Source organism: Caulobacter sp. BE254, from assembly GCF_031457295.1.
GTDB lineage: Bacteria > Pseudomonadota > Alphaproteobacteria > Caulobacterales > Caulobacteraceae > Caulobacter.
The window spans coordinates 1-110034 of record NZ_JAVDWJ010000015.1 but is presented as its reverse complement, the minus strand read 5'-3'; the positions used below and the strand labels follow the sequence as shown (position 1 = coordinate 110034).

Annotated in this window: 115 protein-coding genes, 1 pseudogene and 1 riboswitch; of the genes and pseudogenes, 66 read left to right on the top strand and 50 right to left on the bottom strand. The window is 69.0% G+C overall.

Annotated features, from left to right (window positions below):
• Nucleotides 1-116 precede the first annotated feature (116 nt).
• The 6 genes from uvrB to J2X41_RS21555 all read left to right on the top strand — a co-directional run bounded on the left by uvrB (nucleotide 117) and on the right by J2X41_RS21555 (nucleotide 6375).
• Complete coding sequence (uvrB, locus tag J2X41_RS21575) at nucleotides 117-2396, top strand: excinuclease ABC subunit UvrB (protein ID WP_310085704.1); 2280 nt, start codon at nucleotides 117-119, stop codon at nucleotides 2394-2396.
• A 164-nt stretch (nucleotides 2397-2560) separates the two neighbouring features.
• Nucleotides 2561-3445, top strand: a complete 885-nt coding sequence (locus J2X41_RS25370) for a DNA adenine methylase (RefSeq protein WP_404979969.1) — start codon at nucleotides 2561-2563, stop codon at nucleotides 3443-3445.
• Nucleotides 3354-4064, top strand: coding sequence for a hypothetical protein (locus tag J2X41_RS21570; RefSeq protein ID WP_310085702.1), 711 nt, complete (start codon nucleotides 3354-3356; stop codon nucleotides 4062-4064). Before J2X41_RS25370 ends, J2X41_RS21570 begins: the two co-directional genes overlap by 92 nt.
• Nucleotides 4065-5219, top strand: a complete 1155-nt coding sequence (locus tag J2X41_RS21565) for a DGQHR domain-containing protein (protein ID WP_310085700.1) — start codon at nucleotides 4065-4067, stop codon at nucleotides 5217-5219.
• 167 nt (nucleotides 5220-5386) lie between these two features.
• Nucleotides 5387-5806, top strand: coding sequence for a GNAT family N-acetyltransferase (locus J2X41_RS21560; RefSeq protein WP_310085696.1), 420 nt, complete (start codon nucleotides 5387-5389; stop codon nucleotides 5804-5806).
• A gap of 101 nt (nucleotides 5807-5907) precedes the next feature.
• The gene (locus J2X41_RS21555; RefSeq protein ID WP_310085693.1) at nucleotides 5908-6375 is read left to right on the top strand and encodes a Rid family hydrolase; all 468 of its coding nucleotides are present in this window, start codon (nucleotides 5908-5910) and stop codon (nucleotides 6373-6375) included.
• 84 nt (nucleotides 6376-6459) lie between these two features.
• Here the strand turns inward: J2X41_RS21555 and J2X41_RS21550 are convergent, their stop codons facing one another.
• On the bottom strand, nucleotides 6460-6714 hold the full coding sequence (locus J2X41_RS21550; protein WP_310085691.1) for a hypothetical protein: 255 nt from the start codon (nucleotides 6712-6714) through the stop codon (nucleotides 6460-6462).
• A gap of 72 nt (nucleotides 6715-6786) precedes the next feature.
• On the opposite strand from J2X41_RS21550, the gene J2X41_RS21545 reads away from it, so the two are divergent.
• From J2X41_RS21545 to J2X41_RS21510, 8 genes are all read left to right on the top strand, one after another.
• Nucleotides 6787-7068 (top strand): type II toxin-antitoxin system ParD family antitoxin, encoded by a 282-nt coding sequence (locus J2X41_RS21545; protein ID WP_310085688.1) that lies wholly within the window; start codon nucleotides 6787-6789, stop codon nucleotides 7066-7068.
• On the top strand, nucleotides 7065-7409 hold the full coding sequence (locus J2X41_RS21540) for a type II toxin-antitoxin system RelE/ParE family toxin (protein WP_310085686.1): 345 nt from the start codon (nucleotides 7065-7067) through the stop codon (nucleotides 7407-7409). The genes J2X41_RS21545 and J2X41_RS21540 overlap by 4 nt, the downstream gene beginning before the upstream one ends.
• 39 nt (nucleotides 7410-7448) lie before the next feature.
• Nucleotides 7449-7868, top strand: a complete 420-nt coding sequence (locus tag J2X41_RS21535; RefSeq protein ID WP_310085681.1) for a GNAT family N-acetyltransferase — start codon at nucleotides 7449-7451, stop codon at nucleotides 7866-7868.
• Nucleotides 7869-8013: 145 nt separating this feature from the next.
• The gene (gene ychF, locus J2X41_RS21530) at nucleotides 8014-9114 is read left to right on the top strand and encodes a redox-regulated ATPase YchF (protein WP_310085678.1); all 1101 of its coding nucleotides are present in this window, start codon (nucleotides 8014-8016) and stop codon (nucleotides 9112-9114) included.
• 65 nt (nucleotides 9115-9179) lie between these two features.
• Entirely contained in the window at nucleotides 9180-9860 is a 681-nt protein-coding gene (locus tag J2X41_RS21525; RefSeq protein WP_310085676.1) for a dienelactone hydrolase family protein, read from the top strand.
• Between the two features lie 81 nt (nucleotides 9861-9941).
• Entirely contained in the window at nucleotides 9942-10676 is a 735-nt protein-coding gene (locus tag J2X41_RS21520) for a hypothetical protein (RefSeq protein ID WP_310085673.1), read from the top strand.
• Entirely contained in the window at nucleotides 10669-11355 is a 687-nt protein-coding gene (locus J2X41_RS21515) for a dienelactone hydrolase family protein (RefSeq protein WP_310085671.1), read from the top strand. The genes J2X41_RS21520 and J2X41_RS21515 overlap by 8 nt, the downstream gene beginning before the upstream one ends.
• A 52-nt stretch (nucleotides 11356-11407) precedes the next feature.
• A complete protein-coding gene (locus J2X41_RS21510) occupies nucleotides 11408-12172 on the top strand; it encodes a hypothetical protein (RefSeq protein ID WP_310085669.1) in 765 nt (254 codons plus the stop codon).
• Between the two features lie 63 nt (nucleotides 12173-12235).
• On the opposite strand, the gene J2X41_RS21505 is transcribed toward J2X41_RS21510, so the two are convergent.
• From J2X41_RS21505 to petA, 3 genes are read right to left on the bottom strand one after another with little or no spacing between them, the layout of a single operon-like run.
• Nucleotides 12236-13087 carry a cytochrome c1 gene (locus J2X41_RS21505; protein ID WP_310085667.1) on the bottom strand — a complete coding sequence of 284 codons (852 nt, stop codon included), beginning with the start codon at nucleotides 13085-13087 and terminating at the stop codon, nucleotides 12236-12238.
• A gap of 5 nt (nucleotides 13088-13092) precedes the next feature.
• Nucleotides 13093-14412, bottom strand: a complete 1320-nt coding sequence (locus tag J2X41_RS21500; protein ID WP_310085663.1) for a cytochrome b N-terminal domain-containing protein — start codon at nucleotides 14410-14412, stop codon at nucleotides 13093-13095.
• Nucleotides 14413-14417: 5 nt separating this feature from the next.
• Nucleotides 14418-14969: a ubiquinol-cytochrome c reductase iron-sulfur subunit gene (petA, locus tag J2X41_RS21495; protein ID WP_310085661.1), complete on the bottom strand. Its 552-nt coding sequence runs from the start codon at nucleotides 14967-14969 to the stop codon at nucleotides 14418-14420.
• A gap of 204 nt (nucleotides 14970-15173) precedes the next feature.
• On the opposite strand from petA, the gene J2X41_RS21490 reads away from it, so the two are divergent.
• Together J2X41_RS21490 and hemF are read left to right on the top strand one after the other, a co-directional pair.
• Complete coding sequence (locus J2X41_RS21490; protein WP_310085750.1) at nucleotides 15174-15635, top strand: tRNA (cytidine(34)-2'-O)-methyltransferase; 462 nt, start codon at nucleotides 15174-15176, stop codon at nucleotides 15633-15635.
• Between the two features lie 188 nt (nucleotides 15636-15823).
• On the top strand, nucleotides 15824-16696 hold the full coding sequence (hemF, locus tag J2X41_RS21485) for an oxygen-dependent coproporphyrinogen oxidase (RefSeq protein ID WP_310085658.1): 873 nt from the start codon (nucleotides 15824-15826) through the stop codon (nucleotides 16694-16696).
• Between the two features lie 43 nt (nucleotides 16697-16739).
• Here hemF and J2X41_RS21480 read toward each other — a convergent pair whose 3' ends face one another.
• The 6 genes from J2X41_RS21480 to J2X41_RS21455 all read right to left on the bottom strand — a co-directional run bounded on the left by J2X41_RS21480 (nucleotide 16740) and on the right by J2X41_RS21455 (nucleotide 21541).
• Entirely contained in the window at nucleotides 16740-17387 is a 648-nt protein-coding gene (locus tag J2X41_RS21480) for an Isoquinoline 1-oxidoreductase subunit (protein ID WP_310085654.1), read from the bottom strand.
• 58 nt (nucleotides 17388-17445) lie between these two features.
• Nucleotides 17446-18141, bottom strand: a complete 696-nt coding sequence (locus J2X41_RS21475) for a glutamine amidotransferase-related protein (RefSeq protein ID WP_310085651.1) — start codon at nucleotides 18139-18141, stop codon at nucleotides 17446-17448.
• A 111-nt stretch (nucleotides 18142-18252) separates the two neighbouring features.
• Nucleotides 18253-19491 carry a CCA tRNA nucleotidyltransferase gene (locus tag J2X41_RS21470; RefSeq protein ID WP_404979972.1) on the bottom strand — a complete coding sequence of 413 codons (1239 nt, stop codon included), beginning with the start codon at nucleotides 19489-19491 and terminating at the stop codon, nucleotides 18253-18255.
• A gap of 111 nt (nucleotides 19492-19602) precedes the next feature.
• Nucleotides 19603-20241, bottom strand: coding sequence for a CoA pyrophosphatase (locus J2X41_RS21465; protein WP_310085748.1), 639 nt, complete (start codon nucleotides 20239-20241; stop codon nucleotides 19603-19605).
• A gap of 2 nt (nucleotides 20242-20243) precedes the next feature.
• On the bottom strand, nucleotides 20244-20837 hold the full coding sequence (locus J2X41_RS21460; RefSeq protein ID WP_310085645.1) for a DUF1285 domain-containing protein: 594 nt from the start codon (nucleotides 20835-20837) through the stop codon (nucleotides 20244-20246).
• Between the two features lie 185 nt (nucleotides 20838-21022).
• On the bottom strand, nucleotides 21023-21541 hold the full coding sequence (locus tag J2X41_RS21455; protein WP_310085642.1) for an N-acetyltransferase: 519 nt from the start codon (nucleotides 21539-21541) through the stop codon (nucleotides 21023-21025).
• 255 nt (nucleotides 21542-21796) lie between these two features.
• On the opposite strand from J2X41_RS21455, the gene J2X41_RS21450 reads away from it, so the two are divergent.
• A complete protein-coding gene (locus tag J2X41_RS21450; RefSeq protein ID WP_310085638.1) occupies nucleotides 21797-23095 on the top strand; it encodes an MFS transporter in 1299 nt (432 codons plus the stop codon).
• Nucleotides 23096-23168: 73 nt separating this feature from the next.
• Here J2X41_RS21450 and J2X41_RS21445 read toward each other — a convergent pair whose 3' ends face one another.
• Nucleotides 23169-23660 carry a GNAT family N-acetyltransferase gene (locus J2X41_RS21445; RefSeq protein ID WP_310085635.1) on the bottom strand — a complete coding sequence of 164 codons (492 nt, stop codon included), beginning with the start codon at nucleotides 23658-23660 and terminating at the stop codon, nucleotides 23169-23171.
• On the opposite strand from J2X41_RS21445, the gene J2X41_RS21440 reads away from it, so the two are divergent.
• The gene (locus J2X41_RS21440; protein ID WP_310085633.1) at nucleotides 23661-23993 is read left to right on the top strand and encodes a TfoX/Sxy family protein; all 333 of its coding nucleotides are present in this window, start codon (nucleotides 23661-23663) and stop codon (nucleotides 23991-23993) included.
• A 121-nt stretch (nucleotides 23994-24114) separates the two neighbouring features.
• Here J2X41_RS21440 and J2X41_RS21435 read toward each other — a convergent pair whose 3' ends face one another.
• From J2X41_RS21435 to J2X41_RS21425, 3 genes are read right to left on the bottom strand one after another with little or no spacing between them, the layout of a single operon-like run.
• Nucleotides 24115-24972, bottom strand: a complete 858-nt coding sequence (locus J2X41_RS21435; RefSeq protein ID WP_310085629.1) for an NAD(P)-dependent oxidoreductase — start codon at nucleotides 24970-24972, stop codon at nucleotides 24115-24117.
• 45 nt (nucleotides 24973-25017) lie between these two features.
• Complete coding sequence (locus J2X41_RS21430) at nucleotides 25018-25788, bottom strand: enoyl-CoA hydratase (protein ID WP_310085627.1); 771 nt, start codon at nucleotides 25786-25788, stop codon at nucleotides 25018-25020.
• On the bottom strand, nucleotides 25785-26228 hold the full coding sequence (locus tag J2X41_RS21425) for a MarR family winged helix-turn-helix transcriptional regulator (RefSeq protein ID WP_310085625.1): 444 nt from the start codon (nucleotides 26226-26228) through the stop codon (nucleotides 25785-25787). Before J2X41_RS21425 ends, J2X41_RS21430 begins: the two co-directional genes overlap by 4 nt.
• A gap of 113 nt (nucleotides 26229-26341) precedes the next feature.
• Here J2X41_RS21425 and J2X41_RS21420 point away from each other — a divergent pair, with 113 nt between their 5' ends.
• Both J2X41_RS21420 and J2X41_RS21415 read left to right on the top strand, forming a co-directional pair.
• Nucleotides 26342-26710, top strand: a complete 369-nt coding sequence (locus J2X41_RS21420; protein ID WP_310085623.1) for a metalloregulator ArsR/SmtB family transcription factor — start codon at nucleotides 26342-26344, stop codon at nucleotides 26708-26710.
• Complete coding sequence (locus tag J2X41_RS21415) at nucleotides 26707-27240, top strand: SRPBCC family protein (protein ID WP_310085621.1); 534 nt, start codon at nucleotides 26707-26709, stop codon at nucleotides 27238-27240. Before J2X41_RS21420 ends, J2X41_RS21415 begins: the two co-directional genes overlap by 4 nt.
• 38 nt (nucleotides 27241-27278) lie before the next feature.
• On the opposite strand, the gene J2X41_RS21410 is transcribed toward J2X41_RS21415, so the two are convergent.
• Nucleotides 27279-28364: an MBL fold metallo-hydrolase gene (locus J2X41_RS21410; RefSeq protein ID WP_310085619.1), complete on the bottom strand. Its 1086-nt coding sequence runs from the start codon at nucleotides 28362-28364 to the stop codon at nucleotides 27279-27281.
• Between the two features lie 118 nt (nucleotides 28365-28482).
• Between J2X41_RS21410 and J2X41_RS21405 the strand changes: the two genes are divergently transcribed.
• The gene (locus J2X41_RS21405) at nucleotides 28483-29823 is read left to right on the top strand and encodes a hypothetical protein (protein ID WP_310085617.1); all 1341 of its coding nucleotides are present in this window, start codon (nucleotides 28483-28485) and stop codon (nucleotides 29821-29823) included.
• Nucleotides 29824-30049: 226 nt separating this feature from the next.
• Here J2X41_RS21405 and J2X41_RS21400 read toward each other — a convergent pair whose 3' ends face one another.
• From J2X41_RS21400 to J2X41_RS21390, 3 genes are all read right to left on the bottom strand, one after another.
• Nucleotides 30050-31336, bottom strand: coding sequence for an MFS transporter (locus J2X41_RS21400; protein ID WP_310085746.1), 1287 nt, complete (start codon nucleotides 31334-31336; stop codon nucleotides 30050-30052).
• A 161-nt stretch (nucleotides 31337-31497) separates the two neighbouring features.
• Nucleotides 31498-31908 carry a type II toxin-antitoxin system VapC family toxin gene (locus J2X41_RS21395; protein WP_310085614.1) on the bottom strand — a complete coding sequence of 137 codons (411 nt, stop codon included), beginning with the start codon at nucleotides 31906-31908 and terminating at the stop codon, nucleotides 31498-31500.
• Entirely contained in the window at nucleotides 31905-32138 is a 234-nt protein-coding gene (locus J2X41_RS21390; protein ID WP_310085613.1) for a FitA-like ribbon-helix-helix domain-containing protein, read from the bottom strand. The genes J2X41_RS21395 and J2X41_RS21390 overlap by 4 nt, the downstream gene beginning before the upstream one ends.
• A gap of 80 nt (nucleotides 32139-32218) precedes the next feature.
• On the opposite strand from J2X41_RS21390, the gene pgsA reads away from it, so the two are divergent.
• Entirely contained in the window at nucleotides 32219-32836 is a 618-nt protein-coding gene (pgsA, locus tag J2X41_RS21385) for a CDP-diacylglycerol--glycerol-3-phosphate 3-phosphatidyltransferase (RefSeq protein WP_310085610.1), read from the top strand.
• 159 nt (nucleotides 32837-32995) lie between these two features.
• On the opposite strand, the gene J2X41_RS21380 is transcribed toward pgsA, so the two are convergent.
• Nucleotides 32996-33154 carry a hypothetical protein gene (locus J2X41_RS21380; protein WP_310085608.1) on the bottom strand — a complete coding sequence of 53 codons (159 nt, stop codon included), beginning with the start codon at nucleotides 33152-33154 and terminating at the stop codon, nucleotides 32996-32998.
• A gap of 83 nt (nucleotides 33155-33237) precedes the next feature.
• Entirely contained in the window at nucleotides 33238-33474 is a 237-nt protein-coding gene (locus J2X41_RS21375) for a hypothetical protein (RefSeq protein ID WP_310085604.1), read from the bottom strand.
• A gap of 288 nt (nucleotides 33475-33762) precedes the next feature.
• Between J2X41_RS21375 and J2X41_RS21370 the strand changes: the two genes are divergently transcribed.
• From J2X41_RS21370 to J2X41_RS21355, 4 genes are all read left to right on the top strand, one after another.
• Nucleotides 33763-33969: a cold-shock protein gene (locus tag J2X41_RS21370; RefSeq protein ID WP_007666377.1), complete on the top strand. Its 207-nt coding sequence runs from the start codon at nucleotides 33763-33765 to the stop codon at nucleotides 33967-33969.
• 121 nt (nucleotides 33970-34090) lie between these two features.
• Nucleotides 34091-35299 carry a patatin-like phospholipase family protein gene (locus J2X41_RS21365; protein ID WP_310085600.1) on the top strand — a complete coding sequence of 403 codons (1209 nt, stop codon included), beginning with the start codon at nucleotides 34091-34093 and terminating at the stop codon, nucleotides 35297-35299.
• Between the two features lie 160 nt (nucleotides 35300-35459).
• On the top strand, nucleotides 35460-38753 hold the full coding sequence (gene carB, locus J2X41_RS21360; protein ID WP_310085598.1) for a carbamoyl-phosphate synthase large subunit: 3294 nt from the start codon (nucleotides 35460-35462) through the stop codon (nucleotides 38751-38753).
• 286 nt (nucleotides 38754-39039) lie between these two features.
• Nucleotides 39040-39426 (top strand): hypothetical protein, encoded by a 387-nt coding sequence (locus tag J2X41_RS21355; protein WP_310085595.1) that lies wholly within the window; start codon nucleotides 39040-39042, stop codon nucleotides 39424-39426.
• A gap of 247 nt (nucleotides 39427-39673) precedes the next feature.
• Here the strand turns inward: J2X41_RS21355 and J2X41_RS21350 are convergent, their stop codons facing one another.
• The gene (locus J2X41_RS21350; protein WP_310085592.1) at nucleotides 39674-40228 is read right to left on the bottom strand and encodes a hypothetical protein; all 555 of its coding nucleotides are present in this window, start codon (nucleotides 40226-40228) and stop codon (nucleotides 39674-39676) included.
• Between the two features lie 183 nt (nucleotides 40229-40411).
• Here J2X41_RS21350 and J2X41_RS21345 point away from each other — a divergent pair, with 183 nt between their 5' ends.
• From J2X41_RS21345 to J2X41_RS21315, 7 genes are all read left to right on the top strand, one after another.
• Nucleotides 40412-40876 (top strand): hypothetical protein, encoded by a 465-nt coding sequence (locus J2X41_RS21345; RefSeq protein WP_310085590.1) that lies wholly within the window; start codon nucleotides 40412-40414, stop codon nucleotides 40874-40876.
• The gene (locus J2X41_RS21340) at nucleotides 40873-41163 is read left to right on the top strand and encodes a DUF1294 domain-containing protein (RefSeq protein WP_310085587.1); all 291 of its coding nucleotides are present in this window, start codon (nucleotides 40873-40875) and stop codon (nucleotides 41161-41163) included. Before J2X41_RS21345 ends, J2X41_RS21340 begins: the two co-directional genes overlap by 4 nt.
• A gap of 72 nt (nucleotides 41164-41235) precedes the next feature.
• On the top strand, nucleotides 41236-42957 hold the full coding sequence (gene poxB, locus J2X41_RS21335; RefSeq protein WP_310085585.1) for a ubiquinone-dependent pyruvate dehydrogenase: 1722 nt from the start codon (nucleotides 41236-41238) through the stop codon (nucleotides 42955-42957).
• A gap of 80 nt (nucleotides 42958-43037) precedes the next feature.
• Nucleotides 43038-43718 carry a glutathione S-transferase gene (locus J2X41_RS21330; protein WP_310085582.1) on the top strand — a complete coding sequence of 227 codons (681 nt, stop codon included), beginning with the start codon at nucleotides 43038-43040 and terminating at the stop codon, nucleotides 43716-43718.
• Between the two features lie 238 nt (nucleotides 43719-43956).
• Nucleotides 43957-44430, top strand: coding sequence for a transcription elongation factor GreA (gene greA, locus J2X41_RS21325; protein WP_028037562.1), 474 nt, complete (start codon nucleotides 43957-43959; stop codon nucleotides 44428-44430).
• 71 nt (nucleotides 44431-44501) lie between these two features.
• Nucleotides 44502-45725, top strand: coding sequence for an ELM1/GtrOC1 family putative glycosyltransferase (locus tag J2X41_RS21320; protein WP_310085578.1), 1224 nt, complete (start codon nucleotides 44502-44504; stop codon nucleotides 45723-45725).
• Nucleotides 45726-45960: 235 nt separating this feature from the next.
• Nucleotides 45961-46413, top strand: coding sequence for a MarR family transcriptional regulator (locus J2X41_RS21315; protein ID WP_310085577.1), 453 nt, complete (start codon nucleotides 45961-45963; stop codon nucleotides 46411-46413).
• A 21-nt stretch (nucleotides 46414-46434) separates the two neighbouring features.
• Here J2X41_RS21315 and J2X41_RS21310 read toward each other — a convergent pair whose 3' ends face one another.
• Together J2X41_RS21310 and pseI are read right to left on the bottom strand one after the other, a co-directional pair.
• A complete protein-coding gene (locus tag J2X41_RS21310; RefSeq protein WP_310085575.1) occupies nucleotides 46435-46659 on the bottom strand; it encodes a DUF6894 family protein in 225 nt (74 codons plus the stop codon).
• Nucleotides 46660-46937: 278 nt separating this feature from the next.
• On the bottom strand, nucleotides 46938-47990 hold the full coding sequence (pseI, locus tag J2X41_RS21305; protein WP_310085572.1) for a pseudaminic acid synthase: 1053 nt from the start codon (nucleotides 47988-47990) through the stop codon (nucleotides 46938-46940).
• 430 nt (nucleotides 47991-48420) lie between these two features.
• On the opposite strand from pseI, the gene trxB reads away from it, so the two are divergent.
• Together trxB and J2X41_RS21295 are read left to right on the top strand one after the other, a co-directional pair.
• A complete protein-coding gene (gene trxB / locus J2X41_RS21300; RefSeq protein ID WP_310085570.1) occupies nucleotides 48421-49428 on the top strand; it encodes a thioredoxin-disulfide reductase in 1008 nt (335 codons plus the stop codon).
• 13 nt (nucleotides 49429-49441) lie between these two features.
• Nucleotides 49442-49927: an N-acetyltransferase gene (locus tag J2X41_RS21295; protein ID WP_310085568.1), complete on the top strand. Its 486-nt coding sequence runs from the start codon at nucleotides 49442-49444 to the stop codon at nucleotides 49925-49927.
• A gap of 5 nt (nucleotides 49928-49932) precedes the next feature.
• Here the strand turns inward: J2X41_RS21295 and J2X41_RS21290 are convergent, their stop codons facing one another.
• Nucleotides 49933-51150: a cell wall hydrolase gene (locus J2X41_RS21290; RefSeq protein ID WP_310085564.1), complete on the bottom strand. Its 1218-nt coding sequence runs from the start codon at nucleotides 51148-51150 to the stop codon at nucleotides 49933-49935.
• A gap of 16 nt (nucleotides 51151-51166) precedes the next feature.
• Nucleotides 51167-51646, bottom strand: coding sequence for a Dps family protein (locus J2X41_RS21285; RefSeq protein WP_310085561.1), 480 nt, complete (start codon nucleotides 51644-51646; stop codon nucleotides 51167-51169).
• Nucleotides 51647-51828: 182 nt separating this feature from the next.
• On the opposite strand from J2X41_RS21285, the gene J2X41_RS21280 reads away from it, so the two are divergent.
• The 8 genes from J2X41_RS21280 to J2X41_RS21245 all read left to right on the top strand — a co-directional run bounded on the left by J2X41_RS21280 (nucleotide 51829) and on the right by J2X41_RS21245 (nucleotide 60762).
• On the top strand, nucleotides 51829-54117 hold the full coding sequence (locus tag J2X41_RS21280) for a PAS domain-containing protein (RefSeq protein WP_310085558.1): 2289 nt from the start codon (nucleotides 51829-51831) through the stop codon (nucleotides 54115-54117).
• A gap of 21 nt (nucleotides 54118-54138) precedes the next feature.
• Complete coding sequence (locus J2X41_RS21275) at nucleotides 54139-55137, top strand: alpha/beta hydrolase (RefSeq protein WP_310085555.1); 999 nt, start codon at nucleotides 54139-54141, stop codon at nucleotides 55135-55137.
• Between the two features lie 215 nt (nucleotides 55138-55352).
• Entirely contained in the window at nucleotides 55353-56438 is a 1086-nt protein-coding gene (gene nadA / locus J2X41_RS21270; protein WP_404979971.1) for a quinolinate synthase NadA, read from the top strand.
• Nucleotides 56439-56563: 125 nt separating this feature from the next.
• A complete protein-coding gene (locus J2X41_RS21265; RefSeq protein ID WP_310085550.1) occupies nucleotides 56564-58099 on the top strand; it encodes an L-aspartate oxidase in 1536 nt (511 codons plus the stop codon).
• A gap of 29 nt (nucleotides 58100-58128) precedes the next feature.
• Entirely contained in the window at nucleotides 58129-58725 is a 597-nt protein-coding gene (locus J2X41_RS21260; protein ID WP_310085547.1) for a Uma2 family endonuclease, read from the top strand.
• Nucleotides 58722-59567 (top strand): carboxylating nicotinate-nucleotide diphosphorylase, encoded by an 846-nt coding sequence (gene nadC, locus J2X41_RS21255; RefSeq protein ID WP_310085542.1) that lies wholly within the window; start codon nucleotides 58722-58724, stop codon nucleotides 59565-59567. The genes J2X41_RS21260 and nadC overlap by 4 nt, the downstream gene beginning before the upstream one ends.
• 131 nt (nucleotides 59568-59698) lie before the next feature.
• Entirely contained in the window at nucleotides 59699-60292 is a 594-nt protein-coding gene (locus J2X41_RS21250) for a response regulator (protein ID WP_310085540.1), read from the top strand.
• Nucleotides 60289-60762, top strand: a complete 474-nt coding sequence (locus J2X41_RS21245) for a hypothetical protein (RefSeq protein ID WP_310085537.1) — start codon at nucleotides 60289-60291, stop codon at nucleotides 60760-60762. The genes J2X41_RS21250 and J2X41_RS21245 overlap by 4 nt, the downstream gene beginning before the upstream one ends.
• A gap of 106 nt (nucleotides 60763-60868) precedes the next feature.
• On the opposite strand, the gene J2X41_RS21240 is transcribed toward J2X41_RS21245, so the two are convergent.
• Nucleotides 60869-61930 (bottom strand): acyltransferase family protein, encoded by a 1062-nt coding sequence (locus J2X41_RS21240; RefSeq protein WP_404979970.1) that lies wholly within the window; start codon nucleotides 61928-61930, stop codon nucleotides 60869-60871.
• Nucleotides 61931-62204: 274 nt separating this feature from the next.
• Between J2X41_RS21240 and ygiD the strand changes: the two genes are divergently transcribed.
• Together ygiD and J2X41_RS21230 are read left to right on the top strand one after the other, a co-directional pair.
• Nucleotides 62205-62978 (top strand): 4,5-DOPA dioxygenase extradiol, encoded by a 774-nt coding sequence (gene ygiD, locus J2X41_RS21235; RefSeq protein WP_310085530.1) that lies wholly within the window; start codon nucleotides 62205-62207, stop codon nucleotides 62976-62978.
• 224 nt (nucleotides 62979-63202) lie between these two features.
• Nucleotides 63203-63937 (top strand): glutathione S-transferase, encoded by a 735-nt coding sequence (locus J2X41_RS21230; RefSeq protein WP_310085527.1) that lies wholly within the window; start codon nucleotides 63203-63205, stop codon nucleotides 63935-63937.
• Between the two features lie 138 nt (nucleotides 63938-64075).
• Here the strand turns inward: J2X41_RS21230 and J2X41_RS21225 are convergent, their stop codons facing one another.
• From J2X41_RS21225 to J2X41_RS21215, 3 genes are all read right to left on the bottom strand, one after another.
• The gene (locus J2X41_RS21225; RefSeq protein ID WP_310085524.1) at nucleotides 64076-64525 is read right to left on the bottom strand and encodes a DUF2147 domain-containing protein; all 450 of its coding nucleotides are present in this window, start codon (nucleotides 64523-64525) and stop codon (nucleotides 64076-64078) included.
• A gap of 89 nt (nucleotides 64526-64614) precedes the next feature.
• The gene (locus tag J2X41_RS21220) at nucleotides 64615-65025 is read right to left on the bottom strand and encodes a hypothetical protein (RefSeq protein WP_310085521.1); all 411 of its coding nucleotides are present in this window, start codon (nucleotides 65023-65025) and stop codon (nucleotides 64615-64617) included.
• 88 nt (nucleotides 65026-65113) lie between these two features.
• Nucleotides 65114-65812 (bottom strand): DJ-1/PfpI family protein, encoded by a 699-nt coding sequence (locus tag J2X41_RS21215; RefSeq protein ID WP_310085518.1) that lies wholly within the window; start codon nucleotides 65810-65812, stop codon nucleotides 65114-65116.
• 109 nt (nucleotides 65813-65921) lie between these two features.
• On the opposite strand from J2X41_RS21215, the gene J2X41_RS21210 reads away from it, so the two are divergent.
• Together J2X41_RS21210 and J2X41_RS21205 are read left to right on the top strand one after the other, a co-directional pair.
• On the top strand, nucleotides 65922-66887 hold the full coding sequence (locus J2X41_RS21210) for a GlxA family transcriptional regulator (RefSeq protein WP_310085515.1): 966 nt from the start codon (nucleotides 65922-65924) through the stop codon (nucleotides 66885-66887).
• 108 nt (nucleotides 66888-66995) lie between these two features.
• Entirely contained in the window at nucleotides 66996-67649 is a 654-nt protein-coding gene (locus tag J2X41_RS21205; protein WP_310085511.1) for an outer membrane beta-barrel protein, read from the top strand.
• A gap of 64 nt (nucleotides 67650-67713) precedes the next feature.
• Here the strand turns inward: J2X41_RS21205 and J2X41_RS21200 are convergent, their stop codons facing one another.
• Complete coding sequence (locus J2X41_RS21200; RefSeq protein WP_310085506.1) at nucleotides 67714-68277, bottom strand: DUF1003 domain-containing protein; 564 nt, start codon at nucleotides 68275-68277, stop codon at nucleotides 67714-67716.
• 143 nt (nucleotides 68278-68420) lie between these two features.
• On the opposite strand from J2X41_RS21200, the gene J2X41_RS21195 reads away from it, so the two are divergent.
• Together J2X41_RS21195 and J2X41_RS21190 are read left to right on the top strand one after the other, a co-directional pair.
• Entirely contained in the window at nucleotides 68421-68600 is a 180-nt protein-coding gene (locus J2X41_RS21195) for a DUF1508 domain-containing protein (protein WP_310085503.1), read from the top strand.
• Nucleotides 68601-68712: 112 nt separating this feature from the next.
• On the top strand, nucleotides 68713-69522 hold the full coding sequence (locus tag J2X41_RS21190; protein ID WP_310085500.1) for an SDR family oxidoreductase: 810 nt from the start codon (nucleotides 68713-68715) through the stop codon (nucleotides 69520-69522).
• Here J2X41_RS21190 and J2X41_RS21185 read toward each other — a convergent pair.
• Nucleotides 69479-70597, bottom strand: a complete 1119-nt coding sequence (locus J2X41_RS21185; RefSeq protein ID WP_310085498.1) for a cell wall hydrolase — start codon at nucleotides 70595-70597, stop codon at nucleotides 69479-69481. The two genes, J2X41_RS21190 and J2X41_RS21185, sit on opposite strands and share 44 nt — an antisense overlap.
• Before the next feature lie 386 nt (nucleotides 70598-70983).
• Between J2X41_RS21185 and J2X41_RS21180 the strand changes: the two genes are divergently transcribed.
• Nucleotides 70984-71163, top strand: a complete 180-nt coding sequence (locus tag J2X41_RS21180) for a hypothetical protein (RefSeq protein WP_310085495.1) — start codon at nucleotides 70984-70986, stop codon at nucleotides 71161-71163.
• An 87-nt stretch (nucleotides 71164-71250) separates the two neighbouring features.
• Here J2X41_RS21180 and J2X41_RS21175 read toward each other — a convergent pair whose 3' ends face one another.
• From J2X41_RS21175 to J2X41_RS21165, 3 genes are all read right to left on the bottom strand, one after another.
• Nucleotides 71251-72264 carry an HAAS signaling domain-containing protein gene (locus J2X41_RS21175; RefSeq protein ID WP_310085492.1) on the bottom strand — a complete coding sequence of 338 codons (1014 nt, stop codon included), beginning with the start codon at nucleotides 72262-72264 and terminating at the stop codon, nucleotides 71251-71253.
• A 17-nt stretch (nucleotides 72265-72281) separates the two neighbouring features.
• Nucleotides 72282-72611, bottom strand: a complete 330-nt coding sequence (locus tag J2X41_RS21170; protein ID WP_028037533.1) for a helix-turn-helix transcriptional regulator — start codon at nucleotides 72609-72611, stop codon at nucleotides 72282-72284.
• Between the two features lie 139 nt (nucleotides 72612-72750).
• A complete protein-coding gene (locus J2X41_RS21165; protein WP_310085486.1) occupies nucleotides 72751-74370 on the bottom strand; it encodes an ATP-binding protein in 1620 nt (539 codons plus the stop codon).
• Nucleotides 74371-74553: 183 nt separating this feature from the next.
• A riboswitch (cobalamin riboswitch) is annotated at nucleotides 74554-74784 on the top strand.
• 116 nt (nucleotides 74785-74900) lie between these two features.
• Here J2X41_RS21165 and metE point away from each other — a divergent pair.
• Nucleotides 74901-77243, top strand: coding sequence for a 5-methyltetrahydropteroyltriglutamate--homocysteine S-methyltransferase (metE, locus tag J2X41_RS21160; RefSeq protein WP_310085482.1), 2343 nt, complete (start codon nucleotides 74901-74903; stop codon nucleotides 77241-77243).
• A 106-nt stretch (nucleotides 77244-77349) separates the two neighbouring features.
• Nucleotides 77350-77748: a DUF1801 domain-containing protein gene (locus J2X41_RS21155; protein ID WP_310085478.1), complete on the top strand. Its 399-nt coding sequence runs from the start codon at nucleotides 77350-77352 to the stop codon at nucleotides 77746-77748.
• Between the two features lies 1 nt (nucleotide 77749).
• Here the strand turns inward: J2X41_RS21155 and J2X41_RS21150 are convergent, their stop codons facing one another.
• The gene (locus tag J2X41_RS21150) at nucleotides 77750-78163 is read right to left on the bottom strand and encodes a GFA family protein (RefSeq protein ID WP_310085475.1); all 414 of its coding nucleotides are present in this window, start codon (nucleotides 78161-78163) and stop codon (nucleotides 77750-77752) included.
• A 99-nt stretch (nucleotides 78164-78262) separates the two neighbouring features.
• Entirely contained in the window at nucleotides 78263-78694 is a 432-nt protein-coding gene (locus J2X41_RS21145) for an Lrp/AsnC family transcriptional regulator (RefSeq protein ID WP_310085472.1), read from the bottom strand.
• A gap of 113 nt (nucleotides 78695-78807) precedes the next feature.
• Here J2X41_RS21145 and J2X41_RS21140 point away from each other — a divergent pair, with 113 nt between their 5' ends.
• From J2X41_RS21140 to J2X41_RS21130, 3 genes are all read left to right on the top strand, one after another.
• Nucleotides 78808-80220 (top strand): FAD-binding oxidoreductase, encoded by a 1413-nt coding sequence (locus J2X41_RS21140; protein ID WP_310085467.1) that lies wholly within the window; start codon nucleotides 78808-78810, stop codon nucleotides 80218-80220.
• Between the two features lie 171 nt (nucleotides 80221-80391).
• A complete protein-coding gene (locus J2X41_RS21135) occupies nucleotides 80392-81915 on the top strand; it encodes an aldehyde dehydrogenase family protein (RefSeq protein ID WP_310085464.1) in 1524 nt (507 codons plus the stop codon).
• Between the two features lie 209 nt (nucleotides 81916-82124).
• Nucleotides 82125-83156 (top strand): 2-oxoadipate dioxygenase/decarboxylase family protein, encoded by a 1032-nt coding sequence (locus J2X41_RS21130; protein WP_310085461.1) that lies wholly within the window; start codon nucleotides 82125-82127, stop codon nucleotides 83154-83156.
• A gap of 15 nt (nucleotides 83157-83171) precedes the next feature.
• Here J2X41_RS21130 and J2X41_RS21125 read toward each other — a convergent pair whose 3' ends face one another.
• From J2X41_RS21125 to J2X41_RS21110, 4 genes are all read right to left on the bottom strand, one after another.
• Nucleotides 83172-83555 (bottom strand): response regulator, encoded by a 384-nt coding sequence (locus J2X41_RS21125; RefSeq protein ID WP_028037524.1) that lies wholly within the window; start codon nucleotides 83553-83555, stop codon nucleotides 83172-83174.
• Nucleotides 83552-84628: a sensor histidine kinase gene (locus J2X41_RS21120; protein ID WP_310085458.1), complete on the bottom strand. Its 1077-nt coding sequence runs from the start codon at nucleotides 84626-84628 to the stop codon at nucleotides 83552-83554. The genes J2X41_RS21125 and J2X41_RS21120 overlap by 4 nt, the downstream gene beginning before the upstream one ends.
• Before the next feature lie 319 nt (nucleotides 84629-84947).
• Entirely contained in the window at nucleotides 84948-85547 is a 600-nt protein-coding gene (wrbA, locus tag J2X41_RS21115) for an NAD(P)H:quinone oxidoreductase (protein WP_310085454.1), read from the bottom strand.
• Nucleotides 85548-85613: 66 nt separating this feature from the next.
• Nucleotides 85614-86312 (bottom strand): pirin family protein, encoded by a 699-nt coding sequence (locus J2X41_RS21110; RefSeq protein ID WP_310085451.1) that lies wholly within the window; start codon nucleotides 86310-86312, stop codon nucleotides 85614-85616.
• Between the two features lie 127 nt (nucleotides 86313-86439).
• Here J2X41_RS21110 and J2X41_RS21105 point away from each other — a divergent pair, with 127 nt between their 5' ends.
• Nucleotides 86440-87351 carry a LysR family transcriptional regulator gene (locus tag J2X41_RS21105; protein WP_310085448.1) on the top strand — a complete coding sequence of 304 codons (912 nt, stop codon included), beginning with the start codon at nucleotides 86440-86442 and terminating at the stop codon, nucleotides 87349-87351.
• Between the two features lie 213 nt (nucleotides 87352-87564).
• On the opposite strand, the gene J2X41_RS21100 is transcribed toward J2X41_RS21105, so the two are convergent.
• Both J2X41_RS21100 and J2X41_RS21095 read right to left on the bottom strand, forming a co-directional pair.
• Nucleotides 87565-87690 (bottom strand): hypothetical protein, encoded by a 126-nt coding sequence (locus tag J2X41_RS21100; protein ID WP_007667460.1) that lies wholly within the window; start codon nucleotides 87688-87690, stop codon nucleotides 87565-87567.
• Between the two features lie 137 nt (nucleotides 87691-87827).
• Complete coding sequence (locus tag J2X41_RS21095) at nucleotides 87828-89252, bottom strand: protein adenylyltransferase SelO family protein (RefSeq protein ID WP_310085445.1); 1425 nt, start codon at nucleotides 89250-89252, stop codon at nucleotides 87828-87830.
• Nucleotides 89253-89518: 266 nt separating this feature from the next.
• Here J2X41_RS21095 and J2X41_RS21090 point away from each other — a divergent pair, with 266 nt between their 5' ends.
• A complete protein-coding gene (locus J2X41_RS21090) occupies nucleotides 89519-92044 on the top strand; it encodes a TonB-dependent receptor (protein ID WP_310085442.1) in 2526 nt (841 codons plus the stop codon).
• Between the two features lie 172 nt (nucleotides 92045-92216).
• Entirely contained in the window at nucleotides 92217-94679 is a 2463-nt protein-coding gene (locus J2X41_RS21085; RefSeq protein WP_310085439.1) for a M28 family metallopeptidase, read from the top strand.
• Between the two features lie 158 nt (nucleotides 94680-94837).
• Here the strand turns inward: J2X41_RS21085 and J2X41_RS21080 are convergent, their stop codons facing one another.
• The 3 genes from J2X41_RS21080 to J2X41_RS21070 all read right to left on the bottom strand — a co-directional run bounded on the left by J2X41_RS21080 (nucleotide 94838) and on the right by J2X41_RS21070 (nucleotide 97933).
• The gene (locus J2X41_RS21080) at nucleotides 94838-96277 is read right to left on the bottom strand and encodes an aldehyde dehydrogenase family protein (protein WP_310085436.1); all 1440 of its coding nucleotides are present in this window, start codon (nucleotides 96275-96277) and stop codon (nucleotides 94838-94840) included.
• Nucleotides 96278-96386: 109 nt separating this feature from the next.
• Nucleotides 96387-96857 (bottom strand): NUDIX domain-containing protein, encoded by a 471-nt coding sequence (locus tag J2X41_RS21075; protein ID WP_310085433.1) that lies wholly within the window; start codon nucleotides 96855-96857, stop codon nucleotides 96387-96389.
• Between the two features lie 116 nt (nucleotides 96858-96973).
• The gene (locus tag J2X41_RS21070) at nucleotides 96974-97933 is read right to left on the bottom strand and encodes a DUF3829 domain-containing protein (protein WP_310085430.1); all 960 of its coding nucleotides are present in this window, start codon (nucleotides 97931-97933) and stop codon (nucleotides 96974-96976) included.
• A gap of 246 nt (nucleotides 97934-98179) precedes the next feature.
• On the opposite strand from J2X41_RS21070, the gene J2X41_RS21065 reads away from it, so the two are divergent.
• The 5 genes from J2X41_RS21065 (at nucleotide 98180) to J2X41_RS21045 (ending at nucleotide 100939) form a co-directional block, all read left to right on the top strand.
• Complete coding sequence (locus tag J2X41_RS21065) at nucleotides 98180-98947, top strand: SDR family oxidoreductase (RefSeq protein WP_310085427.1); 768 nt, start codon at nucleotides 98180-98182, stop codon at nucleotides 98945-98947.
• Nucleotides 98948-98970: 23 nt separating this feature from the next.
• On the top strand, nucleotides 98971-99369 hold the full coding sequence (gene folB / locus J2X41_RS21060) for a dihydroneopterin aldolase (RefSeq protein ID WP_310085744.1): 399 nt from the start codon (nucleotides 98971-98973) through the stop codon (nucleotides 99367-99369).
• A 10-nt stretch (nucleotides 99370-99379) separates the two neighbouring features.
• Nucleotides 99380-99958 (top strand): hypothetical protein, encoded by a 579-nt coding sequence (locus J2X41_RS21055; protein WP_310085424.1) that lies wholly within the window; start codon nucleotides 99380-99382, stop codon nucleotides 99956-99958.
• A gap of 193 nt (nucleotides 99959-100151) precedes the next feature.
• Nucleotides 100152-100523 (top strand): hypothetical protein, encoded by a 372-nt coding sequence (locus tag J2X41_RS21050; RefSeq protein ID WP_310085421.1) that lies wholly within the window; start codon nucleotides 100152-100154, stop codon nucleotides 100521-100523.
• The gene (locus J2X41_RS21045; RefSeq protein ID WP_310085418.1) at nucleotides 100523-100939 is read left to right on the top strand and encodes a hypothetical protein; all 417 of its coding nucleotides are present in this window, start codon (nucleotides 100523-100525) and stop codon (nucleotides 100937-100939) included. Before J2X41_RS21050 ends, J2X41_RS21045 begins: the two co-directional genes overlap by 1 nt.
• A 74-nt stretch (nucleotides 100940-101013) precedes the next feature.
• On the opposite strand, the gene J2X41_RS21040 is transcribed toward J2X41_RS21045, so the two are convergent.
• On the bottom strand, nucleotides 101014-101901 hold the full coding sequence (locus tag J2X41_RS21040; RefSeq protein WP_310085416.1) for a branched-chain amino acid aminotransferase: 888 nt from the start codon (nucleotides 101899-101901) through the stop codon (nucleotides 101014-101016).
• Between the two features lie 128 nt (nucleotides 101902-102029).
• Here J2X41_RS21040 and J2X41_RS21035 point away from each other — a divergent pair, with 128 nt between their 5' ends.
• The 3 genes from J2X41_RS21035 to J2X41_RS21025 all read left to right on the top strand — a co-directional run bounded on the left by J2X41_RS21035 (nucleotide 102030) and on the right by J2X41_RS21025 (nucleotide 104705).
• Nucleotides 102030-102524: a helix-turn-helix domain-containing protein gene (locus tag J2X41_RS21035; protein WP_310085413.1), complete on the top strand. Its 495-nt coding sequence runs from the start codon at nucleotides 102030-102032 to the stop codon at nucleotides 102522-102524.
• A complete protein-coding gene (locus J2X41_RS21030; RefSeq protein WP_310085409.1) occupies nucleotides 102521-103222 on the top strand; it encodes a response regulator in 702 nt (233 codons plus the stop codon). Before J2X41_RS21035 ends, J2X41_RS21030 begins: the two co-directional genes overlap by 4 nt.
• Before the next feature lie 136 nt (nucleotides 103223-103358).
• On the top strand, nucleotides 103359-104705 hold the full coding sequence (locus tag J2X41_RS21025; RefSeq protein WP_310085406.1) for an ATP-binding protein: 1347 nt from the start codon (nucleotides 103359-103361) through the stop codon (nucleotides 104703-104705).
• Between the two features lie 70 nt (nucleotides 104706-104775).
• Here J2X41_RS21025 and J2X41_RS21020 read toward each other — a convergent pair whose 3' ends face one another.
• From J2X41_RS21020 to J2X41_RS21005, 4 genes and pseudogenes are all read right to left on the bottom strand, one after another.
• Complete coding sequence (locus J2X41_RS21020) at nucleotides 104776-106317, bottom strand: acetolactate synthase large subunit (RefSeq protein WP_310085403.1); 1542 nt, start codon at nucleotides 106315-106317, stop codon at nucleotides 104776-104778.
• A gap of 405 nt (nucleotides 106318-106722) precedes the next feature.
• Nucleotides 106723-108534 carry a feruloyl-CoA synthase gene (locus J2X41_RS21015; protein WP_310085400.1) on the bottom strand — a complete coding sequence of 604 codons (1812 nt, stop codon included), beginning with the start codon at nucleotides 108532-108534 and terminating at the stop codon, nucleotides 106723-106725.
• Between the two features lie 155 nt (nucleotides 108535-108689).
• Nucleotides 108690-109340, bottom strand: coding sequence for a DUF6445 family protein (locus tag J2X41_RS21010; RefSeq protein WP_310085397.1), 651 nt, complete (start codon nucleotides 109338-109340; stop codon nucleotides 108690-108692).
• Between the two features lie 466 nt (nucleotides 109341-109806).
• Nucleotides 109807-110034 (bottom strand): annotated as a pseudogene (locus J2X41_RS21005) (hypothetical protein); the annotation flags it as partial.

The window sequence follows — 110034 nt, the reverse complement described above, 5'->3', positions numbered from 1 at the left end:
GCCAGGATCGCAACCTTGAGCGTGAAAGGCAATGCCGCCACCTGCCGCCATTCTGCTGACATCCGCTGTCAGCAGGCCCCCTAGCCTTCCCGCCCGCGCGGACCTACCTTCCCAATATGGCCCGATCTTCCGAGACCCCAGCCGGCGGCGTTTCCGACGTCTCCGCCAAGTTCATCCATGACGTCGCCCTGGACGCCGAGGTCGACGCCGCCGCGACGCCCATGCTGTGGACCCCGCACCGCCCGGCGCGGCCGGAGAAGTCCGAGGGCGGCAGGCGGTTCAAGCTGGTCAGCGACTACGAGCCGGCCGGCGACCAGCCGACCGCCATCGCCGAACTGGTCGCGGGTCTCGAAGGCCGGGAAAACGACCAGGTGCTGCTGGGCGTCACCGGCTCGGGCAAGACCTTCACCATGGCCAAGGTCATCGAGGCCACCCAGCGCCCGGCCCTGATCCTGGCCCCCAACAAGACCCTGGCCGCCCAGCTCTACAGCGAGATGAAGAGCTTCTTCCCCGACAACGCGGTCGAGTACTTCGTCAGCTATTACGACTACTACCAGCCGGAAGCCTACGTCCCGCGCACCGACACCTACATCGAGAAGGACAGCTCGATCAACGAGCAGATCGACCGCATGCGCCACTCGGCGACGCGGGCGATCCTCGAGCGCGACGACGTCATCGTGGTGGCCAGCGTCAGCTGCATCTACGGCATCGGCTCGGTCGAGACCTACACGGCCATGACCTTCACCCTGGAGGTCGGCCAGACCATCAACGAAAAGCAGATGATGGCCGACCTGGTCGCCCAGCAGTACAAGCGCAACGACGCCGCCTTCGAGCGCGGCACGTTCCGCCGCCGCGGCGACACCATCGAGATCTTCCCCGCCCACTACGAGGACCGCGCCTGGCGCGTCAGCCTGTTCGGCGACGAGGTCGAGGCGATCAGCGAGTTCGACCCGCTGACCGGCAAGAAGACCGGCGACCTGGAGAGCATCAAGGTCTACGCCAACAGCCACCACGTCACCCCGCGCCCCACCCTGCGCCAGGCCATCGTCAGCATCCGCGCCGAGCTCAAGGAGCGCCTGGCCTGGATGATCGAGAACGGCAAGCTGCTGGAGGCCCAGCGCCTGGAGCAGCGCACCACCTTCGACCTGGAGATGATCGAGACCACCGGCTCCTGCGCCGGCATCGAGAACTACAGCCGCTACCTGTCGGGCCGCCGGCCGGGCGAGCCGCCGCCGACCTTCTTCGAATACATCCCCGACAACGCCCTGCTGTTCACCGACGAGAGCCACCAGACGGTCCCGCAGATCGGCGCCATGTACAAGGGCGACCGCAACCGCAAATGGACCCTGGCCGAGTACGGCTTCCGCCTGCCCTCCGCCCTGGACAACCGCCCGCTCAAGTTCGAGGAGTGGGACGCCATGCGCCCGCAGTCGGTGCACGTCAGCGCCACCCCGGCCAAGTGGGAGCTGGAGCGGGCCGGCGGCGTGTTCGCCGAGCAGGTGATCCGCCCCACCGGCCTGATCGACCCGCCGGTCGAGGTCCGCCCGGTCTCCAAGGACGGGGCCAGCCAGGTCGACGACGTGGTCGACGAGATCCGCCAGACCAAGGCCAAGGGCTACCGCACCCTGGTCACCGTCCTGACCAAGAAGATGGCCGAGGACCTGACCGAATACCTGAACGAGCAGGGCATCGCCGTGCGCTACATGCACAGCGACGTCGACACCATGGAGCGGATCGAGATCATCCGCGACCTGCGCCTGGGCCAGTTCGACGTGCTGGTCGGCATCAACCTGCTGCGCGAGGGCTTGGACATCCCCGAATGCGGCCTGGTCGCCATCCTCGACGCCGACAAGGAAGGCTTCCTGCGCTCGGAGACCTCCCTGATCCAGACCATCGGCCGCGCCGCGCGCAACGTCGACGGCAAGGTCATCCTCTACGCCGACCGGGTGACCGGCAGCATGGAGCGGGCCATGGACGAGACCGCCCGCCGCCGCGAGAAGCAGCACGCCTACAACCTCGAGCACGGCATCACGCCCGAGAGCGTCAAGCGCGACATCAAGGACATCCTCAACAGCCCCTACGAGCGCGGCGACCGGGTGCTGGTGCCGATCGGCGGCATCGGCGAGGGCAAGGACGCCAAGCCGTTCAGCGGCGACAACTTCAAGGCCGCCCTCAAGGACCTGGAGGCCCGCATGCGCGAGGCCGCCGCCAACCTGGAGTTCGAGACCGCCGCGCGACTGCGCGACGAGATCAAGCGCATGAAGCTGATGGACCTGGAATTCGCCAACGAAGCCCTGACCGCCCCGGGCGAGGCGGTGGACAAGGCGATGCCCAAGCGGGTGCGGGCTGAGCTGCGGGCGGAGCAGGCGGAGGCGTTTCGGAAGGGGCGGTTGTAGGGAGCTCTCCCAGAGGGAGAGAGGGCCAATCGCGACATGACGGAGAGCGAGGGGGGGGGGGCGGCGGTCACAGGGCGCGCAGTTAATTTGAAATTGATGGATTGGCGTTGAACTCGGATCAGCTAAGCTGGAACGCTTTAGGGTAGAGGGGCATCGCCCAATCCATGGACGTTGAAATTTCCCCGTTCCTCAAGTGGGCCGGCGGAAAGCGCTGGTTGTGTAAGCGTTTTCCGGAGCTATTTCCTACAACGTACAATAGATACTTCGAGCCATTTTTGGGATCGGGTGCCGTATTCTTTCACCTAAAACCAGAAAGAGCGATTCTATCGGATAGAAATCCCGATCTAGTGAAGACGTACAACGCCATTAAGAACGATTGGGAAGCTGTTCACGATCTTCTATCCAATCACGCGCGCAGTCATAACGATAAATATTATTATGAGGTGCGTGCTACAAATCCTGAATCTGAAAACGAAACTGCCGCGCGATTTTTGTATCTCAACAGAACATGCTGGAATGGCCTGTATCGCGTAAACACAAAAGGTATATTTAACGTTCCCAGAGGCACCAAGGACAACGTTTTACTTCCGACAGACGATTTCCCCAGCTCACAGAAAGCCCTTAAGAGAGCATCTATTGCGTGTCGTGATTTCTCAAAAACTATTTCTCTGAGCAGAAAAGACGATTTTATTTTTATCGACCCACCTTACACGGTGGCCCACAACCTAAATGGCTTTGTGAAGTATAATGATAAGATATTTACCTGGAACGACCAAATTCGCCTCCGCGACAGCATCCTAGCTGCGGCTCAACGAGGGACAAAAATCCTTGTCACCAACGCGGACCATTCGTCCATACGCTCCCTCTATGAGGGAATCGGTGAGCATTTTCCACTTGACCGAGCCACGGTAATTTCCGGAGATGCATCGGGTCGGAGAGGCACAACGGAGCTCGCAATTGCTATCGGATACCAACCCAACAGGTCAGAACCGAAATCGACGCGAGATCGCCCAGGCCTGGCTCCGAAAAGCGGACAAGAATGTCGCTGACTATTTTCGCTTCTACGGCGCAATCCGGCGGTGCACCGCCGCTCACTGGTGGAGAGCTTTCACCGAGATAGCAATCACGCTCGTCTTTGCGCTCCTCCCGCTCTGGGTACCTCTATTCGCCTTTCCAATGTTTGGAAAAATAGATCTTAGCATTGGGAGCATAGTTGGAGAGCAGGTAAAAAACGGCGAGCTATACCTCATAGCAACGGGCCTACTCGCACCTATATATTATTTTTCATTTCCAACCGGACGCGTTGGGGCCACGGATAAAATACAACCATTTCCTTCGCAGCAGATAATATTGCTAATATTTCTCGCAACTATTTGCATTTCCGTTGTCGCGATCACAGCTACCAAAGTTCAAGCCGTTGGTCCAAACGGCATACCACAACGAATGATAAATTGGTCATGGTGGCTATTCACTTTTTGCTGCGCCGTATATCTTTTGACACTTACTGTAAAGAATAGCTTGGATGAAATTACGGAACGAGTTTTAGACGAAAACTCAAGGCGCGTTGATGAACTTTATCCAGCACCCAATCATGTAGCCCAAGGCGGCGCACCTGTTGATCCGGATGCGATGATCAACGAAATCATCAATCAGCATAAGGTCGGTTAGATGCAGGGCGTGATAAATTATGCAGATCCGTCCGACATCAGGTTTACATTTCCTTGCATCAAGGTGAAGCAACCGATTGGAGATTTGTACATTGGATCATTACCGTTCAAGGTCCTGTGCGCGATCGCAGACTTTGATGTTCGACGCGTCATGCAGGAAGACCGAGACGTCGAGAGGTATCTCGGAATTCAAAGGCAAATAAACCAGAAGCGCGTTAAGGAACTTGAGGAATATGTAAACTTTTCGGACGCTTCATTTCCGGGATCTATAATCATTGCGGTCGATGACAGGTGCGCGGCCTTCGATCAAACAGCGTCCACCATGACCTTGAGCAATGTTCGCGATAGCGACGACCCGGTCCTTGTCAGGCAGATTGCCCGAGTGATTGATGGCCAACATAGAATTGCCGGTCTGTACCAATGCAGACAGGAAAACTTTGATTGCCCAGTTACTATATTAGTTGGAATGGACATCGCCGATCAGGGACTCATGTTTGCGCGTGTAAACTTGAGCCAAACCCCGGTTAATAGAAGCTTAGTCTATGATCTATTTGAACTAACACAAAGTCGCAGCCCCCAAAAGCTTTGCCACGACATAACTGTTCGCCTGGATCGGGAGATTGAAGGTCCATTCTTTAAGCGCATAAAGCGCCTTGGCATAGCTACTCCCGGCCGAAATGCCGAACTTCTTTCTCAGGCAACAATAGTTAAAGGCATTATGCCTCATATATCCGATTTCCCTGATCGCGATCGTGATGCGTTGCTGCGTCGAAAGACACTTCCTCGCCCATCACATCGCGAGAAGGAGAGAATGATATTACGAGAATGGTTTTTAGACGAGCGGGATGAGGACATATACTCAGCTATTGATACGTATTTCGATGCAGTTCGCGAAAGATGGCCAAAAGCCTGGCAAGCTGATGGCCGCGGATATGTACTGCCCAGGACAAATGGCTACTTAGCATTGATGCGCTTCTTCCGAGATTCTTGGTTGTATTGGTCAACACCAGGAAAGCAGGTCTCAAAAGACCAGCACCTTCAGCTATTGCGTCGAGTTGCGTTGACTGACGACCAAATAACTACCGAGATGTTCCTCCCCGGAACTTCCGGCGAGGCAGCGCTATACAAGGCCCTTCGCGACAGCGTGGCCGCTTAAAGGCTCTACGTTGCCCTTTGCGTGGACGAGATGCGGCAGGGGCGATCTCTTAGGAAGAGGCGCGGCCGGCAGGCGGTCACGCAAAGGGTTTATGGCCGGGATCGCCTAGCAAGGTGGCTTTCGCCGCCACCTTCTCCCGCAAGGCGAGAGGGGATACCTAGGCGCCCATGATCGCCCTCGCCCACACCGACGCCGAGATCCTGGCCACCTTCGAGGTGATGGTCCAGCTCCGCCCCCAGCTCGTCCGCGACACTTATGTCGGCCGCGTCCGCCAGCTGATGGCCAGCGACGGGTTCCGGCTGGCCTATGTGGCGCAGGACGGCGTGGCGCGGGCCGTGGCGGGGTATCGGGTGCTGGACATGCTGTATTGCGGCCGGTTCCTCAGCGTCGACGACCTGGTGGCCGACGACCGGGTCCGGTCGAAGGGCCACGGCAAGGCGCTGCTGGACTGGCTGAAGGCCGAGGCCCGGCGCGAGGGCTGCGGCCACCTGGAGCTGATCTCCAACGTGGTCCGCGAGGCCGCCCACCGGTTCTATTTCCGCGAGGGCCTGGCGGTGGACGCCTTCCATTTCCGGGTGAAGCTGTAGGGGGGCGGGCGGCGACGCGGCCGAGGCGCTCCCCTTTAAACGGCTGCGGCGAAGCGCCACCTGCGTCGGCCACGCTTCCAGCGTCCTCACAGGCTTTTCCCATGCGCACCGCTCCGAACCCCGACTTCGACGAGATCCCCACCCGCACGGGAAAGGTGGTTGTGCCGGCCGCGCTGCGGGCCGATGTCGAGCAGTTCCACTACGCCCCCGCTCGCCGGGTCGGCGACTTCGTCTATCTGTCGGGCCTGGTGGCGATCAATCCCGAGCCCGGCGCGATGAGCGCCGAGGCGTTCCGCGACACGCTGCGCGAGGTGTTCCGGGGCATCGAGCGCTTGCTGGTCGCCTGCGACGCCGGCCTGGACGACGTGATCGAGCTGCAGATGTTCCACGTGTTCGGCAGCGGCCGGGTGGCCCTGAACAAAGCGGAACAGTTGGCGGCGACCGCCCAGGTCCGCGACGAATTCTTCCCGCCGCCCTACCCCGTCGCCGTCGAGCTGGCGGTGGCCGACCTGAATCCGGACGGCGGGCTGGTGGAAATCAAGGCCGTAGCGTTCGCGCCGCTGGTTTAGCGCCAGCAGCTCGGCCCAGGCCTTCCCGGCGGATTTCGGCGGCAGGGCTGTCGCCGGATCTTCCGAGAAAGGAAAAGAGGGGGATCACGCCCCTCGCCGCAACCGCTCGCGATAGGCCCCCGAGCTCGCCACATAGCCCTCGGCGTCGCCATAGGCCTGGAAGTCGCGGTAGCGCTCGTGGCCGCCCTTGACCTTCAGGGCGTGCTTGATCGGGCACCAGTACTGCTCGGTGCGGGCGGTGACCTCGCGGGCATAGGCGATCACCCCGTTGCCATAGCCGCAGAACACGCAGTTGAGCTTCTGCACCAGGTTCAGATAGCCCAGGGGAAAGAGGGACACACACTCTTTCTCGGCATCCGAGACCGCCGCCCACGCTTTGAGAAACCCCGGTTTCACCGTACCCTTAACGCCATGACCACGCGCTCCGTCATCCTGCCCGAGCCTCTCGAAGCCTTCGTCGAGGCCGAGGTCGCCTCAGGCGCCTATCCCAACGCCGACGCCGTGCTGGCGGCGGCGGTCGATCTGCTTCAGCGCGAGCAACGCCGCGAGGCCGCGAAGGTGGAACGCTTCAAGGCCTTGATCCAGGAAGGCCTCGACGACCTCGACGCCGGCCGCTTCGAGATCGTCGAGGACCTGGGCGCCTGGTTCGACCAGATCGAGGCCGAACTGGACGAGGCGTCGCGCGCCGCGTGAGGCGATCGCGGCTCACGGCCGGCGCCCGCCGCGACGTGGCGACCATCCTGGCGTGGAGCGAAACCCGGTTCGGCAAGCGTCAACGCCGCCTTTACCGCCTGCTGCTGGAACGCGCCTTCGCGGCGCTGCGCGAGGATCCCCATCGGCCCGGCGTCCGGACCGATCCCGATCTGCCGCCGGACCTGCGCCTCTATCCCATCCGTTTCAGCCGCGCCGACCTGCCGCCCGCCGAACGCGTGGGCCGCCCGCGCCATGTCGTGGCGTTCCGGCTTGAAGGCGATGGAGTGGTGATCCTGCGGGTGCTGGACGAGGCGATGGACGTGCCGGATCGGTTGGGATGACGGTTGAGAGGCGGCAAGGGGATGGCTTAAACCACCCCCATGATCACCCCCGCCCAGACCGACGCCGAGATCCTGGCCACCTTCGAGGTGATGGCCCAGCTCCGCCCCCATCTCGCCCGCGAGACCTATGTCGCCCGCATCCGCCAGTTGATGGCCAGCGACGGGTTCCGGTTGGCCTACGTGGCGCAGGACGGCGAGGCGCGGGCCGTGGCGGGGTATCGGGTGCTGGACATGCTGTATTGCGGCCGGTTCCTCAGCGTCGACGACCTGGTCGCCGACGACCGGGTCCGGTCGAAGGGCCACGGCAAGGCGCTGCTGGACTGGCTGAAGGCCGAGGCCCGGCGCGAGGGCTGCGGCCACCTGGAGCTGATCTCCAACGTGGTCCGCGAGGCCGCCCACCGGTTCTATTTCCGCGAGGGCCTGGCCGTGGACGCGTTCCATTTCCGGGTGAAGTTGTAGGGGGCGGAGCGCTCTTCCCCCTCTGGGGGAAGACGACCGCGGAGCGGTCCGTAGGGGGCAAGCGTCCGCCGCTCGGCCGATGTCCGACAGGACTTCGCGCGCGATCCATGCTAAGCGCGCGCCAACGAAATTCACCGAGAGTTCCATGGCCCTTAAAGTCGCCATCGTCGGCCTGCCCAATGTCGGCAAGTCCACCCTGTTCAACGCCCTGACCCAGACGGCCGCGGCCCAGGCGGCCAACTATCCGTTCTGCACCATCGAGCCCAACACCGGCGACGTGGCCGTGCCCGAGCCGCGCCTGGACGCCCTGGCCAAGATCGCCGGCTCGAAAGAGATCATCCCGGCCCGGATCACCTTCGTCGACATCGCCGGCCTGGTGCGCGGCGCGTCCAAGGGCGAGGGCCTGGGCAACCAGTTCCTGGCCAATATCCGCGACTGCGACGCCGTGGCCTTCGTCGCCCGCTGCTTCGAGGACGACGACATCACCCACGTCGAGGGCCGCATCGACCCGCTCAGCGATCTCGAGATCATCGAGATGGAGCTGATGCTGGCCGACCTGGAGAGCCTGGAAAAGCGCGTCCCGGCCATCGAGAAGAAGGCCAAGACCGGCGGCGACAAGGAAGCGGCCAACACCCTGCGCCTGATCAACCTGGCCCTGGCCCAGCTGCGCGAAGGCCGCCCGGCCCGCGCCGCCAAGGTCGACCCGGACGACGAGAAGGCCTGGCACATGCTGCAGCTGCTGACCTCGCTGCCGGCCCTCTATGTCTGCAACGTCGAGGAAGCCAGCGCCGACAAGGGCAACAGGTACAGCGACCTGGTGGCCGAGCGCGCCGCCAAGGACAACGCCAAGGCCGTGGTCATCTCGGCCCAGATCGAGAGCGAGATCGCCCTGCTCGACGCCGACGAGCGCGCCGAGTTCCTCGAGACCCTGGGCCTGGAGGAGCCGGGCCTGAACCGCCTGATCCGCGAGGCCTACAGCCTGCTGGGCCTGCAGACCTATTTCACGGTCGGCCCCAAGGAGGCCCGCGCCTGGACCATCCATGTCGGCGACACCGGCCCGCAGGCGGCCGGGGTGATCCACACCGACTTCGAGAAGGGCTACATCCGCGCCGAGACCATCGCCTTCGACGACTTCGTCAAGCTGGGCGGCGAAAGCGGCGCCAAGGAAGCCGGCAAGATGCGGGCCGAGGGCAAGGACTACGTCGTCAAGGACGGCGACGTGATGCACTTCCGGTTCAACGTCTAGAACCACAAGCGGCCGGGCTCGTCCCCGGCCGTTTTCGTATCTGGTCTTCCGTTCGAGCGCTGCCCATGACCGACACCGTCACCCTGACCTCCGCCCTCGACGGCTTCGAATTCACGGCCCTCCACGCCCAGCCCGAGGGCGCGCGCAAGGGCGGGGTCGTGGTGGTGCAGGAGATCTTCGGACTCGACTCGTACGTCCAGGCCGACGTGGCCCGCTGGTCGGCCCTGGGTTTCGAGGTGCTGGCGCCGTCGATCTTCGACCGCCGCGTTCCGGGCTATGTGGCCGAGCACGAGCCGGCGGCTTTCGCGGCCGGCGTCGGCCATGTGAAGGCGATCGGCCTGGAGCCGATGCTGTCGGACATCCAGGCCTGCATCGACCACCTGGCGCCGCGCGGCCCGGTGTTCGCTGTCGGCTACTGCCTGGGCGGCTCGCTGGTCTGGCTGGCGGCCGGCAAGCTGAAGGGCCTGGCGGCGGGGGCGGCCTATTACGGCAGCATGATCGCGGCCAATGCCGACCTGCCGCTGAACGCGCCGGTGGTCGTCCACCTGGGACGCAAGGACCCCCACATCCCCGCCGACACGGTGAAGGCCAGGCTGGCCGAAGCCCACCCGGACGTTCCGGTCCACATCTACGAAAACAGCGGCCACGGCTTCAACAACGACGGCCGTCCCGACTCCGACCTGGACGACGCTGAGCTGGCGCGCCGGCGCTCCCTGGCGCTGTTCCAAGCGAACGGAGCGACATGACCCGCGCCGTCGCGCGCCCTCTTTTCTTCTTCCCGAGTTGGAATACAACCTTACGGATTGGATAGCCTTGGGGGCAAACACATGAAATTCCCGATCGTCGGCGCTCTGGCCGCCATCGCCTTCAGTCTTGTCGCTGTCTCGGCCCAGGCCCAGTCCGGCGGCCCGCCGCCGCCGCAGGCCATACCCGGCAAGCTCCAGTACGACGCCAACCGCGTGGGCCGCGCCTATGACCAGTTGCGCGCGGCCTCGGTGCTCGGCGCGCCCCGGCGTTCGTCCGGCAACCCGTTGCAGGTCAAGGCGGCCATCGCCCTGGCCAGCGAACTCAAGGCGCCCTGCGACGTCACCGACGCGGCCGAACTGAAGAACGGCCACGCCAAAGCCCCGGATGGTTCGACGATCACCGTCCAGACCTACGAGATCGTCTGCAAGGATTCGCTGGGCTGGATCATCAGCAAGTCCAGCGACGGCACGTCGCGGCTCACCGACTGCCTGGCCCTGCAAACCGGCGCGCTCGCCGCCGGGAAGGCTTGGCCCAAGGGCTATCTGTGCGGCCTGCCCGAGAACGGCACGCCCTTCCTGGGCTTGCGCCCGATCGCCGCCAAGGTCGCGCCGAGCTGCGCCCTGGTCGATGGCGTCTATATGGGCGCCGGCGGCCAGCCGCCGATCCTGCGTTACGAGATCGCCTGCAAGGACGGCAAGGGCTTCGTGGTCGACGCCCCCGCGCCGGGTTCCAGCGCCGCCCTCCAGGCGATCAACTGCGACGAGGCCAAGGCCGCGGGCGCGGCCTGCACCCTGATCGACAAGAAGCGTGGCTGAGCCCGGTCGCGTCACCCTGACCACGACCGACGGCTCGCCCGTCGCCGCCTACCACGCCCCGCCCGGCGAGGCGCGGCGGGGCGGGCTGGTGATCCTGCACGCCATCTGGGGCGTCACGCCGCACATCCGCCAGCTCTCCGACACCCTGGCCGATCAGGGCTACGAGGTGATCGCCCCCAGCCTGCTGGACGACGCCGACACGCCCTTCCCTGCCGCCGACCTTGACCCGCCCAACCTGGACGCCCGCATGGCCCTAGGCCTGGCCAGCGGCTGGGGCGCGACGGCCCTGCCCCGGGTCCAGGCGGCGATCGACCGCTTGGCCGGCGGCAAGGTCTTCGCCATGGGCTTCTGCTTCGGCGGCACCACCGCCTGGCTGGCCGCGGCCCGCTGCACCGGTTTGACGGCCGTGTCCTGCTTCTATGGCGGCGACATAGTCGGCTACGCCGACGAACAGCCGAAGGTCCCGACCATCCTGCACTTCGGCCGGACCGACCCGCTGATCCCGATGAGCGACGTCGAGCGGATCACCGCCGCCCACCCGGACCTGCCGGTTTGGCTGTACGACGCCGGCCACGCCTTCGTCGCCCCCAGCGGCCATCACCCCGACAGCGCCGCCCTGGCCATGCTGCGGACGCTGCAACTGTTCCAGCGGGCGGGCGGTTCGCGGGGCGAGGCTTAGGCGATCGCTCTAGACGGTCGCCCGCCGGCGAAACCTTGGCTAGGATCGCGCCATGCGCCGCCTCGCCCCCCTGCTGTCCCTGAGCCTGCTGGCGGCGCACGGCGGCTCCGCCACCGCGGGCGAGACCGCCTGCTGGTTCGAGAACGGCGCGGTCGTCGCCCCGGCGGCGATCGGCGGGATCGCCGGCGACTATGTGATCGACCTGTCGGCGCCGCGCACCCTGCTGCACCTGGATGTCGCCCAGGGCGCCGGCTTCACCGCCACGGCCCTGTCCCTGCCTGTGCGTTTGGCGGGTCAAGCCGTCGAGGCCGCGCCGATCGCCGTCCAGAGCCTGGACTATCGCGCCGTCGGCTTCTCCACCCCGATCGTCGGGATGATCGGGGCCGACATCCTGGACCGCTACACCCTGACCCTGGACTTCTCGCCCTGCCGCCTGCGCCTGGAACCTCCCGGAACGTCGCTGGGCGAACGGAAGGGCGGCCTGCCCGTGACGATGGTCGCCGGGACGCCGACGATCCTCGCGGCGGCCTCGAATGGCCTCAGGGGCGTCTCCGGGCCGTTCGCCCTGGACACCGCTTCGGCCGGCGGGGTGCGGGCCCGCGGCGCCGCCGACGGACCGCGCCAGAAGCCGGCGGGAACCCTGAGCGGCCTGTCGCTGGCCGGGACCCTGCGCCAGGACCTGCCGGCCGTGGTGGCCGGCGACCTGCCCGACGGCGTGGTCGGGGCGATCGGCGTCCAGGTGCTGGCCGCCTACCGCCTGCGGCTGGATCCCAAGGCCCTGCGCCTGTGGCTGACGCCCGTGCCGGCCCCTCGCTAAACCAGCATAGAAAAAGGGCCCGGCGTCGCCGCCGGGCCCCCGATCTTCAAGCCGTAAGACGGGTCAGTGCGACTCGTTCTTCCAGACCTTGCGGTAGCTGGCGTAGAGCAGGCCCGCGAACAGCACCAGGTAGAGCAGCACGGCGAAACCGGTCTGCTTGCGCTCTTCCAGCTTGGGCTCGGCGGCCCACATCAGGAAGGCCGAGACGTCCTTGGCCTGCTGGTCCAGCGTCGACGGCGTGCCGTCGTCGAAGGTCACCTGGCCGGCCTTCAGCGGCGGGGCCATGGCGATGAAGCCGCCCGGGGGCACGTGCTTGTGGTCGCCCGACCAATAGGAGGTCAGGTCGCCCGCCATGTACTGGTTGTAGTGCTGGGTGGCGTCCATCTTCAGGCCGGGCGGCGGGGCCGCGTAGCCGGTGACGATGGAGTAGATGTGGGCCGGCCCCTCTTCGCGGGCCTTGGCCAGCAGCGACATGTCCGGCGGCAGGGCGCCGCCGTTGCTGGCGCGGGCCGCGGCCTCGTTCGGGAACGGCGCGGGGAAGCGGTCGGCCGGGGTGGCCGGACGCTTGATCGTGTCGCCGGTCTCGTTGTCGATGTCGGCGACCTCGTAGTCCTTGGCGATCGCCTTGACGTACGGGTTGTCGTTCGAGTTCGGGTACTTCTTGTCGTAGAACGGGGCGCCCTTGTCGCCGAGGTTGCGGAAGCTGACCAGGCTCATCGAGTGGCAGGCCGAGCAGACCTCGCGATAGACCTTGTAGCCGCGCTGCAGCTGGGCCTGGTCGAACTTGCCGAACGGGCCTTCGAACGACCAGTGGACGTCCTTGGCCGGCAGGGCGCCGTGCTGGGCCAGGGCCGGGCCGGCGACCGCCGTCAGGAGACCCGCGACCGCTGCGATGACGGAGAGTTTGCGCAGCATCGGGATCAGCCCTTCATTTCAGGCGCGGCGGTCGCTTCGGCCGGCGCGGCGGCCGGGTGCGACAGGGCGGGAGAAGCGATGGAGTCCGGCACCGGCAGGGTCTTTTCCGACAGCGGCAGGAACGGCATCACGAACACAAAGAAAGCGAAATAGTAGAGGGCGGCCACGCGGCTGAGCCACACGAAGCTGTTCAGGTCGGAACCGCCCAGGGGGAACGTGGTCAGGCCCGGGATCACCGGATCGTCCGGCAGCTTGGCGCCGCAGACGCCCAGGATGCAGCACGCCGCGACGAAGATGAAGAAGTGGATCCTCGCGGTCGGACGGTAGCGCATGGAGCGCACCTTCGAGCGGTCCAGCCACGGCAGGGCGAACAGGCAGGCGATGGCGCCGAACATGGCCAGCACGCCCATCAGCTTGTCCGGCACGGCGCGCAGGATCGCGTAGAACGGCAGGAAGTACCATTCCGGCACGATGTGCGACGGCGTCACCAGCGGGTTGGCCGGGATGTAGTTGTCGGCGTGGCCCAGGGCGTTGGGCATGAAGAACACGAAGAAGGCGAACAGGATCAGGAAGACGCTGACCGCGAACGCGTCCTTCACCGTCGCGTAGGGGGTGAAGGGCAGGACGTCGGCCTTCGACTTGGGCTCGACGCCGGTCGGGTTGTTCTGGCCCACCACGTGCAGCGCCCAGATGTGCAGGATCACCACGCCGGCGATCATGAAGGGCAGCAGGTAGTGCAGCGAGAAGAAGCGGTTCAGGGTGGGGTTGTCGACCGCGAAGCCGCCCCACAGCCAGGTGGTGATGCTCTCGCCGACCAGCGGCAAGGCCCCGAACAGGTTGGTGATCACGACCGCGCCGTGGAACGACATCTGGCCCCAGGGCAGGACGTAGCCCATGAAGGCGGTGGCCATCATCAGCAGGTAGATCACGCAGCCCAGCAGCCACAGCACTTCGCGCGGCGCCTTGTAGGAGCCGTAGTAGAGGCCGCGGAGCATGTGGATGTAGACGGCGATGAAGAACATCGACGCGCCGTTGGCGTGCATGTAGCGGATCAGCCAGCCGTAGTTCACATCGCGCATGATGTGCTCGACGCTGGCGAAGGCGTGGTCGGCGCTGGGGGTGTAGTGCATCACCAGGATGATGCCGGTGATCAGCTGCGAGGCCAGGCACAGCGACAGGATGGCCCCGAAGGTCCACCAGTAGTTCAGGTTACGCGGCGTGGGATAGTCGACGAAGCTGTCGTAGCCCAGGCGCACGATCGGCAGACGGGCGTCGAGCCAGCGCTCGATACCGGTCTTGGGTTCGTAGGTCGAATGTCCGCTCATCTCGCTTAACCGATCTTGACCTTGGTGTCGGACAGGAAGGCGTATTCCGGAACCACCAGGTTCTTGGGCGCGGGGCCCTTACGGATACGGCCCGAGGTGTCATAGACCGAGCCGTGGCACGGGCAGAACCAGCCGCCGTACTCGCCGCCGCCGAAGGTTGGGACGCAGCCGAGGTGGGTGCAGTTGCCGCCGACGATCAACCACTGGGACTTGCCCGGCTTAACCCGCGCCGAATCCTTTTCGGGATCCTTCATCGAGGCGCTGTCGTCCGCGACCGCCTTGGCGATCTCGGCCTTGGTGCGGTTGCGCACGAACAACGGCTTGCCGCGCCACTTGACGACGACCTGCTGGCCCTCGGGCACCTTGGTCACGTCGAACTCGATCGACGCCAGGGCCCGCGTGTCGGCGGCGGGGTTCATCTGGTCGATGAAAGGCCACGCGATCGCGGCCGCGCCGCCGGCGGCGACCGCCATCGTTGCGATGTAGATGAAATCCCGGCGGCTGGGGTCTTCCCCATGCGCCGGATCAGTTTTTGCGCCCACGGCGGTGTCGGCCACCCAAGTCACCCTTCGATGCCGCCGCGCCGCCAAAGACGGCCCGGCCTGGAGAAACGCCTGTCGGCGCATACTGTCTGGACCCGCGAGCGGGTCTTCGCCACAACAGGCAAAAGCGGATCGTCCTATCGGACGCGCGGACGAAGTCCGCAAGCCCTTTCGATTCGCAGCAAATGCCCCTGCTGGCTCTATGGTGGTTCGCTTAGAATGCGGCTCGCGCTTTTTCAACCCGGCATTCCTCAGAACGTGGGCGCGGCCATTCGCCTGGGCGCCTGCCTGGGGGTGGGGCTGGACGTCATAGAACCCTGCAGTTTCCCTTTGGACGACAAGAGCTTGAAGCGCGCGGCCCTCGACTACGGCCCGTTGACCCACATGGTCCGCCACGCGTCGTGGGAGGCGTTCCTCGCCGCGCCGGAGCGCCGCGAGGGCCGGCTGCTGCTGTTCACCACCAAGGCGACCGCGCCGTTCCACAAGTTCGACTTTCAGGCAGGCGACACCCTGTTGTTCGGCAACGAGAGCCACGGGGCGCCACCGGAGGTTCACGCGACGGCCTTCACGCGCCTGACGATCCCGCTGCGCCCGGAAGCGCGGTCGATGAACCTGGCGACGACGGCGGCCATGGCCCTGGGCGAAGCGCTGCGGCAGACGGACGGGTTTCCGGGGGACTAGCCCCTCCCCCCGTGGGGGAGGCGGCCGAAGGCCGGTGGGGGGAGTTTCAGGATCGTCGATCAAGGACACGGCCGATCATTCCCCCTCCGTCGACTACGTCGACACCTCCCCCACAGGGGGAGGATCTATGCCTCCTACGCGCTCCTGCGTATTTGCGCCGAGCTCGCCAAACGCCTAATCGGCTTGCCATGACGAACGCCCTGCCCCTCGACCAGAAGAAAGCCGCCGCTCGCGCCTGGTTCGAAAGCCTGCGCGACCAGATCTGCGCGGAATTCGAGCGCCTGGAGGACGAGGCCCCCGCCGCGCTGTACGCCGGCGAGCCCGGGCGGTTCGTGCGCAAGCCCTGGGACCGAGCGGCCGGCGGCGGCGGCGTCATGTCGATGATGCACGGCCGCCTGTTCGAGAAGGTCGGCGTCCACGTCTCGACCGTGTTCGGGACCTTCACGCCGGAAATGGCCAAGTCCATGCCGGGGGCCGACGAGGATCCCCGGTTCTTCGCCACCGGCGTCAGCCTGATCGCCCACATGCGCAGCCCGCGCGTGCCGGCCGTGCACATGAACACCCGCTTCATCGCCACCACCAAGAGCTGGTTCGGCGGCGGCGGCGACCTGACCCCCCTGCTCGGCTACCAGCGCCAGCAGGACTTCCCCGACGCCATCGACTTCCACGCCGCCTACCAGCGCGCCTGCGACGCCCACGACCCGGCCTGGCACGCCAAGTACAAGGCCTGGTGCGACGAGTATTTCTTCCTGCCGCACCGCAACGAGCCGCGCGGGATCGGCGGCATCTTCTACGACCATCACGACAGCGGCGACTGGGCGCGCGACTTCGCGTTCACGCAGGACGTCGGCAAGGCGTTCCTGGAGATCTACCCGACCCTGGTCCGCCGCCGGATGGGCGAGGCGTGGACGACCGAGGAACGCGAGCAGCAGTTGGTGCAGCGCGGCCGCTATGTGGAGTTCAACCTGCTCTACGACCGCGGCACGATGTTCGGCCTGAAGACCGGGGGCAATGTCGAGTCGATCCTCAGCTCGATGCCGCCCGAGGTGAAGTGGCCTTAGGGTCGGATTGGGGACAGGCGCATGCGCCTGTCCCCGCCCGCGATCAAGCCTTCGGGCACTTGGCCCCTGTATCAATCCAAGCCTGCACCAGCTCGCCGAACCGGACCTGAGTCCCCGGCGCGGGAACCCGGCCGTCGCCCGGGCTCCAGGCCCAGCCGACCAGGTGATCCTCCGCCATGTGGTGATGGATCTCGGCCAGCGAGCGGCCGCCGTTGCGGGCCGGGTCCTTGATCTGAGCGCAGATCGCGCCCAGCGACTTGCCCTGCCAGGCCATCTCGGCCGGAGCCAGGGCCCATTTCGGATCGCCAGGGATCGACTTGATGTCCTGGCCCCAGGTCTGGACGTTGGCCGGGCCGTGGCAGGCGGCGCACGGCAGGCCGACCGGTCCGTGGCCGCTCTGGCCGGCGACCATCGGCGGATTGTGCGGGTGGCGGTCGTCGCCCTGGGTCGGGGCGCGCTGAACCGGATGGCAGTTCATGCAGCGCGGGCTGTTGATCACCTTGCCGGCCTCGGTGAACAGGGCGACCGAGCGGGCGGCCGGATCCTTGATCGAGACGAAGTCGGCGGGGCTCTTGAGCGTCTCGGCCGGCGCGCTGGCGGCGGGCGCCGGCGCGGCTGCCCAGACGGACGGCATCAGGCCGACGACGGTCGCCACGCAGCCGGCGGTCAGCAGGACGGTGACGACTCTCATTTGTTGGGCCTCCGCGTTTCAGGCGGAACGGCCGGGTCGCGGCGAAGGTTGCCGGATTTCAGGCGTGCCGGGCCAGAAAGTCCGCGATCCAGGCGCCCACCCTCGCCCGGTCGTTGGCCTGGTCCAGGCTGGCGACGGCCGCGTCGGCCTGGGCGTCGGTGAAGCGGCCGCCGCGCCGGGCCTCGATCAGGGCCCGGGCATAGGCCGGGTCGAACTCGGGATGGAATTGCATCGAGATGGCCGGCCGGTCGTCATAGACCAGGATCCCGGCCGGGGTGAAGGCGCTGCCGGCCACGGCGCGGGCGCCCGGCGGCAGGGCGATCACCTGGTCCTGGTGCGAGGCCGGAACGGCGACCGTTTCGACGGCATCCATCCAGGGCTGCGGTTCGGCCACCTCATAGCTGTGCAGGCCCACGCCCCAACCCTTGTCGGACTTCACCACCTTGCCGCCGAACGCCTCGGCCATGACCTGATGACCGAAACAGACGCCGACCAGCGGCTGGCCGCGAACCTCCACGAGAAAGGCCTTCAGCGGCGCGATCCACGGCAGGTCGTCATAGACCCCGGCCGACGAGCCGGTGACGACATAGGCGTCGCACTCGGCCGGATCGGCGGGCAGCGCGCCGGCCTGGACGTCGTAGACGACGTAGTCGTGGCCGGGGCCCAGCAGGTCCTGGAACATCGCGGGGTAGCGGCCGAACGCCGGCTGCAAAGCTTCGGGCGGTTCGCCGGTCTCGAGCAGGCCGATCTTCATGGGCGAGGGTCTCTGGGCGTATTGGACGATGACCGCATTTGTGAGCGGGCGCGACCGAGTTCAAGGTGAAGTCGCGCACCCAAATCCCTCTCTCTTTGAGAGAGGGAAATCCTAGAACACCATCCCCTGGACCACGGCCTTCAGCCGCTCGATGATCGAGAACCGGTCCTCGATGAAGTCCTGGTCGATCCACCAGAGCTCGACCTCGCGCATCACCTGGCCGACCAGCGGGCCCTTGGGGACGCCGGCCTTCAGGACCTCTTCGCCGGTCAGGGGGAAGGCGGGTGGTGTCCAGCTCTCGCCCAGGGCCAGCAGGCCGCGCCATTGCGGGGTGGCGGCCGACCGTCCCGAGGCGGCCCAGGCCAGCTTGACCCGGTCGCTGAACGCCTTCAGGCCCAGGGCATAGACCACCCGCCGGATCTCGCGCGGGCTCATCCAGCTGACCAGGCGCGGCGACTGGCCGACCGCCTGGACCAGCCGCTCCTTCTGGGCGTTGGACAGCCGCAGGTCGTCGGCCACCTGCTCGGCGACTTTGGGATCTTCGGGCATCAGGGCGGCCAGGCGCAGCTCGGGATCGTTCTCGAACAGCTGCTCGTTCTCGATCGTGATCAGCCCCTCGAGCCGGGCCAGGGACTGCACGGCCGGCAGGATCGCGGACAGCACGCCGGTGGCCGCCATCAGCCGCAGGGCGGGACGCGGATCGTCGGCCGCCAGCAGCTTCAGCAGCTCCTTCTGGATGCGCTCGGCGGCCAGGGTCTCGATCCCGTCCTTCAGCGCCTGGCAGGCGGCCAGCGCCTCGTGGTCGGCCTCGCCTCGGCCGTACCAGGCGTGGAAGCGGAAGAACCGCGGGATGCGCAGATAGTCCTCGCGGATCCGGGTCATCGCGTCGCCGACGAACACCACCCGCCCCTGGCGCGCGTCGTTCAGGCCCTCGCCGGTCGGGTCGTAGAGCCGGCCCTGCAGGTCGGCATAGAGGGCGTTGAAGCGGAAGTCGCGGCGCTGGGCGTCCTCGCTCCAGTCCTGGGTGAACGCCACCACCGCCCGACGGCCGTCGGTCGAGACGTCGCGGCGCAGGGTGGTGATCTCGTAGGGTCGCCCGCCCGACAGGGCCGTGACCGTGCCGTGGTCGACGCCGGTGGGGATGGACCGCAGGCGCGCCCCCGCCAGCGCCTCGATCACCTCCTCCGGGGTCAGAATGGTGGCGATGTCGATATCGTCGATGGGCTTGCCCATCAGGGTGTTGCGCACGCAGCCGCCCACGAACCGCGCGCAGCCGGAGCCGCCCCGCGCCTCGAGCGCGGCGATCACGGCCTGGGTCTCCGGCAGCGTCATCCAGGGCGCCGCCCCCATCGTCTCGGTGTTCACCCAACGCCCCCAAGTCACGACACGCCCCACAGGCGGGGGCCGGCATTTCAAACGATTATTTCAAACCGGCAAGTCCGGATGGCCGGTGACGGAACGTCACGCGGCGGCCTCCTCGCCGTGCAGCCGCTCGTACAACGCCCGCAGCATGCCCGCCGTCGCGCCCCAGATGAACCGCTCGTTCCACGGCATGGCGTAGAAGAACCGTCGCTCGCCGTCCGGCAGGTCGCGGTGCTGGCGCTGGTGGTTGCCGGGGTCCATCAGGAAGGCGAACGGGGTCTCGAACACGTCGGCCACCTCGTCCGGGCTAGCCTCGAAGGTGGCGGCCGGATCGATGAAGCCGACCACCGGCGTGACATGGAAGCCGGTCACCGTGCGGTAGCCGTGCAGCAGGCCGGCCAGGGTCACGAATTTCGGGTCGAGATTGACCTCCTCCCGCGCCTCGCGCAGGGCGGTCTCCCACGGCGTCTCGCCGGGATCGCAGCGGCCGCCCGGAAAGGCGATCTGGCCGGTGTGGCTGCGCAGGGTGTCGGACCGGCGCGTCAGCAGCACGGTCATGCCCGCCTCGCGCTCGACCAGGCCGACCAGCACGGCGGCCGGCCGCAGGGCGTGGGGATTGTCGGGCAGGACATGGGGGTTGAGATCGAAGTCCGAGCGGGCCGCGTCCAGGCTGGGGTCGTAGGCGTCGATCGGATCCAGCTTGCTGGCGATCCAGGCCCGGCGCTCGTCGCGGGTCAGGGTCACGGCCGGTGCGCCCCGGCCGGGGCGATCGGGAACCAGGCGCCGTTCGAGACGACGCCCAGGCGCGGCCCCTCCGGCGTGTCGCGCTCGACGGCCAGCTCGGCCAGCTCGTAGAACACCGGCCGGGCGATCAGCGCCTCCAGGCCACGCCGCACGTGCAGATAGGGTCGGGGCTCGCCGGTCGCTGCGTCGGTCTCGACTCGGACGGCGTTGTCCGGCCCGGCCTCGACCACGTCGCCGACATTGGTCTCGAAGCGCAAGATATCGCCCACCCCATCCTTGCCTGGAAAAGCGTCCACGCGCGTGGCGATAAAAGGCGCGTCCTCGACCTGGATCTTCAGCTTCTCGACCGGCGTGACCAGGTGATAGCCGTCCGGATCCAGCCGCAGCACGGTCGAGAACAGCCGCACCAGCGCCTCGCGACCGATCGGCGTGCCCTCGTGGAACCAGACCCCGTCCTTGCGGATGCGGATGTCGATCTCGCCGCAATGCTCCGGATGCCACAGGTGGACCGGCGGCAGGCCGCGTTGACCCGCGCTCTTGGCCGCGGCTGTGACGCCGGCCAGGCCAGAAGGTGTGGGATCCGCGGTCATGGGGTTCAGGTAGGGCAAGCCGGCCGCCGGCTCAAGGCTCGCCGGCCCTCCCCCTGTGGGGGAGACGATCGCGCAGCGATCGGTGGGGGGCGTTTTACGATCGACGATCCGTGTTGTGGCCGCCTGCCGATCACTCCCCCACCGTCGATCTTCGATCGACACCTCCCCCACGGGGGGGAGGATCTTCAGGGAATCCCGATCGGCCCCACCAACCCGGCGTCCCCGCCCTCGACCAAAGCCTTGACCAGCACCCGGCGCTGGTCGGCCGGGCCGGGCATGGTCGCCCGGGCGGCGGGCTCGGCCGAAAAGCCGATGCGGCCGAAATAGGGGGCGTCGCCGACCAGCAGCACGGCAGGCCAGCCGGCCTTGGCGGCCGCTGCGCAGGCGGCCTCGACCAGGGCCTGGCCCAGGCCGTGCTTGCGCTCGTCGGCGTCGACGGCCAGGGGACCCAGGAAGGCGACGGCCTGGTCGCCCACCTTCACCGGCCACAGCCGCACGCTGCCGATCACCCTTCCATCATGCAGGGCCACGAACGAGCAGTCGTCCAGCTTGCGGTTGCCCTCGCGCAGGCGCTCGGACGACTTGGCGAACCGGCCGGGGCCGAAGGCGCGGTCGACCAGCACCTCGACGGCGCGAGCGTGCTCGGGCCGCTCGATCAGGATGGACGGCGGGACAGGCGAAGGGACGACGGCGGAAGACGACATGGGCGCTAAACGATCCGGAACACGAAAAGGGGACATAGCCCCGGATCGTGACGCGGCCGAGACGGCCGCCTCCGGGGCGTTAGACGCGGACTCCGGTCCGCGCGGCGCAGGTTCGTCGCAGGCGTCGCATGGCGGCGCTTCCTTCCGTTGGAGGGCGCGAAATAGGGCCTGGGGCGCATGGCGTCAATGAAATCAACGGTCGCATCAAACAAACTCGATTGCGGCGACGCTCGCCCGGAGACATGGTCCGCCGCGATGACCGACCTCCCCCCCGACCCCGACTCCGTCCCTTCGGCCCTCGAAGCGCCAAAGCAGGAGGGGGATACGTCCATGCGCGCCCTGCTGCGCCAGACCGACTTCCTGTTCTTCTGGACCGCCCGCTTCGTCGCCACCCTGGCCGTGCAGATCCAGGCGGTGACCATCGGCTGGCAGGTCTACACCCTGGCCCGCGAAACCGGCCATGACGAGGGCCAGGGCGCCTTCCTGCTGGGCATGGTGGGCCTGGCCCAGTTCATTCCGCTGTTCTTCCTGGCCCTGACCGCGGGCGAAACCGCCGACCGGCATGACCGCAAGGCGATCATGACCGCCGCGATCGGCGTCGACATCCTGTGCGCCGGCGGCCTGGGCCTGCTGGCCTGGTCCGGACACACGGCCCTGTGGCCGATCTTCGCCATCGCCGTGCTGTTCGGAGCCGGGCGCGCCTTCCTGTCGCCGGCCTCCAGCGCCATGGGCCCCATGCTGGTGCCGCGCCCGCTGCTGCCGCGCGCCATCGCCTGGAACTCGCTGTCCTGGCAGAGCGCCTCGATCATCGGCCCCGCCCTGGGCGGCCTGCTGTGCGCGATCTCGCCGGCCACGGCGTTCGGGGCCTCGGCCGGCCTGTTCCTGCTGGGCGGCCTGTGCCTGCTGGGCATCCGCCAGTCGACCAAGCCGGTGGTGCAGCCCGGCTCGCGCTGGACGCTGATCAAGGAGGGCCTGGTCTATACCTGGCGCAACAAGATCGTCTTCGGCTCGATCTCGCTGGACCTGTTCGCCGTGCTGCTGGGCGGGGCCACGGCCCTGCTGCCGGTGTTCGCCCGCGACGTGCTGCATGTCGGGGCCGAGGGCTTCGGCGTCCTGCGCGCCGCCCCGGCCGTGGGCGCGACCCTGGTGGCGGTCGTCCTGGCCAGCCATCAGATCCGCCGCCGCGCGGGCCTGCTGATGTTCGGCGCCGTGGCGGTGTTCGGCGCGGCGACGGTGGTGTTCGGCCTGTCGCAGTGGATGTGGCTGTCGGTGGCGGCCCTGGCGGTGCTGGGCGGGGCCGACATGGTCTCGGTCTATATCCGCCAGACCCTGGTGCAGCTGGTCACCCCTGACCCGATGCGCGGCCGGGTCGCCGCCGTCTCGGGCCTGTTCATCAGCGCCTCCAACGAGCTGGGCGAGTTCGAGAGCGGCGTCGCGGCGCGGTTCCTGGGCCCGGTCGGCGCGGCGATCTTCGGCGGCGTCGGGGCGCTGGTGGTGACCGGGGCGTGGGCCAGGATGTTCCCTGAACTGAGGAAGGCCGATCGGCTGGAATAGAGGGACGTGCGCGGGACGGGGACAGGCACATGCGCCTGTCTCCAGCCGTGGCTGTCCCCGGCCGTGGTCTCGACTATACCCCCGCCAACCGCGCCAACGCCTCGCCCGTCATCCGGCGCACGATCCACTCGTCCATCGCCGCCGCGCCCAGACTGTCGTAGAAGGCGATCGATGGGGCGTTCCAGTCGAGCACGGCCCATTCCAGGCGGCCCAGGTTCTCGTCGACGCAACGCCTGGCCAGGTTGGCCAGCAGCGCCTTGCCCGCGCCCGAGCCGCGCGCCTCGGGTTGGACGAACAGGTCCTCCAGATAGATCCCGTGCCGGCCGACGAAGGTCGAGAAGTTGTAGAACCACAGGGCGAACCCCACCGGCCGCCCGTCGATCTCGGCGATGTCGCAGAAGGCCTTGGGATTATCGCCGAACAGCGCCACCGTGATGTCGTCCCGCGTCGCCCGCACGTCGTCCAGCAGCTTCTCGTAGGCGGCCAGGTCGCGGATGAACCGCAGGATCAAATCGCCGTCGGCGGCGACGGCGGGACGAACCGAGACTTGGGTGGTGACGGGCATATGGCGGTCTCTTCGGACTATCTGGACTTCGTGCTGGAACAGCTGGCGCCGGTCGGGCCGCTGACCTCGCGCCGGATGTTCGGCGGAGTCGGGCTCTACGCCCAAGGCCTGTTCTTCGCCCTGGTCGACGACGACACCCTTTACCTGAAGGGCGACGAGACCCTGCGCGCCGATTTCGAGGCGGCGGGCAGCACCCAGTTCGCCCCGTTCGGCATGAGCCCGATGGCCTACTGGACCGCCCCGGCCGAGGCGTTGGACGACCCGGACCTGATGGTGGACTGGGCGCGCCGCTCGATCGCCGTGGCGGCGGCGCGCAAGGCGCGCAAACCTTAGCGCAGTGCGTCCTTCGAGGCTCGACTACGTCTCGCACCTCAGGATGAGGAAGGTGGATTGGCGCTGAATTCCTCATCCTGAGGTGCGCGCTCCTGAGCGCGCCTCGAAGGACGCAGGGAGCCTATCCGATCACCACCCCCGGCGGCGGGACGCTGTCCTCGGGCACGAAGAAGTCCGGCATCAGGGTGGCGGTGGGGTCCACGCGGTACCGGTCGAAGTCGCGCACGCCCTCGGCGTAGAGGAAACTATCGTCAATCACGAACTGGCCGGTGAACTCGCGCGAGGGCTTGAGGAACATGGCGTGGGCCGCGTCGGCCATGATCTCGACCGTGCGGCAGTGCTTGAGGCCCTCCTCGCCGGTCAGGGCGAACTGGATGGCGGCGGTGGCGATGGCGGTGCGGGGCCACAGGGCGTTGCAGGCCACGCCGTCGGACCGGAACTCCTCGGCCAGGCCCAGCATGCACAGGCTCATATTGTACTTGGCCATCGAATAGGCCACGTGCGGCGCGAACCAGCGGGGCTTGATGTCCAGCGGCGGCGACAGCGCCAGGATGTGCGGGTTGGCCGCCTTCTTCAGGTGCGGCAGGCAGATCTTCGAGGTCAGGAACGTGCCGCGCCCGTTGATCTGGTGCATCAGGTCGTAGCGCTTCATGTCGGTCGACAACGTGCCCGTGAGCGAGATCGCCGAGGCGTTGTTCACGCAGATGTCGATGCCGCCGAACGTCTCGACCGCCTTGTCGACCGCGGCCTGGACGCTGGCCTCCTCGCGCACGTCGACCACCAGCGGCAGGGCCTTGCCGCCGGCCGCTTCGATCTCTTCGGCGGCGGTGTAGATGGTGCCGGGCAGCTTGGGGTGCGGGTCGGCGGTCTTGGCGGCGACGACGATGTTGGCGCCGTCGCGGGCCGCGCGCAGGGCGATGGCCAGGCCGATGCCGCGCGAGGCGCCGGTGATGAACAGGGTCTTGCCAGCTAGGGACATCGATCAGGCTCCTGGAAATCCACCCACACTATAGGCCCGCCACGTTCAAGAGACCTTCGAGAAATCCGGCGCGCGGCGCTCGGCGAAGGCCATGAAGGCTTCGCGCGCCTCGGCGGTCTGCAGGCGCTGGCCGAACAGCTCGCCCTCCTTGTCCATCAGGGCCGAGATCGCCTCGGCGTCGCGCATCAGCGACTTGGTCGTCGTCAGGGCCCCCAGCGGACGCTTGGCCAGCTGGTCGGCGGCGGCGCGGGCCTTGGCGCGCAGGTCTTCCAGCGGCACGCAGGCGTTGGCGATCCCCCAGGCGGCGGCCGTCTCGCCGCTGACCGCCTCGCCCAGGGCGAACATGGCGTAGGCGCGGGCGTGGCCGATGCGGGCCGGCAGCAGCAGGCTGGAGGCGGCCTCGGGCACGAGCGCCAGGTTGACGAACGGCACGGTGAGCCTGGCGTCGGGGCTGGTGAACACCAGGTCGCAATGCAGCAGCATGGTCGTGCCCACGCCCACGGCCTGGCCCTGGACGGCGGCGATCAGCGGCCGGGTGGCCTTGGCCAGGTTCTTGAGGAACCGCATCACGTGGCGCTCGCCGGTAAAGGCGCCGGTGGCCTGGGCGGCGAAGTCCTGCAGGTCGTTGCCGGCGCTGAAGCTATCGCCGTCGGCCTGGAACACCACCACCCGCACGGCCGGGTCGGTCTCGGCCTTTTCCAGGTTGTCGGCCAGCACGCCGTACATGGCGTTGGAGAGGGCGTTCTTCTTGTCCGGACGGGCCAGGGTGAGGGTCATCACGCCGGCGTCGATCTCGACCTTAACCTGGTCGCTCATGAGGGGTCTCCTTTGGGGAACTTGGTTTGCAGGCTGGCCAGCCAGCGCGACACCACGGCGATCTCGTCGTCCGTGAAGCCGGCGGTCAGGTGGGCGTTGAGGCCTTCGACGCCGGCCTTGGCGTCCTCGCGGGCCTCGCGCCCCTTGTCGGTGAGATAGAGGCGCAGGGCGCGGCCGTCCCTGGGATCGGGCCGGCGCTCGACCAGCTCGGCGCGGACCATGCGGTCGACCAGGCCGGTCATGGCCGAGGGCGCCAGGTCCAGGGCCTCGGCGGCCTCGCCGATCAGGGCGCCGTCCTTCTGGCCCAGCACGAACAGGGCCCCGGACTGGGCGGCCGTCAGCCCGCCCTTGGCGGCCATCTTGGCCTCGACATAGCGCTGCACCCGGCGGTGGGCGACATTGAGCAGGAACACCAGGCGGCGGTCGGGAGGCGTGGTCATGGCGCCATAATTATAGTTCGCGCGCGAAATATCAAACGAATGTTTCGACCCTTCGCGAAAAACATTCAACCGATCGGTTGACTCTCGTCGGGTGACACTACACATTCAACCACATGGTTGAATTACTCACCCCCCAGCTGGACAGCGTCTTCCACGCCCTCGGCGACGGCACCCGCCGCCGGATGCTGCGCGAACTGGCCAACGGCGAGCGGACGGTGGGCCAGTTGGCCGAGCCGTTCTCGATCTCGCTGGCCGCGGCCTCCAAGCACATCAAGGCCCTGGAAAGCGCCGGCCTGATCCAGCGTGAGGTCCGCGGCCGCACGCACCTGTGCCGCCTGGATCCCGGCCCGCTGGCCACGGCCCACGAGTGGCTGAACTTCTACGAACACTTCTGGACCGGCCGTCTGGACGTGCTCGACCGGCTCCTTCGCGAGGAGGACGCCCGCAACACCCCGCCCCCGAAACAAGGAGACGACCAATGAGCGACCTCGCGACCCTTTCCGCCTATGGCGAAGTGATCGAGCCCCTGACCCTGAAGATCCAGCGCCTGCTGCCCGGTCCCGTCGACCGCGTCTGGGCCTATCTCACCCAGAGCGACCTGCGCCGCCAGTGGCTGGCGGCCGGCCAGATGGAGATGAAATCCGGCGCGCCGTTCGAGCTGGTCTGGCGCAACGACGAACTGAGCGACCCGCCCGGCACGCGGCCGGACGGCTTCGGGGCCGAGCATCGCCTGGAAAGCCGGATCCTGGCGCTGGAGCCCAACCGCAGGCTGGCCTTCACCTGGAACCAGGGCGAGGTCTCGTTCGAGCTGGAGCCGGCCGGCGACAAGGTGCTGCTGACCGTCATCCACCGCCGCCTGCCCGACCAAACCCAGCTGCTGAACGTCAGCGCCGGCTGGCACGCCCACCTCGACGTGCTGGTCACCCGGATCAGCGGCAAGCCGCAGACGGCCTCGTTCTGGGACGGCTGGAGCAAGCTCAAGGCCGAGTACGAAAAGCGGCTGTCGGCCTGAGATCAAACTGGGGACAGGCGCATGCGCCTGTCCCCGATCTAGTCCGCCGCCCGATACCAGTTCACCCCGTAGGCGTCGGCCTTGCGCGTCGCCAGACCGCGGCCGATCAGGCAGTTGAGATGGGCCAGGGCCTCGCCCGTAGCCATGCCCAGCAGGTCCGGGCCGATCGGCCGGGCGAACAGCGACCCGAACACGTCGACCGCCCGCTTGGGCTCGGCCAGCTTTCCGGCCAGCCGCCCCAGGCCGCGCTCGTGGCCCGAGATCAGGCCGTCGATGCGGGCGTGCAACCCCCGGAACGGGTCGTTGTGGGCCGGCAGGACCAGCACGGTGTCGGGCACGACAGCCTTCACCTTGGCCAACGAGGTCAGCCAGTCGCTCAGCGGATCGGCGTCCGGCTCGGTCGGGAACACCGAGACGTTGGACGAGATCCTGGGCAGCACCTGGTCGCCGGAGATCAGCACGCCCAGCGCCTCGCACCACAGGCAGGCGTGGTCGGGCGAGTGGCCCTGGCCGGTCACCACCCGCCAGTCGTGGTCGCCGATGCGGAACACCTCGCCGTCGCTCATCCGGCGATAGCTGTCGGGCAGTTGGTAGATCGCCTTGCCGAAGCCGCCGAACCGGGCCTTGTAGTTCTCGATCGCCTCCTCTTCCCAGCCGGCGGCGCGGAAGAACCGCACCCCGTCCTCCGGCGCCTCGCGGCAAGTATCGGCCACCAGCATCCGGCACTGGAAATATTCCAGCCGGGTCATCCACAGGCGGACGTCGAACTTGCGGGCGATCCAGCCGGCCAGGCCCACATGGTCCGGATGCAGATGGGTGACGATCACCCGGGTGACGGGTCGCCCCCCCAGGGCCCCGACGAAGGCCGCGCGCCAGGCCTGGGAGGTCTCCTTGGTCTGCAGGCCGGTGTCGACCACCGCCCAGCCCTCGCCGTCGGCGATCGCCCAGACATTGATGAAGCCCAGCGAGCCGCCCAGCGGCTGGCGCAGCCACAGCACCCCCGGCGCGACCTCGACGGCCTGGCCCGAGCCAGTCTCCGGCGCCGTCTCGAACGGATAGACCAGCCGCGGCCTGTGCGTTTTTTCGGCCGGTTGGGGCGCGTCTTCCTCGATCCCGTCGCGCATCTGCGTCCTCCGGTCGCGACCATCGTCATGATTGCGCCCCCGTCGGACGACATCTTGACCCTCGATGCAAGCGGGCCTTAAGTCCGCCGCGAGGAATTTACCCCAGGAGACGTACCCCATGAGGCCCATCGCGATCGGCTTGACGGCCGCCCTCGCGCTCGCCGCGCTCGTTCCCGCCACCGTGATCTCGGCGGCCAAGGACAAGGAAAAGCCGGCCGCCGTCGACGCCAAGGCCCGCGAGGCCGGCATGAAGGCCGCGCCCGACGTCGCCAAGGCCGCCGGGATCTCGTGCACGGTCACCGACGCCCGCCTGATCGGCAACGACAAGAAGACCAGCACCGACTATTACGAAGTCGCCTGCCAGCAAGGCCTGGGCTTCGCGCTGCTGGCCAAGAAGGACGCCGCGCCCCAGGCCTACAGCTGCCTGGAAACCGCCCAGCCCGGCGCCGACGGCAAGCCCAGCGCCCTGGCCTGCGTGCTGCCCGCCAACGCCGATCCCAAGACCGGCCTGGCGCCGTACCTCGCCAAGGCCAATACGGCCTGCGACATCCAGAACGCCCGCGCCATCGGGGCCGGCGCCAAGAACGCCTATTTCGAAGTCGCCTGTAAGGGCGGCGCCGGCTACATCGTTCAGACCTCGGCCCCGATCAATGTCGACCAGGAGGTCACGGTCAACAGCTGCCTGCTGTACGAGGAAGGCGGCAATGTCAGCTGCAAGCTGACCGACAAGGCCACCCAACTGGCCGTGGTCGACACCCTGAACGCGGCCTCGGGCAAGAACTGCGCGATCAAGGACAAGCGCTACATCCTCAGCACCAAGACCGACAACTATTTCGAAGTCGCCTGCCAGGACGGCAAGGGCTACGTGCTGCAGCAGGCCGCGGCCGGCGGCGCCCTGGTCAAGGCCATCGACTGCGCCCAGGCCGGCTTCGTCGGCGGCGGCTGCACCCTGAGCGACGCCGTGGCCGCCCAGACCGAGCAGGCCGGCCTCTACAGCAAGCTGGCGGCCAAGGCCGGCTTCGACTGCAAGGTCGAGAAGTACGGCATGCTGCCCAGCAACGATCCCCGCAAGGAGATCGTCGAGATGAAGTGCTCCAACCGTCCGGACGGCGGGATCGGCATCTTCACCGGCACCAGCAACACCGTCTACGACTGCGTGACCTCGGAAATGAACGGCTACCGCTGCAGCTTCACCAAGCCGGACGCCGCCTTCCCCCGCCTGACGGCCGACCTGAAGGGCCTGGGCAAGGGCAGCTGCACCGTCTCCGGTTCGCGCATCATCGGCCAGACCGCGACCCAGGGCTTCGTCGAGGTCGCCTGTTCGGACGGCCTGCCGGGCTGGGTGATGGCCTATCCGCTGAACCAGACCACGCCGAAGCCGGCCGAACTGCTCTCGTGCCTGCAGGCCAAGGGCGTGGGCGGCGGCTGCAAGCTGCCGACCAACCAGACCAAGAGCTGATCGGGTCTCAAGCCTGAAGCAGCAAGCCCGCCGGGAGCGATCCCGGCGGGCTTTTTGTTGTTGAAGCCAGGGGCCTCGAAGTTGTCATCCCGGAAGCCTCGCAGAGGCTGTCGAGGATCCGGGGGATTGGGCGAAGGCCTTGCGGCTCACCTGGGTCTCGGACAAGCGCTGCGCCCGCCCACCGTCAGGCGGGCCGCTTGCGCGCCTCGAGGCCGGGATGGCGACCTTATAGGTTAGCCGCGGCTTTCGGCTTCAGCGCCAGCAGCCCCACGAAGCTCAGCCCCGCCGCCACCGCCAGATAGAGCCCCACCGGAACCAGGCCGCCCCGGTTGGCCAGGGCCTGGGCGATCGTCGGCGCCAGGCCGCCGCCCAGGATGCCGCCGAGGTTGAAGGCCGCCGAGGCGCCGGTGTAGCGCACCCGGGCCGGGAACAGGTCGGGCAGGAAGGCGCCCAGCGGTCCATAGACAAAGCCCATGACCAGCAGGCCGATCGCCAGGAAGGCGCCGATGGTCGGCAGCGAGCCGGCCACCATCATCAGCGGCAGCAGGATCCCGACCCCGACCGTCATGGCGCAGCCGGCCATCAGCACCCGGCGCGGGCTGGCGGCGTCGGCCCAGTAGCCGGCCACGACGATGCCGGCCGCCATGAACAGGATGCCGATCAGCTGGGCGCTCAGCATGGCCGTGCGGCCGTAGCCCAGGTCCTTGGCGCCGTAGCCCAGCGCGAAAGCGGTCATCAGGTAGTAGACGGCGAAGCAGCAGACGGCCGCCAGGGTGCCGCAGAGGGTGGCCTTCCAGTGGTCGCGCAGCAGCTCGCCCAGGGGCACGGCCGGCGGCGCCTCGTGGGCGATGGCGGCGGCGAAGTCGGGGGTCTCGGTCAGCTTCAGCCGCACCCACAGTCCCACCCCGACCAGGGCCGCGCTGCCCAGGAACGGCAGGCGCCAGCCCCAGGCCTGGAACTGGTCCGGCGTCAGGACCAGGCCCAGGATCAGGAACAGGCCGTTGGCGGCGATGAAGCCGACCGGCGCGCCCAGCTGCGGGAACATGCCAAACCGCGCCCGCCAGCCCGGGGGCGCGTTCTCGACCGCCAGCAGGGCCGCCCCGCCCCACTCGCCGCCCAGGCCGAAGCCCTGGCCGAACCGCAGCAGGCACAGCAGGGCCGGCGCCAGCCAGCCGGCCGTGGCGTAGGTGGGCAGGAAGGCGATCGCCAGGGTCGAGCCGCCCATCAGCAGCAGCGAGGCCACCAGGGTCGACTTGCGTCCGATCCGGTCCCCGAAGTGGCCGAAGGCCACGGCGCCCAGCGGCCGGGCCAGGAACGCCACGCCCAGGCTGGCGAAGGCGGCCATCTGCTGCAGGCTGGCCGACTTGGACGGGAAGAACAGCTGGCCGAACACCAGCGAGGCGGCGGTGGCGTAGATATAGAAGTCGTAGAACTCCACCGCCGTGCCCACCAGGCTGGCGGCCAGCACGCGGCGGTTGGAATTGGTCGCGGTCGGTTGGTCGGTATTGGCCATGACGCCCTCGAAGAACTTGGCCATGGCTTGGCGGGCGGAAAGCGTCTCGTCAACCGGTAGAGAGAAGAATGACCCCGATCAGCAAGGTGGTCGGCCGCCGGCGAGCGATTTCGTCCCGCGGACCGTTGTCTGCGGACAGGATATTGCGCCGGCCAGACATCTCACTCTTCTAGCAAGCGCACCCGGTCCGCCAGGTCCGGCGCCGTCCGCGTGATCGCCCAAAAGCGCCGATCAGCGGTCACCACCTGGGTTTGCTCGCGGATCGCCAGGGCGAGATAGAGACAATCATAGACCGGATGACCCAGCCGCTGCGCCAGGGCGGCGGCCATGGTCAGGTCGTCCTCGATCGGGATCGAGGTCACTGGCGCGTTGAACAGTTCGGATAGCCGCTCCTCGGCCTCGCCGGCGCTGAGTTCGCCGCGCAGATTGCGCCGCCACAGGGCGTTGGCCGCCTCCAGCAGCCACAGGGACGGCGCGATCAGGTCCTGGTCGAGCAAGGCGTCGGCGGCGTCCTGGCCAGACTCGGCCAACACCCATTTCAACGCCACCGAGGCGTCGACCACCAGCGTCACCGGGCGTCGCGATCCAGTCGGATCAGATCGGCCGACTCCCCGACGATCCGGCCTTGGGTCTGTTCCCGCAGGGACGCGGCGCGCTCGCGAAAGGCGGCGCGTCCTGCCTTGAGGGCGGCTTCCAGGATCAGGCGATGCTCGGCCTCGGCGCTGCGGCCATGGGCGGCCGCCCGGCGCTTGAGCGCTTCGACGACGTCACGCGGAACGTCACGGACAAGGAGCTGGGCCATGCGGGGATGATATCATTTGATAGCGCGGCCGGCAATCGACCCATAGCCCTTCGTCGCTTTCATGCGTTAGAACCTCCGCCATGAAAGCCCTGCCCAACATCCTGACCTCCGCCCGCCTGGTCATCGCCCTGTTCATGTTCGTGGCCCTGGCCGCGGCGGCCGGCGGCGTGCCGTGGCTGAGCGACCAGCTGAGCGTGGACCAGCAGATGTCGCTGCAGCGCTGGGCGTTCTGGGCGTTCGTGGTGGCGGCGGTGACCGATTTCTTCGACGGCTGGCTGGCGCGCAAGCTGGACGCGGTCAGCATCTGGGGCGCGATCCTCGACCCGATCGGCGACAAGATCCTGGTCTGCGGCGCTCTGCTGGGCCTGATGGCCCTGGGCCCCAACCCGATGGTGATCCTGCCGGCCGGCCTGATCCTGTTCCGCGAATTCGCCGTCAGCGCCCTGCGCGAGGTTGGCGCCGGCAAGGGCGTGAAGCTCCCTGTCACCCTGCTGGCCAAGTGGAAGACCACCCTGCAGCTGGTGGCGATCGGGGCCGAGATGGTCCTGGCCTCGTGGTCCGCCTTCCACCTGCCGACCGATCCGACGGTGGTCAGCCCGGCCACAGTGGCCATCCACGCCCTGCTGTGGGTGGCGGCCGCCGTGACGCTGATCACCGGCGCTCAGTATTGGGAAGCGGCCCGCAAGGCGCTGGTTTAGGGGGTTCGGAGAGCCCCCTCCCCCTGTGGGGGAGGCGGCCGAAGGCCGGTGGGGGGAGTTTTCGGATCGAGGGATCGTGGGTGCGGCCACCTGCCGATCACTCCCCCCTCCGTCGGCTTCGCCGACACCTCCCCCACAGGGGGAGGATCTAGGGAGCCGTCATTCCGCCGCCAGCAGCGAGGCCGGCGGCTCGTCGTCCTCGATCGTCTCGGGGTCGCGCAGTAGCCATTCGGCGTCGGGCGCCTCGCGTCCGGCCCGGGTGCGTTCCGCCCGCATCATCAGGGCCAGCCAGCCGCTGCCCGCCGTCAGAAACACCATGATCGCCTCCGAAGCGCTCCGTCGTTGTTGAGAATGACTATCAACAACGACGGAGGCAAGGCGTCTTTCTGGAGTCAGTCGCTTCAGGCTGCTTCGGCCGCGGCGGCCTTGCGCTTGGCGGCCGTCGCGCCGCGCTTCTTGGTCGCCGCTTCCAGGGTGACCTGGCGACGCTTGGAGGCTTCCAGTTCCAGGACGGGCAGGACCTCTGTCGCGGCCAGGCGCTGGGCGGGCGTGCCCACGATGTCCAGGCGGCGGGCGTTGGCCAGAAGCGTGACCAGCTCCTGGTCGTTCAGCAGAGGAATCCGCTCGATCAGGGTCATGGTGCACTCCTCGGAAAACAAAAACTCCCGCGGTAGCGCGAGAATTAGCTTAACGTTCAAGGTGCCGCCTAGGGTCCAAAACTATTTGCGTTTTAAGTCGATTCACGAATTCACTTGCCGAGAGCCTCCATGCGGGTCATGGTGGATTATCGAAATTCGCTGACGTTCGGCCTGCTTTTCCATGCTCTCCTTAACGAGAGCGCCGGACGCGCCCACCGACCCCCAACGAAATTTGATCGTCGCGCGGAACGACTCCGCCGACGAATATTGACTGCAAGGACTACCACTATGGCTACCGGCACCGTGAAATGGTTCAACGGCACCAAGGGCTTCGGCTTCATCCAACCTGACGACGGCGGCGCTGACGTCTTCGTGCACATCTCGGCCGTTGAACGCGCCGGTCTGCGCGGCCTGGACGAAGGTCAGAAGATCACCTACGAACTCGAGCGCGACAACCGCTCGGGCAAGATGTCGGCGGGCCAACTGCAGGCTTAATCGCCTCACGCTCACGAGATTTGGAATGGGTCGGCGCCTGGCGCCGGCCCATTTTTCTTGCGCGCTCCCCTGGGGCGCGTAACAGGGTTCGAAGGTTTCGGCAGCGAGCCCCGTCAGCGCCATGCGTCCAGCCCGCCTCTTCGCCCTCGTCCTGGCCGCCCTGAGCCTGTGCGCCTGCGGGTCGCTGTCGCGCCCGGCCTTCCAGGCCAGCGACCTGGCCGGACCGCCGCCCAAGGGCCTGGCCGACATCCGCTTCAACGCCAGTGACAAGGACGCCGCCGTCCGGTTCGGCGACCCGGCCCGCAAGCGCGCCCTGGCCCAGCACACCTTCGACGTGCTGGCCCTGTCGGGCGGCGGCTCGAACGGGGCCTATGGGGCCGGGGTGCTGGTCGGCTGGACCAAGCGCGGCGAGCGGCCCGAGTTCGACATCGTCACCGGCGTCTCGACCGGCGCCCTGACGGCCCCGTTCGCCTTCCTCGGCCCCAGCTGGGACGATCGCCTGACGGAGGCCTATACCGGCAAGGCGGCCGGCCGGATCCTCAAGCCGCGCGGCCTGGGCGTGCTGTTCCATCCCAGCTTCTACAGCAGCGCGGCCCTGCGCCAGCTGGTCGACGGCTATGTCACCGACGACATGCTGCAGGCCATCGTCGCCGAGCACCGGCGCGGACGGCGCCTGCTGATCGCCACCACCAACCTCGACACCGAGGAGACGGTGATCTGGGACATGGGCGCGATCGCCAGCCGCGGCGACGAAGCCTCCAGGGAGCTATTCAAGCGGGTGCTGGTCGCCTCGACCAGCATCCCCGGCGTCTTCCCGCCCGCCCTGATCGAGGTCGAGGGCAAGGGCCGGGAGCTGTCGGAGATGCATGTCGACGGCGGGGTCACCATCCCGTTCTTCGTCGCCCCCGAGTCGCTGCTGCTGTGGACCGCCGCCAAGAACTCGGTCCGTCCGGGACGGATGTACGTGATCGTCAACGGCAAGGTCGACGGCAGTTTCGGCTTCACCAAGGGCGGGGCCCTGTCGATCGTCGGCCGCTCGTGGGACGCCATGAGCAAGGCCCTGATGCGCACCCACCTGGCGGCCAGCTACGGCTTCGCCCGGCGCAACGGCGGCCAGCTGTTCTACAGCGCCATCCCCGACAGCGCCGAAGCCGACACCTCGGGCCTGGATTTCGACGCCAAGAACCGCGAGGCCCTGTTCCGGCTGGGCCGCGAGCGGGCCGAGGCCGGCTGGGCCTGGGCCTTGCCGGACGACCCGAACGGACCGCTCGAACCCCCGCGCGACGTGCCGCCGGTCATCCCCGCCCCGCCGACGATCAGCGGTCGGTGAAGCTGGCCGGGGACAGGCGCATGCGCCTGTCCCCGGACGCGGCCCGACTCCAGGGTTGCGCCAACCCGACTCCCTCTCTAAACGGGCGGCTTAACCTGCAAGATGGTCGGCAGCGGGCGCGCGGATGTGCGCGACCGTGTCTCTGCGCGCGAGTTTTCCGATGCCCAAAAGAACAGACATCTCCTCGATCCTGATCATCGGCGCCGGGCCGATCGTCATTGGCCAGGCGTGCGAGTTCGACTATTCGGGCGTCCAGGCCTGCAAGGCGCTGCGCGCCGAGGGCTACCGGATCATCCTGGTCAATTCGAACCCGGCCACGATCATGACCGATCCGGACGTGGCCGACGCGACCTATATCGAGCCGATCACCCCCGACATGGTCGCCAAGATCATCGCCAAGGAGCGTCCCGACGCCCTGCTGCCGACCATGGGCGGCCAGACCGCGCTGAACACCGCCCTGGCGCTCGAGGCCAACGGCACCCTGGCCAAGTACGGCGTCGAGATGATCGGCGCCAAGGCCGAGGTGATCGACAAGGCCGAGGACCGCCAGAAGTTCCGCGACGCCATGGACAAGCTGGGCCTGGAAAGCCCCAAGTCCAAGGCCGCCCACACGCTGGAAGAGGCCCGCGACGGCCTGGAGTTCGTCGGCCTGCCGGCGATCATCCGCCCCAGCTTCACCCTGGCCGGCACCGGCGGCGGCATCGCTTATAACGTCGAGGAATTCGAGGAGATCGTCGCCCGGGGCCTGGACCTGTCGCCGACCACCGAGGTGCTGATCGAGGAAAGCGTCCTGGGCTGGAAGGAATACGAGATGGAGGTGGTCCGCGACACGGCGGACAACTGCATCATCGTCTGCTCGATCGAGAACATCGACCCGATGGGCGTCCACACCGGCGACTCGATCACCGTCGCCCCGGCCCTGACCCTGACCGACAAGGAATACCAGTGGATGCGCGCGGCGAGCATCGCCGTGCTGCGCGAGATCGGCGTCGAGACCGGCGGGTCGAACGTCCAGTTCGCGGTCAACCCGGCGGACGGCCGGATGGTGGTGATCGAGATGAACCCGCGGGTGTCGCGCTCGTCGGCCCTGGCGTCCAAGGCCACCGGCTTCCCGATCGCCAAGGTCGCCGCCCGCCTGGCGGTCGGCTACACCCTGGACGAGCTGAAGAACGACATCACCGGCGGCGCGACCCCGGCCTCGTTCGAGCCCAGCATCGACTACGTCGTCACCAAGATCCCGCGCTTCGCCTTCGAGAAGTATCCGGGCAGCGAGCCCCTGCTGACCACGGCCATGAAGTCGGTCGGCGAGGTGATGGCCATCGGCCGCACGTTCAAGGAAAGCGTCCAGAAGGCCCTGCGCGGCCTGGAGACGGGCCTCAACGGCTTCGACGAGGTCGAGATCCACGGCGCCGACGACCCCGACACCGGCCGCGCTGCCGTGGTCCGCGCCCTGGGCACGCCGACCCCGGACCGCCTGCGCGTCATCGCCCAGGCCTTCCGCCACGGCCTGACGGTCGAGGAGGTCAACGCCGCCTGCAGCTACGAGCCGTGGTTCCTGCGCCAGATCGCCGAACTGGTGCGCCAGGAGGGCTGGGTCCGGGCCGGCGGCCTGCCGACCGACGCCCAAGGGTTCCGCGCCCTGAAGGCCCAGGGCTTCTCCGACGCCCGCCTGGCCAAGCTGACGGGCGGGGCCGAGGGCGACGTCCGCAAGGCCCGCCAGGCCCTGGGCGTGCGCCCGGTGTTCAAGCGCATCGACAGCTGCGCCGGCGAATTCGCGGCCACCACGCCCTACATGTACTCCACCTACGAGACCGGCGCCCTGGGCCAGGTCCCCGAGTGCGAGAGCCTGCCGTCCGACCGCAAGAAGGCGGTGATCCTGGGCGGCGGTCCCAACCGCATCGGCCAGGGCATCGAGTTCGACTACTGCTGCTGCCACGCCGCCTTCGCCCTGGACCAGATCGGCGTCGAGTCGATCATGGTCAACTGCAACCCCGAGACCGTCTCGACCGACTACGACACCTCCGACCGCCTGTACTTCGAGCCCCTGACGGCCGAGGACGTGCTGGAGCTGCTGGCCGTCGAGCAATCGAGGGGCGAGCTGGCCGGCGTGATCGTCCAGTTCGGCGGCCAGACGCCGCTGAAGCTGGCCCAGGCGCTGCAGGACGCCGGCGTCCCGATCCTGGGCACCAGCCCCGACGCCATCGACCTGGCCGAGGACCGCGAACGCTTCCAGCAGCTGCTGAACGGCCTGGACATCGCCCAGCCCGAGAACGCCATCGCCCGCACCTGGGACGAGGCCCGGGCCGAAGGCGACAAGATCGGCTTCCCGTTCGTGATGCGCCCCTCCTACGTGCTGGGCGGCCGCGGCATGGAGATCATCCGCGACCACGAACACCTGGAACGCTACATCGCCAACACCGGCGAGATCTCGTTCGAGCACCCGATCCTGCTGGACCACTATCTGAGCCGCGCCACCGAGGTGGACGTCGACGCCCTGTGCGACGGCCAGGACGTGTTCGTGGCCGGGGTGCTGGAGCACATCGAGGAAGCCGGGGTCCACTCGGGCGACAGCGCCTGCTCGATGCCGCCCTTCTCGCTCAGCGCCGCCACCGTGGCGGAGCTGAAGCGCCAGACCGTGAAGATGGCCCTGGCCTTGAACGTCCGCGGCCTGATGAACGTGCAGTTCGCCATCGAGGAGCCGCACTCGGAAAACCCGCGCATCTACGTGCTGGAGGTCAATCCGCGCGCCTCGCGCACCGTGCCGTTCGTGGCCAAGACCATCGGCCAGCCCGTGGCCGCCATCGCCGCCAAGATCATGGCCGGCGAGACGCTGAAGAGCTTCGGCCTGACCGACAAGCCGTACGACCATATCGCGGTCAAGGAAGCGGTCTTCCCGTTCGCCCGCTTCGCCGGCGTCGACACGGTGCTGGGCCCCGAAATGCGTTCGACCGGCGAGGTCATGGGCCTGGACTGGATCCGCGAGGGCGAACAGGGCCTGGGCCCGGCCTTCGCCCGCGCCTTCGCCAAGAGCCAGCTGGGCGGCGGGGTGAACCTGCCGACCTCCGGGACCGCGTTTGTCTCGGTCAAGGAAAGCGACCGTCCGTGGATCGTCGAGCCGGTGAAGCTCTTGCAAGCCGCGGGCTTCAAGGTGCTGTCGACCGTCGGCACCCGCGGCTACCTGGCCGAGCAGGGCGTCGAGGTCGAGCTGGTCAAGAAGGTGCTGGAAGGCCGGCCGCACATCGTCGACGTGATGAAGAACGGCGGCGTGCAGCTGGTGTTCAACACCACCGAGGGCAAGCAGGCGCTGGAGGACAGCTTCGAGATCCGCCGCACGGCGCTGATGATGAAGGTGCCCTACTACACCACCTCGGCCGGCGCCCTGGCCGCCGCCCAGGCCATCTCCTCGGCCCCCGCCGAGGCGCTGGAGGTGCGGCCGCTGCAGAGCTACCAGTAGAAGTTATCCACAGGGTTGCTCTCTTATAGCTCGTCATCCCGGGCCTCGTGCCCGGGACCCCTGGTTCAGCTCGCACGTGAAGCGCCTTGGCGCGCCAGCGCGCCACTCATCCGCACCTGCGGCGGACAGAGGGGTCCCGGGCACGAGGCCCGGGATGACGGTGGCGAGGTGGGTCGAAGGTCGTCTATCCCCGCTCCCGCCGAATCAAACACCAGCTTAATCAACGCCCTACACAAAAACGCACGTTTCCGATCCCCACCTTCCAGGACGGCCGCACACTAGCGGCATGACCCAAGCTCAAGACATCCCCACCTGGTGCGCCGCCTTCCAGCTCAAGCTGATGGCCGCCCTCGACGCGGCCTGGAAGACCATCGAGGCCGCCACCGATCCCGCCGTCATCCGCCAGGCCCGCGACAAGGTGAAAGCCGTCGGCGAACTGGCCGCCATGGCCCGCAAGGTCGCCCTGATCGTGCCGACGCCACGCGGCAAGCCGCCGCTGGCCGAAACGGCCGCCGCGGGCCTGCACGCCGCCCAAGGCGTGGCGAACGTGAGCGCGATGATCATGGCCTCGCGGCCGGCGGCCGCCCCAGTGGCCGCCCCAGTGGCCGCCCAGGCCGAACACGCCCGCCGCGCGCTGGACAAGCTGAAGGGCGGCCGACGCGGGCGGCTGTGAGGATCATCCTCCCATCGTGGGAGGAAAGGCCTTTCCGGCCTAGCCCTGACGCCCTCCGCCGGCGGTGCGGGCGCGCCCTAAAGCCTTGGTGGAACGAAGCTTTCACAAAGCAGAGGTTCCGAGAGTCTGGGACGGGTGGATTGCTGACATCCGCCCTTTCGTGCATGCCCACTACATGGCGGAGGGGGTTCAGCTTCTTGGCCCGTGGTCTGTCGGCATGACCGGCTTCGGCGTCATTCGCCGCAATTCAAAGGGCCGCGAAGGATTGGAAGAGCAGCGCCAGAACGCCGGCGGCGACCAGAACCCCGAGGACAATCAGGATGATGCGAGTTGTGGTGTTGCTGTTACGCTCGTCCTGAGCCAGAGCCGCAGCCCTGGCTTGGCGCAGGACCTCATGGGCCTCAGCGGCGGCCTCCTGCTCGCGTAGTTTCAGCCGCTCGAACCCATCGACGTGCGCGAGCGCCAGGTCCAGCGTGGTGAAGGGCTCACCGTTGACGGCGTAGACGTTGAGGACGTCGTTGCGGGTCACGCCGTAGGTCTCGACCAGCCAGAGGCGATAGCGATCATTTTCCAAACAGGCTTCGCCGCCGTCAAACCGCTGGGGACGTATCTGGCTGCCCAATGCCGCGTCCTGAGCCGGGACGGGATTGAGCAGGGCAACGACGACTAGGCCGATCGGGCCGAGCAAGGCCGACAGGAGGACGCCGGTTGTTATCGACACCCCTTTGTTGGTCGCGATGAAGGCCCCGATCAGGCCGAAGACAAAAACATAGACGATTAGATATACGAACAAGATACCCATGGTGCCCCCTAGAGCAGGCCTCGACTCCCCACCGTCGTTCTTAACGTCACGACGGCGACCACGACACCATCAACATAACAGCACAGTGACCCGCCCTTCCAAAAGTCAGCACAGAGTTCGAAAACGGAACCGACGCTTCAGTCCCAATTGAGCCCCGTCCCGGCGAGGGCTAAGCCTTGCCCCATGACCGCCCCTCTCTACACCGACACCGAAATCGCCGACCTGGCCCGCCGCCTGCTGGACCACAGCCTGCCCAAGGCCCGGTGGACGCACGCCGCGCACATGGTCGCCACCCTGCGCCTGGTCCGCACGCGCAACGAGGGCCTGGAGCGCGACATGCCGGGCATCATCCAGACCTACAACGTCGCGGTCGGCGGGGTGAACGACGACCATCACGGCTATCACGAGACCATCACCCAGGCCTATCTGGCCGCCATCCGCGCCTTCGTCGCCGCCCTGCCGGCCGGGACCTCCGACGGCGAGGCCGCCGCGCGGCTGCTGGCCACGCCGATGGGCGACAAGGCCTGGCCGCTGAGCTTCTGGTCGCGCGAGCGGCTGTTCAGCGTCGCGGCCCGGCGCGGCTGGGTCGAGCCGGACCTGAAGCCGCTGGAGGCGCCGCCGCTCCACCGGGTGGACGCCTCGGCGTGACCGCCCTGGCGGCGCTGGTCCTGGGCGTCCTGAACCTGGCGACCTTCCTGGTCTTCGGCTGGGACAAGCTGGCCGCCGTCCGGGGCCGGTCGCGGATTCCCGAGCGCCTGCTGCTGGTCCTGGCCGCCCTGGGCGGCAGCGTCGGCGCCCTGGTCGCCCGGCCGGTGTTCCGCCACAAGACCCGCAAGCAGCCATTCGGCGCCTGGCTGACCCTGATCGTCTTCACGCAGGCCGCGGCCATCGTCGCCGGCCTGGCGGTCTGGTGGGCGCGTCACCACAGCCGATAAGGACAAGACCATCGAACCCATCGCCGTCCAGGGTGTTGAAGGTTTCCAACCCCGAGCACCCAAGGATCGGCGATGACGCGAACGGCCGCCCACCTCATCGCCGAGACCCTGGAAGCGGCCGGCGTCAAGCGCGTCTACGGCGTGGCCGGCGACTCCCTCAACGGCTTCACAGACGCCCTGAGGGCGCGCGGAAAGATCGACTGGGTCCATGTGCGCCACGAGGAGGCCGCGGCCTTCGCCGCCGGGGCCGAGGCCCAGCTGACCGGTCAGGTCGCCGTCTGCGCCGGCAGCTGCGGTCCCGGCAACCTGCACCTGATCAACGGCCTGTTCGACGCCCAGCGCAGCGGCGCGCCCGTGCTGGCCATCGCCGCCCATATCCCCAGCACCGAGATCGGCATCGATTACTTCCAGGCCACCCACCCCGAGAGCCTGTTCAAGGACTGCAGCCACTATGTCGAGCTGGTCTCCCAGCCGGAGAACCTGCCGCAGGTGCTGGAGCGGGCCCTGCGCGTGGCCATCGCCCGCAAGGGCGTGGCGGTGGTGGTGATCTCGGGCGACGTGGCGCTGCGGCCGCTGGACGCGGGGCCGCCGACCTGGATCGCTCCGTCCCCGCCCCGGCTGGTCCCGCCGGAGCGCGACGTCGCCGCCCTGGCCGCCGTTCTCAACGACTCCAAGCGCATCACCCTGCTGTGCGGCGTCGGCTGCGCCGGCGCACGAGACCAGGTTCTGGCCCTGGCCGAGGCCCTGAAGGCCCCGATCGTCCACGCCCTGCGCGGCAAGGAGTCGATCGAGCACGACAACCCCTACGACGTGGGCATGACCGGCTTCATCGGCTTCTCGTCGGGCTACGCGGCCATGAAGGCGTGCGACACCCTGGTGATCCTGGGCTCGGGCTTTCCCTACCGCCAGTTCTATCCGGACAAGGCCCGGGTGGTGCAGGTCGACGTCAGCCCCGAGGCCCTGGGCAACCGTTGCCGCATCGAGCTGGGCGTGCTGGGCGAGGTGGGCGAGACGCTGGACGCCCTGCTGCCCCGGCTGGCCGTCAAGACCGACCGCCGCTTCCTGGACAAGGCCCTCGCGCACTACGCCAAGGCCCGCGAGGGGCTGGACGCCCTGGCCGCGATCACGCCGGGCGCTACGCAGATCCATCCGCAGCAGGTGTCGCGGGTGGTCAGCGACCTGGCGGCCCAGGACGCGATCTTCACCTGCGACGTCGGCACGCCCACCGTGTGGGCCGCGCGCTACCTGAAACTGAACGGCCGCCGGCGGCTGCTGGGCTCGTTCAACCACGGCTCGATGGCCAACGCCATGCTGCAGGCGATCGGGGCCCAGGCGGCCTTTCCGGACCGGCAGGTGGTGTCGATGTCCGGCGACGGCGGCTTCTCGATGATGATGGGCGACTTCATCAGCCTGTCGCAGCTGGGCCTGCCGGTGAAGGTGATCGTGCTCAACAACGGCACGCTGGGCTTCGTGGAGATGGAGATGAAGGCCGGCGGGTTCCTGGACACCGCCGTCGACCTGGTCAATCCCGACTTCGCCGCCATGGCCCAGGCCATGGGCGTGAAGGCCTTCCGTGTGGAGCGCCCGCAGGCCCTGGAGGCCGCGATCGCCGCGGCCTTCGCCCATCCCGGCCCGGCCCTGGTCGATGTGGTCAGCGCCCGCCAGGAACTGGTCATGCCGCCTCGGATCGCCGCCCGCGAGGCCGGAAACTTCGGCGTCTTCGCCTTGAAGGCGGTGCTGGACGGCCGGGCGGGCGAGCTGATCGACCTGGCCAAGGTCAACCTGCTGCGGTGACGGCTTTCCCCTGACGGATATGGCCCTTGACGGATGCGGCCTTCGCCGTGCCCCCTGCGCCCCTGCTTCGGGGAGCCGCCATGATCATCGTCCATCATCTGAACAACTCGCGTAGCCAGCGGGTGCTGTGGCTGCTGGAGGAGCTGGGCGTCCCCTACGAGGTCAGGCGCTACGAACGCGATCCCCAGACCATGCTGGCGCCGCCCGAACTGCTGGCCGTCCATCCGCTGGGCAAGTCGCCAATTATTACAGATGATGGGGTCACCGACGGCGACAGGACCATCGCCGAGACCGGGGCGATCGTCGAATATCTGGTCGAGACCTATGGCCAGGGCCGGCTGGTCCCGGCCGCCGGGACGCCCGAGCGGCTGCGCTGGACCTACTGGCTGCACTATGCCGAGGGCTCGGCCATGTCGCCCCTGCTGCTGAAGCTGGTGTTCACCGCCCTGCCCGACCGCGCGCCGGGCCTGCTGAAGGGCCTGGTCAGGACCATCGCCGCCAAGGCCCAGAGCGGCTTCGTCGACCCGCAGCTGAAGAGCCATATCGACTATTGGGAGGCCGAGCTGGCCAAGGCCGAATGGTTCGCCGGGCCGGACTTCACCGCCGCCGACATCATGATGAGCTTCCCGCTCGAGGCCGGCGCCGCCCGGGCCGGGGCGGCCTCCCGGCCGCACGTGAAGGCGTTCCTGGACCGCATCCACGCCCGCCCGGCCTACCGCCAGGCCCTGGAGCGCGGGGGACCCTACGATTACGCGGGCTGACGGGCCTTGCCGGCCATGGGGGACATGCCCATCTGGATGCCTCCAACCGCACCAGACAACGCAAAAGGAACAAGAACCCCGCGAGCGCGCTTGATCCGGGCCGCCGTCCCGGTCAAGCTTCACTTTACGGGCGGGTACTTGCTTATCGCTAACGCGGCGCCTATCCTCTCAGCCCCCGGTCGTCGCGCCAACGTCCGGGAGTCTTCCTCCCTTTGGGCGAACCGAGCTAAAATCCGCAATGGAAAAAGTGCCGATGACCGCCGGGGGTTACCAGACCCTCGACGAAGAACTGAAGCGTTTGAAGACCATCGAACGGCCGGCGGTGATCGCCGCGATTTCCGAGGCGCGCCAGCATGGCGACCTGTCGGAAAACGCCGAGTACCATGCGGCCAAGGAACGCCAGGGCTGGATCGAAGGCCGCATCGCCGAGATTGAGGACAAGATCGCGCGGGCCCAGGTCATCGACGTCTCGAAACTGTCGGGCACCCAGGTGAAGTTCGGCGCGACGGTCAGCGTCGTCGACGAGGACACCGAGGAAGAGGCTCGCTACCAGATCGTCGGCGACCACGAGGCCGACGTGAAGTCGGGCCGCATCTCGCTGAGCTCGCCGCTGTCGCGCGCCATGATCGGCAAGGAAGTCGGCGAGGTGGTCGAGGTCTATACGCCCGGCGGCGTGAAGGCCTACGAGATCCTCAAGGTCGAATGGGTCTAGCTTAAGCCCCATTCCAGGGACATTGCAGACGACGCGCCGGCCGCTCCAGCTTGCCGGCGCGTCGTCTTGCTATGGCCGGGATCACCGACGTGGTTGAAAAGAAGACATCGGCGGCGACGGAGCCCAAGGTCGCCAAGGCCCGCAAGGCCTCGGCCAAGGCCGCCGCCGCCGCGCCGAAGGCCGCCAAGCCCGAGCCGCGCGTCGCGGCCCGTCCCAAGTCGCGCCCCGGGGCCGTCGAGACGCCCGCGCCCGAGCCGACGCCTCCCCCCGTCCCCGAGCTTCCCGCCCGAGACCCGCCCCCCCGCGAACCCATCGTCATCTGGGCGATCTCGGACGGCCGGGCCGGCATCGAGGCCCAGGCCGTGGGCCTGGCCGAGGCCGTGGCCCGCCAGGTCCCGGCGACGATCGTCGTCAAGCGCGTGGGCTGGAGCGGCCGGACCGGCCGCCTGCCCTGGTGGGCCAACTGGCTGCCGCGCCGCTGGCTGACGCCCGAGAGCCAGATCCAGCCCCCCTGGCCCGACCTGTGGATCGCCGCCGGCCGCGCCACCCTGCCCCTGTCGATCCGCGCCAGGCGCTGGTCGGGCGGCAAGACCTATGTCGTGCAGATCCAGGACCCGCGCGTCCCGGCCCACATGTTCGACCTGGTGATCCCGCCCAAGCACGACCGGCTGTCGGGCGACAACGTCCTGCCGATCACCGGCTCGCCGCACCGGGTGACGGCCGCGCGGCTCGAGAGCGAGTACGAGGCGTTCAAGGACCGGATCGACGCCCTGCCCCGGCCGCGCGTGGCGGTGCTGCTGGGCGGCAAGTCGCGGGCCTTCGACCTGTCGGCCGTGCGGGCCGCCGAGATGGCCCACCAGATCCAGCTGCCGCTGGAGCAGGAGGGCGGCAGCCTGCTGATGACCTTCTCGCGGCGCACGCCCGAGCCGGCCAAGGCCCTGCTGGCCGCCCGCCTGCGCCACCTGCCGGGGATCATCTGGGACGGGACCGGGCCCAACCCCTATTTCGCCTTCCTGGCGGCGGCCGACTACATCCTGGTCACCGAGGACTCCACCAACATGGCCACCGAGGCGGCCTCGACGGGCAAGCCGGTGTTCATCCTGAAGATGGACGGGACGAGCCTGAAGTTTCGCCTGTTCCACCAGGAGCTGGAGGGCATGGGCGCGGCCCGGCCCTATGGCGGCGCCTTCCATGGCTGGACCTACGAACCGGTCGACGAGACCGGCCGGGCGGCGGCCGAGGTGGTGGCGCGGATGGACGGGCGAGGCCGGATAGACTTGCCGAAGGCGTCCTGACCTTGAACATGGAGATCGCCAAGTCCATCTGGATACGGCGGGCCAAGCGCCAGCGTGCCGATCCCGCACGCTCAAGCCTCCGCCCCAGGTCGCTCGGTGAGCGAAATCGACACGCTCAAGCTGAATCCGGGCCGCAACCTCGACGTTTACGGAACGGGGCCATCTCCTCCGCGTTACCGGTCACGAACGCCGCAACCTTGGCCGAGCCATCGCCCCGAAGGACATCGATCCCATCGTGAGCCTCTCGCGCGCCAGTTTCACCGAGGTGCTCTATCGGGTGGAGCAGCAGCGACGGGCCCTCGTGTCGGACGCGCTACTGCCGCGCGACCTGAACCTGACCCAATGGATCGCCCTGAACGCCCTGGCCAAGGCGGGCGCGTCCACCATGACCGAACTGGCCCTGGCCTGCGCGATGGACCGCACCTCGCTGACCCGGACGATCGACAGCCTGGTGGCGCGCGGCCTAGTGGACCGCTCCACCCCGCCCAGGGACCGCCGCACCGTGCTGGTCGAGGCCTCGCCCGCCGGTCGCCGCTTGGCGGACGATGTCATGGCGCAGCTCGGCGCCCTGGAAGATCAATGGCTTGAGATCTTCGACCCGGCCACGCTGGACCGGCTGGTCGACGACCTCGAAAGGCTGCTGGCCCGGCTCTCGCCGCCGGCCAGGCGAACGGCTCTGGGGAAATAGCCGCGCCCTTTGCCCGCCGGCCTAAGGCGGCGGATCGATCGCCAGCGTCTCCAGCGTCCGTCCTTCCTCGTCGAGGATGCACAGGCTCCATGAGCGTCCTTCGGCGAACACCTCCGGATAGTCGCGCACCAGGGCGGCCGACAGCCGCGCGGCCTCCTTGCGGGCCGACGCCCGGTCTCTCAGCATCACGCCCTCGGGATCCGGAAAGCGCTCGGCGCCCCGGACCTCGAAATGAAAGCGGGGCATGTCCATGCCTCCTCTACGCCACAGATGCGCGTCTCCACGCAAACTGGGCGCCAGCCCAAGGAAGCAACGTCGGCCTTGGGCTTTCGGATGCAGTCGGGGCGAACGGCGTCTTCGACTTGCCCCTCCAGGTTCCGGACCGTTTGGCGCCGAGGCGCCGCCCTCGTCCTTCGACAGGCTCAGGATGAGGGCTACCGGCAAGGCGGCTCCGTAGAATTCCTCATCCTGAGCTTGTCGAAGGACGGGGAATTCGGCCCAAGACCGTCAACAGTCCACAGCCCCTAACCCACCATGTCCCAGGCCAGGGGTTCGCCGCGCTTCAGGGCGCGGGCGGCCGGGCGGCCCAGCACGGCCTCGTAGTCGGCCGGCGGCAGACCATTGCCGGGGCGGACCGAGCGGACATTGGCCTTGGTCAGGATCTCGCCGACCGCGACGTCGGCGGTGACGTAGAGCGAGCGGCGGAACTGGCGATTGCCGCCTTCGCTGCCCAGCAGGTCGTAGTTCACCCGGCCCAGGGCCTTCCAGGCGTTGCGGGTGTCGTCGCACAGGGCGCGGAACTCGGCCGGCTCCAGGCTGAAGGCCGCGTCCGGGCCGCCGTCGGCGCGCGCCAGGGTGAAGTGCTTTTCCACCGCGCAGGCGCCCAGCGACACCGCCGCCACCGAGGCCGCCGTGCCCGGCGTGTGGTCCGACAGGCCGATCGGGCAGCCGAACCGAGCGGCCATGTCGACCACGGTGCGGACATTGGCGTCCTCGAAGCTGGCCGGATAGCTGGACACGCAGTGCAGCAGCAGCACCCCCGCCGCCCCGGCTTCCAGAGCGGTGTCGAGGGCGGTCTGCATCTCGGCCAGGTTGGCCATGCCGGTCGAGATGATCAGCGGCCTGCCCTGGCGAGCGGCGTAGCGGATCAGCGGCAGGTCGACGGCCTCGAACGAGGCGATCTTGTAGGCGGGGGCGTCCAGGCCCGCCAGCAGGTCGACGGCGGTCTCGTCGAACGGGCTGGAGAAGATCGTCACGCCGCGCTTGGCGGCGCGCTCGAAGATCGGCGCGTGCCATTCGTAGGGGGTCTGGGCCTCCTGGTAGAGCTCGTGCAGGCTGCGCCCGTCCCACAGGCCGCCGTGGATCCTGAACTCGGGCCGGTCGACGTCCAGCGTGATGGTGTCGGCGGTGTAGGTCTGCAGCTTGATGGCGTCGCAGCCGGTGTCTGCGGCGGCGTCGACCATCTCCAGGGCGCGGTCCAAGCTGCCGTTGTGGTTGCCCGACAGTTCGCAGATCAGATAGGGCGGATGGTCGGCGCCGATCCGGCGGCCGGCGATCTCGATGAAGGGGGCGGTCATGGGCGAGGGCTCTATGGGTGTTGCCGCCACATTAACCTTGAAATCGTGGACGAGGCGTTGATCGCGTGGACCTTGGTCCTCCCCCTGTGGGGGAGGCGATCGCGCAGCGATCGGTGGGGGGAGTTTCAGGGCGGCCGACACCCCGCCAATCCCCCCTCCGGCCCTTCGGGCCACCTCCCCCACAGGGCAGGGGTATCGCATATGGATTCGTCCTATCGAGAGCCCGCGTTGGATCGAGGCAAGCTCTACCAAAAGGCGAACAAAACGAATCCAAACAGACTCACGAGCCTGCCTTTTTGGTCTCGATTGGACGCACGGCTCAGGCCGTCCACCTTTCGTTCTTCATATGCGATAGCCCTGCCCCACAGGGGGAGGATCATCATACCCGCCCGGAGTCGCGCCAACGCGGAATCGGCCCTATATCTGCGCCATGTCGACTCCCGAACCCCGCCACACCCGCTGCCTGATCATCGGATCGGGTCCCGCCGGCTACACCGCCGCCATCTACGCCGCCCGCGCGCTGCTGAAGCCCGTGCTGATCGCCGGCATCCAGCCGGGCGGCCAGCTGACGATCACCACCGACGTCGAGAACTATCCCGGCTTCGCCGACGTGATCCAGGGCCCGTGGCTGATGGACCAGATGAAGGCCCAGGCCGAGCATGTGGGCACCGAGTTCGTCAGCGACATCGTGCTGAGCGCCGACCTTTCCAAGCGTCCGTTCCACATCACCACCGACAGCGGCCAGGACTGGTTCGCCGAGACCCTGATCATCGCCACCGGCGCCCAGGCCAAGTGGCTGGGCCTGGAGAGCGAAGCCAAGTTCCAGGGCTTCGGCGTCAGCGCCTGCGCCACCTGCGACGGCTTCTTCTATCGCAACAAGGAAGTGGTCGTGGTCGGCGGCGGCAACACCGCCGTCGAGGAGGCCCTGTTCCTGACCAGCTTCGCCAGCAAGGTGACCCTGGTGCACCGCAAGGACGAGCTGCGGGCCGAGATGATCCTGCAGGAGCGCCTGCTGGCCCATCCCAAGATCGAGGTGATCTGGGACAGCGCCATCGACGAGGTGCTGGGCGACAGCAACCCGATGGGCGTGACCGGCGTGCGGCTGAAGAACGTCAAGACCGGCCAGACGCAGGTCGTCAACTGCGACGGCGTGTTCATCGCCATCGGCCACGCCCCGTCGTCCGAGCTGTTCAAGGACCAGCTGGAAACCCACGCCGGCGGCTATCTGAGCGTCAAGCCGGGCACGACCTCGACCGCCGTGGCCGGCGTCTACGCGGCCGGCGACGTCACCGACGACGTCTACCGCCAGGCCGTGACCGCGGCCGGCATGGGCTGCATGGCCGCCCTGGAGGCCGTGCGTTTCCTGGCCGAGGAAGACCACAAGAAGGCCCACCACCCGATCAGCCACCACGAGGCCGAGAAGATCGGGGTCTGGTGATGCTGATCCGCCCATGTTGATCAGGGAAGCCACGAGCGAGGATCGCGCCGAGATACACGCCGTGGTGGCCGCGGCCTTCGGCCAGCCTGACGAAGCCGACCTCGTCGACGCCCTGCGCGCCGACGGCGACGCCCTGGTGGAACTGGTCGCCGAGGAGAACGGCTTCATTATCGGCCACCTGCTGTTCAGCCCGCTGATCACCGACACCGGCCGACGCTTCGCCGCCCTGGCCCCGCTGTCGGTGCCGCCCCCTCATCAGGGAGACGGAGTGGGCGCGGCGCTGATGCAGGTCGGCCATGAGCTGTGCCGCAAGGCCGGGATCGAGGCCGTGATCGTGCTGGGCCATCCCGACTACTATCCGCGCGTCGGCTATTCGGCGGAGGCCGCGCGAACCGTGACGGCGCCGTTCTCGGGACCGTCGTTCATGGGGTTGGCGTTGGTTCGCGGAGCCCTGGATACGCCGGTGACGGTGACCTACGCCAAGGCCTTCGGACTCTAACTCGCTCAGTTCAGCCGATTGACCAAACTCGGCGGCCGCGGCTTGGGCTTGGGCGGTTCCGGCGGAGGCGGCGGGGCGGCCTCGACGGGCTTGACCGTGGTGTCGACCGGCGGCGCTTCCAGCACGCCCAGGGCCTTGTTGATCTTGTCGATCTCTTCCGGCGTCGGCAGGCGGCGGCCGCCGCGCATGGCCGCGGCCGGATCGCCGGTCATCGGCGGCAGGATCTCGACCACGCCCTCGGGGCTGACGATCTTGGCCGCCTCGCCGGTGGCCACGGGGACCAGGCTCTCGGTTCCCGCCGCCACCGCGGCCAGCGAACCTGGCGGGGCGGCCTCCAGGGTGCGCGGGTCGGCGCCCATCAGGATGTCGGCCGAGACCGTCTCGTCGCCCGAATAGCGGCCGCGGAAGGCCGCCTGCGTGCCCGAGGGCCCGGTCCAGCGATAGAAGACGTGCGTGCCCACGGTGCGCAGCTTGACCAGGGTCGGCGCCCAGTACGGATAGACGTAGCTGGCGTGGTAGTGGGTCGCGGTTCCCACGTCCTTCATCACGTAGCCGGCCAGGGCCTGCTTGGCGATGATCTCGGCGTTGGTCCAGACCACCGGGCTGATCGTCCGCAGCAGCGAGCCGTCGCAGGTGAAGCTGAACTGGCAGCCCGTCCCCCGCGCCGCGCCCTCGTAGACGACGCCGCAGATCGACTTGGGATAGCCGGGGTGGCGCACCCGGTTGATCACGGTCTGGGCCACCGCCCGCTGGCCCTCGATCGGCTCGAAGCCGGCCTCGAAATAGACCGCCTGGGTCAGGCAGCGCAGGGCCTTGTCGCGCTCGGTGGCGGCGCCGGTCAGCATGAACGGCCGCGACGGCTCCACGGCCAGGGGCGAGGCGGGCTTGAAGCCGTTGATGATCCGCGCCTCGTCGAAGTCCGCATCGCGGTCGCCCAGGCGCGGGATCACGTGCAGGTCCAGCTTCTCCCAGCCCCGCACCCGGCCCCAGTAGTCCTTGTGCGGCCGGGGATCGTGGCGGCGGGCCAGGGCCAGCATCGCCGGATCCATGTCGGCCGCGTAGCGCGCCAGGCCGGCGTCCGACAGCGATCCGGCGACGGTGGTCAGGCCGGCCGCGCGGCCGGAGCCGGCGGGACCGCGCCCGACCGCGCACGCGGAAAGGCCGCCGAGGACGACCAGCGCCCCGACGGCCTTGATCACCGACTGTCGATCTAGTTCGGGCACGAAGGCTCCAGGGCGATCACTTTCCGCCGAGCGTGGAACGGATCATCCAGGCGTGCTTCTCGTGGGCGGCCAGGCGCTGGGTGTAGAGGTCGGCGGTGGCCTCGTCGCCGGCTTGGTCGGCGGCGGTGAAGGCGCCGCGCAAGGTGGCGATCACCGTCTCGTTGTCGGCCAGCAGTTCCTGGAACATGCCTTCCCATTCCTTCTCGGCGTCGCCGTCCTTGATGCTGGAAAGGTTGCCGAACGCGCCATAGCCCATCGGCGCCAGTTCGCCTAGCGCGCGGATGCGCTCGGCGATGGCGTCCAGCGCCGTCCACTGCTCGGTGTACTGGCCTTCCAGCAGCACGTGCAGGGCCTGGAAGTTGGGGCCGCGCACGTTCCAGTGATAGCCGTGGGTCTTCAGATACAGCGCATAGCTGTCCGCCAGAACCTTGTTCAGGCCGGCCACGATGTCGGCGCGTTGCTTCGCGGTGAAGCCGGTGTTCAGGTTCGCAGCCATCATGATCTCCCGTGTTGCGCGTCCTAGGTAAGCGTGTCCATGCTCCAGGCAAGCCGTTATCCGCCTGGACTCCCATGAAGATTGAAGATCCCCACGCAAAAGTTGGTGGGCGCGTTTGGCCTGACACGATAAGCGCGTGGCTCATCCCGGGGATCCCGCCGCCGGCCTGGCGCGCGGCCCTGGTGACGGCGGCGGCGATCCTGGCGGCGGTGGGGCTGAGGATCGCCCTGCTGGGCCTGACCGCCGGCGTCGGCGCGACCCAGACCTTCTTTCCCGCCATGATCCTGGTCACCCTCTATGCCGGCTGGCGGTGGGGTCTGGCCCCGATCGCGGCGGGCCTGGCGTTCGCCGGCTGGCTGCTCGGCGCCTTCCGGGGCGAGACCGTGACCCGCAGCCAGATCGCCACCCTGGTGCTGTTCTTGGTCTCGTCGCTGATCACCACCGCGGTGGCCGCGGGCCTGCGCTCCAGCATGGTCAAGCTGGCCGAGGCCCGCCGCCGGCAGTCCGAGGCCGAGGCCCGGCTGCAGGTCACCCAGACCTCGGCCGGGGTCGGCCCGTGGGAGTGGGACGTCCAGAACAACGTTCTGGACCTGTCGCCCACCGCCCGCCGCAACCTGGGCCTGCCGCTCGAAGGCCCGGTCGAGCTGGACGGCCTGATCGAGGTCGTCCACCCCGACGACCGCGCCCTGGTCCGGGGCAAGCTGCGCGAGGCCTTGAAGGGCGGCCATTACGAGGTCGAATACCGGCTGGCCGACCATCCCGACGGCGAGCGCTGGATCCACGGCCGCGGCGAGGTGCTCCGCGACGAGGCCGGCCGCGCCCTGCGCGTCCTCGGCGTCAATTTCGAGGTCACCGAGCGCCGCCGCGCCGAGGAGAGCCTGCGCGAGAGCGAGGCCCGTTTCCGCGCCCTGGCCGACAGCGCCCCGGCCCTGATGTGGATCAGCGGCGACGACGGCCTGCGGGTGTTCGTCAACGCCGCCTATGTCGAGTTCGCCGGCGTGACCTATGAGGAGGCCCTGGTGCTGGACTGGCGCTCGCGCCTGCACGCCGACGACCTGCCGGCCATCCTCAAGGCCCAGATCGCCGGCGAGGCCTCGCGCAAGCCGTTCAGCCTGCAGGGCCGCTATCGCCGGGCCGACGGCCAGATCCGCTGGCTCAAGTCGTTCTCGCAGCCGCGCCTGGGGCCGGGCGGCGAGTTCATCGGCTTCATCGGCATCGCCTTCGACGTCACCGAAGCCAAGGAGGCCGAGGCCAAGCTGACGGGCCTGAACGAACTGCTGGCCGACCGCGTGCAAGAGGCCCTGGCCGAGCGCGACGCCGCCCAGGCCGCCCTGACCCAGTCCCAGAAGCTGGAGGCGATCGGCCAGCTGACCGGCGGGGTGGCCCACGACTTCAACAACCTGCTGACCGTGATCATCGGCGCCCTGGACGTGCTGCAGCGCAACCCCGTGGACGACAAGCGGCGCGAGCGCATGCTGGAAGCGGCGCAGTCGGCGGCCCGGCGCGGCGAGAAGCTGACCCAGCACCTGCTGGCCTTCGCCCGTCGCCAGCCGCTGAACCCCGAGATCTGCCGGATCGACGCGATGATCACCGACAGCGAGAGCCTGCTGCGCCGGGCGGTCGGGGAAGGCGTCGACCTGGCCCTGGACCTGCAGGCCGGCGGCCGCACCACCCTGACCGACTCCGGCCAGTTCGAGGCCGCCCTGCTGAACCTGGTGGTCAACGCCCGCGACGCCACCCCGCCCGGCGGGCGGATCACCATCGCCTCGCAAGGCGTCGACCTGGCCGAGCCCCGGGGCGAGCTGCCGGCCGGCCGCTATCTGCGCGTGGCCGTGCGCGACACCGGCGCGGGCATGGACGCCCAGACCCTGGAGCGGGCCTTCGAGCCCTTCTACACCACCAAGCCGGTCGGCAAGGGCACGGGCCTGGGCCTGTCGCAGGTCTACGGCTTCGTGCGCCAGAGCGACGGCGAGGTCAGCATCGAGTCCGAGCTGGGCGTCGGCACGACTGTGGCCATGATGCTGCCGGTGCGCGAGGCCTTCTCGCCGGTCGAGGTGCGGGCCGTCCAGCCGCCCGCCACCCGCGCCACCTCGCACGTGCTGCTGGTCGAGGACGACGCCGAGGTGGGCGACCTGATCGCCGCGATGATCGACGAGCTGGGCCACATGGTCAGCCGCGCCGCCAGCGCCGACGAGGCCCTGGCCATCGCCCGCACCGACCCGACCCTGGCCCTGGTGATCACCGACGTGATCATGCCGGGCGGCAAGAGCGGGGTCGACCTGGCGGTGACCCTGTCGCACGAGCGGCCCGAGCTGCCCATCCTGCTCAGCTCCGGCTACACCGGCCAGGAACTGGTCCGCGCCCACGAGACGCCGTGGCCCCTGCTGCGCAAGCCCTACGCCCTGGACGCCCTGGCCCAGGCCATGGCGGATGCGTGGGACCGGCATGGGAGCAACGGGACCCACCACTAGAGCAGCGATAGGAGCGCGCCTTTGGAGAACGGCAAGGCTTCCCGGAGTGCATCGCCCTCCCGAAGGGCGGTTCTTCCAGCGCTCGCGCTCGCTGGCGCGGCGCCTGGATTTGCGTCGGCGGCGACCTCAAGCCCCGAAGGGCGAGAGGTCTTTGCTGGATATGATCAGGCCGCGCTTGACGCACAATTCGACCAGACCCTCCACGCGCCCAATCACCAACAGATCCTCGGGCGCTGGCGCACGAACAGCGATGATGCGCGGGCTCGTCTCGGAAATCCGCTGCGGCTGGCCTATGGGCCCAGCGCGACTCAACAGCTCGACGTCTATCGAGCCGCGGGCCCAGGCCTGGCTCCGATCATGCTCTTTGTTCACGGTGGAGAGTGGCGTCGGGGAAGCGCCCAGGCGAGCGCCTACGCCGCCGAAGCGTTCGTGAGGGCGGGCACCCACTTCATCGCCGTTGATTTCATGGATGTCGAGGCCGCGGGCGGATCGCTCGACGCGCTCCTGAAACAGCTCCAGGAGGCCGTGGCGTGGATTTTCAGGCATGCGGCCGATTTCGGCGGCGATGGGCGGCGGATCCATATCGCGGGCCACTCTTCCGGCGCCCACCTGGCCGCCTTGCTCATGCAAGTCGATTGGGCCGCGGAAGAGGGTCTTCCCGCCGACGTCCTCAAAGGCGGGGTCTGCTGCAGCGGACTATACGACCTGGACCCGGTCAGCCGTTCTGATCGGAGCCGGTACGTGCGGTTCACACAGGATGTGGTCGAGCGTCTCAGCCCCATCCGGCGCCCCGCCAGATTCCATCATCCTGTCGTGCTGGCGTACGCCTCGCTGGATTCGCCGGAGTTCCAGCGCCAGACGCTGGCCTTCGCCGCCGCTTGCAAAACGGCGGGGCGTACGGTCCGCGTCATCCGCTGCGAGGGGTACAACCACTTCGAGGCCATCGAGACTCTCGCCAATCCCTACAGTCCCTTGGGACGATCGGCTTTGAACCTGATCGCTCGACCCGAGGACTTCTGAGAAGCGCGCATGTCCTGGGGGGCCCGCCGCACACGGATTTTTCCACCGGCTCTTTGCAAGCCGCATCGGAAGGTCTATATGTGATCCATCCCTTTTGCTCAATTTAAGCATAAGGGGCGACGCCGAGGCGGGGAAACCCTCCGTTTCCGGCGTTTTTTGAGGCCCTTGAAATGCTCAGATTGAGCATAAGTGAGGTTCACATGGCTGATGGTTTCGTGGCGGACGGTTTCGCGCCCCTCGCCTTCACCCCCGACGTCGAAGCGGCGACCGCGTCGATGTGGGACAAGGTCAAGCACCATGTGACCCCGCTGGAATGGCGGGCGCACGCGCCGCTGATCGCCGAGATCAACCGGCTGAAGCGCGAGAAGAACGCCGTCATCCTGGCCCACAACTACATGACGCCCGAGATCTTCCACGGGGTGGGCGACTTCGTCGGCGACAGCCTGGCCCTGGCTCGCGAGGCGGCCAAGTGCGACGCGGCGGTGATCGTCCAGGCCGGCGTGCACTTCATGGCCGAGACCAGCAAGGTGCTGGCCCCGGAGAAGCGCGTGCTGATCCCCGACCTGCGGGCCGGCTGCAGCCTGGCCTCCTCGATCACCGGCGCCGACGTGCGGCTGATCAAGCAGCGCCACCCGGGGCTGCCGGTCGTCACCTACGTCAACACCACCGCCGACGTGAAGGCCGAGACCGACATCTGCTGCACCAGCGCCAACGCCGTGCAGGTGGTGGAGTGGGCGGCCCGCGAATGGGGCGTCGACAAGGTCATCCTGATCCCCGACGAGTTCCTGGCCCGCAACGTCGCCCGCCAGACCGAGGTCAAGATCATCGCCTGGGCTGGCCGCTGCGAGGTGCACGAGCGCTTTACCGCCCAGGACATCGCCGACATGCGCGCCGCCTATCCGGGCGCCGACATCCTGGCCCATCCCGAGTGCCCGGCCGAGATCCTGGAGGCCGCCGACTTCGCCGGCTCGACCGCGGCGATGAACGACTACGTGGCGCTGCGCAAGCCCAAGCAGGTGGTGCTGATCACCGAGTGCTCGATGGCCTCCAACGTCCAGGCCGAAAGCCCGGGCACCCAGTTCGTCGGCCCCTGCAACCTGTGCCCGCACATGAAGCGGATCACCCTGCGGAACATCTACGACGCCCTGGTCCACGACCAGTACGAGGTGACGGTCGACCCCGGCGTCCAGATCCGCGCCAAGCTGGCCGTCCAGCGGATGATCGACCTGCCGCCGCCGCTGGTTCCGGCGCGATACGACCTGGTCAAGGCCAAGCACCATGTGGACGTGGAGTTGATTTAAGACCACCGCGTCGACGCCCTCGTCCTTCGACGAGCTCAGGATGAGGGCGACTGAGCCGCAATAGATATCCTCATGCCGAGCCTGTCGAAGCACGAGGATATCGGCCCCTGAGAGGAGCCGCTTCGTTGACCCACGACCGCATCACCTTCGACGGCCCCGTGATCCTCGGGGCGGGCCTGGCGGGCCTGACCGCCGCCCTGGCTTGCGCGCCGCGCAAGGCCCTGGTGCTGTCGCCGACGCCGCTGGCCACCGGCTGCTCCAGCGCCTGGGCCCAGGGCGGCATGGCCGCGGCCCTGTCGGACGAGGACGCCCCGGCCCTGCACGCCGCCGACACCATCGCGGCCGGCGCCGGACTCTGCGATCCGGCCGCCGTCGAACTGCTGGCCACCGAGGGCCCCGCCGCCGTCCGCGCCCTGGCCGCCTTGGGCGCGCCGTTCGACCGTAAGCCTGATGGCCAGTTCGTGCTCAGCCTCGAGGCCGCCCACGCCAAGGCCCGGGTCGCCCGGGTCGGCGGCGACGGGGCCGGAGCGGCGATCATGGCGGCGGTCATCGCCGCCGTCCGCGCCGCGCCCTCGATCGAGGTCCGCGAGAACGCCCGGGCCCGGCGGCTCCTTCAGGACGCGACCGGTCGCGTCGTCGGCCTGATCGCCGAGATCGACGGCGTTCTGGTCGAGATCGTCGCGCCCGCCGTGATCCTGGCCACCGGCGGGGTCGGCGGCCTCTACGCCGTCACCACCACCCCGGCCCAGGTGCGCGGCGAGGGCCTGGGCCTGGCCGCCCTGGCCGGGGCCGAGATCGCCGATCCGGAGTTCGTGCAGTTCCACCCGACGGCCATCGACATCGGCCGCGATCCCGCCCCGCTGGCCACCGAGGCCCTGCGCGGCGAAGGGGCGATCCTGCGCAATACGCCCCAAGGAGGATTGGCTAGCCGGGCGTTCATGGCCGACTACCATCCGGCCAAGGAACTGGCCCCGCGCGACGTGGTGGCCCGGGCCATCCACGCCGAGCGGGCGGCGGGTCGCGGCGCCGTCCTGGACGCCATGGCGGCGGTGGGCGAGCACTTCCCGCACGAGTTCCCGGCCGTGTTCGCCGCCTGCATGAGCGCCGGGATCGACCCGCGCGTCCAGCCGATCCCGGTGACGCCGGCCGTGCACTACCACATGGGCGGGGTGGCCACGGACCTGGACGGCCGCACCAGCCTGCCGGGCCTGCTGGCGGCCGGCGAGTGCGCCAGCACGGGGGTGCACGGCGCCAACCGCCTGGCCTCCAACAGCCTGCTGGAGGCGGCGGTGTTCGGCGCGAGGGCGGGCCGGATCGCCCGCGAGATGGCCCACGGCGGCGCGCCCCTGCCCGCCGCGCCGACGCCCGACCTGCCCGACAGCGCCCTCCAGACCCTGCGCCAGGCGATGAGCCGCGACGCCGGAGTGATCCGCGACGCCGACGGCCTCTCGCGCCTGATCGCCGGCCTCGACGCCCTGGAGGCGGTCCACGGCGCCGCGCCCACCCTGGTCGCCGCCCAGCTGATCGCCCGCGCCGCCCTGGCCCGCCAGGAAAGCCGAGGCGGCCATTTCCGCGCCGACTTCCCCGCCACGGCCCTGCCGGAGCGGACTTTCGTCACCCTGGACGCCTCCAACACCGGCTTGCGCTACGCGGCGGAATAGAGGCACATAACGGGAACGGAGGCTCGGCCATGACGGCGACGAACGCGGGTTTCGAGGAACGTGGCGACACCGAGTTCCTGTTCGACTTCGACCAGTTCGAGCGGATGGATCAGGCCGGCGTCTTCGACGGCGTTCAGGGTCACGTCGAGCTGATCGAGGGGAAAATCATTCAGATGGCGCCGGCTTCGACCGGTCATGGTGAGATTTCGGGAGACATCTTCTATGCCCTCAAATCCGCCTCCATCGCGGCTGGCGTCGACAAACTTCATCGCTTCATCGTCCATGCCACGCTGAAGATCGGCAAGCGCAGCGCACCCGAACCGGACGTGCTCGTCCTAAGGGCCGGCGAAGGCGAAAAGTACGCCCAGGCCGAACAAGCCATGCTGGTGGTGGAGGTCTCGATCTCGACACGCGAGAACGATCTGACCGTGAAGAGCCGTCTCTACGCCAAGGGCGGTGTTCCAGAGTATTGGGTGGTCGAACCGGAAACCCGCAAGCTGAACATCTTCCGCGAACCGCGGCCCGACGGGAGTTGGGCCTCGACCACCGTCCTCGAAGGCGAAGGCGCCGCCGTCTCGCCCCTGTTCGCCCCGCAGATCAGCATTCCGCTGACGGAGTTGTTTTGATTACGCCCCTCCCAGACCTCCTGATCCGCCCGATCATCGACTTGGCCCTGGCCGAGGACTTGGGCCGGGCCGGCGACGTCACCGCCCAGGCCTGTATCGATCCGGACGCCCGCCTTTCGGTGGTCTGGGCCGCGCGGCAGGACGGCCGGGTGGCGGGCCTGTCCTGCGCCCGCCTGGCCCTGGCCGCCCTGGACCCGACGGCCCAGTTCGAGGTGGCGACGCCGGACGGCGCCGACGCCGCGCCCGGCGCGATCCTGGCCCGGGCCGAGGGTAACGCCCGCGCCGTGCTGGCCGCCGAGCGCACCGGCTTGAACCTGCTGGGCAAGCTGTCGGGGATCGCCACCCTGACCCGCGCCTATGTCCGGCTGGTCGAGGGCACGGGCGCCACCATCGTCGACACCCGCAAGACGACGCCTGGCCTGCGGGCCCTGGAGAAGTACGCCGTGCGCTGCGGCGGCGGGATCAACCACCGCTTCGGCCTGGACGACGCCATCCTGATCAAGGACAACCACGTCGCCGCCTGCGGCGGGGTCGGCGAGGCCGTCCGCCGGGCCCGCGCCTTCGCCGGCCACCTGGTCAAGGTCGAGGTCGAGGTCGACGGCCTGGACCAGCTGGAGGACGCCCTGAGGCACGGTCCCGACGTGGTCATGCTCGACAATTTCAGCCTCGACGACCTGAAGACCGCCGTCGCCCTGGCCAAGGGCCGGGCGGTGCTGGAGGCTTCCGGCGGCGTCAACCTGACCACGGTGCGGGCCATCGCCGAGACCGGGGTCGACGTGATCAGCGTCGGCGCCCTGACCCACTCGGCCCTGGTCCTGGACATCGGCCTGGACGCGGTGTGACAGCTCTTCCACGCCTGGCTTGGGCGATGCGGCAAGACGTCCCGTCCCTGTAACGGCAGCGCTTTCTTAACGCTGATCAGTCATAGGGTGCGGGTCCCGGCGCGACGCCGGCGGCCGGAGCGTGTCGGGTCTTGCAGCCAAGTCAGTACATCAATCTCGACAAGGCGCGGGCGTTGATCGTCGACGACAATCCCCAGTCGCTCGACATTCTGGTGGGCGTGCTGACCAGCTTCGGGCTGCGCAACATCGTGCGCAAGGCCAGCGGCCCCGAGGCCCAGGACGAGTTGAAATACCACACCTATGACCTGGTCCTGACCAATGGCAGCCTGCCGGAACTGGACGGCTACGACCTGACCCGCTGGCTGCGCCGCGAGGCCGACGAGGCCAACCGCATGACGCCGGTGATCATCGTCACGTCCCACACCCGCCGCAGCCTGGTCGAGAAGGCCCGCGACTGCGGCGCCAACTTCATCGTCACCAAGCCGGTGTCGCCGGCCATCATGCTTGAGCGCATTCTCTGGGTGGCCAAAGGCGATCGGCTGTTCATCGAATGCGAAACCTATGCCGGCCCCGACCGCCGCTGGCGCAACCAGGGTCCGCCGGTGGAGTTCCCGGACGGCCGGCGCCGCGACGATAAGTCCATTGAGCTGGGCGAGGCCGGGGGCCACAACATGTCCCAGGATGAGCTGGACGCCCTCATCAAGCCGATGAGGTCGATCGCATGAGCGAGGTCAAGAAGAGCCGCATGAAGCCCCGCCTGGGTCAGCTGATGACCCAGAAGGGCGGCATGTACGTGGCCGAGGCGCTCAAGCGGGCCGACGCCACCCTGGAGACCCTGCGCGAGCCGTCGTTGAGCGGGATCGACGACTACATCGCCGCGCTGGACGCCCTGCTGGCCGCCGACCTGGACGACGCCGCCCGGACCGAGGCGCTCTACGCCCGGTCCGGCGACATCGTCAGCCTCAGCGGCGCCGAGCGCAGCAAGGCCGTCCAGGTCGCCGCCCGCTCGTTGTGCGACCTGCTCGACGAGGCCGACGGCCTGACGCCCTCGGCCCTGGCCGGGATCAAGGTGCACGTGGCCTCGATCAAGCTGCTGCACCGCGCGCCCGACAACCCCACGCTCCAGGGCCCCATCCTGCAGGGCCTGGCCAGCGTGCTGGAAAAGCAGCGCGCCGAGCGCACGGCGCAAGGCTAGCGCCCAGCCGGGGACATGCACTTGTGCGTGTCCCCAACTTTGCGAGCGAACCTTGGGGATTCTGAGGGAGACTCTGGGGATACGCGCAAGCGCATGTCCCCGGCCGCTAACGCTTCCCGCGCAGCCACGGCGCCAGGCGGTCCTGCAGCGGCTGGTCGACATAGGTGTGGAACAGGAAGGCCGCGCCCATGGCGATCGGGAACGAGGCCAGCCACATCAGCCACTGCCAGCCGATGCCGATCGGCACGGTCTCGATCAGCTTGTGCACCGCGCTCCAATAGATCACGCCCACGAAGATGTGGGTGATGAACAGGGCGAACGACAGCTTGGCCCCCTCCTCGATCCAGGCCTGGGGATGGCGCACCGGCAGCCGGCCCGCGCCCAGCACGATGGCGGCGATGGCGGCCAGGCATGGCAGGTCGAAGATCAGCTCGTCGGGCAAGGCGTAGCGGTCCAGCGGCTGCATGGCCGCCAGCACCAGGCAGCCGCCGACCAGCAGGACCTTGGCGGACCGCTCCGACGGCCAATCCATCTCGACGGCCCGCGCCAGGCAGACGCCCAGGATGAACAGCGGCAGGGCCCGCACGACGCCGAAGCGGAACTGCAGGTCCGACAGGGCGTGGTCGAACACGGTCCGGGCGATCACCTCGCAGACGGCGAAGGCCAGGACGCCGATCAGCGGCAGCACCCACGGATGTCGCACCTTGTCGACCGCCCGCCACAGCCAGGGGAACACCGCGTAGCAGACGATCAGGGCCGACAGCGACCAGCTGGGCAGGTTCCAGCCGTCGCTGTTGAAGCCCCAGGCGTGGACCAGCAGGGCCTGGACCGGAAGCTGATCCCAGGCGAAGCGCGAGGGCTTGTGGGCGTCGGTGCCCAGGGTGTTCAGCACCAGCACCAGCACGGCCATCATGGCCAGCACGATCAGGTGCCCCGGCCAGACCCTTCCGACCCGGCGCATCCAGAAGCGGCCATGGCTGATCCGCCCGGTCAGGGTCGAGGCGCCATAGGCCCGGCCCAGCACGTAGCCGGACAGCATCAGGAAGAAGTCGGTCGCCAGAAAGCCGCGCGAGAACACCTGGCCGAAGCGCTCGATGCGCATCGGGCCCTCGGCCCCGAAATGGTAGACGACGATCAGCAGCGAGGCCAGCAGCCGCAGCAGGTCCAGCGCGCCGCCGCGCGTGGCCGCCCGGCCCGGACGCGGCGCGACTGGCGCGGCCTCGGCGGCGTGCGGCGACGGGGGAGGAAGGGCGGAAGCGTTCACGATCCTTCCGCCTTAACAAAGCCCGGCCCGACGGGAAAGCACGCGGGGCGCGCATCGGCGCGGCCGCACGACGCGAGCGCCGAACTGTCGCCGAATGGCGACAGCCGGCGCCGGATATTGCATCCGGCCGGCGGAGGCCTATCTGTAACTTCAACAGTGTCTAATTGGATCAAGACCCATGACCGCCCGCCTGCCCGTCCTGTTCCTCGGCCACGGCTCGCCGATGAACGCCATCGAGGACAACGCCTGGAGCCGCGCCTGGGCGGCGCTGGGGGCCGAGCTGCCGCGTCCGAAGGCCGTGCTGATGATCAGCGCCCACTGGGAGACGCGGGGGGCCAGCGCGGTCGGCGCGTCGGACCGTCCGGAGACCATCCACGACTTCGGCGGCTTCCCGCAGGCGCTGTTCGACGTGCGCTACGACGCGCCCGGCGATCCGGCCCTGGCGGCGCGCGTGGCCGAGCTGCTGTCGCCCGACCTTGTCGTGCAGCATCCGACCCGGGGCCTGGACCACGGGGCCTGGGGCGTGCTGCGGCCGATGTATCCGGAGGCCGACGTGCCGGTGGTGCAGCTGAGCCTGGACCGCGGCCGCCCCGACCGCTGGCACTACGAGGCCGGCCGCCGCTTGGCCGCCCTGCGCGACGAGGGCGTGCTGATCATCGGCAGCGGCGACATCGTCCACAACCTGCGCGCCGTGAACTTCCGCACCGGCGAGACCCCCGACTGGGCGCCGCGCTTCAACGAGACGGCCAAGGCCCTGATCGCCGCCGGCGACCACGATCCGCTGATCGACTGGCGCAACCTGGGCCCCGACGCCGACGCCGCGATCAACAGCGCCGAGCACTACCTGCCCCTGCTCTACGTGCTGGGCGCGCAGGAACCGGGCGAGCCGGTCTCGTTCTTCACCGACGACGTGTTCGCGGCGATCTCGATGACCAGCGTGCGGGTGGGGTGAGGCGTTTATCCACGACCTCTCAAATCCCGCCGTCATTCCGGGCCTTGTGCCCGGAACCCCTGGTTCAGCTGACGGTGAAGCGCTTTGGCGCGCTGGCGCGCCACACCCCCTCACCTACGGCGGACAGAGGGGTTCCGGGCACAAGGCCCGGAATGACGGCTGAAAGGGGCAAAGCGGTCACGCCGAGCGCGCATCCTTTCATCACCTCACCTGTTTCTCCCCGCATGACCTACCAACTGCATTACTGGCCCACGATCCAGGGACGCGGCGAGTTCGTGCGCCTGGCGCTGGAGGAGGCCGGGGCGGCCTATGTCGACGTGGCCCGCGGCGAGGAGGAAGACGGCGGCGGCGAGCAGGCCCTGATGGCCGACATGGCCGGCCAGGACCGCCCGCCCTTCGCCCCGCCCTACCTGGTCGACGGCGACCTGGTGATCGGCCAGACGGCCAACATCCTGCTGCACCTGGGCCTGCGCCACGGCCTGGCGCCGCGCGACGAGGGCGGGCGGCTGTGGGTCAACCAGCTGCAGCTGACCATCGCCGACCTGGTGGCCGAGGCCCATGACGTCCACCATCCGGTGGGCCTGGGCCTCTATTACGAGGACCAGAAGGCCGAGGCCGCCCGGCGGGCCCAGGAGTTCCGCGCCCAGCGGATGAAGAAGTTCCTCGGCTGGTTCGAGACCGTGCTCGAGCGGGCGCCGCAAAAAGCCAACGGAGGAGGCGGCTGGCTGACCGGCCAGGCCCTGACCTATGCCGACCTGTCGCTGTTCCAGGCGGTGGAGGGCCTGCGCTACGCCTTTCCGAACGCCATGAAGCGGCTGGAGCCGAAGCTTCCGCGGGTGATCGCCGTCCGCGACGCGGTGGCGGAACGCCCGAACATCGCGGCCTATCTGAGGTCGGAGCGGCGGCTCCCGTTCAGCACCGAAGGGATCTTCCGGCGCTATCCGGAGCTGGATCCATAGCCCCAATCCGTTGTCATCCCGGAAGCCTCGCAGAGGCTGTCCGGGACCCAGGGGACTGGGCGAATGCGGTGCGGTTCACCTGGGTCCCGGACAAGCGCTACGCGCTTTCCGGGATGACACCCAAAGTCAGGACAACCGCTAGCTCGACGGCATCCCGCGCGCCGCCACGTCCACGCGTCGCCAGGTCTGCGACTTGCACAGGAAGCCGCCGATCAGGCAGCCCTTGGCCTTCATGGTGGTGGCGTCGGGGAAGTCGGCCGTGCCGTTGAAGTTCATGTTGAGGTCGGGCACGAACACCTTGCCCTTCCAGCTGCCGTTCTTCTGCAGCTGGAAATCGCGCAGCAGCTGCAGGCCGACCAGTTCGGGCGTGCCGCCCTTCTTGGCGTCGGCCTTGGCGTCGTCATTGGCCCAGACCACGAAGCCGCAGGCCCGCCCGCCGCCGCAGGGCTTGATCTCGACATGGACGCTGTTCTTGGGATTGCGCCAGACGCCGTAGGTGAACGGCACGTCCTGCGCCGACGCCGGCGAGACGGTCACCAGGCCGGCGATCGCGGTCAACACGACGAGAAACGACTTCATCCAACGCATGCGTGAGGTCTCCGACACACAAGCGTTTTGAGGCAGGTTGGTGTTCGGATCAAGTCGGGCGAACCTAAACAGGTGGCGCGAAGCCCCTGCTAAAGGCAGACGATCTGCGACACGACGGCGTCGGCCCGGGTAAGCCGCTCCTCCGCGTCCACGGACCAATTCACCTTGATGGCCTCGTTGCATGGCAGGCCGTTCACCTGCCTGCCGGCGCTCTTGCCGCCCTTGTCCACGACGAACCGGTTCTTCCGGAGCCAAGCCGTCAGGTCGCGCTCGGGCGTGCCGGCTTGGAACCGGTCATGGAAGCGCACGGCCGACGCCGGCGCGTCCCAGCGGGCGTCCCGCAGAAGTCCCGGACGATGCTCGGACCCCAGGACCGCGATGATGATCGCGATCGTCTGCCAGTTGGCGACCAGCAGCGCCAGCACGGACACGCCGGCCAGTACTCCGGCGAACCGCAGGATGTCGGCCTTGTCCGATCGTTCTTCGCTCGCTTGCCCCATGGGCGAAGCATGACCGCATAGGGGTTCCTCCGCAACGGTCCCACATTCAGCTCCGAGGACCCCGCACCGCCTTGAAGGTCGATCCGCCCTACGCTTGGGCCAGCAGCGCCTCGCCCGCCTTGCGGGCCGCCGCCCAGCGCCCGTCCATGCCGCGGCCGTAGATCGCCTGGACGCGCGCCAGCACCTCCGGCGGGGCGGTTTCGGGACGACCGGCGTGGAAGGGCGGGTCGGGGGCGTACTCCACGGCCAGCTGGATGGCCTGGGCGGTCGCGTCGCCGGCGATCTCGGCCACGACGGTCAGGGCGAAGTCGATGCCCGCCGTCACCCCGCCGCCGGTGAAGACGTTTCCGTCCCGCGCCACCCGGGCCGGATCGGGCGTGGCGCCGAACAGGGCCAGTTGGTCGCGCCAGGCCCAGTGGCACGCCGCCCGCTTGCCCTTCAGCAGTCCGGCCGCGCCCAGCAGCAGCGAGCCGGTGCAGACCGAGGTCACGTAGCGCGCCCCCGCCGCCAGCCGGCGGACCTGGGCCAGATAGGGCGCGTCCACCATGGCCTGGGTCACGCCGAAGCCGCCGGGCACGCACAGCAGGTCGCAGCGCGCGATGTCGGCCAGGCGCGCCACCCGGGCGAACACCAGACCCTCGGCCTCGATCTCGCCGCCCGCTTCGCTGGCGATCACCACCTGGGCGCCGGGCAGGCGGCTGAGGATCTGGTGCGGTCCGGTGAAGTCCAGGTGGGTGACATCGGGGAACAGGGCGAACACGATGTGGAACGGCGGCGGTTTAGGCATCGGGAGACCTCCTGTTGACGCCGCAGCATCGCCCGCCTAGCGTCCGACCGAAATGACATAGTTCCCTCGAAATCCGCCAACATCTCCGCCGCCAAAAAGGACCGTCCGCATGACCCGCGATATCGGCTTCCTGATCTTCCCGCAGTTCCAGCTGCTGGACGCGGCGGGGCCGATCGCGGCCTTCGAGATCGCCGGGCGGCTGGTCCCCGGCGCCTACCGCCTGCACGTCCTGGCCCGCGACCCCGGCGCCGTGGCCAGTTCCTCGGGCGTGGCCATGACCGCCCAGGCCTTCGACACCGTCGCGCCGCTGGACACCCTGATCGTCTCGGGCGGTGAGGGCACGCGGTCGCCGGCGATCTGCGCGGCGACCCTGGACTTCGCCCGCGCGACCTTCCGCACCGCCCGGCGCACCGCCAGCGTCTGTTCGGGGGCCTATGTCCTGGCCGCCGCCGGCCTGCTGGACGGCCGCCGGGCGACCACCCACTGGCGGCGCTCGCAGGACTTCCAGCGCCGCTATCCGGCCGTGCGGCTGGAGCCGGACAGGATCTTCGTCCAGGACGGCCCGCTGTGGAGCTCGGCCGGCATCACCGCCGGCATCGACATGGCCCTGGCGATGATCGGCGCCGACCTGGGCGAGGAGGTCGCCCGCCGCACCGCCCAGCAACTGGTCGTCTACCACCGCCGCCCTGGCGGCCAGTCGCAGTTCTCGGCCCTGCTGGAGATGCAGGGCGGGCGGTTCGACGACCTGCTGGCCTGGGCGCGCGAGAACCTGGCCCTGCCCCTGACCGTGGACCAGCTGGCCGAGCGGGCGGCGATGAGCCCACGCAACTTCGCCCGGCTGTTCGCCGCCCAGACGGGCGCCACCCCGGCCAAGGCGATCGAGCGGCTGCGCGTCGAGGCCGCCCGCGCCCTGCTCGACAGCCAGCCGCTGCAGGTCGAGGACGTGGCCCTGGAGACCGGCTTCGGCGACCCGGAGCGCATGCGCCGCGCCTTCCTGCGGGCGTTCGGGCAACCGCCCCAGGCCCTGAGGCGTGCGGCCCGCGCCTCGCAACCGAATGTTGCAGCGGCGCCATAGCGCGCAACAAACGGCCAAGCTTCGACAACCTGAGATTTACGCGGCCGGCAAAGCCCCCTATCGCGACGCGGTCCGATCCCGGACCGGTACCTATTTTCGGGGGATTTCATGCGTCTGTTCATCACCACCGCCGTGGCCGCCCTGGCCATGGCCGGCGCCGCCGCGGCCCAGACCGCGCCCGCCGCCTCGGCCGCGCCCGCCAGCGGCCAGTACATCGCCGTGTCCGGCGGCCTGATCGGCAAGACCGACTACGACTACGGCTTCGCCAACGGCTGGTCGGTGGACGCCGACGTCAAGGCCGGCGCCCAGGGCGCCATCGCCTGGGGTACGTCGATCGGCGCCAACTGGCGCGGCGAGATCGCCCTGGGCTACCGCAGCCAAAAGGTCGACTCCGCCCTGACCTCCAATGTCGGCGTGTTCGTGGCCACCGACGGCAAGGTCAAGGCGCTGAGCATCGACCTGAACGGCTATTACGACTTCCCGGTCTCGGGTCCGGTGAAGCCCTATCTGGGCGCCGGCATCGGCGTGGCCCAAGTGAAGATCGACGACGGCCTGCTCGACGACAAGGGCGACGCCCTGACCCTGCAGGCCATGGCCGGCGCCAGCGTCGCGGTCTCGCCGCGCATCTCGCTGTTCGCCGAAGGCCGCTACCAGTACACCGGCTCGATCAAGGTCAAGACCACCAGCCCGTCGGGCGAGCGGAACGAGAAGCTGAACATGACGGCGCCCGGCGCCGTGGTCGGCGCGCGCTTCGCGTTCTAGGGCGCTTCGCTCCCGGAAGACGGGGACAGGCGCATGCGCCTGTCCCCGACCGCGCCCCGCCTGCTCAGCCCCGCCCTTCCGTCATCTTGGCCACCTGGGCCTTGAGGATCTCCAGCGTCTCGGTGTTGCAGCGCAGGATCTCGACCATCTCGGTCTCGCGCAGGGCGTCCAGCTTGTCGTGCAGGCGCATGATCTCCAGCTCGGCCCGCAGGTTGACGACATAGTCGTGCTCGGCGTTCAGCCGGTCCTTCGTGGCCTGGCGGTTCTGGCTCATCATGATCACCGGCGCCTGGATGGCGGCCACGGTCGACAGGATCAGGTTCAGGAAGATGAACGGGTAGGGGTCGAACGACAGGTGGAAGGGCTTCAAGCCCACGTTCAGCGCGATCCACAACGCCAGGCAGGCGCAGAAGCCGCCGATGAAGGCCCAGGAGCCGCCGATCGCCGCGACCCGGTCGGCCAGCCGGTCCCAGAAGCTTCGGTCGTCCACCAGCAGCGCCTTGTTGAGCCCAGTCGGAGCCTCGGCGGCGATCAGGTCGATGACGCTCCTCTGCACCGCCGTCAGCTCCGCGTAGGGCGTGGCCAGCAAATCGCGCGACAGCTGGTCGAGGCGTTGGTCGGGGGTCATGGGGCGCTGGTCCGTGAAGGTTTGTAAAAAGATGTGTCTTCCAGATGCATTGTGAAGTCTTGCACGATTGACGCTCAGCTTCACCGAGGCGAGGCTGCGGCGTCGGCTCGTCGACACAACAAAGAGTCTCAAGGGAGCCCCCCATGGCCCACAAGTTCCAGATCAAGAAGAACAAGGCGGGCGAGTTCGTCGCCTATTTCGTCTACAACAGCGAGACCATCTTCTGGACCGAGGGCTACGCCTCGAAGGCCTCGGCCAAGAACGCGATCGAGTCGATCATCAAGAACGGCCCCGGCGCCGAGATCGACGACCAGACGGACTAAGGGTCGAGTGCGCGGAGCCCCCTCCGGCTGAGGAGGCTTCGCGCACCGCCTGCTTGACCCCGCCGCCCTCCCCGGCGTCTGATCGCTGATAACAAACAAGGGGAGGAACGCCATGACCGCAGCCAACGGCCGCAGGGCCGTCTTCATCACCGGGGCCGCCAGCGGCATCGGCCTGGCCAGCGCCAGGCGCTTCGCCGCCGAGGGCTGGTTCGTCGGCCTGTCGGACATCGACACCACCGGGTTGAAGGCCGCCCTGGCCGCGGTCGGTCCCGGCAACGGCGCGACCTTCACGCTGGACGTGCGCGACCGCCCCGCCTGGACCGCCGCCCTGACCGAGTTCGCCAGTCTGACCGACGGCCGCCTGGACGTGCTGCTCAACAATGCCGGGGTGGCCCGGTTCGGGCCGTTCGACAGCCATCAGGACGCCGAGGTCGACCTGCAGTTGGACATCAACATCAAGGGCGTGATCAGCGGGGCCCGCGCCGCCCTGCCCTGGCTGAAGGCGACGCCGGGCTCACGGCTGATCAACATTTCGTCGTGTGCGGGCCTCTACGGCTCGCCCGGCCTGGCGGTCTATTCGGCCACCAAGTTCGCGGTGCGGGGCTTGTCGGAGGCGTTGGACGTCGAGTGGAAGCCGCATGGCGTCAGCGTCGCCTGCGTGATGCCGTGGTTCGTCGAGACGCCGATCCTCGACACCGGCGCGCCGGGCAGCAACCAGACCATGGCCGACACCCTGCGTGGCGACGGCCTGCCGGTCTATCCGGTGGAAGACGCCGCCGAGGTGATCTGGCGCGCCGTCCACGGGAAAGCGCTGCACTACTTCGTCGGCAAGCGGGCCCGGCAGCTGCGCTTCGCCAGCAGCCACCTGCCCGGCGCGGTCAGGAAGCAGCTCCGCTCGCGACCGATCCTCCAGCAGCCTTGACCGCGTCGCCCGACGGGGACGAGGTCTTGGTCGGGTGCATGGCGGGGGCGGACGCTGGCTCGGACACCGGACCCAGCGGGCCGCCCATGCCGCCGGCGACGCTGGCGGGCTTGTCGGGCGAGATCACCACGGCGCTGGCCAGCTGGATCGGGGCGGACTTGCCGTCGGCGGGCGGCGGCAGGCTGGCCAGGGTGATGACGGGCAGTTCGTCGTCCGTCGACGGGCGCGGCGTGCGGCTGAAGGCGTCCGGCGCGCCCGAGCGACCGCCGAAGCGGTAGAACACGTGCATGCCCACCTGGGCGACGCGCAGCAGGCGCGGTCCCCAGCCCGGCGCGACGCCGGTGGTGTGGAAGTGGGTGGCGGCCCCGACCTCGGTCATCACCGCGCCCGACAGCGCGCGGGTGGCGACCTTCTGGGCGCGCTTCCAGGCGCCGGGCTCGCGCGAGCGGCGCATCGAGCCGTCGCAGGCGAAGCTGAACTGGCAGCCGGTGTGGGTGTAGGCGCCCTGGAACACCACGCCGCAGATCGATTTGGGGAACGAAGGGTGGCGTACGCGGTTTAGAACCACTTGAGCCACGGCCGCCTGGCCGCTCGGGGTCTCGCCGCGGGCCTCGTAATAGACCGCCTCGGAAAGGCACTCGAGTTCACGCGAGCTTTCCAGGGCGTTGGTCAGGCGGAACGGCGCGACGGCCGGGTTGAACGGGCCGCCGAAGCTGGCGCGCAGCAACAGGGGCTGGCGCTCGGACTCGGGCTGCTGGCGCTGCTCGAGGCGCTCGACCAGCAGGGCGGACTGCCGGTCGCGCTGGGCGCCGCCGGCGACGGTGTAGGGATCGTGACGACGAGCGATGGCGAGGGCGCCGGCGTCCATCCGCGACGCGGCCTGATACAGCGCCGCGTCGGAGAAGTTCCCCTCGGCGCCGTCGGCCAGGCGAGAGACGCGAGCGTGCTGACTAGCGGCCTGGGCCATGCCCCCCGCAAGGTAAACGCCGCCGAGGGCCAGACCCGTGGCCGACCCAACCAATACGGCGCCGATCAGCGCGCGCGCGTCTGCGCACGTCTGCGACTTGATATTCAAAACTCGTGTCCTGCGCGGCGAGGGCGGTCCGCCCCCCGACAAAAACGCCTTCAAAGACCCGGAAAAAACACTGTCGGGCAGCTCTGAAAGCGGAGGTTCGGCCGGTTCACGATCGTGGCCGAAGTCCTGCTTATGACCGCCTTATGACGCATCCCGCCACGAGTCGCAAGCGCACGCGGCGCCGCAGCCTGAATTTTGGCCGCCCGCGCGACAGATGGAGTGGTTAATTGTTTGATTCTAAGCAAAAAACGCGACAGTCCCGAAAATCCGGTTCGCGACGAATATTCACCGTCCGGGATAGACTTGCGTCGGGCCGCTCTCAACGGAACCCCGGGCCCGCGGCGCCGTTACTCTAGCGCATAGGTGTAATTGTCCTGGAGGACATAATGACTGCTCTGCGCTGGGTTCCGCTGTGGGTTGCGACGGCGTTAAGCCTCTCGGCCTGCGGACACAACATGGAGCAGCGGGCGGCCAGCGGCGCGCTGGCCGGCGCGGTGGTGGCGGGCCCCGTCGGGGCCGTGGTGGGGGCCGGCGCCGGGGCCGTGGTCAACACCGTCTCGAAGTAGATCGGAACCCCGGATCCGGGGAGCCTTCCGTCCCCGACGCGAGCACTTCGCTGAACGTCGCGGGCCGAAGTACGCCCCTTGATGGCCCTAGGCGAGCGCCGGCCCGGCGCCCCTGAACAGGCGCCAGAGTTCGACCGCGATCTTGATCGTCAGCACGACGACCATCACGGCCGCGGTGAGGTGGAAGCTGAGGTCCAGCGCGGTCTGCAGGCCGGCGACGCCGTCAGCGTTCGAGCCGCTCGCCGCCTCGAGCTCCACCACGACCAGCCGCCCGGCCCGCCACAGGACCACGGCCAGCGCCAGGCCGGCCAGGCCACAGACGATCTCCAGCGCCGCCCGCGCCCGCACCCAGCCGGGGCGAAGCAGCCCGATCAGGCTCGACACCATCTGCACCCCCGCCCAGGCCAGGAGCGGCCAGTACAGCGCCGTCCAGATCGAGGCCGGCCGCAGGACCATGTCGCTGTCCGCCACGCGATGGAGCCACGGCGCCGGGACCAGCCCCGTCCACCACAGGACGAACAGCGCCGTCAGGATCATCTCCAGCAGGGCCTCGAAGCGTCTTTGCAGCGGGCTCTTGTGTAGAAAGCCCTTCTTGCGCGGGGCCAGGGTGTCGAGCCGCGGCAAGTCGGCGACCTTCCAGTCGGCGGCGCCGCCCAGCGGGATCCAGCCGCGCTCGATCCCGACCCCAAGCACTGTGGCGATCCCGATCATCGTGAAGCCGGTGGTCAGGAAGCTGGACAGGAACCGCGACAGGGCGCCGGCGGAGCCGCCGGGATCAGTGATCGTCGCGATGACGACCGGGATCGCCGAAACGACAGCCGCCACCACCAGCAGGGCCTTCACCCCGAAGACATAGAACGGATAGAGCTCGGGCCCGATCAGCGACCGGGGCGTCCCGAACCGGCCAGCCACGGCGATGGGATGGCCGAAGGCCTTGAGCACCGCCTCGCGCTCCTTGGCGTCCAGAGGCCGGCCCAGCTCGGCCTCCTTCTCCTCCATCCGGGTGAGCAGGATGTCGCGCAGTTCGGCGACGATGTCCTCGCGCTGGGCCTTGGGCAGCAGGGCCGCGACGGCGGCCAGGTAGCGGTCGAGCAGGTCCATGGTCCTGGCCTCCTTGGTCAGATCAGGTTTTGCAGGGTGTCGTTCATCGCCCGCCACTCGGCGGACAGGCGGGCCAGCACGGCCTCGCCCTGCGGCGACAGGCGGTAGAAGCGCTTCTTGCGCTTGTCTTCCTCGCGCCACTCGCTGGTCAGCAGGCCCTGGCTCTCCAGCCGGCGCAGCATCGGATAGAGGGCGCCTTCGTCGATCTCCAGCCCCACCTCGGCCAGGGCCTGGCGCAGGCTGTAGCCGTAGCGCTCGACCTTCAGCTGGGCCAGCACGGCCAGGATCAGCGTTCCGCGCCGAAGCTCCTGGCGGAGGGTTTCGAAAAGGTCGGCGTCGGTGGGCATGGTGTACGTCGCATGGTGTGCGCCACTTGGTGTGTGACATACACTGTGTGACACACAGGTACGTGACGAGTCAAGGTCACGGACCGGCGTTCGTCATGACGGACGCCCTCGAACCGTTTGCCGGAGAAGCCGCGCCCTTCTACGACGCCGCCAGGCGCCGCAGCCGCGGCGTTCTTGGCGCGTCCGCCGCCGCCTCCGCTTCGACCACGCGAACCGCGATCTCGACGGTGAAGCGACTGCCCTGGCCCGGCGTGCTGTCGACCGAGATCTCGCCCTGCATCAGGGCGACGATCTGCTGGCTGATGCTCAGGCCCAGGCCCGTGCCCTCGTTGCGGCCGGTCGCGTCGCCGGCCTGCTCGAACGGCCGGAAGATGCTGTCGACCTGGTCGAGCGGGATGCCGATGCCGGTGTCGTCGACGACGAAGCGCAGTCGCGCCGTCTCGCCCACGCGATCGACCAGGCTGACCCGCAGCCCGACCCGGCCGTCGGCCGTGAACTTGATCGCATTGCCCACCAGGTTGATCAGCACCTGCCGGACCCGCTTCTCGTCCGCCTCGACGCGGGGCGGCACGTCGGGGTCGAGGCTGGCGGCGAAGGCCAGGCCCTTGTCCTGGGCGGGCAGGCGGAACATCTCGCCCACCCCCGCCACGCAGTCATGCAGGTCGAACGGCGCGGCCAGCAGCTCGAACTTACCGGCCTCGATCTTGGCCACGTCCAGGATGTCGCTGATCACGGCCAGCAGGTGCTCGCCGCTGGCCTGCACCGTCTTGACCGCGGCGCGCTGCTTGGCGTCCAGCGCGGTGCGCTCCAGCCAGTAGGCATAGCCGATGATGGCGTTGAGCGGCGTGCGCAGCTCGTGGCTCATATTGCCGAGGAAGCGCGACTTGGCGCTGCTGGCGGCCTGGGCGGCGGCGTGGGCGTCGGCCAGTTGCCGCGCTTCCTCCGCTTGGCGACGCCGCCGCGCCTCGTAGTCCCCGCGCAGGTGCAGGAAGCGCCAGACCAGGAAACCCGCCGACAGCACCAGCCAGACGCCGAGGATGACCAGATAGAACTGCTCGGTCGAAAGGTACGATCCCTCGAAGGTCAGGTCGTCGACCGAGATCGCCAGATGGCCGGCCTTGGCGTCGCTGGTGGTGACGGCCACGGAACGGACCGCCTCGAGGTTCGGCGCGGCCTCGGCCGCCGAAAGACCGTGGCTGGCCACCCACCATTCCTCCGGCGCCAGCTGGCGCAGCGGCAGGCGCACTTCGTTGCGGCCCTGGACGACGGGGATGTCCATCGCCAGGGGCATCGGCTCGCCCTTCAGTTTCGCCCGCACGGCCGGCTCGGGCGAGGTCTTCAGGACCAGCCTCAAGCGGTCGCCCGGCCCCTGGTAGGAAAACCGCAGGACGATCGTCTGGAAGCGCGAGAAGTCCAGGCCGTCGGTCTGCCCCCCCACGTCCAGCTGCAGGCCGTAGCCGCAATAGGGATAGGACGCGCCCTGGCGGATGTCGCACGACCAGGACAGGGGCTTGCGCGGGTCGGGGGAGACGACGCTGCCCCCGCCGTGCTCGGCGTCGGAATAGCTGTAGGTCGCGAACCGGCCCGACTGCGAGGACAGGACCAGGGTCTGGCGGGTGATGGCGCTCTTGCCCAGCACCGCGGCGAACGACACGGCCACCAGCAGGAAGATCGCCGCTTCCAGGCGCAGATCGCCGTAGCCCAGCCAGGGCTTGCGGGCACCTTGGACGGCGACGCCGAGATCCGCTGGTTTCCGCAAGACGCCCTCCCCTTCCCCGCCCTCGCAAGGAAGCCCCCAAACCAAAGGGCAGCCTTAGGCGAAGTATCGTTTCCCCCAGGTTTAAGGATGGGCGGGTGCGACACTTTTGTTAGGACGGCGCCGGCCCTTCGAAATCACATAAAGATATCTTTATGTCCCTCTTGACGCTGGGCCGGAACGCGCGCCTTCTAGGCGGGTCGTGGTCTGCGGGCGTTCGCGCGTCCGGAGCTAAGAGGGAAGTCGGTGAGGGTCTCAAAAACCCGAATCCGGCGCTGCCCCCGCAACTGTGAGCGGCGAGCCGCTGTCCGATACGTGTCACTGACGCGCCGAGCTGGATCGGTGGCGTGTCGGGAAGGCCAGGACAGGGGCGCTGACCCGTGAGCCAGGAGACCTGCCCCGACAGATAACGTCCTCCGGCGGGGTGTCCGGTCTGGTCGCATGCAAGGCGTGACCGGACCTCCATGGCCCGTGCGCGCCCTCGCGCGCGTCCCGACCCGCCTCCGCCATCACACCGGCAGAGGCTTTTTCAAATGACCGTCACCGTCGCCACCTTGGGCTTTCCCCGCATCGGCCCGCGCCGCGAACTGAAGTTCGCGCTCGAGGACCACTGGGCCGGCAAGACCGACTCCCAGGCGCTGCTCGCCACGGCCGCCACCTTGCGCGCCGCGGCCTGGACCCGCCAGGCCGCCCTGGGCGTGGTCCATGTGCCCAGCAACGACTTCTCGCTCTACGACCACGTGCTCGACACCAGCGTCATGGTCGGGGCCATCCCGGCGATCTACGGCTGGAGCGGCGGTCCGATCGACACCGCCGGCTATTTCGCCATGGCGCGCGGCGCGCAAGGCGGCGCGACCGAGGCGGCCTGCGCCCACGGCCACGGGCATCACCAGGGGTCCGGCCTGCCGGCCCTGGAGATGACCAAGTGGTTCGACACCAACTATCATTACCTGGCCCCGGAGGTGTCGCGCGACCAGACCTTCGCCCTGACCTCCACCAAGCCTGTCGACGAGTTCCTGGAGGCCCGGGCGCTGGGCGTCCACACCCGTCCGGTGCTGCTGGGCCCGGTCACCTTCCTCAAGCTGGCCAAGACCAAGGACGAGAGCTTTTCGCCGCTGTCGCTGCTGCCCGCCCTGGCGCCGGTCTATGCCGAGATCCTGGCCCGGCTCCAGCAGGCCGGCGCCGACTGGGTGCAGATCGACGAGCCCTGCCTGGCGCTGGACCTGACCGACTTCGAACGCGGCGAGCTGCGCCGCGCCTATGGCGCCCTGACCCACGCCGCGCCCGGCCTGCGCCTGATGCTGACCAGCTATTTCGGGGCCTATGGCGACAACCTGGCCACGGCGGTGAACCTGCCGGTCGACGGCGTCCACGTCGACCTGGCGCGCGCGCCGGAGGAACTGGACGCGGTCCTGGCCCTGGCGCCCGAGAGCCTGGTGCTGTCGCTGGGGGTGATCGACGGCCGCAACGTCTGGCGGGCCGACCTGCCCGCCCTGCTCGACCGCCTGGACCCGATCGTCTCGCGGCGCGGCGGCGACCGGGTGATCCTGGCCCCGTCCTGCTCGCTGCTGCACGCGCCGATCGACCTGGAGCTGGAGACGGCGATCGACCCGGAGGTCCGCCAGTGGCTGGCGTTCGGCGTCCAGAAGATCGAGGAACTGGTGGTGCTGGCCACGGCGCTGAACCAGGGCCGCGACGCCGTCGCGCCCCAGCTGGCGGCCAGCCAGGCGGCGGCGCGGGCGCGGCGCGCCTCGCCCAGGATCCACGACGCGGCGGTGGCCGCGCGCCTGGCCGCCACCACGCCGGACATGGCCCGGCGCCGTTCGCCGTTCGGCCGTCGGCAGGCGGTGCAGATCGCCCGCCTGGACCTGCCGGCCTTCCCCACCACCACCATCGGCTCATTCCCCCAGACCGAGGCGGTGCGCCAGGCGCGCTCGGCCCACGGCAAGGGCCAGCTGAGCGACGTGGACTACACCGCCTTCCTACGCGCCGAGACCGCCCGCACCGTGGCCTGGCAGGCGGAGATCGGGCTGGACGTGCTGGTCCACGGCGAGTTCGAGCGCAACGACATGGTGCAGTATTTCGGCGAGCAGCTGTCGGGCTTCGCCTTCACCCGTCACGGCTGGGTGCAGTCCTACGGCTCGCGCTGCGTGCGGCCGCCGATCCTGTTCGGCGACGTCTCGCGCCCGGCCCCGATGACCGTGGACTGGTGGGCCTACGCCCAGTCCCTGACCGACCGGCCGATGAAGGGCATGCTGACCGGGCCGGTGACCATCCTGAACTGGTCGTTCGTGCGCGACGACGTGCCCCGGTCCCTGGCCTGCCGCCAGATCGCCCTGGCCATCCGCGACGAGGTGACCGACCTGGAGGCGGCCGGCGCCAAGGTGATCCAGATCGACGAGGCGGCCCTGCGCGAAGGCCTGCCGCTGCGCCGGGGCGACTGGGCGGCCTATCTGGACTGGGCGGTCGAGAGCTTCCGCCTGGCGGCCTCGGGCGTGGCCGACCACACCCAGATCCACACCCACATGTGCTATTCGGAGTTCAACGACATCATCGCCACCATCGGGGCGATGGACGCCGACGTCATCTCCATCGAGACGGCCCGCTCGAAGATGGAGCTGCTGGACGCCTTTGAGGCCTACGCTTATCCGGCCGAGATCGGCCCTGGCGTCTACGACATCCATTCGCCGCGCGTGCCCGCCGTCGAGGAGATGACCGACCTGCTGAAGGCCGCCCAGGCGCGGCTGTCGGCCGGTCAGCTGTGGGTCAATCCCGACTGCGGCCTGAAGACCCGCAAATGGCCCGAGACCCAGGCCGCCCTGGCCAACATGGTCGAGGCCGCGCGCATCGTCCGCCGGACCGTCGTCACGGCCTGACGCCGGCGGGGACCTCCGCTCGGCAGGCCCGGAACGGCTTGGCGAGCGGGGTCCGATCCGTCGCCGGGATTTCGACAAGCCCGGGCGGCGCTGGCATTCTGGCCCGATGACGGACCTCTTCCGACTTGCCGGCGCCGTGCGCAGAGACCCTGGGGTCGACGCCTGGTTCACCGCGCCCGAGCATGACCTGCGGCGCCTGGCCCAGCCGTGGTTCAACAGCCTGCGCGCATGCGGGCCCGACGTGCGCGAATTGCTGCACGACGGACATCCCGCCGCGTGCGTGGGCGACGCGGCGTTCGCCTATGTCGATGCGTTCAGCGCTTATGTGAACGTCGGTTTCTTCCACGGCGCGGCGCTGGCCGATCCGGCGGGCCTTCTGGAAGGCGCGGGCAAGCGCATGCGGCACGTGAAGCTCCGCTGGGGCCGGCCAGTGGACGCCGCCGCGCTGAACGCCCTGATCGTCGTGGCCTACCAGGACGTCCGCGCGCGGCTGCGATCCGAATAGATCAGTTCGGCATGCCGTCGAACTGCGGCAGGTCCAGCGGCCTGTTCCAGTCCAGCCGGCGCACGGTGAACATCTCCAGCTTGGGCGCGATCAGGTCCGGCCGATCCAGGCTGCCCAACTGGACGAAGACCGCGCCGGGAAAGCCGTCGAGATTGCTGGTGAAGACCCGCGACCCGCAGTCCGGACAGAAGTTTCGGTCCAGCCCGTTGCCGGAATTAGCGACATAGTGGAACGCCTTGGGCTGGCCGCTGAGCAGGTCGAAGTCGTCGGCCGGCACCGCGAAGAAGGTCGCCATCTCGCCGCCCGAGGCCCGCTTGCAGTCGTTGCAATGGCAGTTGGCGACGAATGTCGGGTCGGTGTCGAACGCGAACTTCAGGACGCCGCAGGCGCACTGGCCGGTATATTTCTTGGACATGTCTTCTCCTTTCGGTCTGGCGAGGAAGGCGAGACGTCACGCAAAGGGAACAGGGCACGCCGGCGATTTTCCATCGCCGCCGGCGTCAGGCAAGCGGAGTCAGCGATCGAACTTGGTCGACAGGATGATCGACGAGGTCGTGCGCTCGACCCCGGCGACGTGGCCGATCCGATCCAGCACCTCATCCATCTCGGCGACCGTGGCCGTGGCGGCGATGGCGATCATGTCGTAGTCGCCGCTGACCGAGTGCAGCAGCCGCACCTGCGGGATGGCGCGCAGGGCCGCCTCGACCGCCCGCGCCTCCTTGGGGCCGATCTTGATCATCACGTGGACGCGCACCGCGCCGTGGGCGTGGTCGGGCGCCAGGCGGGCCGTGTAGCCGACGATCACCCCGCAGCGTTCCAGCCGCTCGATCCGGCTCTGCACCGTGGTGCGCGACCGCCCGACCCGCCGGGCGAGGTCGGCGGTCGAGGCCCGGCCGTTATCCCGCAGGGCGGCGATCAGCTTCTCGTCGATGGCGTCTATCGTCATTATGTCGGTCAAATCCTGCGTTTCGCCGAAACCCTGCCGTCAAACCGACGATCCCGCCACTAGGATTCGACGAAACGGCGGGGATGATGTCCGCCCCTGGAGTTTGCGCTTTCGTGCTGGACCAAGTTCATCAAGAGGCCCTGGCCGCGATGGTCGGCCCCGGCGGCCTGATCCTCGATCCGGCCGACCGCGCCGCCTACGAGACCCCGGCCCGCTACGCCGGCGGGACGGCGGCGGCGGTCGTCCGGCCGGCCTCGACGGCGCAGGTCTCGGCCGTGGTCGGCTACTGCGTGCGCCAAGGCCTGAGGTTCGTGCCGCAGGGCGCCAATACCGGCCTGGCCGAGGGCTCGACGCCGGACGCCAGCGGGACGCACCTGGTGCTGTCGCTGGACCGCCTGGCCGCGCCACTGGAGATCGACGTCGCCGACCGCACGGCCACGGTCGGGGCCGGCGTGCGGCTGTCGACCCTGAACGCGGCGCTGGAGCCGCACGGCCTGTTCCTGCCCATCGACCTGGGTGCCGATCCCACCCTGGGCGGCATGGCGGCCACCAACACCGGCGGGGCGCGGTTCCTGCGCTATGGCGACATGCGGCGGCACGTCCTGGGGCTGGAGGTGGTGCTGGCCGACGCGGCGGGCACGACGCTGACCCTGTCGCACGGCCTGCGCAAGGACAACGCCGCCGTCGCCCTGCGCCAGCTGTTCGTCGGCGGTTGCGGCGCGTTCGGGATCATTACCCAGGTGACGGTCGAGGTTCACCACCGCCCCCGCCAGACCGCCGCCGCCCTGCTGGTCCCGCGCGACATCGAGGCGGTCCTGCCGCTGCTGCGGGCCTTCGAGGTCCAGGCGGGTTCGACCCTGACCGCCTTCGAGGGACTGTCGAAGGCGTCCATGGTCCGGGCCATCGACCACGTTCCGTCGCTGAGCAACCCGTTCGCCGGCGGCGTTCCCGACTACGCCGTGCTGGTCGAGCTGACCCGGACCTGGGCCCCGCGCGAGGGCGAGGCCTCGCTGGACGAAGTGCTGCAGCAGATCGCCGGCGACCTTCTGGAACAGGACGACGGCCCGCTGGTCGACGCCCTGTTCGGCCCGGTCGAGAAGATGTGGGCCCTACGCCATTCGCTGTCGGAAGGCCTGCGGGCCAGCGGGCCGGTCGTCGGCTTCGACCTCAGCTTCCGCCGTCGCGACCTGGCCCGCTTCCGCCGCGAGGCCGTGCTGATGCTGGAGGCCGACTTTCCCGACTACGCCCTGTGCGACTTCGGCCACGTGGCCGACGGCGGGGTGCACTTCAACCTGGTCGGTCCCGCCGACAAGGATCGCCGCGCGGCCCTGCGCGAGGCGGTGCTGACCCTGGCCGTCGACGGCTTCGGCGCCAGCTTCAGCGGCGAGCACGGCCTGGGCCGGGCGTTCCAGGACGCCTACGACCGCTTCACGCCTCGGCCGGTCCAGGACTACAGCGCGGCTGTGGCGGCGGTGTTCGGGACGGGATCGGCCAGCGTGAGGTTGGGACCGGCTTTGAGATCATGAGCTTTCCCCTTACCACCGCTCATCCCGGCGAATGCCGGGACCCAGATGGAATGGCTTTGAAGCGGGTTCCTCGAGCTCAGAGCTGATCCAGCCCCACGCACCGCCATGGGATCTGGATCCCGGCATTCGCCGGGATGAGCGGATCGAGAATAGATCTTCCAGGACTATCCGATGACCACCCTGCCCTCCGCCGTCGCCGAAGCCCGCGCCATCCTGCAGCGCTTGGGCGTCACCACCGCCGCCCTCGACGGTGGAACCTTGGCGGCCCGCTCGCCGGTGACCGGCGAGGTCCTGGCCACCATACCCGAGCACACCCCCGCCCAGGCCGGCGCCGCCATCGACGCCGCCCATGACGCCTATCTCGCCTGGCGCCAGGTCCCCGCCCCGCGGCGTGGCGAGCTGGTCCGCCTGCTGGGCGAGGAGCTGCGCGCCGCCAAGGCCGACCTGGCCGCCCTGGTCACCCTGGAGGCCGGCAAGGTGGTCTCCGAGGGCCTGGGCGAGGTGCAGGAGATGATCGACATCTGCGACTACGCCGTGGGCCTGTCGCGCCAGCTGTTCGGCCTAACCCTGGCCACCGAGCGCCCATCGCACCGGATGATGGAGACCTGGCATCCGCTGGGCGTGGTGGGGGTGATCAGCGCCTTCAACTTCCCGGTCGCGGTCTGGTCGTGGAACGCGGCCCTGGCCCTGGTCTGCGGCGACAGCGCGGTCTGGAAGCCGTCCGAGAAGACCCCGCTGGTCGCCCTGGCCACCCAGGCCCTGTTCGAGCGCGCCGCCGCCCGGTTTGGCCCGGATGCGCCTTCAGGCCTGTCGACCCTGCTGATCGGCGGCCGCGCGGTCGGCGAGGCCCTGGTCGACCATCCCAAGGTCCCGCTGGTCTCGGCCACCGGCTCGACGGCCATGGGCCGGACGGTGGGGCCCAGGCTGGCCGCCCGCTTCGCCCGCGCCCTGCTGGAGCTGGGCGGCAACAACGCCGCCATCGTCGCCCCGTCGGCCGACCTGGACTTGACCCTGCGCGGCGTGGCCTTCGCGGCCATGGGCACGGCCGGCCAGCGCTGCACCACCCTGCGCCGACTGTTCGTGCACGACAGCGTCTACGACGCCTTCGTCGGCCGGCTGAAGAGCGCCTATCCCTCGGTGCCGGTCGGCGACCCGCGCGCGGCGGGCGTGCTGGTCGGCCCGCTGATCGACAGGGCCGCGTTCGACGCCATGCAGTCGGCCCTGGACGCCGCGCGCGCCGCCGGCGGCCGGGTGGTCGGCGGCGACCGTGTCGACACCGCCGGGCCCGACGCCTTCTACGTCGCCCCGGCCCTGGTCGAGATCGACCACCAGGCCGAGATCGTGAAGGCCGAGACTTTCGCGCCGATCCTCTACGTGATGCGCTACGCCGACCTGGCCGACGCCATCGCCGCCCAGAACGACGTGGCCCAGGGCCTGTCGTCGTCGATCTTCACCCTGAACCTTCGCGAGGCCGAGCTGTTCCTGTCGGCCCAGGGCAGCGACTGCGGCATCGCCAACGTCAATATCGGCCCCTCGGGCGCCGAGATCGGCGGGGCGTTCGGCGGCGAGAAGGAAACCGGCGGCGGCCGCGAAGCCGGCTCCGACAGCTGGAAGGCCTACATGCGCCGCGCCACCAACACCGTGAACTACGGGACCACCCTGCCGCTGGCGCAGGGGGTCACGTTCGACGTCTGATCTTCCCCGTGCCGTTGCTCCACCAGAGTTGTCATCCCGGCCTCGGGTCGCGCAAGCGGCCCGCCTAACGGCGAGCGGGCGCAGCGCTTGTCCGGGACCCAGGGGCGGCTGCACCGCTTCGGCCCGGTCGCCTGGGTCCCGGACAGCCTCTGCGAGGCTTCCGGGATGACAACGATTTTTGGCCTTTGATTTAGAACCAGGACCGCCCCATGCCCCACCTTTCCACCCTCGTCGCCTCGGCCATCGGCCAGAAGGCCGCCGCCACGATCCTCGACGTGCTGGACATCGCCCCGCCCCTGGCGGCCGAAACGGACGGCCCGGTGTCGCGCGCGGTGTTCGCCATGGCGCTGAACGCGGTGCTGTTCCACGACATCATGGGCCGGGTGCCGCTGGGCGCGGCCTATGTGACCGAGCGCCGCGCGGCGGGCCACAAGGTGCTGTTCGACCACGGCGCCCTGCGCACGATCGATTTCGGTGACCGCGCCCCGACCGGCGCCCTGCCCGCCGGCCACCTGGCCTTCGCGCGGATCCTGGAGCCTCTGGGCTACGCGGTCGCCGACCTCTATCCGCTGGACCGGCTGAAGATGACCGGCCGCGCCTTCGCCCATCTGGACCATCCCGAGGCGATCCCGCAGTTCTTCGTCAGCGAACTGCATGTCGAGCGCTTCTCGCCGGCCTTCCAGGTGATCGCCCACGCGGTGTTCGACTCCACGGCCGACGTCCTGGGCGTCGAGGCCCAGCGGGCCCTGGCCGCCTTCGCCACCGAGGGGTCCTGCGACCTGGACGCCGCCCGCGCCGCCCTGCCCCAGGTGGTCGCCGCGTTCGAGCGCACCCACGGAGCCTTGCGGCTGGAGCACTACAAGGCCCTGCTGGCCGAGTCGGCCGAGGCCGCCTGGATCGCCACCGAGGGCCAGGCCTTCAACCACGCCACCGACCGGGTGCCCGACGTCGAGGCCGTGGCCGACGCCCAGAAGGCCCTGGGCCGGCCGGTCAAGGACGCCGTCGAGGTCTCCGCCTCCGGCCGCGTGCGCCAGACCGCCTTCAAGGCCCAGCCTGTGGAGCGGACCTTCGTCGTCGACGCCGCCGATGGCGCGGGCGAGGTGACCCTGACCGTGCCGGGCTCGTTCCACGAGTTCATCTCGCGCGACCACCATGTGGACGAGGCCGGCGTGGAGCGCCTGGACCTGCGCTTCGACAGTTCCAACGCCCAGGGGATCTTCAAGATGACCCGGACGGGCTGAACGCCGGCCGAGATCCTACGCCTCCAGCGCGCTCGCGATCGCCATGCGCAGCTGGTGGTCCGACACCGGCTTGAACAGCACGCCGGCGGGGTGGTCCTCGTAGATGCGGGCTATGGTCGACTGTTCGCGCGAGCCGGTGATGAAGATCACCTTCGAGCCGACCTCGGCGTGGATGGCCAGGGCCGCGTCGACGCCGTCCTTCTCGCCGCGCAGCCGCATGTCCATCAGCACCACCTCGGGCCGGTGCATCATGGCCAGGGCCAGGGCCTCGTCGGCGCTGGTGGCCGTGCCGCAGACGGCCAGGTCCATGTCCTCGACCTGCAGGCGCAGGCCCTCGGCGATCAGGAACTCGTCGTCGACGACCAGCACCGTGGACTTGTTGAGCGTCAAGGCGTTCATGCGGCCACCGGGCCGGCCAGGGGCGCGGCGACGCGGATCTCGCTGCGGGTCAGGCCCAGCTTGCTCTCGACCATGATCGTTCCCTGCATCTGCGCGACCAGCCCCTTGATGATCGTCGCGCCCAGCGCGACGTTCGAGCCATCCGGCCGGGGCGGTTCGCCCTCATAGCCCTTGCCGTTGTCGGCCACGACCAGCAGCAGTTCGCCGTCGCCGGCGCGGCTGAGCTTGACCGCGATCTCGCCGCCGCCGTCGGGAAAGGCGTGCTTGAGCGAGTTGGTGACCAGCTCGTTGACCAGCAGCCCCAGCGGAATGGCGAAGTCCAGGCCCACGTCCAGCGGGATGGCCTCGACCGACAAGGCCACGCCGCCGCCGGCCCCGCCGTCGACGATGTTGCTGGACAACTCGCCCAGGAAGGGGGCGACGTCGAAGGTCTTCAGGTCGCTGGAGCTCATCAGCTGCTGGTGCACCAGGCCCAGGGCGAAGATCCTGTCGCGCAGTCCGCGCAGCGCCTTGCGAGCGTCAGGATCGGTCATCTGGCGCGACTGCATAACCAGCAGGCCGTCGACCATCTGCAGGTTGTTCTTCACCCGGTGATAGACCTCGCGCAGCAGCAGGTCGCGCTGCGCCAGGGTGGCCTTCTGCTCCTCGACCACTCGCCCCAGCTCGGCGGTGCGTTCCTCGACCCGGCGTTCCAGCTCGGCGGCGGACGGCAGGGCGGCGAGCTTGGGCAGCAGCGGCCACAGCAGGGCCGCCGTGGCGATCGACAGGATGGCGGTGACCAGCTTGATCAGGCCCTCGATCCCGTAGGCCGGGACCCACAGGGTGAGGATGGCCATCAGGTGGGTCGTGCCGCAGGCCAGGATGAAGGCCACGAACAGGTACGCCACCCAGCCGTACCGGATGTCCGGGCGCATCCTGAGAAAGGCGGCGATCGCCAGCGGTATCGACAGATAGGCCAGGCCGATGACCACGTCGGATCCGGCGTGCAGGGCCACCAGTCCCGGGGACCAGCTCAGGCAGAAGCCGTGGGGCGTCAGCCCCGTCGGATTGAGCAGCCAGTCGAGCAGCGACATGTCCACGTTCCCCCCGCGCCGCCACGGCCGCATCGACGGCGCCGGAGTCGCCTCCCGCATGAAGGCAGAAAAACAACGGCTCAGGTAGCGCTTTCGAACATCATTCGAGGGCCGTGGCGGCGGCGCTTCGAAAACGGATGAAGGCCGGCTGGCTCCGCGGGGAGGAGCCAGCCGGCCTTCGGCGGGACGGTTCCGGGGAGGGGCGGAACCGCCCCGCGGGGCGTTCGCCGCCTAGAGCAAGCCGCACACGGCTTGCTCTAGATTTTTGTCTGCGCATCGCTTTGGCGGAAAACCGGCATCCACTTTTCCGCGCGATGCTCTAGCCGAACAGCTTGGCGGCGGTCTTGGCCACCAGTTCGCCCTGGTGGCGGGCGCCGGCCAGCTCCAGTTCGCTGGGCTGGCGCGAGCCGTCGGCGCCGGCGACGGTGGTGGCGCCATAGGGCGCGCCGCCGGTGATCTCCTCGATGGTCATCTGGCCCTGGTGGCTATAGGGCAGGCCGACGATGACCATGCCGAAGTGCAGCAGGTTGGTGATGATCGAGAACAGTGTGGTCTCGTTGCCGCCGTGCTGGGTGGCCGACGAGGTGAAGGCGCCGCCCACCTTACCGTTCAGGGCGCCGCGGGCCCACAGGCCGCCGGCCTGGTCGAGGAAGCTGGCCATCTGCGCGTTCATGCGGCCAAAACGGGTGCCGGCGCCGACGATGATGGCGTCGTAGTTTTCCAGGTCGCCGATCGTGGCGATCGGGGCGGCCTGGTCCAGCTTGAAGTGGGAGGCCTTGGCGACCGCTTCGGGAACGGTTTCGGGGACGCGCTTGACGTCGACCGTGGCGCCGGCGGCGCGGGCGCCCTCGGCGACGGCGTTGGCCATCGTCTCGATGTGGCCGTAGGCGGAATGGTAGAGCACGAGAACCTTGGGCATTTTAGTTTCCTTGATGGACGTCGGGAATGGGCTGGGGACAGGCGCATGCGCCTGTCCCCGTTTCGATTAGGCGGCGTCGACGAGCACCAGCTCGGCGTCCTCCAACGCTTTCACGCGGATGACGGCCTCGTCTTGAATGGCCGCGCCATCGCGGGCGCTCAAAGCCACGCCGTTGACCTCGACCTTGCCGGTCGAGGGCACCAGGTAGCCCTTGCGGTCGGCGCCGATGGCGTACTCGGTGGTTTCACCGGCCTTCAGCGTCGCGCCCAGCACCCGGGCGTCGGTGCGGATCGGCAGGGCGTCGGTGTCGCCGTCGAAGCCGCTGGCCAGGGCTACGAACTTGCCGCTGCGGTCGCCCTTGGGGAAGGGCTTGGCGCCCCAGGCCGGGCCTTCGCCGCGTTTGTTGGGGATGATCCAGATCTGGAAGATCTTGGTCGCGGTGTTTTCCAGATTGTACTCGGAGTGGCGGATGCCGGTGCCGGCGCTCATCACCTGGACGTCGCCGGCCTCGGTGCGGCCCTTGTTGCCCAGGCTGTCCTGGTGGGTGATCGCGCCTTCGCGGACATAGGTGATGATCTCCATGTCGGCGTGCGGATGGGGCGGGAAGCCCGTACCGGCCGCGATGGTGTCGTCGTTCCACACCCGCAGGGCGCCATGGTGGACGCGGCGCGGGTCGTGGTAGTCGGCGAACGAGAAATGGTGCTTGGCGTCCAGCCAACCGTGGTTGGCGCCGCCCAGGCTGTCGAAGGTTCGAACGTCGATCATCTCGGTCTCCTGAGGGCCTCTTGAAGGAGAAGGCCGGGGCGGCCGTCTCTGTTGAGGAGAAGATGGCCTCTTGCGCCGCGCTCCGAAATGGAAATGATCGAAACTTACTGTTTCGGAAATCGCACTCATGAAGCTCCCCGACTTCGAGGCCTGGGCGGTGTTCGCCAAGGTGGCCGAGACCGGCTCTTTCGTCGGGGCGGCCGAGCAGCTGGTCCTGTCCAAGGCCACCGTCTCCAAGGCCGTCTCGCGGCTGGAGACCCGGCTGGGCGCGGCGCTCTTCCACCGGACCTCGCGACGACTGTCCCTGACCGAAGCCGGCCGCGCCTCGCTGCACCGCGCCGCCCACATCCTGCAGGAGGGCGAGGCGCTGGAGGCCGAGGCCTCGGCCCAGTCGGCCACGCCGCGCGGCCTGGTGCGGATGGCCGCGCCGATGTCGTTCGGGATCGCCCACCTGGGACCGGCCCTGCCGGAGTTCTTCGCCCTCTATCCGGAAGTGGCGGTCGAGCTGTCGCTATCGGACCAGCTGGTCGACATCGTCGAGGAGGGATTCGACCTGGCCCTGCGGATCTCGGCCCTGGAGGATTCCAGCCTGCTGGCCCGACGGCTGTGCCCGGTGCGGGTGATGCTGGTCGGCTCGCCGGCCTATCTCGACAGGCACGGCCGGCCCGGCCATCCCAAGGACCTGACCGCCCACCGCGGCCTGTTCTACACCGGCGGCCGGTCGCGCGACGCCTGGCGGTTCGAGCACGCCGAGCACGGACAGTATGCGGTCAGCGTGCCCTCGCCCCTGCGGGTCAACAACGCCGACATCCTGCGCCCCTCGCTGCTGGCCGGCCTGGGCCTGGCCATGCAGCCGGACTTCCTGTGCTGGGAGGACGTCAAGAGCGGCCTGCTGGAGGAGGTGCTGCCCGACTGGGCGCCGCCGCCCATCGCCATGCACCTGGTCACCCCGCCCAGCACCATCCGGCCGGCGCGCGTGGAGGTGCTGATCGCCTTCCTGGCCAAGCGGATGGCCAAGGCGCCGTGGTTGGCGAGCTGAGCTCAAACTCGTTCGCACATTTCTTCTTGATCGTCATTCCGGGCCCTGTGCCCGGAACCCCTGGTTCAGCGCGCAGGTGCGTCGCCATGGCGCGCCAGCGCGCCACACCCCTGCCCTTGCGGCTGGCAGAGGGGTTCCGGGCACAAGGCCCGGAATGACGGCGCTATTTTGTGAAGGATGGAAGAGCAACCAAGGCCTTGGGCCAGGGTCTCCCTAAGCCATCTCGTGCTTGTCGCTCAGGCATTCGCCGATGGCGCGGGCGCAGCCCGGCAAGCCCAGGGCGCCAATGAACGACATGGCGACCGCGCAGACCAGCATCACGGGTTGGAAGAAACGCATGCGAAAATCTCCACAGGCCAGTTCGTTCGGAAGGCGAGTTTCAACCCAGATAAGGCTGAAGCTTGACGTTTGTTCCTGCGAACCTTGGGTCCACGTCGGAAAAGCTCAGCATGCGGCAGATATGTCTCACCCGTATGTCAGTCTCCCAACGCATAGGCGACGCGAACGGCTTCAATCCGGGCCAGTTTTTCTTCGAGCGGCGACCAGTCGTCGGCCTGCGCGATCGGCGCCCACAGGGCCTCGACCTCGTCGATCAGCATCTCCTCCGGCTCCAGGACCTTGAAAACGGAGCTTTCCAGGCGTTCGGGGCGATCGGGCTCGAACCCCGACAGCTGGCGGCGGAAGTCGAGGAAGGCTTCCTGGCCGTAGAGCTCGGCGCGCGGGCCCGCCAGGGCGCGGGCCTCCGACGCCTCGCCGCCGAACCAGTCAAAGAAGAACGGCTCCCAGCGCAGCGAGTCGCCCCCTGCGGCCAGCGCCCCGAAGGCGGCCTGCACCAGGGCGATGTCCGCCTCGGCCGAGCGGCTCTTCAGGCCCAGGCGGTCCAGCATCGCCGCGCGCAGGGCGTCGCGATACAGGTCCGAGAAGGTGTTCAGCGCCGCGATCAGGCCGGCGTCGTCGGTGACCAGGGCCAGGCAGCCGGCCAGCTGTTGCAGGTTCCAGAACACCGCCTCGGGCTGGCGGCCGAAGCTGTAGAGGCCCGAATGGTCGAAATAGGCGGCGGTGAAGTTCGGGTCGTTATGGGGCAGGAAGCGCCAGGGCCCGTAGTCGAAGCTCTCGCCCGTCACCACCATGTTGTCGGTGTTGAGCACCCCGTGCACGAAGCCGGCGGCCATCCAGCGGGCCAGCAGCCGGGCGCTGGCGGCGACCGCCTGCTCCAGCAGCACGCGGGGTCGGTCCGGCTGGTCGGCCACGGCGGGGAAATAGGTCTCCACCGCGTGGTCGACCAGGGCGACGATGTTGTCGGGCCGCTCCAGGAAGGCCTGGCGCTGGAAAGTCCCGAACCGGATGTGGCTGTGCGACAGGCGGGTCAGCACCGCCGAGCGGGTGGGGCTGGGCTCGTCGCCGCGCACCAGGGCCTCGCCGGTCTCGACCAGGGAGAAGGCGCGGGAGGTCGGAACGCCCAGGGCTTCCAGCATCGCGGCCGCCAGGATCTCGCGCACCCCGCCCTTCAGGGTCAGCCGCCCGTCGCCGGCCCGCGACCACGGCGTCTGGCCCGAGCCCTTGGTGGCCAGGTCCAGCAACCTGCCGCTTCCCTGCTCGCGCAGCTGGGCGAACAGGAAGCCGCGCCCGTCGCCCAGGTCGGGGTTGTAGCTGCGGAACTGGTGGCCGTGATAGCGCATGGCCAGCGGCCCGGGCTGGTTGTCCGGCAACGGCGCGAAGCGCGCGAAGTGAGCCAGCCATTCGGCGTCGGTCAGCCCCTCCAGTCCCACGCTCGCCGCCGCCCGGTCGTTGCGGAACCGCAGGATCGTTTCGGGGAAGTCGGCGGGCGCGACGGGATCGGCGAACTCCGCCCCCAAGCGCATGAAGACCGGATCGGGGCGATAGGCGGCGGAGACGGGCATGGCGGGGACATGAGCCGCCCGGCCGTCCCGCGCAAGCGCTCCGACTTCATTTGAAGGCTGGCGGAAGGTTGGGGATGCTCGCCGAACGCTGTCGCTTCCGCGCAACAGCCGTTCTCAAACCTTTAATCCATAAGGTTTCTCCTTGCCGAGACACCAGCGGAACCGTAACCCTTGCGTGTCAATTCGAACAATCGTTCGGGTCACGACCAAATCAAAAGGCCGGGGCGGTGCAAGCGCTCAGGCCATAAAACGAACCGAGGTAGGAAATGCGCTTTACTCAGGTGCTTTGCGGCACGGCGTCCGCCGTCGTGCTCGCCGGTCTGACCCCTCTGGCGGCTCAGGCCCAAACCGCCGCCCAGGACACCGAAATCCCCACCGTCGACAGCATCGTCGTCACCGCCCAGAAGCGCGAGCAGAACCTGCAGGACGTGCCCGTGGTGGTCACCGCCGTCGGCGCCAAGCTGCTGCAGGACACCGGCGTCAAGGACATCAAGGACCTGACGATCCTGACCCCCGGCCTGACCGTGACCTCGACCTCGTCGGAAGCCTCGACCACCGCCCGCATCCGCGGCGTCGGCACGGTCGGCGACAACCCCGGCCTGGAAAGCTCGGTCGGGGTGGTGATCGACGGCGTCTACCGCCCGCGCAACGGCGTCGGCTTCGGCGACCTGGGTCAGATGGAGCGCATCGAGGTCCTGAAGGGCCCGCAAGGCACCCTGTTCGGCAAGAGCACCTCGGCCGGCGTCATCAACATCGTCACCAAGGAACCTGAGTTCGGCTTCGGCGCCGAGGCCGAGGCGACGATCGGCAACTTCAACGCCCACGGCCTGGCCGCCTCGGTGACCGGTCCGCTGTTCGGCACCGAGACCCTGGCCGCCCGCCTGTACGTCGCCGCCCGCGAGCGCGACGGCTATAACGACGTGGTCACCGGCAAGGGCCCCAGCGACCGCGACGAGGACGCCGACCAGGGCTTCTACACCGTTCGCGCCCAGCTGCTGTTCGTGCCGGACGACAAGGCCACCTTCCGGCTGATCGGCGACTACAGCAAACGTGACGAGAACTGCTGCGGCGCCGTGCAGATCCGCACCGGCCCGACCGCCGGCATCCTGGGCCTGCTGAACGGCGGCCCGGCCCTGGCCACCACCGCCGATCCCTATGCCCGCGTCGCCTATTCCAACCGCGGCGCGCCGTCGTCGATCGAGGACAAGGGCGTGTCGCTGCAAGGCGTGATCGACACCGACTTCGGCGAGATCACCTCGATCTCGGCCATCCGCAACTGGCGCACCGACAACGGCCAGGACTCGGACTTCACCACCGCCGACCTGGCCTACCGCAACAAGGACGGCACCAACTATTCGGAGTTTACCACCTTCAGCCAGGAACTGCGCCTGGCGGGCCAGACCGACAAGTTCGACTGGCTGGTCGGCGCGTTCCTGGCGGACGAGCGCCTCGATAACGAAGCCAACTTCAAGTACGGCAACAATTACGAGCAGTATCTGGGCCGCTTGCTGTCGCGGTCGGCCGCCAACCCGGCCGGCGTCGCCAACTTCGTCGCCCTGCTGCTGAACCGCGCGCCCAACACCAGCTTCGTCGGCGGCCAGGGCCTGCACGACACCTACAAGCAGCGCGCCACCACCGTCGCCGGCTTCACCAACAACACCTGGCACGTGACCGACGCCTTCGACATCACCGCCGGCCTGCGCTACTCGATCGACAAGAAGAACCTGAACACCTACCAGACCACCAGCGACGGCGGCGTGGCCTGCGCCACCGCCCTGTCGCCGGCCGGCCAGGCCCGCATCGCCGGCATCGTCGGCCCGGCCAACGCCGGCACGGTGATCGGCAACCTCTGCCTGCCCTGGGCCAACCCGCTGTTCAACGGCCGCGGCACCACCCAGAAGCGCTCGGACAAGGAATGGAGCGGCACCGTCAAGGCGTCGTACCGCTTCTCGCCGGAAGTGTTCAGCTACGCCTCGTACGCCCGCGGCTACAAGGGCGGCGGCTTCAACCTGGACCGCACCCAGTCGTCCAACGGCCTGCCCTCGGGCGCGCCGGGCATCGTGCCGATCCTGGACACCTCGTTCCCGGCCGAATTCGTCGACAGCTACGAGATCGGCCTGAAGAACACCCTGTTCAACCGCACGATCCTGTTCAACGTCACCGGCTTCTACCAGAAGTTCACCGACTTCCAGCTGAACACCTTCCTGGGCACCTCGTTCGCGGTGCGCTCGGTGCCGGAAGTGACCTCCAAGGGCGTTGACGTCGACTTCCTGTGGTTCACCCCGGTGCACGGCCTGTCGATCCAGAGCGGCCTGAGCTACGCCAAGACCACCTATGGCGACGACAAGGTCCCGAACGATCCGACCAACGCCCTGGCCCTGCTGCCCGGTAGCCAGATGTCGCTGGCCCCGAAATGGTCCGGCTCGGCCTCGCTGACCTACGAACGTCCGGTCGGCGACGCCCTGAAGGCTCGCTTCAACGTCGGCGCCAAGTACTCGTCCGACTACAACACCGGTTCGGACCTGTTCCCGCCAAAGGTCCAGAAGGACTTCACCGTGGTCAACGCCCGTCTCGCCCTGGGCGCGCAGGACGACAAGTGGACGATCGAGCTGTGGGGCCAGAACCTGTTCAACGAAGAGTACGAACAGGTGGCCTTCAACGGCTTCCTGCAGGGCTCGTCGGGCCTGAGCGCCACCAACGCCACCTACGTGCCGGCCAACGACACGATCACCTACGACGCCTTCCTCGGCGCGCCGCGCACCTACGGCCTGACCCTGCGGGCCAAGTACTAGGCCAAGACCAGATCGGCGGCGGCCTCACGGCCGTCGCCGTCCAGACGGGAGGGCGATCCGGGCGACCGGGTCGCCCTTTTCGTTTGGCCGCTTTGGCCCTTAACCAAGCTTTCCTCGAATCCCGAAGCGCCTCACCCTGCGGTCAGGGGATTCGCTGCGGGAGGCCCATCGCATGAAGACCGTCCGGCTGCTCGGCGTCTGGGTCTGTCTGTTGCTGGGCCTGGCCATCGCCAACCTGGCCCTGCGAACGCCGCCGCCCTTGCCGGCCAACGCCCCGGCCGACCAGTTCTCGGCCGCCCGCGCCATGGCCGACGTCCGCGCCATCGGCCGCAAGCCCCATCCGATCGGCTCGAACGAGATCGTCCAGGTGCGCGACCACCTGCTGGGCCGGATCAATGGCCTGGGGCTGGAGGTGCTGGTGCGTCCCGGCGAGGGGGTGCGCGAGGCGGCCAGCTGGTCGCCACGCTCGGTCGCCGTCGGCGCGGTGCAGAACATCGTCGCCACCCTGCCCGGCGCCGACCGCGACGCCCCGGCCGTGCTGGTGATGAGCCACTACGACACCGTCCACAACTCGCCCGGCGCGGCCGACGACTCCGCCGGCGTCGCCGCGGCCCTGGAGATCGCCCGCGCCCTGAAGGCGGGCCCCACTCCCGCCCGCGACGTGATCTTCCTGTTCACCGACGGCGAGGAGCCGGGCCTGCTGGGCGCCGAGGCCTTCTTCGGCCGCGACCCGCTGCGCGAGCATGTGGGCGTGGTCGTCAATCTGGAGGCCCGGGGCGACGCCGGCCGCGCGGCCATGTTCCAGACCGGCCCCGACAGCGGCGACCTGATCCGCCTCTATGCCGGCGCCGCCCGCCAGCCGACCGCCAACTCGCTGGCCGCCGCCGTCTATGCGCGGATGCCCAACGACACCGACTTCACCCATGCCCTGCGCAAGGGCCTGCCCGGCCTGAACTTCGCCTTCATCGACGACCAGCTGGCCTATCACACGCCTCTGGCCACCCCCGAGCACCTGAACCAGGGCAGCCTGCAGAACCTGGGCGACCAGGCCCTGCCCGCCGTCCGGGCCCTGGCCATGGGCGCGGCCCTGCCGGCCCGGTCGCCGGACCTGATCTATTCCGATGTCCTGGCGCGCGGGCTGGTGGCCTATCCGGTCAATGTGGGCTGGGCGATCCTGGGGCTGGCGGGGGCGCTGATCCTGTTCACCGGCTGGCGCGCCCTGCGCGGCAAGGCCGTGACCTTCGTCGAAATCCTGCGCGGCATCGCCGGCTTCCTGCTGCTGGCCGCCGGCGCGGTCCTGGCCCTGCACCTGGCCGGCCGCCTGATCGGGATCGCCGACCAGCAGCGCTATTACGCGATGCTGGGCCAGTTCAACCTGCTGCTGCCGGGCGCCGGGGTGCTGCTGATCGGGGTGTGCCTGACCGTGCTGATCCTGCAGGCGCGCGGCGCCGGCGGCGTCTGGGGCCGGGTCTGGATCAGCCTGGCGGGCCTGGCGGCGGGCGGCGCCTGCAGCCTGGTCGGCGGCTTCGACCAGGTCGGCCTCGGCCTCGGTGTCGCGGTGGTCGTCCTGGCCTGGCTGGGCCTGGGCAAGGGCGTCGGCGTGTTCGGTGCCTGGCTTGGCGCGCTGCTGGTGGTGCTGGGTCTGGCGGTCGCGGTTCAGGCCCTGCTGCCCGGCGGCTCGGTGATGCTGGCCTGGCCGCTGCTGGCCGCCAGCCTGGCCGCCGCCCTGGTCATGGCCGTGGGCGGGACCCGCGACCGCCGGGTCGCCTGGCTCCTGACCCTGGCCGTCTGCGTCGTGGCCGTCGCCGTCGTCGCCCAGCTGGGCGCCTGGGGGGCCTGGACCTTCGCGGGCGTGGGGCTGGAGGAGCCGGCGGTGCTGGCGGCGTTCGCGATCCTGGCCGCCCCGGCCCTGCTGCCCCTGGCCTTCGACTTCGCCGCCTATCGCTGGGCCCCGGTCTTCGCCGGCCTGGCCGTGGCGGCGGGGGTCGGGCTGCTGGCCTATGCGGGCCTGGGCGACAGCGGGCCGACCCGGCCGCAGCTGGCCGAGGCCAGCCACCTGGCCGACCTGTCGACCGGCACGGCCTGGCGGGTCGCGCCCCAGCCGCGCCTGGACCCGTGGTCGCGGGTGGTGCTGTCGGACAACGACGCCAAGCCGGTGCGCCAGGCCTATCCGCCGCTCTACCGCAACCCGGTGTGGATGGCCCCGACCGCCGTCCTGCCGGTCGAGCGGCCGGTGCTGTCGATCGACCGGTCCGGCGACCGCCTGCTGGTTCGCGCCGTGCCCACGGCCGGGGCCGAGGTCCTGACCCTGCGCCTGCGGCCCAGCATCGCCCTGAGCCAGCCGCGCCTGAACGGCCGCCCGATCGCCCTGCCCACCCAGGCCGGCCAATGGACCAGCCTGTCCTACCACGCCCCCGACCCCAACGGCGTCACCCTCAGCTTCACCGCCCGCGAGGCCGGCAAGGTCGAGGTGGCCGTGGTCGAGATCCGCGACGGCTGGCCGCGCGGCGCCTCGGCCATCCCCGCCAAGCCGGCGGGACTGATGGGCGGCGGCTATTCGGACAAGACCATCGTGCTGGATCGCGGCGCGCTGGCCTGGCCGGCGTTCGTGGAGGGGGCGGAGGACGTGGAGTAGATCCTTCTCCCCTTGCGGGAGAAGGTGGCCTCCGAAGGAGGTCGGATGAGGGGTCTCTCAGAAACCAAACGGAAAAAGGGCCGCACGGCTTTCGCCGGTGCGACCCCTCATCCGTCAGTTTCGCTGACACCTTCTCCCACAAGGGGAGAAGGAAATCCCTACTCCGCCGCCTGCTTGGCCGAATAGCCCAGCACGGCCTTGGTCTCGAGGAATTCGCCGAACGCGTGGTCGCCCCATTCGCGGCCGTTGCCGCTCATCTTGTAGCCGCCGAACGGGGCCATCAGGTCGGGGCCGGCGCCGTTCAGGATCACCTGGCCCGCCCGCAACTTGGACGCCACGGCGCGGACTTCGGCCTGGTCATTGCCCGACACATAGGCCGCCAGGCCGTATTCGGTGTCGTTGCCGATCTCGACCGCCTGGTCGACGCCGTCATAGCCGAGGATGGCCAGCACCGGGCCGAAGATCTCCTCCTTGGCGATGGTCATGGTCGGGGTGACATTGGCGAACACCGTCGGCTTGACGTAGTAGCCGGTCTCCAGCCCCTCAGGCTTGCCCGGACCGCCGGCCACCAGGGTCGCGCCCTCGTCGACGCCCTTCTGAATCAGGCCCTGGATCTTGTTCCACTGCACTTCGGACACCACCGGGCCCAGCTTGGAATTGCCGTTCGGGTCGCCCACCGTGTGAGCCTCGGCCGCGGCCTTGGCGATGGCGATCACCTCGTCCATGCGCTTTTGCGGCACCAGCATGCGGGTCGGGGCGTTGCACGACTGGCCCGAGTTCATCATCACCGAGGCCACGCCGCCGCCGACCGCCTTCTGGAAGTCGGCGTCGTCGAGGATGATGTTGGGGCTCTTGCCGCCCAGCTCCTGATGTACGCGCTTGACGGTCGGGGCGGCGTTGCGGGCCACCTCGATGCCGGCCCGGGTCGAGCCGGTGAACGACACCATGTCCACCTCGGGATGCGAGGACAGCGCCGCGCCCACCGTCGGACCGTCGCCGTTGACCAGGTTGTAGACCCCGGCCGGCACGCCGGCGGCCGCCAGGATCTCGGTCCAGACCCAGGCCGAGAACGGGGCCACTTCCGAGGGCTTGAGCACCATGGTGCAGCCGGTGGCCAGGGCGGGCGCGACCTTGCAGGCGATCTGGTTGATCGGCCAGTTCCACGGCGTGATGAAGGCGCAGACCCCGATCGGCTCCTTGACCAGCCGCGTCGCGCCGCGATCCTCTTCGAACTTGTAGTCCTTCAGCACCTGGAGCGCGGTCTGGACGTGGGCGATGCCCATGGCCGCCTGCGCCCGCTGGGCCAGCCACGACGGGGCGCCCATCTCCTCGGTAATGGCCTTGGCCATGTCCTCGAAGCGCTTCTGGTATTCGGCGATGATCCGCTCGAGCAGGTCGACGCGCTCCTCGCGGCTGGTCTGGGAATAGCTGGCGAAGGCCTTGCGGGCGGCGCGGACGGCGATGTCGACATCCTCGGCCGTGCCCAGGGTCACCCGGCCGGCGACGGTCTCGGTGGCCGGATTGATCACGTCCACCGTCTGGGAGCCTTTCGGCTCGACCCACTGACCGTCGATGTAGAACTTCAGGTAGTCGCGCATGCCGTGCTCCTCCGTTCGGGGTCGTTCACGTCCGGCGGGACGGCGGCCCTCGTTCAAACATCCATTTTAATGATCGTTGATCACTGGGGAAGGCCTGATCGTTCACCCCTCACCACATCGGGTCGCATTCGGCCCCGTGCAACGCCTCGGCGATGCGCTGGCGGGTGCTGGGGGTGGTGTCGGCCGGCAGGGCGTCGGGCGCGAACCAGCCGGCCTCGTGGATCTCGCCTTGGGCGCTGGCCGCGCAGGGCTCCCAGGCGTGGACGCGATAGAGCAGCACGTGGTCGCCCGGATGGCGCGGCTCGTTGCTGTGCACCGAGACCAGGGTCGGCCGCCCCAGCACGCGCACGCCGGCCTCTTCCTGCATTTCCCGCGCCAGGGCCGTCTCGGCGGTCTCGCGCCGCTCGACCCCGCCGCCCGGCAGGTACCAGCCGTGGACATAGGTGTGCTGCACCAGCAGCACCCGTCCCTCGCCGTCGGTGACCACCCCGCGCACGCCCAGGGTCAGGCCGCGCCGCCAGCGGAACCAGGCATAGACCAGCGGACGGGTGAAGGGTTCGACATGGCGGCGCCAGAGCATGGGCCGAACCTAGGGCATTCTCGAGCGAAGGGGCGCCCGGCTCGGATGAAGAAAATACCCGGAAACAATTCCGAAGCTCTTCCGACCTGATGGCGTCAAGCCCCTCACACGTTCGCCTAACGCGTTATGGGCTGGGGCAGGTTCAGAAGCTCTACGGCCGAGTTGTAGTTGCGCTGCATCATGTTGAAGTCCTCGGCGCTGCGGCTCCGCTTGAGGTCGCGATAATTGCCGATCATCGAGGTCAGCTGGTCGGCCGCGATCTGGCGGGTCGGACCGATCTGGCCGCCCGTCTTGGCCTTCGCCTCGGCATAGGCCTTGCGCTGGTCGGCCAGGGTCGTCTCCAGCTGGGCGACGATCGCGTCGCCCTTGGCCAGGGTCGCCGGATCGCTGAGGTCCTCGGGCGACTGGAACAGGTCGACCAGGGACTCCGACTGCTGCAAGGCCAGCTTGCTGTTGTAGGCCAGCAGGTCGCCGCGCGCCTTGAGCGCTTTCAACTCCACGGCCAGGTGCTTGTTGCGCTCGGCCTTGAGCGCTTCGGAAAAGGCGTCCATGTCGGTCAGGGCGGTCTGGAACTCGGCCTTCATCAGCGGGTCTTCGCTCTTGCCGCGCGCCAGGCCGTCCTCGCGATAGGCCTTGCTGTCATAATAGACCTGCAGCGGGCGCAGGCGGGCCAGCACCTTGTCGAGATCGGCGATCAGGGTGTCGGCGGCCTGATCGACCGCCTTGGAACCGCCAGGCATGGCCCGGGCGCTCTTGAGGGCGTCCTGCGCCTGCTCGATCCAGCCGGCCGAGACGATGATGGTGTCCTGGGCCGATTGGCGCGAAATGTCGGCCTTGGCGTAGTCGTCGGCGGTCTCCACCAGGCCGTAGGTTCCGACCAGCTTGTTGAACCCTTCGGTATAGGCGCTGACCTTGGCCATGTCGGTCGGGTTCTTGGCGGTCGTCGCGATCCCGTCGGCCGACTTGCCGCCGGGAAGCTTGTCGCAGCCGCCCAGGATCAGGGCCGCCGCCACCGCCGTCGCCACGATCGAAACCGAAGCCGCGGCCCGGCCCTTGCCCTTGTTTTTCTTGATCACGCTGAAGCTCCCCTGACGACACGAAGCTAGACAACGTCGGACGCCGCGAAAGGCTCCCTGAGGTTGAGCACTTTTCCATCGGGCGAGCGGGCGAGCCTTGCCCCGCGCCCGCCGCCCCGCTAAAGCCGCTGCACGTCCATCCTCAAACCGGAACCACGCTCATGCTCGCGATCGGCGTCATCGCCATTTTCCTGGTGGTCATCCTCGGCCTGAACAAGTTCGAGTTCGGCCGTTTCGACTAAGACCGTGGAAACGCGCGGCGCGGCCCTGGTCACCGGCGCCGGCCGCCGGCTCGGTCGCGCCCTGGCCCTGGAGGCCGCGCGGGCCGGGTTCGACGTCGCCGTCCACTACCGCACGGCTCGGCCAAGCGCTGCGAACGACGCCCAGGCCGTCGCCGACGAGATCGCCGCCCTGGGCCGCCGCGCCGTCGTCCTCGACGCCGAGCTGGCGGACGAGGACCAGGCCGCCGGCCTGATCCCCCGCGCCGCCCAGGCCCTGGGCCCCGTGACCCTGCTGGTCAACAGCGCCTCGACCTTCGAGCACGACCGCCTGGCCACCGCCGACCGCGCCAGCTGGGACGCCCACCTGGACGCCAACCTGCGGGCCCCGGTCGTCCTGGCCCAGGCCTTCGCCGCCGCCTTGCCGGCCGAACGGCAGGGCCAGATCGTCAACATCGTCGACCAGCGCGTGCTGCGGCCCAACCCGCAGTTCTTCAGCTACAGCCTGTCCAAGGCCGGCCTGTGGTGGGTCACCCGGACCATGGCCCAGGAGCTGGCGCCGCGCATCCGCGTCAACGCCATCGGCCCTGGCCCGACCCTGGCCTCGACGCACCAGGCGCCCGGCGAGTTCGAGCGCGAGGCCGCCGGCACGCCGCTGGAACGGGCCGTTTCGCCGGACGACGTCGCCGCGGCCCTGCGCTACCTCATTGACGCCAGGGCGGTCACGGGCCAGATGATCGCGGTCGACGCGGGTCAGCATCTAGGCTGGCGCACGCCGGACATCATCGGTTCCTGAGAGTCGCCGTGGCCGCCCAACCCCTGACCAACGCTCCGAACACGGTTCCCCAGCCGACGCCGGCCCGGGTGATCGTCACCAAGGTGTTCGTGCGCGGCCTGAAGGTCGACGCCTGGATCGGGGTCTACGACCACGAACACGGCCGCCAGCAGCCCCTGGTCATCGACGTCGAGCTGGACGTCGCCGCCAGCCACTGCGAGGCCCTGGGCGACACGGTCAATTACGAGACCATCCTGCAGGCCGCCCAGGCCATCGCCGCGGAGGGCCATATCGACCTGGTCGAGACCTTCGCCGAGCGCCTGGCCCAGGCCTGCTTCGCCGACGGCCGCGTGACCCGCGCCCGGGTGCGGGTCGAAAAGCCCCTGGCCCTGGCCCCCCACGCCGCCGCGGCCGGGGTGGAAATCACCGCCGTCCGGGGGTGAGCCGCCGGCCATGAGCGAGCTTTCGCACCGCGCCCGCATTTCCCCCTTCCAGCCGGAGACCGTCTGGACGCTGGACGGCGCGGCGCTGGTCGAGCGCCGCGGCCCGCGCGAACAACGCTTCCCGCTGTCCAACCTCACGGTCTTCCGCCTGGCCAGGCCGCGCGCGGGCGGGCGCCGCCGCGTGCTGACCCTGGCGTTCGGCCGCCGCAAGACGATCCTGACCGCCCAGAGCTATGTCGGCCCCGGCCGGTTCGACGACCGGCTGGCCAGCTTCTCGCTGTTCGCCCGCGCCGTGGCGGCGGTCGCGGCGGATCTGGCGCCCTCGAGCGGGAAGGCAGGCCCGCGCTTCGAAGTGGCCGGCGTCATGGCCGCGCGCGAGGGGCTGACCTGGACGATGGGGCTGCTGGCCTTCGGCGCGGTGGTGATGCTGCTGTTCGCCTTCAGTCCCGGCATGCTGGCGATCTCCATCGAGATCGCCGCCCGCATGGTCTTCCTGCTGATCCTGCTCGGCGCGGCCCTGCCCTGGGTCGGACGCGGCCAGGGCCTGGACCCGCACGCCTTGCCGGACGACCTGCTGCCGAGCGGCTAGCGCTCCTCACCCGCATCGCGGGGGAGGTGGCGCGCTGCGAATACGCAGCGTGACGGAGGGGGCGTCGTGCGGCGGCCGGACGCCCCCTCCGTCCGCTTCGCGTCCACCTCCCCCGCGATGCGGGTGAGGAGAAGAACCCGACCTTACGCGACCTTCATTTGCATCCGCCGGCGATATTGACGACCATCGGCCCATGACCCAGGTCGACCCCGATCCCGCCGTCCCGCCCGCCCTGCAGGACGACAAGACCATGCCCGTGGTGGTCTATGCCCTCTACCTAGCCGCCCTGCTCTCGGCCGGCGCGACCGCCGTGGTCGGGGTGATCCTGGCCTATGTGAGCCAGGACGCCGCGCCCGAATGGCTGCGCAGCCACTACGTCTTCCAGATCCGCACCTTCTGGCTGTCGCTGCTGTTCAGCCTGATCGGCCTGGTGCTGACGCCGATCGGCGTCGGCTTCGTGATCCTGCCGGCGGTCGGCGTCTGGGTCGCGGTGCGATGCATCCTTGGCCTGTCCTGGCTGTTGAAGACCCAGCCCTATCCCACGCCCAGGAATTGGATGATCTGATGAGCGACGCCGCCCCAGCCGCCTCCGCCCCGCCCACCGACCGCGCCGAAGAGGACAAGGTCCTGCCGATCGTGGTCTACGCCCTGTACCTGCTGGGCTTCACCAACGGCCTGACCTTCCTGGCCGGACTGATCGTCGCCTATCTCAACCGCGAGACGGCCGGGCCGATCAACGCCAGCCACTACACCTTCGCGATCCGCACTTTCTGGCTGTCGATCTGGTGGTTCCTGATCGGCCTGGCGCTGTTCCTGGTCGGCCTGGCCCTGGCGGTGCTGCTGATCGGCATCCCGATGCTGGTGGTCGGCGGGACGATCATGGGCGCGATCGGCGTGTTCCTCGTGGTCCGCTGCGTCCTGGGGCTGGTTTACCTGCTGAAGGGCGAGGCCTATCCCCGGCCCCGCACCTGGCTGGTCTGACGCGGGCGTCCGGACACAAAAAATCCCGGAGCGCCGAAGCCCTCCGGGATCCTTGATTCAAACTGGAAGCGCCGTCAGGCCGCCACCAGCGCCCGCCGCACCAGCCGGGCATAGTCGTCCATCAGCGACAGCGACAGGTCGGCCGGCGTGAACTTGAACTCGCCGATCTCCGACACCGGGGTGACCTCCGCGGCGGTGCCGACGATGAAGCACTCGGTGAAGTCGGCCAGCTCGCGCTTCTCGATATGGCGCTCGACGACCTGGATCCCGCGTTCCTTGGCGATCTGGATCACCGTCTGGCGGGTGATGCCGTTCAGGATGCAGTCGGGCGTCGGAGTATGCAGCACCCCGTCCTTGACGAAGAACACGTTGGCCCCGGTCGCCTCGGCGATATAGCCGCGATAGTCGACCATCATCGCGTCGGCGTAGCCGTCCTTCTCGGCGGCGTGCTTGGAGATGGTGCAGATCATGTAGAGGCCGGCGGCCTTGGCGGCGGTCGGGATCGTGTTCGGGGCCGGACGGTCGTACCTGGCCCAGGTCAGGCGGATGCCCTTGGCCTTGGTCGCCGGGTCGAAATAGCTGGGCCATTCCCACACGGCGATGGCCACGTGGATCCGGGTCTGCTGGGCCGAGACGCCGATCATCTCGCTGCCGCGCCAGGCGATCGGCCGGACATAGCAGTCGGTCAGGCCGTTCTTGGCGGCGGTTTGCTTGCACGCCTCGTCGATCTGCTCCACCGTGTAGGGGATCTGGAAATCGAGGATTTCAGCCGATTTGAACAGGCGCTCGGTATGCTCGGTCAGCTTGAAGATCTCGCCGCCATACATCCGCTCGCCCTCGAACACCGACGAGGCGTAGTGAAGGCCGTGGGTCAATACGTGCACCTTCGCCTCGCGCCAGGCGACGAACTGGCCGTCCAGCCAGATCCAACCATCGCGATCGTCGAAGGGAACGAGAGACATCGGTCCAAGACCTCCTTATTTGGAACCCGGCTCTTAGACGCTCCGAGCCGGCGAAGGTCAAATAAAATGGACGCAAGCTGATGGCCGGACCGCTTTCATCGGGACCTCCAAGCGCCCCGATCGGGGGCATGTCCGGCGGTTCGACCGACCCGCGGCTGATCCTCGGCGAGGAGCAGTTGGACAGCGGGCTGGAGCTGCTGCTGCTGGCCGAGGCGGGCCTATGGGCGGCGGTCGACGCGGCCCTGGAGGGCGAGGGCCCAGGCCTGGGCCGCTCGCACTGGCGCGCCGCCTTCCTGCTGCGCCGCCGCCCGGGCATCGGGGTGCAGGACCTTTCCAGGCTGACCAGCCTGTCCAAGCAGGCGGCCAGCAAGACCCTGGCCGACCTGCAGCGCCTGAGCCTGGCCCAGAAGGCGGCCGGCGACCTGGACGCGCGCCGTCGGCCGGCCGAGCTGACTCCCGAGGGGATCGCCTTCGAATACCGGGTGGCCGAGCGCCTGCGCACCCTGCTGGGCCGCGCCTATCGCACCGGCGGCCTGGACGGGGTGGCGGGGGCGCGGCGGATCCTCGCGGCCCTGGCCGGACCGCGCCAGGGCGTCGGCCTCAATCGTCGGGACGGGCTATGACCCCAGAGGAACGCGCGGACCGCCACCTGCTGGTCGTCGACGACGACGACCGCATCCGCACCCTGCTCAAGGAATTCCTGACCCGCGCCGGCTTCCGGGTCAGCGCCGCGGCCGACGCCGCCCACGCCGACCGGCTGACCGGGTCGATGGACTTCGACCTGCTGGTGCTGGACGTGATGATGCCGGGCGAGGACGGCTTTTCGTTCACCAAGCGGCTGCGGGCCAAGGGCGGCGAGGCGGGCAAGACGCCGATCCTGATGCTGACCGCCCGCGACCAGACCCGCGACCGGATCGAGGGCCTGACCCACGGGGCCGACGACTACCTGGCCAAGCCGTTCGAGCCGCGCGAACTGCTGCTGCGCATCGAGTCGATCCTGCGCCGGTCGGCCCCCAAGCCGTCCGGCCCTCGCGCGCTGAGCCTGGGCGACTGCGCCTTCGAGCCCGAGCGCGGCGAGCTGACCCGCGACGGCGAACCGATCCGCCTGACCGAGGCCGAGGTCGCCCTGCTGCGCCGCCTGGCCCGGGCCGCCCACGCCCCGGTAGACCGCCTGGAACTGGCCCGCGACACCGTCGACGCCACCGGCCGCGCCGTCGATGTCCAGGTCACCCGCCTGCGCCGCAAGATCGAGCCGGACCCGAAGAATCCGAGGTACCTGCAGACGGTGCGCGGGATCGGCTACCGGCTGGCGCCGGATTGATGGCGGTTCGCTTTTCAAACTCCTCCCCCTGTGGGGGAGGCGGTCGCGAAGCGACCGGTGGGGGGATGTGTTCAGAGGTGGGAGCACTCCCCCCACCGGCGCATTCGCGCCACCTCCCCCACAGGGGGAGAACCTGATGATCCGCCTGCGCACCCGCCTGTTCATCCCCCGCCAGATCAAGCGGTGGCTGCCGACTTCGCTGTTCGGCCGCAGCCTGCTGATCATCGTCCTGCCGGTGGCGGTGATGCAGATCGCCGTCACCTGGGCGTTCTTCGACGCCCACTGGGAGACCGTCACCAGCCGCCTGTCCGAGGGCCTGGCCGGCGACGTCGCCTGGGCGGTGCAGACCTACAAGGACGATCCCTCGCCCGCCGCCCTGGACAAGATGGCCGAGCGGGCCGAGGAATCGATGTCGCTGTCGATCGCCCTGCAGAAGGGCCGCAAGCTGCCGACCGGCCAGCGGCCCTCGCTGTTCGCCTCGCTGGACCGCTCGCTGCGCACCGCCCTGGACGACCGGCTGGACGACCCGTTCTGGTTCGACACCACGCGCTATCCCGGCCACGTCGACATCCGCGTGCAGGTCAAGGAAGGGGTGCTGCGGATCATCGCCCCGCGCGACCGGGCCTTCGCCACCCAGGGCCATATCTTCATCCTGTGGATGGTGGTGGCGACCCTGCTGCTGACGGCGGTGGCGATCCTGTTCATCCGCAACCAGGTGCGGGCCATCGAGCGCCTGGCCGACGCCGCCGACGCCTTCGGGCGCGGCATCGACCAGGCCGCCTTCAAGCCGCACGGCGCGCGCGAGGTGCGCCAGGCGGCCACGGCCTTCCTGGCCATGAAGGCCCGCATCCAGCGCCATATCGAGCAGCGCACCGCCCTGCTGGCCAGCGTCAGCCACGACCTGCGCACGCCCCTGACCCGGCTGAAGCTGGAGATCGCCCTGGCCGAGCCCAGCCCACAGCTGGAGGCCATGGCCCGCGACCTCTCCGAAATGGAGCACATGATCGACGAATACCTGGCCTTCGCCCGCGGCGAAGGGGGCGAGGAGAGCCGCCAGGTGCTGCTGCGGCCGCTGATCGAGGGCGTCTGCGACGGCGCCCAGCGGGCCGGCGCCAGGGTCGAGCTGTCGATCGGCGACGACCTGACGGCCATCCTGCGGCCCAACGCCTTCAAGCGCGCCCTGGCCAATCTGATCGACAACGCCGCGGCCCATGGCGAAACCGTGCGGGTGTCGTCCACCGCCGCCCCGGCCGGCGGGGTGTGGATCTTCGTCGACGACGACGGCCCCGGCATCCCCGAAGACCGTCACGAGGAGGCCTTCCGCCCTTTCAACCGCCTGGACGAGTCGCGGAACCAGAACGAGAAGGGCGTCGGCCTGGGCCTGGCCATCGCCCGCGACATGGCGCGGGGCCTGGGGGGCGAGCTGACGCTGCAGAAGTCGCCGATGGGGGGGCTCAGGGCGGTGTTGCGGTTGCCGGGGTAGAGCGGCTGACGGGGAATCTGACGGGGACAGGTACATGTACCTGTCCCCGGCCGCACGCCCCCAGCCGCGCCTACCGCATCGCCGCTTCGATCAACCGCGGCCCCGGCTCGCGCATCGCCCTATCCATCGCCGCGTCGAACGCCTCCGCCGTCTGGACCCGCTCGGCCGGAACGCCCAGCCCGGTCGCCACCGACACCCAGTCGATCCTCGGATCGCCGAGGTCCAGCAGCCGCGACGCCGCCGGCCCTGGCTCGCCGCCGCCGGTGCGGCCCATCTCGATGCCGAGGATGCGGTAGGCGTGGTTGGCGAACACCACCACCGTCACGTCCAGCCGTTCGCGAGCGATCGTCCACAGGCCCTGGACCGTGTACATCCCCGCCCCGTCGCCGGTCAGGGCCAGGACCTTGCGGTCGGGACAGGCCACGGCGGCGCCGATGGCCAGCGGGATCCCCTGGCCGATCGCCCCGCCGGTCAGGGACAGCCAGTCGTGGGCGCGGGCGCTCCTGGTCTGGGTGAAGATCGGCAGGCCGGCGGTCACCGCGTCGTCGGAGATGATCGCGCCGGCGGGCATGTGACGGGCGATCGCCGCGCCCATCGCCCAGGCGTCCAGCTTGCCAGTCGGAGCGGCGGGCGGCGGGTAGGGCTCGACCGCTCCAGTCGCCGGGGCGCCCAGCAGCTCTGCAAGGGCCTCGAGCGCGGCGGCCGCATCGGTCCCCCGGTCGCCGAGCGCCAGGGTCGCGCAGCCGTCGGGGACCAGCACGCTGGGCCGGTCAGGATAGGCGAAGAAGGCCACGGGCTGCGTGGTGGCGACCAGCACCATCAGGTCGACGCCATCCAGGTCCTTCAGGGCCTGCTCGCCGAAATAGGGCAGCTTGTCGGGCCGGAAGCGGCCCTCGCCGCGCGCCTGGCGGGCGGTGAAGGTGTCGGTCAGCACCCGCACGCCGGTCGCCGCGACCCGTCCGGCCGCGGCGAGGGCCGCCTCGCCGCACGCGCCGCTTCCCAGCAGCAGCACGGGCTTGGCCGCCGCCTTCAGGGCCTTGGCTGCTTCAGCGACAGCGGCCGGGTCGGGCGCGCGGAAGCGGGGCCGCTCGATCACCGGCCCGGCGGCGTTGGTCTCGTTCCAGGCGCTGTCGGCCGGCAGGATCAGGCAGGCGCCGCCGCCTGGGGCGCCGAGGCTGGCGGCCACCGCCTCGGCGGCCAGCGGCCCGACCGCGTCGGCGCTGTCGGCCGACCGGACCCAGACGGAATTGGGCGCGGCCAGGGCGGCGATGTCGGAGTTCAGCGGCGCGTCGTATTGGCGATGGTCGACGGCGTGATCGCCGATGATGTTGACGATCGGCGTGAAGGCGCGGCGGGCGTTGTGCAGGTTGGCCGCGCCGTTGGCGTAGCCGGGCCCCAGGTGCAGCAGGGTGCAGGCCGGCGTCCCGGTCATCCGCCCGTAGCCGTCGGCCGCCCCCGTCGCCACGCCCTCGAACAGACACAGCACACTGCGCATGCGCGGCTCGCGGTCCAGGGCGGCGACGAACTGCATCTCGCTGGTGCCGGGATTGGCGAAGCAGGCGGTGACGCCGTTGTCGGCCAGGGTGGTGATCAGGGCGTCGGCGCCGTTCATGGTCTTCTCCGTACCGTTCGGACCAGCTTCTGACATTTCGTTGGCGACGCCAACGCTGGTTGCGGTTCGAGGGCGCCCAAGAAAAGATCCTCCCCCTGTGGGCAGGGCTATCGCATATGAAGAACGAAAGGTGGACGGCCTGAGCCGTGCGTCCAATCGAGACCAAAAAGGCAGGCTCGTGAGTCTGTTTGGATTCGTTTTGTTCGCCTTTTGGTAGAGCTTGCCTCGATCCAACGCGGGCTCTCGATAGGACGAATCCATATGCGATACCCCTGCCCCTGTGGGGGAGGTGTCGGCGAAGCCGACGGAGGGGGGAGTGGTCGGATAGCAGCCGGGTCCATGACCGCCCCTCAAAACTCCCCCCACCGGCCTTCGGCCGCCTCCCCCACAGGGGGAGGGTTTGGTTCAGCCGAACACCATCACCCCGTCGTCCGGCTCGTCCGCGAACAGGCGCGCCAGCTCGGCCGGCCGCCGCTCGCGCGCCAGGGCCTGGTTGATGTAGCCCTTGTCGGTCAGCTCGCCCGAGGCCGCGTCGGGCGCGCCGTCCAGGATCAGGGCGCGGGTCACCTTGCCGCCGCCCTTGGCCAGGCCGTTCAGGCGCTCCAGGCCGGCCCGGATCGCCGCCTTCACCGCCTCGGGGTCGCCGATCCGCAGGCAGGCCTTGGGGTCGAGGAACAGCATCAGCCCCACGCCCTCGCGGCCCTCGCCGCAGACCACCGCGTCTGACACCGCCCCGGCGATCGCCGAGACCGCCGCCACCCGCAGCGCCCCGGCCACCACGAACGTGCCGTTGGCCAGCTTGAAGTTCTCGACCAGCCGCCCGTCGAACACCAGGCCGGCGGCGGGATCCAGCCGGTCGGCCAGCCGGGCCGCGTCGCCCAGGCGGTAGAAGCCGTCCTCGTCGAAGGCGGCGGCCGAGGCCTGCGGCATGTCCAGATAGCCGGGCGAGACCTGCGGGCCCTTCACGCGGATCTCGAACTTGTCGGGCGGGCCGTCGAGGACCGGGACCAGCTTGACCGCCGTGCCGGGGGTGGGCAGGCCGACCATGCCAGCGCGGGCGTTCAGCCAGTGGATGTTGCAGGCGGTCGGGCCGGTCTCGGTGGCCCCGTAGCCGGCCGCGAAGGTCACCCGGCGGCCGATCGTCCGCAGAGCCACGGCCTGGACCCGGTCGAGGATCGACTGAGCCATCGACGCCCCGCCATACTGCAGCACGCGCACCTTCTCGAAGAACCTGGCCGCCAAGGCCGGGTCGCGCTCCAGCTCGCCGACCAGCAGGCCCCAGCCGGCCGGGACCATGTTGTGATAGGTCGTCGCCACCTCGCCCAGGTTGCGCACAGTCTCGTCGAACCTGCCAGCCAGCGGCTGGCCACCATCGATGTACAAAGTCCCGCCCCGGTGCAGCACCATATGCAGGATGGCGTTGGCGCCCAGGCTGTGGCTCCAGGGCGCGGAATTGACCAGCACCGGCGGGTCGGGGTCCTCGTAGCAGGCGGCGATCTGGGCGGCGTTCAGGGCGATGTTGGCGTGGGTGCAGATCACAGCCTTGGGCTGGCCGGTCGAGCCCGAGGTCAGCAGCAGCTTGGCGACGTCGTCGGGCCGGCAGACGGGCGGCTGGGGCTCCGAATCGAGCAGGGTTTCCAGCGCCAGTTGGCCGTGGCCAGCGTTGCGGCTGGCGATCACCGGCAGGCCGGCCAGGAACGGCGCGGCCAGGGCGTCGGCCAAGGCCTCAGCGTCGTCGACATAGACCGCCGCCGGCTTCAGCCGCTCGACCGCGAAGGCCAGGCGCGAGAGGTCCGCGCCTCTCAGGCCGTACTGCGGCGACACTGGCGCGATCGGCGCGCCCAGGCTCATGGCCGCGTAGCCGACCAGGGCGTTGTCGATCCCATTGCGGGCCAGGATCAGCAAGGGCTTGCCGCGCGACAGGCCCAGGTTCGAAAGGCCGCTGGCCAGGCGCGCCACCTGGTCCGCCGCCTCGGCGTAGGTCATGGTCCGCCATCCCGCCGCGCCCACGGGCTCATGGGGCCGCTCGGCCAGCCAGACGCGGTGCGGGGCCTGCGACGCCCAGCGGACCAGCGGCGCGGTCACGGTCTGGACGGTGCGCGAATAGGGGGTTGGGTTGCTCAGGATCAGGATGTCGCCGCGCCGCTCGACCTCCAGCGCCCGGGGCGCGTAGCGGGCGTCGCGAAACGGCGCGTGGGTCTCTGACGTCCCATCCATGCGGGGAGTGTTAACTGGACTCGGGCGGGTGGCAATGGCGGTTCGTCGACCAAGCTCCCCTCTCGGTTCGTCATCCCGGGCCCCGCGCCTACCGCAACCGACAAAGCGCCCTCGACCGCCCACGGAAACGAACCAGCGGCCTTGCGCCGCGAGGTCTATACGAGGCGAATGAAGACGTTCGTAGTCAGCCGTTCCCGGCATCCCAGGTCCGTGAAGTGATCTGGAGGAATCATTCCCGAATGAAGAGCATTGCTTGGGTAAACGGCAATTCTGCCACAGTGCCCGGTGATCGCGGCGGTCATTTCATATTCGTCATTTGATCCGCACATATAACGTTCACGAGCCCCAAGATGCTGTATCGATGCTAGATAGTATTCGAGCTTATCTTCGGTTATTCGCTCCAATCCAGTGGCGCGATGGCGGTAGAGGGCAGTGCCCATGGTGGGGGTCAGGTAGTGTAAAATGGCGATCATCTTGCCACTGGTGTCATCAAAATGCGGGTAGCTCTGATACCTCGTGAGTTTTTCGGGGCGCGTCGTGACCCTTGATAGGGATGCCGATGTCGCCCCCGCAATGTCTGCGTTGAATGCATCGCTGATAATGGGCGCCAAGGTGTTCAACATGGGACTGATGTAATCAGCCATCAGGCTATCGCCTGGCATGATGAAATGGCGCTCACCTGGGTATGGGCCTGTAGCTTGCGGGTAGGGAGACAGCGCACGCGCGCGACTGACAATCGCGTCAAGGCCGGCGACATAGTTGTCGACAATCAGGACCGGCACTTTTTCGTGTCCGACATTGAGCAAGTGTGGTTCGATTATTGTCCGCCTTTTCGAGCCTGCCGGTCCGCCGTCGGCCTCCAGATCAGTCCGCCGCCCCACAAGCGCAGAACCAAAACTATCCCGGACCGCTATTGCGATCGAGGCGCAAAGTCAACCACGGGTCGGCGCCGTCAGCCTAACCGCAACTCGCCTCCGCTTAGCAACAAGAGATGGGCGGAGGCATTAGAGATTTACGTGTGCGACGATATCTAATTGATACTGCCGTCTAATTTATACCGCCATAAGGCCGACCTTCTTGAGGCTATCTCACCTTGGCCTATAGTTATCTTCACGGTCATTGACTGGGCTGGGGAGCCTATACTGCCCACGCCACATGATCGTGGTCAGGTTAGAAGTAGGTGGGCGTCGCCAATGTCACCGACGTGCTCGAAGCTACGGCAGCACAAACGGGATCGCCCGGTCTTGGCCTTCGGTCGTCATATTGCCGGGATCAGTTCCAGCAGAACTCGGTTTCCGACTGCCAAAGCTTGTGGAGCAGGATGGCGAGCTTCCGGGCGACCGCGACACGGGCGCGCTCGGCGCGTCGTCGCACCACACCTTTGCCCTTGTGGCGGACAGAGGGTTCCCGGGCCTTGTTGTTCAGTCCGGGGACATAGCTGACACTTGTTCGGGGACATAGCTGACACCTCTCTGCGAGCAAACCATTGCTCCAACAGGC

Bases quoted from the DNA above. Each gene is read 5' to 3' on its own strand.
- J2X41_RS21320 (WP_310085578.1), top strand. From the start codon at position 44,502: ATGGCCGGGATCACCGACGTGGTTGAAAAGAAGACATCGGCGGCGACG.
- J2X41_RS21535 (WP_310085681.1), top strand. From the start codon at position 7,449: ATGATCACCCCCGCCCAGACCGACGCCGAGATCCTGGCCACCTTCGAG.
- uvrB (WP_310085704.1), top strand. From the start codon at position 117: ATGGCCCGATCTTCCGAGACCCCAGCCGGCGGCGTTTCCGACGTCTCC.
- J2X41_RS21410 (WP_310085619.1), bottom strand. From the start codon at position 28,364: ATGCGCGACGGGATCGAGGAAGACGCGCCCCAACCGGCCGAAAAAACG.
- J2X41_RS21145 (WP_310085472.1), bottom strand. From the start codon at position 78,694: ATGACGATAGACGCCATCGACGAGAAGCTGATCGCCGCCCTGCGGGAT.
- wrbA (WP_310085454.1), bottom strand. From the start codon at position 85,547: ATGCCCAAGGTTCTCGTGCTCTACCATTCCGCCTACGGCCACATCGAG.
- ychF (WP_310085678.1), top strand. From the start codon at position 8,014: ATGGCCCTTAAAGTCGCCATCGTCGGCCTGCCCAATGTCGGCAAGTCC.
- J2X41_RS21125 (WP_028037524.1), bottom strand. From the start codon at position 83,555: ATGAACGCCTTGACGCTCAACAAGTCCACGGTGCTGGTCGTCGACGAC.
- J2X41_RS21285 (WP_310085561.1), bottom strand. From the start codon at position 51,646: ATGGCTGCGAACCTGAACACCGGCTTCACCGCGAAGCAACGCGCCGAC.
- greA (WP_028037562.1), top strand. From the start codon at position 43,957: ATGGAAAAAGTGCCGATGACCGCCGGGGGTTACCAGACCCTCGACGAA.
- J2X41_RS21190 (WP_310085500.1), top strand. From the start codon at position 68,713: ATGACCGCAGCCAACGGCCGCAGGGCCGTCTTCATCACCGGGGCCGCC.
- J2X41_RS21400 (WP_310085746.1), bottom strand. From the start codon at position 31,336: ATGGCCAATACCGACCAACCGACCGCGACCAATTCCAACCGCCGCGTG.
- pseI (WP_310085572.1), bottom strand. From the start codon at position 47,990: ATGACCGCCCCCTTCATCGAGATCGCCGGCCGCCGGATCGGCGCCGAC.
- J2X41_RS21355 (WP_310085595.1), top strand. From the start codon at position 39,040: ATGACCCAAGCTCAAGACATCCCCACCTGGTGCGCCGCCTTCCAGCTC.
- J2X41_RS21260 (WP_310085547.1), top strand. From the start codon at position 58,129: ATGACGGCGACGAACGCGGGTTTCGAGGAACGTGGCGACACCGAGTTC.
- J2X41_RS25370 (WP_404979969.1), top strand. From the start codon at position 2,561: ATGGACGTTGAAATTTCCCCGTTCCTCAAGTGGGCCGGCGGAAAGCGC.
- J2X41_RS21080 (WP_310085436.1), bottom strand. From the start codon at position 96,277: ATGCGCGACTACCTGAAGTTCTACATCGACGGTCAGTGGGTCGAGCCG.
- J2X41_RS21560 (WP_310085696.1), top strand. From the start codon at position 5,387: ATGATCGCCCTCGCCCACACCGACGCCGAGATCCTGGCCACCTTCGAG.
- J2X41_RS21175 (WP_310085492.1), bottom strand. From the start codon at position 72,264: ATGGACCTGCTCGACCGCTACCTGGCCGCCGTCGCGGCCCTGCTGCCC.
- J2X41_RS21020 (WP_310085403.1), bottom strand. From the start codon at position 106,317: ATGAACGGCGCCGACGCCCTGATCACCACCCTGGCCGACAACGGCGTC.
- J2X41_RS21555 (WP_310085693.1), top strand. From the start codon at position 5,908: ATGCGCACCGCTCCGAACCCCGACTTCGACGAGATCCCCACCCGCACG.
- J2X41_RS21225 (WP_310085524.1), bottom strand. From the start codon at position 64,525: ATGCGTTGGATGAAGTCGTTTCTCGTCGTGTTGACCGCGATCGCCGGC.
- J2X41_RS21425 (WP_310085625.1), bottom strand. From the start codon at position 26,228: ATGACCACGCCTCCCGACCGCCGCCTGGTGTTCCTGCTCAATGTCGCC.
- J2X41_RS21345 (WP_310085590.1), top strand. From the start codon at position 40,412: ATGACCGCCCCTCTCTACACCGACACCGAAATCGCCGACCTGGCCCGC.
- J2X41_RS21500 (WP_310085663.1), bottom strand. From the start codon at position 14,412: ATGAGCGGACATTCGACCTACGAACCCAAGACCGGTATCGAGCGCTGG.
- J2X41_RS21100 (WP_007667460.1), bottom strand. From the start codon at position 87,690: ATGCGTTTCTTCCAACCCGTGATGCTGGTCTGCGCGGTCGCCATGTCG.
- J2X41_RS21460 (WP_310085645.1), bottom strand. From the start codon at position 20,837: ATGACCGCGGATCCCACACCTTCTGGCCTGGCCGGCGTCACAGCCGCG.
- J2X41_RS21180 (WP_310085495.1), top strand. From the start codon at position 70,984: ATGACTGCTCTGCGCTGGGTTCCGCTGTGGGTTGCGACGGCGTTAAGC.
- J2X41_RS21155 (WP_310085478.1), top strand. From the start codon at position 77,350: ATGACGGACCTCTTCCGACTTGCCGGCGCCGTGCGCAGAGACCCTGGG.
- J2X41_RS21545 (WP_310085688.1), top strand. From the start codon at position 6,787: ATGACCACGCGCTCCGTCATCCTGCCCGAGCCTCTCGAAGCCTTCGTC.
- J2X41_RS21055 (WP_310085424.1), top strand. From the start codon at position 99,380: ATGAGCGAGCTTTCGCACCGCGCCCGCATTTCCCCCTTCCAGCCGGAG.
- J2X41_RS21380 (WP_310085608.1), bottom strand. From the start codon at position 33,154: ATGGTGTTTCTGACGGCGGGCAGCGGCTGGCTGGCCCTGATGATGCGG.
- J2X41_RS21170 (WP_028037533.1), bottom strand. From the start codon at position 72,611: ATGCCCACCGACGCCGACCTTTTCGAAACCCTCCGCCAGGAGCTTCGG.
- J2X41_RS21150 (WP_310085475.1), bottom strand. From the start codon at position 78,163: ATGTCCAAGAAATATACCGGCCAGTGCGCCTGCGGCGTCCTGAAGTTC.
- J2X41_RS21090 (WP_310085442.1), top strand. From the start codon at position 89,519: ATGCGCTTTACTCAGGTGCTTTGCGGCACGGCGTCCGCCGTCGTGCTC.
- J2X41_RS21215 (WP_310085518.1), bottom strand. From the start codon at position 65,812: ATGCCTAAACCGCCGCCGTTCCACATCGTGTTCGCCCTGTTCCCCGAT.
- J2X41_RS21200 (WP_310085506.1), bottom strand. From the start codon at position 68,277: ATGACCCCCGACCAACGCCTCGACCAGCTGTCGCGCGATTTGCTGGCC.
- J2X41_RS21045 (WP_310085418.1), top strand. From the start codon at position 100,523: ATGAGCGACGCCGCCCCAGCCGCCTCCGCCCCGCCCACCGACCGCGCC.
- J2X41_RS21030 (WP_310085409.1), top strand. From the start codon at position 102,521: ATGACCCCAGAGGAACGCGCGGACCGCCACCTGCTGGTCGTCGACGAC.
- J2X41_RS21210 (WP_310085515.1), top strand. From the start codon at position 65,922: ATGACCCGCGATATCGGCTTCCTGATCTTCCCGCAGTTCCAGCTGCTG.
- J2X41_RS21105 (WP_310085448.1), top strand. From the start codon at position 86,440: ATGAAGCTCCCCGACTTCGAGGCCTGGGCGGTGTTCGCCAAGGTGGCC.
- J2X41_RS21370 (WP_007666377.1), top strand. From the start codon at position 33,763: ATGGCTACCGGCACCGTGAAATGGTTCAACGGCACCAAGGGCTTCGGC.
- J2X41_RS21025 (WP_310085406.1), top strand. From the start codon at position 103,359: ATGATCCGCCTGCGCACCCGCCTGTTCATCCCCCGCCAGATCAAGCGG.
- J2X41_RS21510 (WP_310085669.1), top strand. From the start codon at position 11,408: ATGCGCCGCCTCGCCCCCCTGCTGTCCCTGAGCCTGCTGGCGGCGCAC.
- J2X41_RS21195 (WP_310085503.1), top strand. From the start codon at position 68,421: ATGGCCCACAAGTTCCAGATCAAGAAGAACAAGGCGGGCGAGTTCGTC.
- J2X41_RS21015 (WP_310085400.1), bottom strand. From the start codon at position 108,534: ATGGATGGGACGTCAGAGACCCACGCGCCGTTTCGCGACGCCCGCTAC.
- J2X41_RS21505 (WP_310085667.1), bottom strand. From the start codon at position 13,087: ATGCTGCGCAAACTCTCCGTCATCGCAGCGGTCGCGGGTCTCCTGACG.
- J2X41_RS21130 (WP_310085461.1), top strand. From the start codon at position 82,125: ATGCCCCACCTTTCCACCCTCGTCGCCTCGGCCATCGGCCAGAAGGCC.
- J2X41_RS21075 (WP_310085433.1), bottom strand. From the start codon at position 96,857: ATGCTCTGGCGCCGCCATGTCGAACCCTTCACCCGTCCGCTGGTCTAT.
- J2X41_RS21035 (WP_310085413.1), top strand. From the start codon at position 102,030: ATGTCCGGCGGTTCGACCGACCCGCGGCTGATCCTCGGCGAGGAGCAG.
- hemF (WP_310085658.1), top strand. From the start codon at position 15,824: ATGACGAACGCCCTGCCCCTCGACCAGAAGAAAGCCGCCGCTCGCGCC.
- J2X41_RS21440 (WP_310085633.1), top strand. From the start codon at position 23,661: ATGGCGGTCTCTTCGGACTATCTGGACTTCGTGCTGGAACAGCTGGCG.
- J2X41_RS21375 (WP_310085604.1), bottom strand. From the start codon at position 33,474: ATGACCCTGATCGAGCGGATTCCTCTGCTGAACGACCAGGAGCTGGTC.
- J2X41_RS21205 (WP_310085511.1), top strand. From the start codon at position 66,996: ATGCGTCTGTTCATCACCACCGCCGTGGCCGCCCTGGCCATGGCCGGC.
- J2X41_RS21040 (WP_310085416.1), bottom strand. From the start codon at position 101,901: ATGTCTCTCGTTCCCTTCGACGATCGCGATGGTTGGATCTGGCTGGAC.
- pgsA (WP_310085610.1), top strand. From the start codon at position 32,219: ATGAAAGCCCTGCCCAACATCCTGACCTCCGCCCGCCTGGTCATCGCC.
- carB (WP_310085598.1), top strand. From the start codon at position 35,460: ATGCCCAAAAGAACAGACATCTCCTCGATCCTGATCATCGGCGCCGGG.
- J2X41_RS21525 (WP_310085676.1), top strand. From the start codon at position 9,180: ATGACCGACACCGTCACCCTGACCTCCGCCCTCGACGGCTTCGAATTC.
- J2X41_RS21330 (WP_310085582.1), top strand. From the start codon at position 43,038: ATGATCATCGTCCATCATCTGAACAACTCGCGTAGCCAGCGGGTGCTG.
- metE (WP_310085482.1), top strand. From the start codon at position 74,901: ATGACCGTCACCGTCGCCACCTTGGGCTTTCCCCGCATCGGCCCGCGC.
- J2X41_RS21295 (WP_310085568.1), top strand. From the start codon at position 49,442: ATGTTGATCAGGGAAGCCACGAGCGAGGATCGCGCCGAGATACACGCC.
- J2X41_RS21455 (WP_310085642.1), bottom strand. From the start codon at position 21,541: ATGTCGTCTTCCGCCGTCGTCCCTTCGCCTGTCCCGCCGTCCATCCTG.
- J2X41_RS21350 (WP_310085592.1), bottom strand. From the start codon at position 40,228: ATGGGTATCTTGTTCGTATATCTAATCGTCTATGTTTTTGTCTTCGGC.
- J2X41_RS21135 (WP_310085464.1), top strand. From the start codon at position 80,392: ATGACCACCCTGCCCTCCGCCGTCGCCGAAGCCCGCGCCATCCTGCAG.
- J2X41_RS21445 (WP_310085635.1), bottom strand. From the start codon at position 23,660: ATGCCCGTCACCACCCAAGTCTCGGTTCGTCCCGCCGTCGCCGCCGAC.
- J2X41_RS21565 (WP_310085700.1), top strand. From the start codon at position 4,065: ATGCAGGGCGTGATAAATTATGCAGATCCGTCCGACATCAGGTTTACA.
- J2X41_RS21120 (WP_310085458.1), bottom strand. From the start codon at position 84,628: ATGTCGCTGCTCGACTGGCTGCTCAATCCGACGGGGCTGACGCCCCAC.
- J2X41_RS21470 (WP_404979972.1), bottom strand. From the start codon at position 19,491: ATGGGGGCGGCGCCCTGGATGACGCTGCCGGAGACCCAGGCCGTGATC.
- J2X41_RS21415 (WP_310085621.1), top strand. From the start codon at position 26,707: ATGAGCGACCTCGCGACCCTTTCCGCCTATGGCGAAGTGATCGAGCCC.
- J2X41_RS21420 (WP_310085623.1), top strand. From the start codon at position 26,342: ATGGTTGAATTACTCACCCCCCAGCTGGACAGCGTCTTCCACGCCCTC.
- J2X41_RS21490 (WP_310085750.1), top strand. From the start codon at position 15,174: ATGCGGCTCGCGCTTTTTCAACCCGGCATTCCTCAGAACGTGGGCGCG.
- J2X41_RS21450 (WP_310085638.1), top strand. From the start codon at position 21,797: ATGACCGACCTCCCCCCCGACCCCGACTCCGTCCCTTCGGCCCTCGAA.
- poxB (WP_310085585.1), top strand. From the start codon at position 41,236: ATGACGCGAACGGCCGCCCACCTCATCGCCGAGACCCTGGAAGCGGCC.
- J2X41_RS21310 (WP_310085575.1), bottom strand. From the start codon at position 46,659: ATGCCCCGCTTTCATTTCGAGGTCCGGGGCGCCGAGCGCTTTCCGGAT.
- J2X41_RS21405 (WP_310085617.1), top strand. From the start codon at position 28,483: ATGAGGCCCATCGCGATCGGCTTGACGGCCGCCCTCGCGCTCGCCGCG.
- J2X41_RS21110 (WP_310085451.1), bottom strand. From the start codon at position 86,312: ATGATCGACGTTCGAACCTTCGACAGCCTGGGCGGCGCCAACCACGGT.
- J2X41_RS21085 (WP_310085439.1), top strand. From the start codon at position 92,217: ATGAAGACCGTCCGGCTGCTCGGCGTCTGGGTCTGTCTGTTGCTGGGC.
- trxB (WP_310085570.1), top strand. From the start codon at position 48,421: ATGTCGACTCCCGAACCCCGCCACACCCGCTGCCTGATCATCGGATCG.
- J2X41_RS21220 (WP_310085521.1), bottom strand. From the start codon at position 65,025: ATGGGGCAAGCGAGCGAAGAACGATCGGACAAGGCCGACATCCTGCGG.
- J2X41_RS21430 (WP_310085627.1), bottom strand. From the start codon at position 25,788: ATGAGCGACCAGGTTAAGGTCGAGATCGACGCCGGCGTGATGACCCTC.
- J2X41_RS21480 (WP_310085654.1), bottom strand. From the start codon at position 17,387: ATGAGAGTCGTCACCGTCCTGCTGACCGCCGGCTGCGTGGCGACCGTC.
- J2X41_RS21230 (WP_310085527.1), top strand. From the start codon at position 63,203: ATGACCTACCAACTGCATTACTGGCCCACGATCCAGGGACGCGGCGAG.
- J2X41_RS21475 (WP_310085651.1), bottom strand. From the start codon at position 18,141: ATGAAGATCGGCCTGCTCGAGACCGGCGAACCGCCCGAAGCTTTGCAG.
- J2X41_RS21390 (WP_310085613.1), bottom strand. From the start codon at position 32,138: ATGGCCCAGCTCCTTGTCCGTGACGTTCCGCGTGACGTCGTCGAAGCG.
- J2X41_RS21520 (WP_310085673.1), top strand. From the start codon at position 9,942: ATGAAATTCCCGATCGTCGGCGCTCTGGCCGCCATCGCCTTCAGTCTT.
- J2X41_RS21095 (WP_310085445.1), bottom strand. From the start codon at position 89,252: ATGCCCGTCTCCGCCGCCTATCGCCCCGATCCGGTCTTCATGCGCTTG.
- J2X41_RS21435 (WP_310085629.1), bottom strand. From the start codon at position 24,972: ATGTCCCTAGCTGGCAAGACCCTGTTCATCACCGGCGCCTCGCGCGGC.
- J2X41_RS21050 (WP_310085421.1), top strand. From the start codon at position 100,152: ATGACCCAGGTCGACCCCGATCCCGCCGTCCCGCCCGCCCTGCAGGAC.
- J2X41_RS21245 (WP_310085537.1), top strand. From the start codon at position 60,289: ATGAGCGAGGTCAAGAAGAGCCGCATGAAGCCCCGCCTGGGTCAGCTG.
- ygiD (WP_310085530.1), top strand. From the start codon at position 62,205: ATGACCGCCCGCCTGCCCGTCCTGTTCCTCGGCCACGGCTCGCCGATG.
- J2X41_RS21365 (WP_310085600.1), top strand. From the start codon at position 34,091: ATGCGTCCAGCCCGCCTCTTCGCCCTCGTCCTGGCCGCCCTGAGCCTG.